The 115343-nt window shown below is 55.1% G+C and carries 105 protein-coding genes, 1 tRNA gene and 1 pseudogene (1 of these 107 running past the window's edge); 40 read left to right on the top strand and 67 right to left on the bottom strand.

From position 1 onward, the window contains the following. The 3 genes in view from ACG98I_RS06700 to ACG98I_RS06690 are tightly spaced (at most 19 nt apart) and all read left to right on the top strand, a layout consistent with a single transcriptional unit that may run on beyond the window. Nucleotides 1-167, top strand: the final stretch of a protein-coding gene (locus ACG98I_RS06700; RefSeq protein ID WP_394719444.1) for a hypothetical protein. The gene continues 343 nt to the left of window position 1, outside the view; 167 of the gene's 510 nt are visible here — the last part of the coding sequence; the start codon falls outside the window, past its left edge; it ends in the stop codon at nucleotides 165-167. A 19-nt stretch (nucleotides 168-186) separates the two neighbouring features. Beyond that, nucleotides 187-1578, top strand: a complete 1392-nt coding sequence (locus ACG98I_RS06695; RefSeq protein ID WP_394719445.1) for a sensor histidine kinase — start codon at nucleotides 187-189, stop codon at nucleotides 1576-1578. A 14-nt stretch (nucleotides 1579-1592) separates the two neighbouring features. Beyond that, nucleotides 1593-2285 carry a response regulator transcription factor gene (locus ACG98I_RS06690; RefSeq protein WP_394719473.1) on the top strand — a complete coding sequence of 231 codons (693 nt, stop codon included), beginning with the start codon at nucleotides 1593-1595 and terminating at the stop codon, nucleotides 2283-2285. Here the strand turns inward: ACG98I_RS06690 and hutI are convergent. From hutI to ACG98I_RS06665, 5 genes are all read right to left on the bottom strand, one after another. Further along, the gene (hutI, locus tag ACG98I_RS06685; RefSeq protein ID WP_394719446.1) at nucleotides 2282-3499 is read right to left on the bottom strand and encodes an imidazolonepropionase; all 1218 of its coding nucleotides are present in this window, start codon (nucleotides 3497-3499) and stop codon (nucleotides 2282-2284) included. The genes ACG98I_RS06690 and hutI overlap by 4 nt on opposite strands. 3 nt (nucleotides 3500-3502) lie before the next feature. Beyond that, nucleotides 3503-5182: a urocanate hydratase gene (locus tag ACG98I_RS06680; RefSeq protein WP_394719448.1), complete on the bottom strand. Its 1680-nt coding sequence runs from the start codon at nucleotides 5180-5182 to the stop codon at nucleotides 3503-3505. Between the two features lie 161 nt (nucleotides 5183-5343). Then, nucleotides 5344-6909 carry a histidine ammonia-lyase gene (gene hutH / locus ACG98I_RS06675; RefSeq protein ID WP_394719449.1) on the bottom strand — a complete coding sequence of 522 codons (1566 nt, stop codon included), beginning with the start codon at nucleotides 6907-6909 and terminating at the stop codon, nucleotides 5344-5346. Nucleotides 6910-7008: 99 nt separating this feature from the next. Next, nucleotides 7009-7683: a GntR family transcriptional regulator gene (locus tag ACG98I_RS06670; protein WP_394719451.1), complete on the bottom strand. Its 675-nt coding sequence runs from the start codon at nucleotides 7681-7683 to the stop codon at nucleotides 7009-7011. 27 nt (nucleotides 7684-7710) lie between these two features. After that, the gene (locus ACG98I_RS06665) at nucleotides 7711-8460 is read right to left on the bottom strand and encodes an IclR family transcriptional regulator (RefSeq protein ID WP_394719453.1); all 750 of its coding nucleotides are present in this window, start codon (nucleotides 8458-8460) and stop codon (nucleotides 7711-7713) included. A gap of 51 nt (nucleotides 8461-8511) precedes the next feature. Here ACG98I_RS06665 and hutG point away from each other — a divergent pair, with 51 nt between their 5' ends. Continuing rightward, a complete protein-coding gene (hutG, locus tag ACG98I_RS06660) occupies nucleotides 8512-9465 on the top strand; it encodes a formimidoylglutamase (protein ID WP_394719454.1) in 954 nt (317 codons plus the stop codon). 11 nt (nucleotides 9466-9476) lie between these two features. On the opposite strand, the gene ACG98I_RS06655 is transcribed toward hutG, so the two are convergent. Both ACG98I_RS06655 and ACG98I_RS06650 read right to left on the bottom strand, forming a co-directional pair. Further along, nucleotides 9477-10823 carry a YjiH family protein gene (locus ACG98I_RS06655; RefSeq protein WP_394719456.1) on the bottom strand — a complete coding sequence of 449 codons (1347 nt, stop codon included), beginning with the start codon at nucleotides 10821-10823 and terminating at the stop codon, nucleotides 9477-9479. Nucleotides 10824-11023: 200 nt separating this feature from the next. Beyond that, nucleotides 11024-12271: an MFS transporter gene (locus tag ACG98I_RS06650; RefSeq protein WP_394719458.1), complete on the bottom strand. Its 1248-nt coding sequence runs from the start codon at nucleotides 12269-12271 to the stop codon at nucleotides 11024-11026. Between the two features lie 121 nt (nucleotides 12272-12392). On the opposite strand from ACG98I_RS06650, the gene ACG98I_RS06645 reads away from it, so the two are divergent. Next, nucleotides 12393-12929 (top strand): hypothetical protein, encoded by a 537-nt coding sequence (locus ACG98I_RS06645; RefSeq protein WP_394719459.1) that lies wholly within the window; start codon nucleotides 12393-12395, stop codon nucleotides 12927-12929. Between the two features lie 198 nt (nucleotides 12930-13127). On the opposite strand, the gene ACG98I_RS06640 is transcribed toward ACG98I_RS06645, so the two are convergent. Together ACG98I_RS06640 and ACG98I_RS06635 are read right to left on the bottom strand one after the other, a co-directional pair. Then, nucleotides 13128-14102 (bottom strand): DNA primase, encoded by a 975-nt coding sequence (locus ACG98I_RS06640; protein WP_394719460.1) that lies wholly within the window; start codon nucleotides 14100-14102, stop codon nucleotides 13128-13130. Nucleotides 14103-14280: 178 nt separating this feature from the next. Beyond that, on the bottom strand, nucleotides 14281-16083 hold the full coding sequence (locus ACG98I_RS06635) for a carboxylesterase/lipase family protein (protein ID WP_394719461.1): 1803 nt from the start codon (nucleotides 16081-16083) through the stop codon (nucleotides 14281-14283). 190 nt (nucleotides 16084-16273) lie between these two features. Here ACG98I_RS06635 and ACG98I_RS06630 point away from each other — a divergent pair, with 190 nt between their 5' ends. Both ACG98I_RS06630 and ACG98I_RS06625 read left to right on the top strand, forming a co-directional pair. Next, entirely contained in the window at nucleotides 16274-17038 is a 765-nt protein-coding gene (locus tag ACG98I_RS06630) for a hypothetical protein (protein WP_394719462.1), read from the top strand. 201 nt (nucleotides 17039-17239) lie between these two features. Further along, entirely contained in the window at nucleotides 17240-20998 is a 3759-nt protein-coding gene (locus ACG98I_RS06625) for a multifunctional oxoglutarate decarboxylase/oxoglutarate dehydrogenase thiamine pyrophosphate-binding subunit/dihydrolipoyllysine-residue succinyltransferase subunit (protein ID WP_394719464.1), read from the top strand. A gap of 191 nt (nucleotides 20999-21189) precedes the next feature. Here ACG98I_RS06625 and ACG98I_RS06620 read toward each other — a convergent pair whose 3' ends face one another. From ACG98I_RS06620 to ACG98I_RS06610, 3 genes are all read right to left on the bottom strand, one after another. Beyond that, nucleotides 21190-22887 (bottom strand): hypothetical protein, encoded by a 1698-nt coding sequence (locus ACG98I_RS06620; protein WP_394732546.1) that lies wholly within the window; start codon nucleotides 22885-22887, stop codon nucleotides 21190-21192. A 282-nt stretch (nucleotides 22888-23169) separates the two neighbouring features. Further along, nucleotides 23170-23853 (bottom strand): DUF3558 domain-containing protein, encoded by a 684-nt coding sequence (locus ACG98I_RS06615; RefSeq protein ID WP_394719476.1) that lies wholly within the window; start codon nucleotides 23851-23853, stop codon nucleotides 23170-23172. A 407-nt stretch (nucleotides 23854-24260) separates the two neighbouring features. Next, entirely contained in the window at nucleotides 24261-24920 is a 660-nt protein-coding gene (locus tag ACG98I_RS06610; RefSeq protein WP_394719477.1) for a hypothetical protein, read from the bottom strand. Between the two features lie 65 nt (nucleotides 24921-24985). Here ACG98I_RS06610 and ACG98I_RS06605 point away from each other — a divergent pair, with 65 nt between their 5' ends. Beyond that, nucleotides 24986-26119 carry an Mrp/NBP35 family ATP-binding protein gene (locus ACG98I_RS06605; protein WP_394719478.1) on the top strand — a complete coding sequence of 378 codons (1134 nt, stop codon included), beginning with the start codon at nucleotides 24986-24988 and terminating at the stop codon, nucleotides 26117-26119. Between the two features lie 2 nt (nucleotides 26120-26121). On the opposite strand, the gene ACG98I_RS06600 is transcribed toward ACG98I_RS06605, so the two are convergent. Genes ACG98I_RS06600 through sigE form a run of 3 tightly spaced genes read right to left on the bottom strand, consistent with a single transcriptional unit; the run spans nucleotide 26122 to nucleotide 27722 of the window. Beyond that, on the bottom strand, nucleotides 26122-26682 hold the full coding sequence (locus tag ACG98I_RS06600; protein ID WP_394719480.1) for a Sec-independent protein translocase TatB: 561 nt from the start codon (nucleotides 26680-26682) through the stop codon (nucleotides 26122-26124). A 10-nt stretch (nucleotides 26683-26692) separates the two neighbouring features. Then, entirely contained in the window at nucleotides 26693-27127 is a 435-nt protein-coding gene (locus ACG98I_RS06595) for a zf-HC2 domain-containing protein (protein WP_394732544.1), read from the bottom strand. Between the two features lie 7 nt (nucleotides 27128-27134). After that, complete coding sequence (sigE, locus tag ACG98I_RS06590; protein WP_394719483.1) at nucleotides 27135-27722, bottom strand: RNA polymerase sigma factor SigE; 588 nt, start codon at nucleotides 27720-27722, stop codon at nucleotides 27135-27137. 120 nt (nucleotides 27723-27842) lie between these two features. Between sigE and ACG98I_RS06585 the strand changes: the two genes are divergently transcribed. Continuing rightward, nucleotides 27843-28484 (top strand): O-methyltransferase, encoded by a 642-nt coding sequence (locus ACG98I_RS06585; RefSeq protein ID WP_394719485.1) that lies wholly within the window; start codon nucleotides 27843-27845, stop codon nucleotides 28482-28484. A gap of 826 nt (nucleotides 28485-29310) precedes the next feature. Here ACG98I_RS06585 and glgC read toward each other — a convergent pair. Beyond that, nucleotides 29311-30528 carry a glucose-1-phosphate adenylyltransferase gene (gene glgC, locus ACG98I_RS06580; RefSeq protein WP_394719487.1) on the bottom strand — a complete coding sequence of 406 codons (1218 nt, stop codon included), beginning with the start codon at nucleotides 30526-30528 and terminating at the stop codon, nucleotides 29311-29313. Between the two features lie 110 nt (nucleotides 30529-30638). Between glgC and glgA the strand changes: the two genes are divergently transcribed. Continuing rightward, nucleotides 30639-31793 (top strand): glycogen synthase, encoded by a 1155-nt coding sequence (glgA, locus tag ACG98I_RS06575; protein ID WP_394719489.1) that lies wholly within the window; start codon nucleotides 30639-30641, stop codon nucleotides 31791-31793. A gap of 41 nt (nucleotides 31794-31834) precedes the next feature. After that, nucleotides 31835-33235 (top strand): GH32 C-terminal domain-containing protein, encoded by a 1401-nt coding sequence (locus ACG98I_RS06570; protein WP_394719491.1) that lies wholly within the window; start codon nucleotides 31835-31837, stop codon nucleotides 33233-33235. A 277-nt stretch (nucleotides 33236-33512) separates the two neighbouring features. On the opposite strand, the gene ACG98I_RS06565 is transcribed toward ACG98I_RS06570, so the two are convergent. The 7 genes from ACG98I_RS06565 to dapE all read right to left on the bottom strand — a co-directional run bounded on the left by ACG98I_RS06565 (nucleotide 33513) and on the right by dapE (nucleotide 38728). Beyond that, complete coding sequence (locus tag ACG98I_RS06565; RefSeq protein ID WP_394719492.1) at nucleotides 33513-34382, bottom strand: methyltransferase domain-containing protein; 870 nt, start codon at nucleotides 34380-34382, stop codon at nucleotides 33513-33515. Nucleotides 34383-34428: 46 nt separating this feature from the next. Continuing rightward, entirely contained in the window at nucleotides 34429-34596 is a 168-nt protein-coding gene (locus tag ACG98I_RS06560) for a DUF3117 domain-containing protein (protein WP_394719493.1), read from the bottom strand. Between the two features lie 162 nt (nucleotides 34597-34758). Further along, nucleotides 34759-35106, bottom strand: coding sequence for a DivIVA domain-containing protein (locus tag ACG98I_RS06555; protein WP_394719495.1), 348 nt, complete (start codon nucleotides 35104-35106; stop codon nucleotides 34759-34761). Next, nucleotides 35107-35910 carry a glucosyl-3-phosphoglycerate synthase gene (locus ACG98I_RS06550; RefSeq protein ID WP_394719497.1) on the bottom strand — a complete coding sequence of 268 codons (804 nt, stop codon included), beginning with the start codon at nucleotides 35908-35910 and terminating at the stop codon, nucleotides 35107-35109. Next, the gene (folP, locus tag ACG98I_RS06545) at nucleotides 35907-36773 is read right to left on the bottom strand and encodes a dihydropteroate synthase (protein ID WP_394719498.1); all 867 of its coding nucleotides are present in this window, start codon (nucleotides 36771-36773) and stop codon (nucleotides 35907-35909) included. Before folP ends, ACG98I_RS06550 begins: the two co-directional genes overlap by 4 nt. Beyond that, nucleotides 36739-37476, bottom strand: a complete 738-nt coding sequence (locus tag ACG98I_RS06540; RefSeq protein ID WP_394719582.1) for a TIGR00730 family Rossman fold protein — start codon at nucleotides 37474-37476, stop codon at nucleotides 36739-36741. Before ACG98I_RS06540 ends, folP begins: the two co-directional genes overlap by 35 nt. A gap of 121 nt (nucleotides 37477-37597) precedes the next feature. Continuing rightward, nucleotides 37598-38728 (bottom strand): succinyl-diaminopimelate desuccinylase, encoded by a 1131-nt coding sequence (dapE, locus tag ACG98I_RS06535; protein WP_394719584.1) that lies wholly within the window; start codon nucleotides 38726-38728, stop codon nucleotides 37598-37600. A 99-nt stretch (nucleotides 38729-38827) separates the two neighbouring features. Here dapE and ACG98I_RS06530 point away from each other — a divergent pair, with 99 nt between their 5' ends. The 3 genes from ACG98I_RS06530 to ACG98I_RS06520 all read left to right on the top strand — a co-directional run bounded on the left by ACG98I_RS06530 (nucleotide 38828) and on the right by ACG98I_RS06520 (nucleotide 42737). Further along, nucleotides 38828-40156 (top strand): amino acid permease, encoded by a 1329-nt coding sequence (locus ACG98I_RS06530; protein WP_394719500.1) that lies wholly within the window; start codon nucleotides 38828-38830, stop codon nucleotides 40154-40156. Nucleotides 40157-40214: 58 nt separating this feature from the next. Continuing rightward, nucleotides 40215-41186: a 2,3,4,5-tetrahydropyridine-2,6-dicarboxylate N-succinyltransferase gene (dapD, locus tag ACG98I_RS06525; protein WP_394719502.1), complete on the top strand. Its 972-nt coding sequence runs from the start codon at nucleotides 40215-40217 to the stop codon at nucleotides 41184-41186. Between the two features lie 681 nt (nucleotides 41187-41867). After that, the gene (locus ACG98I_RS06520; protein WP_394719504.1) at nucleotides 41868-42737 is read left to right on the top strand and encodes a hypothetical protein; all 870 of its coding nucleotides are present in this window, start codon (nucleotides 41868-41870) and stop codon (nucleotides 42735-42737) included. On the opposite strand, the gene ACG98I_RS06515 is transcribed toward ACG98I_RS06520, so the two are convergent. From ACG98I_RS06515 to typA, 7 genes are all read right to left on the bottom strand, one after another. Beyond that, complete coding sequence (locus ACG98I_RS06515) at nucleotides 42734-43288, bottom strand: GtrA family protein (protein WP_394719505.1); 555 nt, start codon at nucleotides 43286-43288, stop codon at nucleotides 42734-42736. The genes ACG98I_RS06520 and ACG98I_RS06515 overlap by 4 nt on opposite strands. Nucleotides 43289-43470: 182 nt before the next feature. Continuing rightward, nucleotides 43471-44580, bottom strand: a complete 1110-nt coding sequence (gene dapC / locus ACG98I_RS06510; protein WP_394719507.1) for a succinyldiaminopimelate transaminase — start codon at nucleotides 44578-44580, stop codon at nucleotides 43471-43473. Nucleotides 44581-44606: 26 nt separating this feature from the next. Next, nucleotides 44607-44930: a ferredoxin gene (fdxA, locus tag ACG98I_RS06505; protein ID WP_394719508.1), complete on the bottom strand. Its 324-nt coding sequence runs from the start codon at nucleotides 44928-44930 to the stop codon at nucleotides 44607-44609. A 51-nt stretch (nucleotides 44931-44981) separates the two neighbouring features. Further along, the gene (locus ACG98I_RS06500; RefSeq protein ID WP_394719510.1) at nucleotides 44982-45374 is read right to left on the bottom strand and encodes a hypothetical protein; all 393 of its coding nucleotides are present in this window, start codon (nucleotides 45372-45374) and stop codon (nucleotides 44982-44984) included. Next, nucleotides 45364-46329, bottom strand: coding sequence for a PIG-L family deacetylase (locus ACG98I_RS06495; protein ID WP_394719512.1), 966 nt, complete (start codon nucleotides 46327-46329; stop codon nucleotides 45364-45366). Before ACG98I_RS06495 ends, ACG98I_RS06500 begins: the two co-directional genes overlap by 11 nt. Next, on the bottom strand, nucleotides 46283-48088 hold the full coding sequence (locus tag ACG98I_RS06490; protein ID WP_394719514.1) for an ABC transporter family substrate-binding protein: 1806 nt from the start codon (nucleotides 48086-48088) through the stop codon (nucleotides 46283-46285). Before ACG98I_RS06490 ends, ACG98I_RS06495 begins: the two co-directional genes overlap by 47 nt. Before the next feature lie 6 nt (nucleotides 48089-48094). Further along, nucleotides 48095-50005, bottom strand: a complete 1911-nt coding sequence (gene typA, locus ACG98I_RS06485; protein ID WP_394719515.1) for a translational GTPase TypA — start codon at nucleotides 50003-50005, stop codon at nucleotides 48095-48097. Between the two features lie 893 nt (nucleotides 50006-50898). Between typA and ACG98I_RS06480 the strand changes: the two genes are divergently transcribed. From ACG98I_RS06480 to ACG98I_RS06470, 3 genes are all read left to right on the top strand, one after another. Then, a complete protein-coding gene (locus ACG98I_RS06480) occupies nucleotides 50899-51594 on the top strand; it encodes a hypothetical protein (protein ID WP_394719516.1) in 696 nt (231 codons plus the stop codon). A 1-nt stretch (nucleotide 51595) separates the two neighbouring features. Beyond that, nucleotides 51596-52132 (top strand): DUF402 domain-containing protein, encoded by a 537-nt coding sequence (locus ACG98I_RS06475; protein ID WP_394719518.1) that lies wholly within the window; start codon nucleotides 51596-51598, stop codon nucleotides 52130-52132. A gap of 91 nt (nucleotides 52133-52223) precedes the next feature. Next, complete coding sequence (locus ACG98I_RS06470; protein ID WP_394719519.1) at nucleotides 52224-53210, top strand: DUF808 family protein; 987 nt, start codon at nucleotides 52224-52226, stop codon at nucleotides 53208-53210. Here the strand turns inward: ACG98I_RS06470 and zupT are convergent. Further along, nucleotides 53203-54003 (bottom strand): zinc transporter ZupT, encoded by an 801-nt coding sequence (gene zupT / locus ACG98I_RS06465; protein WP_394719521.1) that lies wholly within the window; start codon nucleotides 54001-54003, stop codon nucleotides 53203-53205. The two genes, ACG98I_RS06470 and zupT, sit on opposite strands and share 8 nt — an antisense overlap. Nucleotides 54004-54067: 64 nt before the next feature. Here zupT and ACG98I_RS06460 point away from each other — a divergent pair, with 64 nt between their 5' ends. Continuing rightward, nucleotides 54068-54937 (top strand): hypothetical protein, encoded by an 870-nt coding sequence (locus tag ACG98I_RS06460; protein ID WP_394719523.1) that lies wholly within the window; start codon nucleotides 54068-54070, stop codon nucleotides 54935-54937. On the opposite strand, the gene selB is transcribed toward ACG98I_RS06460, so the two are convergent. The 3 genes from selB to ACG98I_RS06445 all read right to left on the bottom strand — a co-directional run bounded on the left by selB (nucleotide 54934) and on the right by ACG98I_RS06445 (nucleotide 58140). Next, nucleotides 54934-56712, bottom strand: a complete 1779-nt coding sequence (selB, locus tag ACG98I_RS06455; protein ID WP_394719524.1) for a selenocysteine-specific translation elongation factor — start codon at nucleotides 56710-56712, stop codon at nucleotides 54934-54936. The two genes, ACG98I_RS06460 and selB, sit on opposite strands and share 4 nt — an antisense overlap. Before the next feature lies 1 nt (nucleotide 56713). Further along, entirely contained in the window at nucleotides 56714-58024 is a 1311-nt protein-coding gene (gene selA, locus ACG98I_RS06450; protein WP_394719526.1) for an L-seryl-tRNA(Sec) selenium transferase, read from the bottom strand. 21 nt (nucleotides 58025-58045) lie between these two features. Continuing rightward, nucleotides 58046-58140 (bottom strand) — tRNA-Sec (locus tag ACG98I_RS06445). A 27-nt stretch (nucleotides 58141-58167) separates the two neighbouring features. Here ACG98I_RS06445 and selD point away from each other — a divergent pair. After that, nucleotides 58168-59163 carry a selenide, water dikinase SelD gene (selD, locus tag ACG98I_RS06440; RefSeq protein ID WP_394719527.1) on the top strand — a complete coding sequence of 332 codons (996 nt, stop codon included), beginning with the start codon at nucleotides 58168-58170 and terminating at the stop codon, nucleotides 59161-59163. A gap of 452 nt (nucleotides 59164-59615) precedes the next feature. On the opposite strand, the gene nrfD is transcribed toward selD, so the two are convergent. From nrfD to ACG98I_RS06420, 4 genes and pseudogenes are all read right to left on the bottom strand, one after another. Next, a complete protein-coding gene (nrfD, locus tag ACG98I_RS06435) occupies nucleotides 59616-60725 on the bottom strand; it encodes an NrfD/PsrC family molybdoenzyme membrane anchor subunit (protein ID WP_394719528.1) in 1110 nt (369 codons plus the stop codon). Then, nucleotides 60726-61808: a 4Fe-4S dicluster domain-containing protein gene (locus ACG98I_RS06430; protein ID WP_394719530.1), complete on the bottom strand. Its 1083-nt coding sequence runs from the start codon at nucleotides 61806-61808 to the stop codon at nucleotides 60726-60728. A gap of 186 nt (nucleotides 61809-61994) precedes the next feature. Next, nucleotides 61995-65177: pseudogene (fdnG, locus tag ACG98I_RS06425) on the bottom strand (formate dehydrogenase-N subunit alpha); the annotation flags it as partial. A 99-nt stretch (nucleotides 65178-65276) separates the two neighbouring features. Continuing rightward, entirely contained in the window at nucleotides 65277-65972 is a 696-nt protein-coding gene (locus ACG98I_RS06420) for a PIG-L deacetylase family protein (RefSeq protein ID WP_394719531.1), read from the bottom strand. A 174-nt stretch (nucleotides 65973-66146) separates the two neighbouring features. Between ACG98I_RS06420 and ACG98I_RS06415 the strand changes: the two genes are divergently transcribed. Next, a complete protein-coding gene (locus tag ACG98I_RS06415; RefSeq protein ID WP_394719533.1) occupies nucleotides 66147-67493 on the top strand; it encodes a dicarboxylate/amino acid:cation symporter in 1347 nt (448 codons plus the stop codon). A gap of 192 nt (nucleotides 67494-67685) precedes the next feature. Here the strand turns inward: ACG98I_RS06415 and ACG98I_RS06410 are convergent, their stop codons facing one another. Next, on the bottom strand, nucleotides 67686-68786 hold the full coding sequence (locus ACG98I_RS06410; protein WP_394719534.1) for a PRC and DUF2382 domain-containing protein: 1101 nt from the start codon (nucleotides 68784-68786) through the stop codon (nucleotides 67686-67688). A 234-nt stretch (nucleotides 68787-69020) separates the two neighbouring features. Here ACG98I_RS06410 and ACG98I_RS06405 point away from each other — a divergent pair, with 234 nt between their 5' ends. Next, nucleotides 69021-69659: a mismatch-specific DNA-glycosylase gene (locus ACG98I_RS06405; protein ID WP_394719535.1), complete on the top strand. Its 639-nt coding sequence runs from the start codon at nucleotides 69021-69023 to the stop codon at nucleotides 69657-69659. Between the two features lie 12 nt (nucleotides 69660-69671). Here the strand turns inward: ACG98I_RS06405 and pcp are convergent, their stop codons facing one another. After that, nucleotides 69672-70301, bottom strand: a complete 630-nt coding sequence (gene pcp, locus ACG98I_RS06400; protein ID WP_394719536.1) for a pyroglutamyl-peptidase I — start codon at nucleotides 70299-70301, stop codon at nucleotides 69672-69674. A 111-nt stretch (nucleotides 70302-70412) separates the two neighbouring features. Here pcp and ACG98I_RS06395 point away from each other — a divergent pair, with 111 nt between their 5' ends. Next, nucleotides 70413-71780, top strand: a complete 1368-nt coding sequence (locus ACG98I_RS06395) for a DUF4185 domain-containing protein (protein ID WP_394719586.1) — start codon at nucleotides 70413-70415, stop codon at nucleotides 71778-71780. Between the two features lie 3 nt (nucleotides 71781-71783). On the opposite strand, the gene ACG98I_RS06390 is transcribed toward ACG98I_RS06395, so the two are convergent. Then, entirely contained in the window at nucleotides 71784-72161 is a 378-nt protein-coding gene (locus tag ACG98I_RS06390) for a HigA family addiction module antitoxin (protein WP_394719537.1), read from the bottom strand. Nucleotides 72162-72966: 805 nt separating this feature from the next. Here ACG98I_RS06390 and ACG98I_RS06385 point away from each other — a divergent pair. After that, complete coding sequence (locus tag ACG98I_RS06385) at nucleotides 72967-74040, top strand: arsenic resistance protein (protein ID WP_394719538.1); 1074 nt, start codon at nucleotides 72967-72969, stop codon at nucleotides 74038-74040. On the opposite strand, the gene ACG98I_RS06380 is transcribed toward ACG98I_RS06385, so the two are convergent. Together ACG98I_RS06380 and ACG98I_RS06375 are read right to left on the bottom strand one after the other, a co-directional pair. After that, on the bottom strand, nucleotides 73991-75901 hold the full coding sequence (locus ACG98I_RS06380; RefSeq protein WP_394719539.1) for an MFS transporter: 1911 nt from the start codon (nucleotides 75899-75901) through the stop codon (nucleotides 73991-73993). The genes ACG98I_RS06385 and ACG98I_RS06380 overlap by 50 nt on opposite strands. A gap of 347 nt (nucleotides 75902-76248) precedes the next feature. After that, complete coding sequence (locus ACG98I_RS06375) at nucleotides 76249-77424, bottom strand: MFS transporter (RefSeq protein WP_394719588.1); 1176 nt, start codon at nucleotides 77422-77424, stop codon at nucleotides 76249-76251. A gap of 186 nt (nucleotides 77425-77610) precedes the next feature. Between ACG98I_RS06375 and ACG98I_RS06370 the strand changes: the two genes are divergently transcribed. Beyond that, nucleotides 77611-78114: a MarR family winged helix-turn-helix transcriptional regulator gene (locus ACG98I_RS06370; RefSeq protein ID WP_394719540.1), complete on the top strand. Its 504-nt coding sequence runs from the start codon at nucleotides 77611-77613 to the stop codon at nucleotides 78112-78114. 305 nt (nucleotides 78115-78419) lie between these two features. Further along, nucleotides 78420-78701: an OsmC family protein gene (locus ACG98I_RS06365; RefSeq protein ID WP_394719541.1), complete on the top strand. Its 282-nt coding sequence runs from the start codon at nucleotides 78420-78422 to the stop codon at nucleotides 78699-78701. A gap of 62 nt (nucleotides 78702-78763) precedes the next feature. On the opposite strand, the gene dapA is transcribed toward ACG98I_RS06365, so the two are convergent. The 7 genes from dapA to ACG98I_RS06330 form a co-directional block, all read right to left on the bottom strand. Then, a complete protein-coding gene (dapA, locus tag ACG98I_RS06360; RefSeq protein ID WP_394719542.1) occupies nucleotides 78764-79654 on the bottom strand; it encodes a 4-hydroxy-tetrahydrodipicolinate synthase in 891 nt (296 codons plus the stop codon). A 23-nt stretch (nucleotides 79655-79677) separates the two neighbouring features. Beyond that, on the bottom strand, nucleotides 79678-79887 hold the full coding sequence (locus ACG98I_RS06355; RefSeq protein WP_394719543.1) for a hypothetical protein: 210 nt from the start codon (nucleotides 79885-79887) through the stop codon (nucleotides 79678-79680). Then, nucleotides 79853-80590: an FAD-dependent oxidoreductase gene (locus tag ACG98I_RS06350; protein ID WP_394719544.1), complete on the bottom strand. Its 738-nt coding sequence runs from the start codon at nucleotides 80588-80590 to the stop codon at nucleotides 79853-79855. The genes ACG98I_RS06355 and ACG98I_RS06350 overlap by 35 nt, the downstream gene beginning before the upstream one ends. Before the next feature lie 545 nt (nucleotides 80591-81135). Continuing rightward, entirely contained in the window at nucleotides 81136-81513 is a 378-nt protein-coding gene (locus ACG98I_RS06345) for an SRPBCC family protein (RefSeq protein WP_394719545.1), read from the bottom strand. A gap of 129 nt (nucleotides 81514-81642) precedes the next feature. Beyond that, complete coding sequence (locus ACG98I_RS06340) at nucleotides 81643-82407, bottom strand: isocitrate lyase/phosphoenolpyruvate mutase family protein (protein ID WP_394719546.1); 765 nt, start codon at nucleotides 82405-82407, stop codon at nucleotides 81643-81645. Between the two features lie 39 nt (nucleotides 82408-82446). Beyond that, on the bottom strand, nucleotides 82447-83154 hold the full coding sequence (locus ACG98I_RS06335) for an SCO1664 family protein (protein WP_394719548.1): 708 nt from the start codon (nucleotides 83152-83154) through the stop codon (nucleotides 82447-82449). Beyond that, nucleotides 83151-83858, bottom strand: a complete 708-nt coding sequence (locus ACG98I_RS06330) for an MSMEG_4193 family putative phosphomutase (protein ID WP_394719549.1) — start codon at nucleotides 83856-83858, stop codon at nucleotides 83151-83153. The genes ACG98I_RS06335 and ACG98I_RS06330 overlap by 4 nt, the downstream gene beginning before the upstream one ends. Nucleotides 83859-83913: 55 nt before the next feature. Between ACG98I_RS06330 and ACG98I_RS06325 the strand changes: the two genes are divergently transcribed. From ACG98I_RS06325 to ACG98I_RS06305, 5 genes are all read left to right on the top strand, one after another. Further along, a complete protein-coding gene (locus ACG98I_RS06325) occupies nucleotides 83914-85302 on the top strand; it encodes a sigma 54-interacting transcriptional regulator (RefSeq protein ID WP_394719550.1) in 1389 nt (462 codons plus the stop codon). A 15-nt stretch (nucleotides 85303-85317) separates the two neighbouring features. Continuing rightward, entirely contained in the window at nucleotides 85318-87267 is a 1950-nt protein-coding gene (locus ACG98I_RS06320) for a hypothetical protein (protein ID WP_394719551.1), read from the top strand. A 125-nt stretch (nucleotides 87268-87392) separates the two neighbouring features. Continuing rightward, nucleotides 87393-87812 (top strand): VOC family protein, encoded by a 420-nt coding sequence (locus ACG98I_RS06315; RefSeq protein WP_394719553.1) that lies wholly within the window; start codon nucleotides 87393-87395, stop codon nucleotides 87810-87812. Between the two features lie 15 nt (nucleotides 87813-87827). After that, nucleotides 87828-88157, top strand: coding sequence for a hypothetical protein (locus ACG98I_RS06310; RefSeq protein WP_394719554.1), 330 nt, complete (start codon nucleotides 87828-87830; stop codon nucleotides 88155-88157). A gap of 9 nt (nucleotides 88158-88166) precedes the next feature. After that, nucleotides 88167-88457: a DUF4386 family protein gene (locus ACG98I_RS06305; protein ID WP_394732551.1), complete on the top strand. Its 291-nt coding sequence runs from the start codon at nucleotides 88167-88169 to the stop codon at nucleotides 88455-88457. Here ACG98I_RS06305 and ACG98I_RS06300 read toward each other — a convergent pair. Next, on the bottom strand, nucleotides 88384-89049 hold the full coding sequence (locus ACG98I_RS06300) for a MerR family transcriptional regulator (protein WP_394719555.1): 666 nt from the start codon (nucleotides 89047-89049) through the stop codon (nucleotides 88384-88386). The two genes, ACG98I_RS06305 and ACG98I_RS06300, sit on opposite strands and share 74 nt — an antisense overlap. Before the next feature lie 124 nt (nucleotides 89050-89173). On the opposite strand from ACG98I_RS06300, the gene ACG98I_RS06295 reads away from it, so the two are divergent. After that, nucleotides 89174-89611, top strand: coding sequence for an anthrone oxygenase family protein (locus ACG98I_RS06295; RefSeq protein WP_394719556.1), 438 nt, complete (start codon nucleotides 89174-89176; stop codon nucleotides 89609-89611). A gap of 128 nt (nucleotides 89612-89739) precedes the next feature. Continuing rightward, on the top strand, nucleotides 89740-91260 hold the full coding sequence (locus ACG98I_RS06290) for a SulP family inorganic anion transporter (protein ID WP_394719557.1): 1521 nt from the start codon (nucleotides 89740-89742) through the stop codon (nucleotides 91258-91260). Here ACG98I_RS06290 and ACG98I_RS06285 read toward each other — a convergent pair. The 3 genes from ACG98I_RS06285 to arsB all read right to left on the bottom strand — a co-directional run bounded on the left by ACG98I_RS06285 (nucleotide 91257) and on the right by arsB (nucleotide 93971). Beyond that, nucleotides 91257-92414: an MFS transporter gene (locus ACG98I_RS06285; RefSeq protein ID WP_394719558.1), complete on the bottom strand. Its 1158-nt coding sequence runs from the start codon at nucleotides 92412-92414 to the stop codon at nucleotides 91257-91259. The genes ACG98I_RS06290 and ACG98I_RS06285 overlap by 4 nt on opposite strands. 76 nt (nucleotides 92415-92490) lie before the next feature. Next, nucleotides 92491-92907, bottom strand: coding sequence for a low molecular weight phosphatase family protein (locus ACG98I_RS06280; RefSeq protein WP_394719559.1), 417 nt, complete (start codon nucleotides 92905-92907; stop codon nucleotides 92491-92493). Beyond that, nucleotides 92904-93971, bottom strand: coding sequence for an ACR3 family arsenite efflux transporter (gene arsB / locus ACG98I_RS06275; protein WP_394719560.1), 1068 nt, complete (start codon nucleotides 93969-93971; stop codon nucleotides 92904-92906). The genes ACG98I_RS06280 and arsB overlap by 4 nt, the downstream gene beginning before the upstream one ends. A 142-nt stretch (nucleotides 93972-94113) precedes the next feature. Between arsB and ACG98I_RS06270 the strand changes: the two genes are divergently transcribed. From ACG98I_RS06270 to ACG98I_RS06255, 4 genes are all read left to right on the top strand, one after another. Beyond that, nucleotides 94114-94461 (top strand): ArsR/SmtB family transcription factor, encoded by a 348-nt coding sequence (locus tag ACG98I_RS06270; protein WP_394719561.1) that lies wholly within the window; start codon nucleotides 94114-94116, stop codon nucleotides 94459-94461. Nucleotides 94462-94536: 75 nt separating this feature from the next. Next, complete coding sequence (locus ACG98I_RS06265) at nucleotides 94537-96810, top strand: AAA family ATPase (protein ID WP_394719562.1); 2274 nt, start codon at nucleotides 94537-94539, stop codon at nucleotides 96808-96810. Then, the gene (gene mcrC / locus ACG98I_RS06260; RefSeq protein ID WP_394719563.1) at nucleotides 96807-97862 is read left to right on the top strand and encodes a 5-methylcytosine-specific restriction endonuclease system specificity protein McrC; all 1056 of its coding nucleotides are present in this window, start codon (nucleotides 96807-96809) and stop codon (nucleotides 97860-97862) included. Before ACG98I_RS06265 ends, mcrC begins: the two co-directional genes overlap by 4 nt. A gap of 90 nt (nucleotides 97863-97952) precedes the next feature. Further along, nucleotides 97953-98918, top strand: a complete 966-nt coding sequence (locus ACG98I_RS06255; RefSeq protein ID WP_394719564.1) for an ABC transporter substrate-binding protein — start codon at nucleotides 97953-97955, stop codon at nucleotides 98916-98918. Between the two features lie 68 nt (nucleotides 98919-98986). Here ACG98I_RS06255 and ACG98I_RS06250 read toward each other — a convergent pair whose 3' ends face one another. Then, a complete protein-coding gene (locus ACG98I_RS06250; RefSeq protein ID WP_394719565.1) occupies nucleotides 98987-99277 on the bottom strand; it encodes an SdpI family protein in 291 nt (96 codons plus the stop codon). Nucleotides 99278-100203: 926 nt separating this feature from the next. Here ACG98I_RS06250 and ACG98I_RS06245 point away from each other — a divergent pair. Continuing rightward, complete coding sequence (locus ACG98I_RS06245; RefSeq protein WP_394719566.1) at nucleotides 100204-100521, top strand: VOC family protein; 318 nt, start codon at nucleotides 100204-100206, stop codon at nucleotides 100519-100521. Here the strand turns inward: ACG98I_RS06245 and ACG98I_RS06240 are convergent. After that, a complete protein-coding gene (locus ACG98I_RS06240; RefSeq protein WP_394719567.1) occupies nucleotides 100483-102372 on the bottom strand; it encodes an FAD-dependent oxidoreductase in 1890 nt (629 codons plus the stop codon). The genes ACG98I_RS06245 and ACG98I_RS06240 overlap by 39 nt on opposite strands. 42 nt (nucleotides 102373-102414) lie before the next feature. On the opposite strand from ACG98I_RS06240, the gene ACG98I_RS06235 reads away from it, so the two are divergent. Then, nucleotides 102415-102999: a helix-turn-helix domain-containing protein gene (locus tag ACG98I_RS06235; RefSeq protein ID WP_394719568.1), complete on the top strand. Its 585-nt coding sequence runs from the start codon at nucleotides 102415-102417 to the stop codon at nucleotides 102997-102999. Nucleotides 103000-103059: 60 nt separating this feature from the next. Continuing rightward, complete coding sequence (locus ACG98I_RS06230; protein WP_394719569.1) at nucleotides 103060-103536, top strand: DinB family protein; 477 nt, start codon at nucleotides 103060-103062, stop codon at nucleotides 103534-103536. A 254-nt stretch (nucleotides 103537-103790) separates the two neighbouring features. On the opposite strand, the gene ACG98I_RS06225 is transcribed toward ACG98I_RS06230, so the two are convergent. The 11 genes from ACG98I_RS06225 to ACG98I_RS06175 form a co-directional block, all read right to left on the bottom strand. Continuing rightward, nucleotides 103791-104045 (bottom strand): hypothetical protein, encoded by a 255-nt coding sequence (locus ACG98I_RS06225; protein WP_394719570.1) that lies wholly within the window; start codon nucleotides 104043-104045, stop codon nucleotides 103791-103793. Between the two features lie 56 nt (nucleotides 104046-104101). After that, nucleotides 104102-104515: a cupin domain-containing protein gene (locus ACG98I_RS06220; protein ID WP_394719571.1), complete on the bottom strand. Its 414-nt coding sequence runs from the start codon at nucleotides 104513-104515 to the stop codon at nucleotides 104102-104104. A 205-nt stretch (nucleotides 104516-104720) separates the two neighbouring features. Beyond that, nucleotides 104721-104846 (bottom strand): hypothetical protein, encoded by a 126-nt coding sequence (locus ACG98I_RS06215; protein ID WP_394732550.1) that lies wholly within the window; start codon nucleotides 104844-104846, stop codon nucleotides 104721-104723. 110 nt (nucleotides 104847-104956) lie between these two features. Further along, nucleotides 104957-105241 carry a putative quinol monooxygenase gene (locus ACG98I_RS06210; RefSeq protein WP_394732549.1) on the bottom strand — a complete coding sequence of 95 codons (285 nt, stop codon included), beginning with the start codon at nucleotides 105239-105241 and terminating at the stop codon, nucleotides 104957-104959. A gap of 65 nt (nucleotides 105242-105306) precedes the next feature. Beyond that, complete coding sequence (locus tag ACG98I_RS06205; protein ID WP_394719591.1) at nucleotides 105307-107004, bottom strand: SulP family inorganic anion transporter; 1698 nt, start codon at nucleotides 107002-107004, stop codon at nucleotides 105307-105309. A gap of 185 nt (nucleotides 107005-107189) precedes the next feature. Beyond that, the gene (locus ACG98I_RS06200) at nucleotides 107190-108506 is read right to left on the bottom strand and encodes a DUF3500 domain-containing protein (RefSeq protein WP_394719573.1); all 1317 of its coding nucleotides are present in this window, start codon (nucleotides 108504-108506) and stop codon (nucleotides 107190-107192) included. Between the two features lie 146 nt (nucleotides 108507-108652). After that, a complete protein-coding gene (locus ACG98I_RS06195) occupies nucleotides 108653-109177 on the bottom strand; it encodes a 2'-5' RNA ligase family protein (protein ID WP_394719574.1) in 525 nt (174 codons plus the stop codon). A gap of 44 nt (nucleotides 109178-109221) precedes the next feature. Next, nucleotides 109222-110061 (bottom strand): aspartate dehydrogenase domain-containing protein, encoded by an 840-nt coding sequence (locus tag ACG98I_RS06190; RefSeq protein ID WP_394719575.1) that lies wholly within the window; start codon nucleotides 110059-110061, stop codon nucleotides 109222-109224. 271 nt (nucleotides 110062-110332) lie between these two features. Further along, on the bottom strand, nucleotides 110333-111784 hold the full coding sequence (locus ACG98I_RS06185) for a glycosyltransferase family 2 protein (protein WP_394719576.1): 1452 nt from the start codon (nucleotides 111782-111784) through the stop codon (nucleotides 110333-110335). A 7-nt stretch (nucleotides 111785-111791) separates the two neighbouring features. Next, nucleotides 111792-113102, bottom strand: a complete 1311-nt coding sequence (locus ACG98I_RS06180; RefSeq protein WP_394719577.1) for a putative bifunctional diguanylate cyclase/phosphodiesterase — start codon at nucleotides 113100-113102, stop codon at nucleotides 111792-111794. A gap of 12 nt (nucleotides 113103-113114) precedes the next feature. After that, nucleotides 113115-113726, bottom strand: a complete 612-nt coding sequence (locus ACG98I_RS06175) for a PAS domain-containing protein (protein WP_394719579.1) — start codon at nucleotides 113724-113726, stop codon at nucleotides 113115-113117. 229 nt (nucleotides 113727-113955) lie between these two features. Here ACG98I_RS06175 and ACG98I_RS06170 point away from each other — a divergent pair, with 229 nt between their 5' ends. Then, nucleotides 113956-115299, top strand: coding sequence for an IS256 family transposase (locus ACG98I_RS06170; protein WP_394719581.1), 1344 nt, complete (start codon nucleotides 113956-113958; stop codon nucleotides 115297-115299). Nucleotides 115300-115343: the final 44 nt, after the last annotated feature.

Raw genomic sequence — 115343 nt, 5'->3', positions numbered from 1 at the left:
AGCAGGGCACTAACCAAGCTCCTGCATACATCACCCCGCAGGTGCCGCTGACGTACCAGGAATGGGATGACGATGACGATTGGGATGATGACGATTGGGACGACGACTACGACGACTGGGATGACGATGATTGGGATGATGACTGGGACGACGACGATGATGGCTAGGAAGTAATCGCCGCCAACTATGACCAAGTTCTTTGTATCCCTGCGCTTTTCCATCATGGTGTGGATCATCGTGGTGGTCTTCGGGGCCCTGGCATCGATGATCTATTTCACCGATGCACTGCGCCGCGGAGATGTCCACGATCTAGCTAATGAAGCTGTAGAAAAGACCGCCATTGAAGTGGAAGCGCATTCGCGCATGCCCGGCGGACACGCATCCAGCGCTGAACTCATTGAAACGTATCTCTCCAGCGAGGTACCCGAAGCCAATGAGGTCCTGGTCGGTGTCATCGATGACCGCTTGGTCTTTCAGCAGCTGGGCTCGCTAACCCGTGCGGATGTAGATGCCCGTGCTTTTAGCCCCATGGTGAGATCCATTGTCATTGGTGAAGCAAACACCGGGATCACCGATGGCATTCATTGGGGCAAAATTACGGTCCCCAGCCACGAGGGCTTGGACTATGTTGTGGTGCTCATTTCCACCGAACAGGCTTATGCCGATTTGAACCGGCAGACCCTGATCTTCGCCGGGCTCGGCCTGATCAGTTTGGGCATGGCCGCTGCCATCGCGTGGGTCGTAGCGTCCCGTATTATCGCGCCTGTGGGTCAGGTAGCGCGTGCCGCGGAGCGCATTTCCCAGTCAAATCTCACTGCCCGCGTGCCGGTTCACGGCAAGGACGAAGTCGCGCAGCTAGCGCGCGCATTTAACCGCATGATGGATCGAATTGATGAAGCTTATCGTGCCCAGCGTCAATTCATTGATGACGCAGGCCATGAGCTGCGCACCCCTATTACTATTGTGCGCGGCAACCTCGAGCTATTAGATACAGCCAGCCCGGCCGAGCGCGAGCGTTCCATCGAGCTGTGTGTGTCGGAGCTCGACCGCATGACGCGCATGGTCAATGACTTATTGACGCTCGCGGTGGCGGAATCGGCTGATTCTGATTTCATTAGCGTTGACACCGTGGACCTGTCGCAGCTGACCATTGACATCGATGACAAGGCTGAAACATTGACCAATGGCCGATCGGAAGTCGTTGGCATCGGGGAAGGCGAAGTGGTCTGTGATTCCGCGCGCATTACTGAGGCCGTGCTCGAACTGGTGCGCAATGCCACCAAATACAGCCCGGAAGGTTCACCGATTCATATCGCCAGCAGCATCGATGAACACAAGGCCCGCTTTGAAGTCACAGACTTTGGCCCAGGTGTCGCTGTGGATAAGCAGGAGTCGCTTTTCCAGCGCTTTCACCGAGGCTCACTCGATGACCACGAAGTTAAGACCAAAGGTGCCGGCTTGGGCCTGTCCATTGTCCAAGCTATTGCGCAGGCCCACGGCGGTGACGCCTTCGTTGAATCCACCCCGGGTAAAGGCGCGACCTTTGGCATGGAAATCCCTCTCAACCCCCTCACTTAAGGCATGATGACATGATGAGCCGCATCCTGATTGTTGAAGATGACCGCGATATCGCAAGCTTTATTAAGCGTGGTTTAGAAGCAGAAGGCTACGCCTGCGACATCGCTGATAATGGCGCGCTGGCCTTAGGCCTTGCGCAGTCCAATACGTATCAACTGGTCATTTTGGATCTCTCGCTACCGCTTCTCGATGGCACCGATGTCCTCACCAAGCTGCGCTCCACCGGCATCGATGTCCCAGTGATTGTGTTAACCGCGCGCACCGCGCTCAAAGACCGGGTCCGCGCACTCGAGGGTGGCGCGAATGACTATATGCCCAAGCCTTTCCAATTCGCAGAGCTGCTCGCCCGCGTTCGCTTACGCCTGCAGGATTCCACCACTACGTCCGAAGAAGCCGAAGGCGGTGGTACTGCGCAGAAGGAATATGGCACGCTCACCTTCGAGGATCTCGTGCTGGATTTGCGCCAGCACCGCGTTCAGGTCGGCGATAAGTGGAAAGATCTCTCCCGCCGCGAGCTCGGCCTGCTAGAGACCTTCATGCGCCACCCACGCATGGTTTTATCCCGCGCACAGTTGCTCAGCCAGGTTTGGGGCCTCGACTTCGATCCAGGTTCCAATGTGGTCGATGTCTACATCGCAACGCTGCGCAAAAAGATCGGCGCCCAGCACCTCGAAACCGTTCGTGGTGCCGGCTACCGACTCATCTAGCCGAAGACCTTCTCCCCTGCTCGCCAGGTTTGATAAGTCACGGGCATTCCTGGGCGATACGCCAAATCAATCGCATTGGCAGTATCCAGTACGTGCAGATCACACGCCGCACCCACGATGAGCTGGCCTTTGGCAGGCCGGCCCATTGCATCCAACCCGGATGCTGTGTTGTCGGACGCTTGAGCATCGGCAAGCACTGCCTGCCGACGTAGCGCCTTGGCGCCGCCCAAGGTAGCTGCCTCGATGGCTTCGTCTAAAGACATGTACTGCTGGAGCACCGCGGTGGTCACGCAGTAATTCATAGACGAGGTGTAACTGGTGCCCGGGTTGAGGTTGGATGCGATGGCGACGGTTGCCCCGGCATCGATGAGGCGGCGGGCCTCTACGAGTGGCTGGCGCGTGGACAAATCGCACGCAGGAAGCATGGTGGCAACCGTATCGGAGCCGGCGAGTGCTGCCACATCAGCATCAGTGAGGTAATTGACGTGGTCCACGGAGGCGGCGCCGAGCTCGACGGCGAGTTGGACTCCGGGGCCATCGCCAAGCTGATTGCCATGCACACGCAGCCCAAGTCCTGCCTTCTTACCGGCCTCAAGCACCCGGCGCGACTGAGATTCGTTGAACGCACCCTTTTCACAGAAGACGTCTATCCAGCTTACGTGGGGTGCGACCTGCTCGAGCATGGGACCTACGACTTCATCGACGTATGCTTCGGCATCGGCACCTGGGGGCACGAGGTGGGCGCCGAGGAAGGTCACTTCATCGACGTGGCGAGCTGCGACTTGGGCGGCTTCCAGCTCTGATTCGGTGTTGAGCCCATAGCCGGTCTTGGTTTCAAAGGTAGTGGTGCCACCAGCGTAACCGGCCTGGATGCGCGTCTGAAGCAGCTGCTCAAGGCGCTGGGCGCCGGCGGAGCGGGTTGCTTCCATGGTCACGGCGATGCCACCGGCGGCATAGTCCGCTCCGGCCATGCGGGCTTCGAATTCTTCGGCGCGGTTGCCGTCGAAAATCATGTGGGTGTGTGAATCCACCCAGCCCGGCAGCACAGCGCGCCCGCCGAGATCGATGACTGCAGCCTCCTGATATTTGGTGGGCACGTCCGCAGCTTTGCCGACCCATGCGATACGCCCTGCGTCTTCGACCAACGCCGCGTCATTAATCGTGCCGGCGTCTGCGACGGTGCGTAATTCAGAGATGTTGGTAAATAGCTTCATGAATTAGTTCTCTCGGGACTTGAATGCCATCGGGATGCGGACGCCGCGTTCATCGGCGACTTCTTTCGCGCGATTGTAGCCGGCATCGACATGGCGGATAACGCCCATGCCGGGGTCATTGGTCAGCACGGCGCGCAGTTTAGCAGCGGCAAGGTCGGTGCCATCGGCAACAGAAACCTGGCCTGCGTGGATGGAGCGGCCCATGCCCACGCCGCCGCCGTGGTGGATAGATACCCAAGTCGCGCCGGAAGATACGGCGGTCATAGCATTCAGCAGCGGCCAGTCAGCAACGGCATCGGTGCCGTCGAGCATGGCTTCGGTCTCGCGATAAGGAGAGGCCACCGAGCCAGAGTCCAGGTGGTCGCGGCCAATCACGATCGGCGCGGAGACCTTGCCTTCGCGTACGAGGTCATTAAATAGTAGGCCGGCCTTGTGGCGTTCGTTGTAGCCCAGCCAGCAGATGCGTGCTGGCAGGCCTTCGTATTCGACGTATTCTTGGGCGGCATCAAGCCAGTTGTGCAGGTGCTCATTGTCCGGGAAGAGCTTCTTGAGCGCGGCATCGGTCACCTTGATGTCCTCTGGGTCACCGGAAAGCGCAGCCCAGCGGAAAGGTCCCAAGCCTTCGCAGAAGAGTGGGCGGATATAGGCCGGCACGAAGCCTGGGAATTCGAAGGCACGTGTATAGCCTGCGTGGCGGGCTTCATCGCGGATGGAGTTGCCGTAGTCAAAGACTTCAGCACCGGCATCTTGGAATTCCGCCATCGCTTGGACCTGCGCGGCCATGGACTCGCGGGCCTTCTTGGTAAAGGTCGCCGGGTCGGCCTTGGCTTCATCGTGCCAGTCTTCAACGGAAATCTCGGTTGGTAGGTAGCTGAGTGGATCATGCGCGGACGTTTGATCGGTGACGATATCCACGGTGAATTCGCCGGCCTTGTGACGGCGGAGAATTTCGGGGAAGATTTCAGCCGCGTTGCCGACTAGGCCGACAGAGAGAGCGCGCTTGTCTTCCTTCGCCGCCAGCACAAGCTTGAGAGCTTCATCGATATCTGTGGTTACTTCATCCAGGTAGCGCTTAGCTTGCCGACGCACCAGGCGGGTTTCATCCACGTCCACGATCAGCACCGCACCGCCATTGAGCGTGACAGCCAGTGGCTGGGCACCGCCCATGCCGCCGCAGCCGCCAGTCAAAGTGAAAGTGCCGGCTAGGGTGTCACCGAAACGCTTGCGAGCAATGGCCGCGAAGGTTTCATAGGTGCCCTGCAGGATGCCCTGGGTTGCGATGTAGATCCAGGAACCAGCGGTCATCTGGCCATACATCATCAAGTCTTCATCTTCGAGCGCTCGGAAGTGCTCCCAATTGGCCCAGTCACCAACGAGGTTGGAATTAGCCAGCAGCACGCGTGGTGCCCATTCATTGGTCTTCCACACACCAACTGGTTTTCCGGATTGCACCAGTAGGGTTTCATCCGCTTCCAGATCTTTCAGCGTCTCCACAATGGCATCGAAGGCCTCCCAGTTACGGGCGGCTTTGCCGGTGCCGCCATAGACCACAAGGTCTTCAGGACGTTCGGCGACCTCTGGGTCGAGGTTATTCATCAGCATGCGCAATGGCGCTTCGGTCTGCCAGCTCTTAGCGTGAAGCTCGGTACCGCGGGGGCTGCGGATTTCGCGTGGTTGGGACATCAGTTTGCCTTCCGTCGAAGAAATATTGCCCGCGCTTTTAAGGGTCCGATTTCTCGGGGCTGTCACCCTTAATTGCGCTGTAATTCCAATCTAAGCCTTCACACTTCTGTGCACTAGACCACTTGAGCCCGGGGTGTCTGAAATACGAGACGCTGACGAGCTTAGTGAAGCGGGCCGATTTCGGTCTCGACAGCCTCGATCACCGCACCGGATTTGACCAGTTGGACGGCTTCTTCGAGCTCGGGAGCAAGGAAGCGGTCTGTGCCAGGGCCAGGCACGGTGTTTCGGATTGCCGCGATGGCGGCAGCGGTGCCAGGTGCTGGCCGCGCGCCGGAGGCCGCGATCCGCTGGCTGGTGGCTCGCGCAGCGGTGAGAATCTCGATGGCGAGAACACGCTGGAGTCCATCGACAGACTTGCGCAATTTGCGCCCCGCGGCCCAACCCATGGACACGTGGTCTTCTTGCATGGCAGAAGAAGGAATCGAGTCTGCCGATGCCGGATTCGCCAGGCGCTTCATTTCTGAGACAATTCCAGCTTGGGTGTATTGAGCAATCATGTGGCCGGAGTCGACGCCGGGGTCATCGGCAAGAAATGCATTTAAGCCCCGGTTGCGCGCGGTATCCAGGAAGCGGTCGGAGCGACGCTCGGAAATGGATGCCAGGTCAGCGGCAACTACCGCCAGGAAGTCGAGCGCATAAGCTACCGGGGCGCCGTGGAAATTGCCATTCGAGGTCACACGACCATCCAGGGCAACAACTGGATTATCCACCGCTGAGGCTAGCTCTCTGTCCGCCACCAACGCGGTGTGTTCCAGCGTGTCGCGGAAACCGCCCGCGACCTGCGGCGCGCAGCGCACCGAATAGGCATCTTGCACCTGGGTCTTTTTAAAATCTTCAAAAGCCGCCGCCAAGATGTCCGAGCCTTCAGCGATGGTGCGGATATTGCGTGCCGATGCCGCCTGCCCCGGGTGTGGGCGCAATTGCTGCAGGTCATCGGCAAAGACAGCCAGCGTTCCCAGAAGCCCCTCCACCGTCATGGCGGCGGCGATATCAGCGATCTTGGCTGCATCGCGCAAGTCAGCAATGGCCAAGCACAGCATGCCCAGCATGCCATCGGTGCCATTAATCAACCCCAAGCCTTCCTTCTCCCGCAGCACCAACGGTTCAATTTCGGCTGCGGCCAGCGCATCAGCAGCATCCTGGATTTTGCCACCATCAACGCGAACTGGACCTTCACCAATCAGCGCCAGTGCGCAATGCGCCAGCGGCGCCAGGTCGCCGGAACAGCCCAAAGAGCCATATTCGTGCACGACTGGGTGAATCTTTGCATTCAACGCTGCCGCATAGGTTTCTGCCACGACCGGGCGCACACCGGTACGACCAGTACACAGGGTGGATAGCCGCAATAACATGAGAGCGCGAATGACTTCCTGCTCCACCTCCGGGCCCGAACCGGCCGCATGCGAACGCACCAAACTCAGCTGCAACTGCGCGCGCATATCCTCAGGAATATGCCGGCGCGCAAGTGCGCCAAAACCGGTGGAGATGCCATAGACCGGAGTGGGATCTTGCGCGAGCTCCTCAATGTGATCCCGAGTGGCAGCTATTTCTGCCACAGACTCCGCCGATATCTCAACCTGCGCGCCATAGCGCGCAACCGCAACGACTTCTGCAATGCTCAGCGCACCGATTCCCACGGTGACTTTCGAGGGATAGGAATTAGACATCTACGCTCTCCTTTTATCTGAAGTTAATTGAGAATCAACCTACTAAAGGATGCAAGTGTGCCACAGGTCATTTATGCCCTATCTGTCTCAGATACCAGCCTAATTGGATGCTTGCAGCTGCTTCTTGATGCCATCTTCTGCCCTTTTTAATGCTGCATGCAAGGCTTCTAAAGTTTGAGCTTCATCTTTTAAGGAGGCGGCGGTAACGAAGGCGCGGGCTTCATCGGCAAGCAATGCAACTTCATCCTGAGCAAAGATTTCTTTCACCCCGACCAGCTTGTAATACCTAGAACGCGCCCACAAGGTCCGGATAAAATCCATCAGAGTCTGGTTGCCTGCGCGCTCAAATACACAGGTCAACATACCTTCTTCTGCGTCGAGAAAGCGGGCTGGGTCATGGGCTTTGAGTGCATCCTCAATATTTTCTAGCTGCGCCGAAAGCTCCGCAACGCACTGCGCATCCACATGCGCCACACCGCGGACAATCGCTTCAGATTCCAAAACCTTACGCAGCGAATAAATCTCCAAAAGCTCCTCCAACGTAAAGGACTTCACCACCGCGCCCTTATACGGCAGGGTTTCTACCAGCCCAAACTCTTCCAAGCGGTTGAGTGCTTCGCGCACCGGCATCATGGATGTACCCAAGCTCTCAGCCAGCTCACGCACCTGCAAGCGCTGCCCGGCGTCCAATTCGCCCGACATGATCGCCTGATAGAGCGCCTCAAATGCGCGATCGCTGACGCGGGTATTGCTATTTAGCTTCGGTAGACTCATCTTTCCTGCTTCCTGCCTGGCGCGATTTTAAGTCGCACCAGTTTGGCCATACATGCGCTGCGAAATGCCCACAGCTGCCTCTTTCAACACACTAATCGCCGTATCAACTCCGCGTTCATCCCAGTCCACGCGATATGTCACTGCCAACGCTGCTGCAGGACGCCGCAAGTGGTCCAAAATCGCCACCGCGACTGAGCGTTGCCCGCGGGAGACTTCCTCTATTTCCTCTGCCCACCCGCGACGATGGAAAAGCTCCAAGCGCTGGCTAATCTCGCGCCAGGATTTCTGCAACCCGCTGCCGCTAAGTGTCGCTTTCGCCTCTGATTGCGGCAAATGCGCCAGCATTATGCGACCGGAGGCAGTCTGCGCCGCGGTTAAACGCACGCCCACCTCAGTAATCAAGCTCACCGCATTCTTTGAGCGCACCTCACTGAGATATAAAATTTCCTCACCCGACAGCCGGGCCAAATGCCCCGAACCGCCGACCAATGCTGCGGCTTCCTCCAATGGTTTTTGTGCCATGCGCACCAAAGGCTGCTGCGTCGTATACGCCGAGGCCATCGAGTATGCCGCCAAACCCAAACCATACGTCTGGTTTTCTGGCAGGTGCACCACAAAGCCGGATGATTCCAGCTCTGCCAGCAAGTGATAGGTCGTCGACCGCGGCAAGTCCAGCTCTGTACGTATGCGCGCTGCCGAAATTGGAACATCAATGCTCGATAGCAACGCCAAAATACGCAACGTATTACGCGCGGCGGGGACCTGAATTTTGCTCACGATGCCAGCTTAGAGCACCACTGGGACAAAATGTTCGTTTATTGTGGTGGCATGAATACCGAAACCGCTCCGCTGTACTCCCCCGCCCCGGCGTGGACTGGGCGCGATGATGGCCCCGGGATTGAACATGCACGCTGGCATAATAGAATTTCCCCGCAGGCAGATACCCCAGGGATTGCACTTTTAGGCTTTGCTTCCGATGAAGGCGTGCTGCACAATGGCGGCCGCCAGGGCGCTGCCGCCGGCCCCGCAGCGCTCCGGGAAGCGCTCGGCGGTTTAGCTATCCACGATGAGCTTCAGCTTTCCGATGCCGGCACGATCACCACCCAAGGCGATGACCTGGAGGGCGCGCATGATGAATTATCCCGGCGCGTTTCTGCGCTAGTAGATGCCGGTCACCTGGTGATTATTCTGGGTGGCGGGCACGAAACAGCATTCGGTTCCCATCGCGGTCTCCTGGATGCGTCTGGTCCTTCACAGATCATTAATCTGGATGCGCACTTTGATTTGCGCGTTGAAGATCGTCCAACCTCCGGCACTCCTTTCAAGCAGATTTCTGAGCTCGTCGGCCCGAAGAATTTCGACTATTCAGTGCTCGGCATTTCACGCGCTAATAACACTGCAGCGCTTTTTGATACCGCTGCCGACTTAGGCGTGCACGTAACTTTGGATGAGCAGCTCGCCGCCATGTCTATCGCCGAGTGCGAAAAGCTAGCCGCCGATCTCATCGCGCAGTCACGTTTTGACCATATTCATCTCTCCATCGATATGGATGTGCTGCCTGCTGACCAGGCGCCAGGTGTTTCGGCTCCGGCGGCACTCGGCGTGAGCTTTGACCGTATTCGCGCACTCGCCGTAACCATTGCGCATACCGGCAAGCTGGCTCTGGTGGATATTGTGGAGATCAATCCCCGCTACGATCAAGATAACCGCACGTCCAAGCTGGGCGCGCGGTTAATCAATGACATCGCAGTAGCTCACCATCAAGCCAAGTCTGCGAAATAGTTCTTCAGCTATCACAAAATAAGGTGCGCGATTGGCGTGACGATGATAATCGTCAGCGCCACGCGCTCAAACCAGATGATGATCATCTGCGGGATAGATAGCGGGATGCGGGTTGCCATGATGCATGGAACCAGTGCTGAAAAGAAAATGATGGCGGAGATAGACACCACGCCGATAACGAATTTCAGCGCGATTTCATCGCTGCCGGCCACAGCTGTTGCTGGCAGGAACATCTCAGCGATACCCAGTGCTGCGGCCTCGCCCGCCAGCTGTGGCTCCGGCAGGCGCACAATCCACGCAAATGGGTAAAAGAGGTAACCAATCCATTCAAAGATTGGGGTAAAGCGCTGCAGCAGCAAGCCCAGCAGGCCAACCGACATGATTGAGGGCACAATCGCGCCCGCCAAACGCAGGCCATCGAGGAAATTCTCACTAATCGCCTTCCACAGGCTCGGCGCGCGGTCGAGCTGCAGCAGTGCTTCCCGTGATGCTTCCTTCAGGCGATTCTTCTTCACATCACGCTCTGGGTCCGGAGTCGCACCTTCGAAATACTCATCTGGCATCGTGCGCAGCGGAGGAATATGCACGGTAATCGCTGTGACCGCAAAAGTCACCACGAGAGTGACAAAGAAGAAGGTCAGCCACATGTCCATCAGATCCAAAGACTTAGCCACGATCACCATGAATGCTGCTGAGACCGTAGAAAAGCCCGTCGCGACAATCGCCGCCTCGCGTCCCGTGTAGCCGCCTTGCTGATAGACGCGATCAGTAATCAAAATGCCCAGTGAGTAGGACCCCACAAAAGATGCCACTGCATCAATCGCGCTTCGGCCCGGGGTGCGAAATAGTGGCCGCATGATCGGTTGCATGAACACACCCACGAATTCCAGCAGGCCATAACCAATCAACAGACCCAGGAATGCGCCACCGATAGGCACAATCAAACCAACCGGAACAGCAATAGAGTTCCACAGAAATGGCACCAGGTCATCCTCACCCAGCACCCACGGCAGCATGCCGATGACATGCAAGAACGACACGATGAGACCGAGGATGTTTAGTACGGCGAAGACACCATGCACCCAGCCGCGTTCCCATGATTTAGTAGCAATGCCGCGGTACGTGCCAAAGGCAGCCAAAGCCAAAATCAGCCACGGAACTGCTGATGGGATCGCATCCCTGATAATCGTGACCATGTGGTCAAGTGGAATGGAATTTCTTTCTTGATACGTAATCGGAAAGAAGAATACGAAAGCGCCAATCGCGCTATAGACAATCAGCCGCCATTTGCCGGCAACGTCGGGTAATTTTTCATCGTGGTCATTGGTCTGGCTCACGACAGAATCGGGCGTCGTCATCACTGACTCCTACGACAAAAGGGGTGCGGTATGCGAAGCATCTACCCTTTCCTGCCCTGAAGCATGCGCAATAAGGCATGCAATCGCTCAAGGCAGCAAGATTAGATGCTGCAGAGAAATACATGCCCGCGCGACAGCCCGACGCGAGTTATTTACATCCTAAGTGTCACAGACCACAATGTCACGGCTTTGGCCAAATTTTATGGCATTCGACGTACTTGCGCCTTGGTGCCTTCGAGAGTCTCTCGTGCAAAGATCCAGGCTACAACGCCAACCAGGGACAAAACGCCACAGAACGCAAAGGCGATCTTAAAGCCAAAAATATCAGCGAGCAGCCCAACGATGATAGGGCCGCCAATCGATCCTAAGTCCATGGCCATCTGGAAGGTGGACAGCACTTGACCACCGGAGCGTTCATTACCAATCACATCGGCGATCACTGCCTGCTGCGAAGGATTAGTAAAACCACCGGCAGCGCCCGCCAGCGCCGAAAGGATAATCAGCATCGGAACATTTTCAGCAAAACCAAAGACACCCACGAAGATGGCCGTGCCGGTCAGGCCCGCAATGATCAGCGGGCGCCTACCGATGCTATCTGCCAGCCGACCTGAGAATTGCAGCACGATTGCGGTACCAGCGGCATAGGCCGCCAGTGCAAATCCAGCGACCGCCGAACCGTTGTTGAAAACGGCTGCAGCAAAAAGTGGAACCACCGAAACACGCACGCCCATATTCGCCCAACCATGCGCGAAATTCGAGGTCAGCGCGGCCCTAAAAGCCGTATCATTCCAGGCTTCGCGCAGCTTCATAGCTGGCTTTTCCGTTGCCTTTTCTGCGGTTTTATCCACCTTGGGCATCATGATCCACACCACGAGCGCCGCCAAGGCCACGCCCACGCCGTAGATGAAAAATGGCCACCTAAATCCCAAAAATGACAAGGCCGCGCCCATCACCGGACCAATGATGTTGCCGATCAGAAACGCAGTGCCATAGATTGCCGAGCACTTGCCACGAATGGTCGGTGGCGCCACCTTCACAATCAAGCCCATGGCTGAGACCGTAAACATGGTCGAACCAATACCGGCGAGCGCGCGCAGCACAATGATGTGCCAATACTCCATCGCACCGGCAACCAGGCCGGTGGTGACCGCAACAATCAATAGGCCCGAAATATACACCGCGCGGGTGCCCACCTTATTGATGAGCGCACCAGCCCCAGGCGCCATCACCAACCGGCTGACGGAAAAGATTGACACCACTAAACCAGCTGCGGCCATCGATACATCAAAGGTAACGATGAACTGCGGGAGCAGTGGCGCAATTAATCCATAGCCCAGAGCAATAATGAACGCTGCTACCACCAGTACCCAAATTTCACGCGGTACCTTCGGCTGCTCTGCAACGTCAAGGTCTGGGTTATCTGGGGAGGTAGAATCCATATTTGTCATAGCAGGTACAACTCTAGCCCTTGATTGTCCAAAAGGCTTTTCAGACTAAATTAGAATAAATGTTCTATAGTTTCGACTAGTTTTAGAACGGATGTCCGATAGGGGTTTTAGAGTCACAGCCATGAAAAAGAACAAAAACATTCCATCAATCATCCGCCCACAATCCATCGCACACGCGGCCACGAGCCCGGAGCCTATTGACATTGCTTCTGTCACCGGCGAAGTGCTTCTCGCGCATTCAGAGACCGTTGATGCTATCAACGCCATCATCCGACATCCCCGTTCTCTCAATCGGGATATAGCTGATTGGCGTCCACCGAAGAAGCAACTGCCTGGGGTACTCAATCGCACTGGACTCACCGCAAGCATCACGCGCTTTCGCGTGGGACCACGCGCGATGGCGCGGATTCGCGGCTATGGCGAACGCCGCAAGCCGGTCTATCTCATCCGCTTGCGCATCACGGATCCTTCCGGTTTTGAGGTATCCCATGAGGTTGCCGAGGGCTGGGTGCGCGCGTTGATTCCAACTCATGCCGCATCATCAGTTCATGAGATTCCTTCAGGCCAAGCCGCAACATTTGTATGGATGGTCGACCGCGACTACCAACCATTGCGCTCCCCGAGCTCCCTTTATGCGGGCCTCGAGCAAGCCGCGTAAGCACTCTCCTACCGGACTTGCCTCGCAGACTCTGGCCTCACAACCCTTTCCTGCACACCTCCTGGCGACCAGCTTTCTTGGCGGCCGGCTCTCTTAGAGGCAGACCCTCTTGGCGGAGGAATAAGTAAAACCGCAGCACGCTGCATTTACGCAGTGACCGCGGTACCCGTATCGACCTACTCTAATTAGGGCTTTGTCTTAATTGTCCGCATCATCCTCATCATTGGAGGCTTCCGAATCATTTGAGTTCTGGTATCGAGAGCCTTTCAGCTCGTGGATTTCTAGGTCGTCGTCATCATCGTCATCGTCGTCATCGTCGTAGCCATCAAGTTCGTCGAGCTCACTTTCCAGCTCTTCGTCCAAGGTGTCCTCGCCGTAGATGTCATAGACGTCCGGTTCTTCGAATTCACCAGCATCAAAAGGAACCAACTGTGACTCCCAATCCAAGGCACGCTCAGAAACTAATCCGAGCACGTCGAAGAGGCGGTCGAAATCAACATAAGTTCCTAATTCAAGGGTCTCGGCTGGAATCTCGATGACAGGCTCAGCAACATCCAGCATCGAAGAAGCCAAAAGCAGGCGATATGCTTCATCCGTCAGCGGCTCTTCAGCCTCGACACCACTTTCAGCATCAACGTCCCACAATTCCTGAATGGTGGCGTCATCATAGTCATCGATTTCAGATGTGTCATCCACATCCAGCTCTTCATCATCGACGTATGCGAAAGACAAGAAACGCACGATCGCCGAAGGAATTCCATCCACGGTTTCCACGAGCACGCGCAGTTCGGAATCATTCGCTACTTCTGCGACCACCAAGTTCGGATTGAACTCATCCTGCATAAACTCCAGTTCCGCGATTCTTTCATCGGTTCCCTCAAGCAAGTCACGCAGCACTGTCACAACCTGATCGGTGGCGATGTGGCGGGCTACCGCCTCAACCGCATCTTCGACAGAGAACGCCACCGAGACCAGAACAGCCTCAAAGTCTTCATCGTCTTCATCTACATCCGCTGCGGCAATGTAGACGTTTGCAGCCGGGAGTAAAGGATCGATTTCCACGAACTGGATTTCCAAATCCGATGTAATCGGCACAAACATAATGTCGTCATTGACGCGAGATTCAATTCCCTCGGCATCCAAGGCCGTTGCAATGTTTTCGAAAAAGCTCATATCTGGCAATCCGTCCTTGTTATTAAAAAGCGTGGGACATACGACAACGATAATGAACGCCGTCGCTGCCCAAGCCTACCGCGAAGACTGAAACTGCGGGGATGGAAGAAGGAAGTTTATTAAGTATTTCCCCGCAACCTGCCAGTCAATGATCACAGTCCAAGATCACAGTCCAAGATCACGGTCCAAATGATTCCAGCAAGAACTCAATCTCAGCCAGAATATCCGCCCGTCCTGCACCCCACTCAAGCATGTTGTAGTCATTCCATGCCTTGCGCCTTTCGCGGCGCGGATCTAAGACCACCGAAGGCGGTGCATCAAAGACCATTGTCGCACGATGCACAGGTGGCTTTTCCCTCTCACGCTTAGGCATATCTGCAGGTGTCGCCGGTTTCGGCTGAGTCTTTCGGTGCTTTACTTCTGAAGCGGTGGTCGTATAAATCGGCCAATCATCGCCCGGACGCCCGAAATGAATAAAGTTTGCCCAATGACTTTGCATCAGCGCCGTCAAGTTAGCCATCTCATCCCCGCTACCAATCCTCAGCAATAGCGACGCCCGCGAAGCACTCATATCACCAAAAACATTGGATAACTCCATCGAGTGCATCGCACCCAACCCCAGCGCTTTCAGAGCCTTGGATGCGTAATCAAAGCGATACATCCAAGTCGAATTCTTTAATGCATGCGACTGTGCGATCCGCACTGACGGTGCCCAAAAGAGGGCATCGGCAAGCAGCTCGGCAAAATCAGCACGGTTTGATGCTCCGCCATACGCTTCCACCACACCTGGCGCATTCTTTTCATCAAAAGACGCCAAGAGCCGAAGAGCCGCACGCTGACGAACTTGTTCGCGCTGGAATACAAACTTGGAAAAGCTCGCTTCATCGCTGTTACTACCAATCAGCAGCGGAATATCCATCTGTTTGCCCTGCTTAAACACCTCCAGGGGGTGTTCTGGCAGCAAATCTCCGTCCACCGTTGGCGCGTAAGAAGAATTGAGATGCATGATCTCACCATTACGCCACATCATCGACTGACCAGCGCGGACAATATCCGCACCGTCATGCGCACGCAGTGCTTCCACCGTCGAACCCCGCGGCAGCGCCATGCGGTTGACCAGTTGCCTAGCCCACCACGTCGACTGCGTGCGCGAGTGGATCAGACCAATCGGCGAGGACTGCGCGATTGCGCGATGAAATAGCCCTCGAGCAGCGGGGCTGGCCATCAGCGTCAATACCGCTGCGCCGCCTGCTGATTCACCCATGGCAGTGACACTATCGGGATCGCCGCCGAACGCAGCGATGTTGTCCTGAACCCACTGCAAGGCCAAAAGCTGGTCCATGACGGCTGGGTTGGCCACACAGTCATCGGAAAGCGAACGCAAATCCAGATATCCCAGCGCGCCCAACCGGAAATTGATAGACACATAAACCACATTTATTGCTTCTGCGAGCGAAAATCCTCGCAGCATCAACATGTGTGAAGAACCGACGATGAAAGAACCGCCGTGAAAATACACCACCACGGGTAGCTGCTCATCCGTATCGGGACGAACAATGTCGAGGTGCAGGCAATCTTCGCTGCCGATGATGCGGTCATGCCACGAATAGGTGGGTTGTGGCGCTACCGGCCCGAATTCATTGCAATAGCGAATACCTTCCCACGGCTGGACCGGCTGCGGGGCACGAAAACGATTCGGCCCTGAAGTATCGGCGCCAAAGGGCACGCCCCGCCAGGAACGTACGTGCTTACCGTCGACTTCTTCCATGCGGCCGTGCACCCAACCCGATGCGGTTTTGATGGTGAGGTTTTCGCCTGTTGCCTGCTGAGCAGCGGCTGCTGCCTGCTGTGCACGGCGACGTGCGGCTTCAGCCTCAGCTTTCGCCGCTGCCACGGATAGTTCGCGTTCCACCTGGTCAGAGGAAAATTCAGAAGAAAACTCCGGCTCTTGCCCATCCAGGTTCGGTGTTTCATCACTCATGCCGAACACCGCGGAAGCGACATGGAAACGAATTAGAACTCATATTTATAACAATAACGACGTTCCGGGAATGGCGCTGGCAATCAATAGTGTTGAACACTGTGAAGTCCATGCGAGGTTCCTGGCCCGCCTTGTATCCTCGCTCTTACTAACTTTTACTTTGTAACTAATCATTGATGAAGGAAAAATTATGAAGCTGCCACAAATTTTGAATAGGAAAAACTCCCCTGCCCAGACTGAGGTTTTAGAAGGCGACATCGTTGAAGGCTCTGAAAACCAAGAGGCCCGTGAGTTGTTAAACAATGATGATAAATTCGCCAACGCCATCATGTCAGGGCTGCAAAAGGCGGTTGAGGTGCAGTCTTCCTCGGTAGCCAAATATGTTAACTCGGTGCGCAAGCGAAACCCCGATGCCAGCGACGATGAGATCCAAACCATCTTGGATAAGCACTTTGTGCGCCTGGTTCAAGGCACCGGCGCTGGAGCTGGCGCAGCGGCAGCAATCCCCGGCATCGGGTTTGTGACCGGCGCTGCAGCAATCGGCGCTGAATCCTTATTTTTTATCGAGGCTGCCGCCTGGTATTTCTTAGCTTCCGCGCATAATCGCGGCATCGACCTGAGCACTAAAGAGCGCCGCATGACAGTCGTACTCTTGGTACTCAACGGGTCCAAAGGCTCCGCGCTAGTTGATGCCTTCGTGGAAGATATGGGCAAGGGCGGCGCTGTGTCCACGGCAACCGCGCTGACGCGCTTTTCGGCGCCATCGCTGTCAGGACTGAATGGTCGACTGCTGCAGATGTTTATCAAAAACATGTCTAAACGCGTGCGGTGGATGTGGGTCTCCAAACTCGTTCCTTTTGGCATTGGTGCGGCCTTGGGAGCGCTGGCGAACCGTAAGCTGGGGCGCCAGATGATCGAGCACACTCGCGAACAGATTCCACAACTCGTTGACTAACCCATATCTACCCACATTCAAGGGTCATACACGCAGGTAAACCCCAAGGTATTCCACGATATGGGCGGGTGTTGATAAGTAATTTTGCAATCAGCCGTATCATTGGTGAAGAACTGTTTTCAGCGGCGGCCTACCTTATAGTGGCTAAGCACTGGAAGCACAACTAAAGTCGACAAAAGACCCATACATAAACTCAAGGAAATGAGGCGAGCACCTGCCGTGAGCAACTCGAGCATTTATGGCCCAAATGCGTGGCTGATTGACGAACAGTTCCAGCAGTATTCCAAAGATCCCAACTCCGTTGATAAGGAGTGGAGAGAGTTCTTTGAGAAGAACGGTGCACCGAAGCAGGCGGAAGCTCCGAAGGCTGAGGCCAAGGCTCCTGCCAACGCTCCACAGGCAAATAAGAAGGCAGAGGGCGAGCCGACTGCCACCAAACAGGCAGCGCGCGAGACCACTGTAGAGGCAGACGTTAAGAAGGCAAAGACTGTGCAGAAGGCACCAAGCCCAGCAGGCCCAAAGGCGAAGAATGCGCCAGAATCCCCGCTCGATCGTATTGAGCCTTATCCAGAGCCATCCGAGCAGCCGCTAAAGGGCATGTTCAAGGCGATTGCTAAGAACATGGATGCGTCCCTTGAGATCCCAACCGCAACCACTGTGCGCGATATGCCAGTGAAGCTGATGTGGGAAAACCGCGCGATGATCAATGATCACCTCAAGCGCACCCGCGGCGGCAAGATTTCCTTTACCCACATCTTGGGCTGGGCCATCGTCAAGGCCGTTCAGATCCACCCAGACATGAACGTTCGCTACGAAGTTCAAGATGGCAAGCCAACCGTAGTACAGCCAGAGCACATCAACTTGGGCTTGGCTATTGACTTGCCGCAAAAAGATGGCTCCCGCGCGCTTGTTGTTGCAGCCATCAAGGATTGTGAGAACAAGACTTTCACAGAGTTCTTCGACGCCTACGAGGACATCGTTGCGCGTTCCCGTAAGAACAAGTTGACCATGGATGACTTCTCCGGTGTCTCCATTAACCTCACCAACCCAGGTGGTATCGGTACCCGTCACTCGATTGCTCGTCTGACCAAGGGATCCGGCTCCATCATCGGCGTTGGTTCCATGGATTACCCAGCAGAGTTCGCTGGCGCTTCCTCTGACCGCCTCGCCGACCTTGGCGTTGGCCGTCTGGTTACCTTGACCTCCACCTATGACCACCGCGTCATCCAGGGTGCAGAGTCCGGCGAGTTCCTGCGCACCATCGCTCAGCTGATTGTTGACAACAAGTTCTGGGATGAGCTCTTCACCGCCCTTGGCGTTCCTTACCAGCCTTTCCGCTGGGCACAGGATGTACCAAACCGCGGCATTGATAAGAACACCCGCGTGATGTCCCTCATCGAGGCGTACCGCTCACGTGGGCACTTGCTTGCCGATGTCAACCCGATCCGCTGGGCTCAACCAGGCCTGCCAATTCCAGATCACCGCGACTTGGACATGGAAACTCACGGTCTGACCATCTGGGACCTAGACCGTGAATTCAACGTCGGCGGCTTCGGTGGCAAGGAAACCATGACCTTGCGCGAGGTCCTCTCCCGCCTGCGTACTGCCTACACCCTCAAGGTTGGTTCAGAATACGCGCACATCCTGGATAGCGATGAGCGCGAATGGCTGCGTGACCGCCTCGAAGCCGGCATGCCTAAGCCAACCAACGCTGAGCAGAAGTACATCCTGCAGAAGGTTAACGCTGCGGAAGCATTCGAGAACTTCCTGCAGACCAAGTACGTCGGCCAGAAGCGTTTCTCCCTTGAGGGCGCTGAGTCTCTGATTCCTCTGATGGATTCCATCATTGACACCGCTGCTGGCCAGGGTCTGGACGAGGTTGTCATCGGTATGCCTCACCGTGGTCGCTTGAACGTCTTGTTCAACATCGTCGGCAAGCCACTGGCTCAGCTCTTTGCTGAGTTCGATGGCAACTTCAAGGGCGGCCAGGCTGGCGGCTCCGGCGACGTGAAGTACCACCTGGGCGCTGAGGGCGAGCACCTGCAGATGTTCGGTGATGGTGAAATCAAGGTCACCCTGACCGCTAACCCATCCCACCTCGAGGCAGTCGACCCAGTGCTGGTCGGTCTTGCTCGCGCACGTCAGGACATTCTGGACAAGGGCACCGACGGCTACTCTGTTGTGCCTTTGATGCTGCACGGCGATGCATCATTTGCGGGCCTCGGCGTTATTCAGGAGACCATCAACCTGTCTCAGCTGCGTGGTTACACCACCGGCGGTACCGTTCACATCGTGGTCAACAACCAGATTGGTTTCACCACCACTCCGGATTCTTCCCGCTCCACCTACTACTCCACTGACCTGGCAAAGGGCTTCGATTGCCCAGTCTTCCACGTCAATGGTGATGACCCAGAAGCAGTTGTCTGGGTTGGTCAGCTGGCAACCGAATACCGTCGTCGCTTCGGCAAGGATGTCTTCATCGACCTCCTCTGCTACCGCCTGCGCGGCCACAACGAGGCTGATGACCCATCTATGACCCAGCCAGTTCTCTACGACAAGATCAACGACCACCGCGGTGTTCGTGAGTCTTACACCGAAGACCTCATCGGCCGTGGTGACCTGTCTTCCGAGGACGCAGAAGCAGCAGCACGAGACTTCCACGACCAGATGGAGTCCGTCTTCACTGAAGTTAAGGAAGCTGAAAAGGCTGGCCCACAGGAGCAGTCCGGTATCACCAGTTCTCAGGCGCTGACCCGTGGTTTGGATACTTCCATTACCGGTGATGAGCTTCGTGCGCTGGGCCAGGCTTACCTGGATACCCCAGAAGGTTTCGAGTTCCACAAGCGTGTGGGCAAGGTTGCGCAAGAACGCGCTAAGGCCTCCATCGAAGGCGGCATCGACTGGGCTTGGGGCGAACTCATCGCATTCGGCTCCCTGGCTAACCAGGGCAAGGTTGTCCGCTTGGCTGGCGAAGATTCCCGTCGTGGTACCTTCACCCAGCGCCACGCTGTTGCATTCGATCCAAACAGCGGCGACGAGTTCAACCCACTCAACGAGCTTGCTTCCGAACGCGGCAACGGTGGTAAGTTCCTGGTCTACAACTCCGCACTGACCGAGTTCGCAGGCATGGGCTTCGAATACGGCTACTCCCTGGGCAACCAGGAGGCCGTCGTTGCTTGGGAAGCACAGTTCGGTGACTTCGCCAATGGCGCGCAGACCATCATCGATGAGTACGTCTCTTCCGGTGAAGCTAAGTGGGGCCAGACTTCTTCCCTGATTCTCCTTCTGCCACACGGCTACGAAGGCCAGGGCCCTGACCACTCTTCCGCTCGTATCGAGCGCTTCCTGCAGCTGTGCGCTGAGGGTTCCATGACTATTGCGCAGCCGACTACCCCGGCAAACCACTTCCACCTGATTCGCCGCCAGGCATTGGGTGAAATGAAGCGACCACTGGTTGTCTTCTCCCCTAAGTCCATGCTGCGTAACAAGGCAGCAACCTCTTCCATCGAAGAGTTCACCGACGTCACCTCGTTCACTTCAGTCATCAATGACCCGAACCTGGTTGACCGTGACAACAACGTCATCGGTGATGTGGACAAGGTCAAGACCATCATGCTGTGTTCCGGCAAGCTCTACTACGACTTGGAGAAGAAGCGCGCTGCCGATGGCCGCGACGACATCGCCATTGTCCGCATTGAGATGCTGCACCCAATTCCGTTCAACCGTCTGCGTGAGGCATTCGAGAAGTACCCGAATGCTACCCAGATCCGTTTCGTTCAGGATGAGCCAGCAAACCAGGGTCCATGGCCGTTCTACAACGAGCACCTGCGCAATCTGATTCCAGATATGCCAGAAATGGTTCGCGTATCCCGTCGTGCTCAGTCCTCGACTGCAACCGGTATCGCAAAGGTTCACCAGCTTGAGCAAAAGAACCTGCTTGAAGAGGCATTCGACATCTAGTCCTTCTCTTCAACGCTAAGGGTGGTGGGGGCGCGAAAGTGTGGGGAGCCCCCCCCGCTTGGTCTCTCCCGATCCCCCCTCTTCACCCTTTCGTCCTCCTTTTAACTGCTAGGGGTGGTTGCTTCCAGAGTTTTGGGAGCCCACCACCCTTTTGGTATTCATAGCTCAATCCTGTGGTTGTCTGGCTAATGCTAATGTCTCGCCCAATCCCCAATGGGTCCGGGTACAGCCGCTGGTGGCTCACCCAGAAGGTCACGGCGATTCTTATCCATCTCCACCCGTGACGTCACTGACTTAACCATGCCGCGTTTCTTATTGTCTTGTCCGCGCCCAGCTGCGCCCGGCGCCATCAGTGGGCCCACACCACGGCCATTACTGCCGTTCTGAGTCCCTGTTCCCTGCGCTGCCGCACCATGAATACCACCCGAGCGCCCTGCTCCATCACTGCCTCCAGCAAGCGCGCGTGATGCGGAATCTCCTGCAGAGCCTTGCCCAAAAGCACTTCCTGGGCCTCCCCCGATGCCTCCAATGCCACGCCCACCAATTCCTCCGACTCGGCTCGCAGCTGGCGCCCGACCCACCGCGCCGGCGCCTGTCCCTGCACTGCCCACACCGCTTCCAGCAGCTAATCCCAACGGCCCAGTCACACCACTACCATTTCCGAGACCCGAAATACCTGGATGCCCGTTGGATACCTGCCCCGATCCCATCCCGAGTGTGTTTCCTTGCGCAACACCATAACTGGTGCTCAACCCCGCCGATTGCGTCGTGGAGTTCTCCATGGTCTGAATACCGTTGGCCAGATACTCCTGCAGACGACCCCCGCCATATAGCTCTTCCCGACGCTCATTCACTGCGGATTGTATCTTCTCCACCAAGCTCGGATCGACGCCATCCACCGCCGCCAACTCACCGTTGACAACCTCAAATGAGCCTGGTCCCAGCTCTCCGCTCTCCAAAGCTTGCTGAATCTCCCGCGGCCATTCGACATCTTCAGTGGTATACCGCGTTCCCAACCCAGCGATCGCTTCGAGACCTATATCCATGGAATCCCCACCTCCATGCCCCGACGGTGCGTCCATCAAACTCTGCTGGTTCGGCAGCGACTGCGAGACCATTGACTGCAACTTCGCCTGCCACTTAAACAACGTGACCGCCTCAAATGCCTTCTGCGCCGCTGGGTGCGTCATCGCAACCATGGTGGAATTATCTACCATCAGAGCATACAAATATGGCGGGTAATTCATGGTAATCCCCGAACTCCTCAGTCCCATATCTGCCGCGTTCACAGCGAACTGCTGCCCATCCATCGCAAACTCTCGAATCTTCTGCGCTGCCATGTACGTAAAGTCGCTATCTTGCTCGGTCTCCAGAGCTGCAGCAATCCGCTTTAATCCATCAGACGATGATTGAATATCGCCCGCGAGTTGGTTCCAATCAGCTGCAACCTGAGCAATATCGCCGATTCGGGTCGCAGCGAAATCAGATGAAAGCTGCTGCAATGATGCACCCGTCATCACGAAAGGCGGAACGTACGACAATGGTGTCTGCCGGCTCTCAGGCTGATTAGCCAGAGCAACCGAAGCCCCTCCTACTCGTCCACCCACATCAGCCAGATCAAGTCCACTCGCATTGGTCGCGTCTTGTTCTTGGACCGCCTGTAGTTCGTCATTTAACAATTGCGTTGCCCAACCGACCTGTTCGGCGTGCTTCAATAGGAGATTTTGAGCTGACCCAGGGTCGTTCTTTATAGCCCGTCCGTGGATTACACCAGCATCAGAAAACCCCACGATATTTGAAAAATGGGCACCGATGTTGCTCTTCAGCGTCTGCGCTGCAAGTTCAACTTCCTGCCTGGTTTTGCCCAGATTCCAAAGTGATGCGTTCATAGACGCAGCATCAATTCTCATGTTGTAAACCATGCTCCCCGATTTGGCATTGATATAGACTTCTTAAAAATTTAGGGTCGAAACTGCAGATCTTCTGGTCTCGTATACTTTGACTCTTTTAGTCTTCAGATGGTTCCCTAAGACTTCGCATTCTCGCATCGAGATCTATGAGATACTCAGTATTCTCAGTTTCCACTTCCGGCTGGATGGACTCACAACTTCCAATAACTCTTCAATGGCTACACAACGACCCCGTCCTCATTTCGACCTAAGAAATGAAAATCAACTGGAGAGTTTTCCATCTAACCTCAATAGCTCGAACAGCTTTTTCTCTGCTTCTATGCACCAATCGAATTCTTCTGGATTAGCTTCGCTTGGGGTTGCATACAGACTTATATCGAGCAGGCCGCCTACAGTCTCTATAGCTGCAGTGCACGAGCTGTCTGGGAATGCATAATCGATGTAGTGCAATACTGGATGGCCATCCACAGTCTCGCTCCACTTTTGCTCTCCATCCAACCCAGCATAATTTTCGAACCCGAATCTTCCCCCGGCAAGTATGAAAGCAGCATCTCCGTATCTGGGGTCAGCTTGATACATACACATTCTCCGCTCCGCAGGATCTTCGCCCGACGGTATGAATTGGATAAGTCCAGCTTCATCTAGCAATTCTTGCGGAATCTCCGTGCACGGATTGAATTGAGTAAACCCAGGGTCATGTCTATGAAAAGTCCCTAGTTCCGGGATGTACGGCCCCTCACTGCTCCAGGGATATTCGGAGACGTCCGACGTCCCAGGCTCACTCGCCACCACCGATTCTTCCGTCGCTGCATTGACCTCTGTCACGGATTCTTCAACAGGAGCGCCGAAGCTGGCGGTACAACCCGTTAAAAGGGCGCTGCCCACTGCGAGCGCGGCGACGAATGGCTTTCGATACTTTCGATATTTAACAGAATTCCTGCTCATGCTGTTCTCTCCAGCAGGCACGCGAAACGAAATAACAAGTGCATCATGTCCCCCATTTACATACTTCCCAAGTTCCCCCGAACTCGAGCGTTAATTTGCAACTGCTCTCTAGATTGCACCAGTTAACAGTTTTTGTCTACACATAGGCGACAATTGCGTCATCGGAAAGCAACTCACAAGGGTTCCGTGCCCTTCGCGCTCACCGAGATAAACGAAGTTCTGAGGAGAGTGGCTGCTGTGAGCGCGAAGGGTTCACGAGGTTAAGATACTCCGACGGCGTGCTTAAGAGACCGGACTGGTGGGAAATCTTGAGAGCTCTTCGCGCTCACAAAAGAAAAGCAAGCACCGACGGGGCAGCGCATTGTGAGCGCGAAGGACGCGGTGGGGAGAAATTCTGGGTGAAAGTGCTAGGACTGCTCGTCAGAAACGGCGTCGCCGGTATCGAGGTTGCCGCCGCCGGCGACGGAGGTCAAAATCCACTGCTCGACGACGTCATCGGCCGGGGCGGTGCGGGAAGCTTCGACAAGCTCGTCCAAATCGTCATTCGTAATGTACTTGGTGACGTTATTTACTTCGAACTTGTCAGAGCGGTTCAACAGGGTCTTCTTGTAGATGGGAACGATGTCCAGCGGGATATCGACTTCATCAAAGTCATCGCACCAGGATGCAGCGGACGGGTCATTAGTCATCCAGTCAGTCGGCAGAGAACCCATCATCTCATCATGGGTCACCACGTTATAGTTGCGGCCGTCAAAATCTTCCTCGGCTTCGAAAGCTGCCTCCAACTCTTGGGCGCGCGCTGGATCGTTTTCCCATAAGATTTGGCCAGTGCAGCCGATCCGAAAATTCCCCTCCCCCGACGTGGCAATTTCTACCTCGCGGTTCTCAATCTCTAACGTGCCTCGATAGATTTCTGCGAGAACTACCTGCTCCAGATCATTAGGGTCAACAACAATGCGCACCGGCTCCGTCTGCAGACCATTAGCCTCCGGAGAAACTTCGGCAAAACTGCAGGCAGAAAGCAGCGCCGTCGACATCACAACACACATTGCACCAAACTTCTTCACGCATAGCAGCCTAGCAGCCCCCACCTTTCGAAATTGTGCGCGACGGGTCTAGACTGGGAAGTGTTATGACTACTGCATTGACTGAATCCGCTGTCCGCAGCGCGCTCTCCCGCGTAGAGGATCCTGAGATCGGAAAGCCGATTACGGAACTCAACATGGTCAACACTATTGATGTTGATGGCCAGGACGTTTCCGTTGAGATTTTGCTCACCATCGCCGGCTGCCCGATGAAAAATACGATTGATACCAATGTTCGCGCCGCGATTAAAGACATTGAGGGCGTAGGCAACGTCACGGTTACGTTGGGCGCCATGACCGATGAGCAGCGTCTGGAGCTGAAGAAGCAACTGCGTGGCAGTGCACAGGATCCAGAGATTCCTTTCGCGAAGCCGGATTCAACCACCCGCGTGTTTGCGGTGGCGTCAGGCAAAGGCGGCGTCGGCAAGTCTTCGATGACGGTTAACCTGGCTGCAGCGCTCAGCGAGCAGGGTTATAAAGTCGGCGTCGTTGACGCTGATATTTACGGCCACTCGGTGCCAGGCCAGCTTGGTAGCACCCAGGGCCCAACCGTCTTGGATGATGAAATGTTGTTGCCACCTATCGCGCATAACATTAAGCACATCTCCATTGGCCAGTTCGTGCAGGGTAATGCGCCAGTCGTGTGGCGTGGCCCAATGCTCCACCGAGCCTTGCAGCAATTCCTTACGGATGTTTTCTGGGGCGATTTGGACTTCCTGCTGCTGGATTTGCCACCAGGTACGGGTGACGTTGCGCTATCGGTTGCGCAGTTGATTCCTAACGCTGAGCTGCTGGTTGTCACTACCCCGCAGGCCGCTGCAGCCGAGGTTGCAGAGCGCGCAGGTTCCATTTCCCAGCAGACGCGTCAGCGCGTGGCCGGTGTCATTGAGAACATGTCTGCCATGGTGCTTCCCGATGGCTCCGTGGTCGACGTCTTCGGCTCCGGCGGAGGCCAGGTTGTTGCCGATCGCCTAACGACGTTGCTTGGCTACGACGTTGAGCAGCTCGGCCAGGTTCCACTGGAGCCAGGTTTGCGTGAAGATTCCGACGCCGGCACACCATCCGTGATTGCTCACCCAGAATCTCCTGCGTCGGTTGCTATCAATGCGATTGCCTCGAAGATTTCTAAGCGCCGTGATTCTTTAGCAGGCAAGCCTCTGGGACTTGGAGTCACCAACTAGCTTTAGGTGATATCTGCCCAGGAAAATCCGCCGCTGGCATAGCCCTGATCCCCGCGATTAGGTTGCTGCGGCGGATTTTGCATATTCTGCTGTGGTTGTTGCGGTGACTGCGGGCGCTGCTGCCCCATCTGCTGGTTCGGTCCTGCCTGTTGGCCAGGCTGCATCGGCTGGCCTGGGTGCATCGGCTGGCTCTGCTGCGCGGTCATATTAGGTTGCGCAGTGTTCTTCGAGGCCGCCGCAGGGTCCTCGAGCATCTTCTTGGGATTAAAGTCATCCCATGCGGATTCATCACCATCGAAGAGAGCTTTCGTAATGGCTGCTCGCGGCCCCATCCGGCCCCATTCTGCTGCCTGCGACAGCGGCTCACGAAGCGCATTGAATTCTTCGCCGATTCCTTCGAAATCGCCGTTGAGCTCTTTCTTGGCATTGTTAATTGCCTTTCGGGCGGCGAAAATCGCTGCACGAACATCTTGAATTACATTCGGCAGGCGCTCCGGGCCAATAATAATGAGCGCAAGCAGACCGATGAAGAATATTTCAACCCAACCGATAGACGAAATCACGGCTCTAAGCTTACTCGTTCCCGCGCTGGTTGTGCCTGATGGCCCTCACGACCATTTCGAGCTTGTCTAAAAAGTCTTGTCTTTGCGTCGGCTGCTCTTCGGCCATCTCATACTTGTGCTGCTGCAGGTCAAGGTTTCCAATGCTAGCGAGCTTTTTCAGCAGGTCCCGCGGCGCACGAACCTGGGATTGAATATTGCAGGTCCGAACCCATTCAGAGGTGCCGCGCTGGGTGTAAATTTCATCACGGCACTCACCACAATGAACTAAGTGAATCCGCGCGCGATGCTTTGCCTTATCGTCCATTTCATCATCAACAAATGCGACAATCGCTTCAGGCCCCAAGTGGCCAATTGTGTCCGCGCGACGCGCCTTTGACTTTCCACGGCTGCGAATCTTCGCGCGCTTTTCTGCAGAAAGCTCCGCACCTCTTGCAAACATAGTCATGACTTGCTTACCTCGTGCGCAGTAGTACTCGTGCTTCATCACTGGTGCGGGCGGCTTGCTCCAGCGACTGCTTCAGCTGCGAACGTCCGCGGTGAATTCGGGAACGAACAGTACCCATTTTCACACCAAGCGTCTCAGCAATCTCGTCATAGGTCATACCGACCACATCACACAGAACCACCGCGACGCGGAAATCTGGAGAAAGCTCATCCAAAGCTGCCTGCAGTGCCGGATCCAAGTTGGCCACATCATATGACTGCTCCGGAGTCATATCGGTGCCTGGCACGCGCTCATAATCTTCGGGCAGCGCCTCCATGCGAATCTTCGCGCGGTGACGAACCATATCCAAAAACAGGTTCGTGGTAATCCGGTGCAGCCAGCCTTCAAACGTTCCTGCCTGGTACTTATCCAAGGAGCGGAAGACGCGCATGAACGTCTCTTGCGTCAAATCTTCTGCGTCGTGCTGGTTACCAGACAGACGGTAAGCTAGCCGATAGACATTATCTGCATGTTCTGCGACTAATTCACCCCAGGTTGGCATTGTTGCTTCGCCCGCATCGAATGCGGCGGTGCCTGTGAAATCCTGTGATGTCATACGTTCTATTGTGCTATATCGAACTTGCAAACACCAGCTATCCGCCTGTTAATTCCCTGTTAAGCGCGAACTGCGGTGTTTCTTCCCATTCGCGGTCTAAAATTCCCTAGACTGGGTGATGTGACCGTACAAGCTTTTGATGCCCTGCGTAACTATATCGACTCAACCAGCACCGAGTCTGAAGCCCTCGCTAGCGCCCGCGCGCATGCTGAGGAGTTCAGCCTTCGCACCCCGAATACGTTCGTGGGTCAACTGCTGACAACGCTGGCGGCTTCTGCCTCCGGCGAGAAAGTCCAGACTGTGGCCATTACCCCGGCCGCATCTGTGGTTGGCTTGTACCTTTTTGACGGGCTCAGCGACTCCGGAATCGTTACTTGCATCGATCCAGAGGTTGAACACCAGTCTCACGCAAAGACCACTTTCCGCGATGCTGGATACTCCCCATCGCGCGCGCGATTTTTGCCATCCCGCCCCCTCGATGTCATGGGCCGCCTCGCAGCTGAGGCCTACCACGTCATTTACGCCGACGTCCCCACCCTCGATCTGCCAGCGGTCATCAAAACAGCGTGGCCACTTATTGCGCACCGTGGAACGCTCGTGCTTCCCGATGCCCTCCTGGACGCCACCATCGCCGACCCCTCCCGCACCGACCGAGTCACCGTCGCAGCCCGCGAAGCTGATGAGTACGTGCGCTCCCTCGAGGATGCTCACGTCACCCGCCTACCGCTCGGTTCTGGGCTGACCTTAGTCACCAAGCGCTAACGCACAACGACGAAGGCGAGGTATCCAGTTTTCATCCGGATACCTCGCCTTCGTTTCTTGCTATGAGCTCATCTCACCTGATTCTCACTACTTCGCGTCAGCAAGAATCAGCCCCTTAACATGAATGAGCTCTCCGGCTAGCGCGCTATGCCCGCAAGCCGGATTATTAAATTTTGCCAGCATCCAGAATCACTCCTGGACGCCGATTCGCCCTCGGCTTCTGCACCACCCGATATACAGAAACCTCGGACTTCTTCCTTCACACACCGCTTCGAGCTTCCGCTCTTTGCGATGTGTATTTACTTTTTCACATCTCACGATGCCGAGCAATAGATAATTTTAAGGTCCGGTAAAGGTCTACCCCGCTACCTACCCCCTATACAGCCCACACTCATCGGCCACCTGCACATATCCGACTTGAACCCCTTATATCCCTCTACCAACGCTAGCCGCTCTAGTTCCCGCAAGCCCCACCTTGAACACCGTGTTTGCCTCTCACAATCCTTAATCACATCCCCACACACCTTCCGCGCACCCTTCGCGCTCACAACGAATCCTGCTCTCCCCACACCCAGCTTCTTGGTGAGCGCGAAGGGCACGGTCGGTTAATCAGCTCGCTGAGGAAGCCGCTCTCCGGTACATTCAACGCGTCAAAGTGTCATCGGGCACCCAACGCGCCCAACGCACCCTTTGCGCTCACGTAGGGCCGGCAAGTCACCAGATACTTTCCGATGGTGAGCGCGAAGGGCACACGCGGGATCTATCCGGGTACGCAAATAGCGAAACTCCCCATTGGCTCAAGCCAATGGGGAGTGAACCTGGAAGTTTAAACCACTTGGTTCTTACCAACCACGACAACGCCTGAAGCAGAAATCTTGAAACGCTGCTCATCGCGTTCACGATCGACACCAACAATTGCGCCGTCAGAGATGACCGCATTCTTATCGATGATGGCCCGACGCACCACAGCGCCCTTACCCACGCGCACGCCAGGCAGCAGCACGGAGCCCTCCACAGTCGCTCCATCAGCCACATGAACATTAGAGGACAGGACTGAATTACGAACCGTGCCGCCCGAAATGATGCATCCAGGCGCCACCATCGACGATTGCGCAATACCGTTTTGCACAAACTTCGCTGGTGGGTAGTTCTGAGTCTCAGTTGAGTGAATCGGCCAGCTGTGGTTGTACAGATTAAATATCGGGTGTACCGAAATCAGATCCATATGCGCGTCATAGTAGGAATCAATCGTTCCCACATCACGCCAATAGCCGCGGTCACGGTCGGTAGCGCCCGGCACCTCATTCGACATGAAGTCATAGACGTGCGCCTGCCCCTTCTCCACAAAGTACGGAATGATATTTCCGCCCATGTCGTGGTCAGAGGTGTCATCTTTTTCATCGGCAAGCAATGCGTCAATGAGAGCCTGCGTTGTGAACACGTAGTTGCCCATGGACGCATAAGTCATGTTCGGGTCATCCGGCGTGGCCGGTGGATTTGCAGGCTTTTCGATGAACTCCATAATCGAGCCCATGCCATCCGCCTGGATGCAGCCAAAAGCCGTCGCTTCCTCGCGGGGCACACGGATACCCGCAACAGAGCAATCCATGCCGGTAGCAATATGCTCCTCCACCATCATCGATGGATCCATGCGATACACGTGGTCAGCGCCGAATACGATGACGTAATCGGGCTTCTCATCATAAATGAGATTGAGGGACTGCAAGATGGCATCCGCTGACCCGTTATACCAACGCTTTCCACGACGCTGCTGCGCGGGAACCGACGCGATGTATTGCTGCGTCGGACCGGACAGGCTCCACGCCTGAGAAATGTGGCGGTCCAGTGAATGCGACTTATATTGCGTCAATACCGCGATCTTCAAAAATCCCGCATTGGCCAAGTTGGACAATACGAAATCAATTAATCGATAGGACCCCCCGAAAGGTACTGCAGGCTTGGCACGGTCTTCAGTTAGCGGAAATAACCGCTTTCCCTCGCCGCCCGCGAGGACAATTGCTAAGACATTAGGCTGGCTTCTCACACTGTCCAGCGTATAAGTAATTGATCACTTTCGCAGGGGAACTTAAGTCCTTTAACTACCCCCGCTCATTTGTCGAGCAGACAGTCGCACAAACCACTAATGTGAGTTTCATGAGAGCAGGCATCTTTTCCAAGGAATACCCTCCTGAGATTTACGGCGGAGCTGGCGTCCATGTTGCTGAGTTGACGCGGTTTATGCGCGAACTCATTGACGTTGACGTGCACTGCATGGGCGCACCGCGCGATGAGGAACGCGTCTTTGTCCACGGTGTAGATCCGGAGCTTGCCAGCGCGAACCCTGCGATTCAAACACTGTCGACTGGTCTGCGCATGGCAACGGCTGCCAGCGAGATTGACGTCGCGCATTCGCACACGTGGTATTCCGGACTTGGAGGACATTTAGCTGCTCGGCTGTATGACATCCCGCATGTTGTCACTGCGCATTCACTCGAACCGCACCGCCCGTGGAAGCGCGAGCAATTAGCCGGCGGGTATGAGATCTCTTCCTGGTCTGAAAAGAATGCGATGGAATACGCGGATGCAGTCATCGCTGTGTCTTCAGGGATGAAGGAATCCATCCTGGATGCCTACCCCCGCATAGACGCGGATAAGGTCCACGTAGTGCTCAACGGTATTGATACCGAGGTCTGGCAGCCGCGTGACGTGGACCTACTCGAAGAGCTCGGCGTGGACCGTAACCGCCCGATTGCCGCCTTCGTTGGCCGCATCACCCGCCAGAAGGGCGTGCCTCACCTGCTCAAGGCAGTCGCACAATTCGACCCGTCCATTCAGCTTATTTTGTGCGCCGGCGCCCCAGATACCCCCGAGATTGCAGAGCAAACGCAACAGCTTGTCGATGCCCTGCGTGCCGAACGCGACGGCATCTTCTGGATCGAGCAGATGCTACCGAAAGACAAGGTTCAGGAAGTCTACACAGCTGCCGATGTTTTCGTCTGCCCCTCTATCTATGAACCGCTAGGCATCGTAAACTTGGAAGCTATGGCGTGCGAAACTGCCGTTGTGGCTTCAGATGTCGGCGGTATCCCTGAGGTTGTCCAAGACGGCGTCACTGGAACTTTGGTCCACTATGACGAAACTGATTCTGCTGGATTCGAAGCTCACATCGCGTCCGCGGTCAACGACCTCGCGCTTGATGCTAAGAAGGCAAAGGCCTTCGGCAAGGTAGGACGCACCCGCGCCATCGAGGCCTTTTCTTGGTCTACTATCGCAGGTCAAACGGTAGATATCTACCGTTCACTGGTTTAGGGCGCCCACAAGAATTCGCGAATTTGTGTACAAATGGTCTCATGACTGATCACCGCCCAGAGCTGCATTTCGCACCAGAGTCCGGAATTGTCGAAGCACCAGCAGGTGCATTACTCGATGGCAACACGTGGCACCTATTCTTCCAGTACCGCACTGATGCCGAATCTTCTTCACGATGGGGGCATACTTTCTCAGAAGAGTCTCCCTTCGATTGGCTCGAGTGCGATGATTCTTTGGCGCCCATCGACGGCGAAACCGGACTTCGCGCAGGCTCCGTAGCTTCTGTCGGTGGCGATGTGAACCTGTATTTCACATCGGTGACATCGGATTCCACCAGCATTCAGCTGGCTCGTTATGACCTTTTTGATGACGTTTGCGAAATCTCCGACGATCCAGCAGCGCTCGATACTCGCGTCACCCGCCGCGGCGAGATCATCAGCGACCAGGACGGATTCCATCGTTTCCGGTCTCCCGTCGTCGTTGCCGATTGGGTCGACTCAGAACACCGGGAGAAGGGCCACGCAGGTTGGCTCATGCTCACCGTCGCAGGTGATGCCAGCGCCCCGAATCTTGTCATCTTCCGCAGCGGTGATGGCGAGAATTGGGAGATTTCAGGTCCCCTCCAATTCGAGGGCGACCCAGGAGCAGAACTTAGCCCCGGGCAGGTCGTGGTCTCCCCACGCATCATTCGCTTGCGCGATGAAGTAGATGAGCGTGTTTATGACGTGCTGATGGTGACCATCGAAAAGCAAGGCTTCGAACACAGCGGATACGTTGTGGGACGCCTGCACGGGACGACATTTGAGGTCGCGCGCAGTTTCCAGCGCCTAGATTATGGTCATGATTTCACCCGCCCGCGCATCACGAATTACACGCCGGGCAGCATTGATGCCGACAAGCTTTATGATGAAGGCATGCTCTTCGGCCTGCTCAACGGTACTGGCCGCGTAGATGATCCGACGACGCATAAAACTTGGTCTGATGAAGGTTGGGCCAATGCGGTGTCTCTGCCTCGCGTGGTCACGCTCCAGGATGGCACCATTTTCCAGACCCCTCCTCGAGGCTTGCCAGAGGCCGTCAATAATGCGTCTCGGGCCAGTTCTTGGACGGGCCTTCTGGAGGTTCCCGAGGGCTCTGACGTGACGCTTTCGCTTTACGATGCCTCCGGCAACACCGCCGCCACCATCCGCCACCGTGGCACCACATTAGAATTGGATCGCTCTGAGTCCATCGCCAGCGAGCCGACCATTGCCCCGCTTGCCGATGGCGACTCCGATTCCCTCACCGTCATCGTTGACGGCTCAACTGTGGAAGTATTTGCCGATGGCGGCCAAGTCGCCATGGCATCGCGCGTCTACTTCGATGGCGGCTGCACCAACATTAAGGCCACAGCTCACGGCGATGCCGAGATAGTCCGCGACTGGTACATCAACCACAACTAGCCCTCTGAGCGCTCCCACTGCTTCCGTAAAGCTGCGAGCGCATGCCTTCACCTGGCCCAGTGGGCCCTTCGCGCTCACCACGGCTGCCCTCCTCCCAAGGCGTCCGCTTACCGTGAGCGTCAAGGGTTCATCGCAGCTCCCAGTCGTATTTTTCACAGCTGCAGAACGAAACGCGCCCTTCGCGCTCACGATATTGAACCGCCTCCAAAGTCAGCGGATTCTGGTGAGCGCGAAGGGCGCGTGTGCCTTAATTTAGAGGGCAAACTGTCAGCGAATACTACACTGCGCGGAGACGATCCAATCGACCATGTGCGGTGACCTTCAACGTCGGTGGCAAAGCAGCCATGCGTTCTGCGAGTTCTTCCGCAGAGATATGGCGCGCAGATGGGCTCATCGCGACCTGCGCTGCGATAGATTCCTTATCCAGCTCTATCGGAAAAGCCAAGTTAACAGGATCGGCCGCCTGCTCGAGGAACCCTTCCGCCTGCTCATACATGCGGTCAACTTTGCCTTCTTCAACGCCCAGAATGCCCAGAGGCTCACGCAATTCATCAAGGTGCCCGGTCTGCGGCGTCAAGACAATGACTTGGCCGCCCGGTGCCAAAATGCGCTGGAATTCCGCCGGGTTACGGGGTGCGAAGATGACCGAGATGGCGTTGATCGACGCATCCCGGATCGGCATGCGCTGCCACACGTCAGCGACAACAGCGCCGACTCGTGGATGGCACTTCGCTAGGTGCTTTGCCGCATGCGGGGAAATATCCAATCCAACGCCGCGTGCACCATCGATAGAATCCAGCGTGTGCGATAGGTAATAACCTGTACCTGCACCAACCTCTAACAAGGCTGGTTCTGGCACGTCGTCCACGCTGATAGCCGCATCCAAGGCCGATTGAACAGCACCGGTCACAGCTTCCACGAATGGAGCAAAATGCCCCTTGGATAAATAGGTTTCGCGGGCGGTGACCATATCTGCGTCATCGCCTTTGTGTTTTAGCCCAGCACCTGGTGCCAAGGTCACGTAGCCTTGCTTGGCTACGTCGAATGAATGACCAGATTCAGATACCAAGCGCGCAAAATCTTCCGCGCCGGAAAGTGCAGATCCGTCAGCGGGATCGGCCAAAACATCAATAATGTGCGAAAGCATAAATCTAGATTAGATCATTTAACCCCGCGATTACACTTACGGTTACTTATTGCGCGACGTCGGTCAGCAGCTCTCCGAGCTCGGCAGCTTCTTCCTTGGTTAGCTCGACGACGATTCGCCCACCGCCATCGGAAGGAATGCGCATGACAATCTTGCGCGATTCAATCACGGCTTCCATAGGTCCACCAGTAGTCCGCGGCTTCATTGCTGCCATGTGAATTTTGCTCCCTTACTCATCAAAATCTCGCCGATTTCCACACAGATGTACTTTCAAAATGTGAGGAAATCAGCGCTTCGTGTCCATTATAGTCTCTTTTGGCCACGTGCGACAGAGAAACGTCCTGCGCATACGTGAGTTAGCGCAGGTAGCAGGGATTTAAGTTAGCTCTATTTCTTCGCTCTCCGATGAATTTTGGGTCGAAGCTTTGCTTTCCGATGCCTCCCTGTCCCCCTTCAACCTCGCCACCTCTTCAGTCAATGTGGCTACCAAATCATCGACTTGATCCCGGCGATATCCATCTTTGACCGTGTCGAACCCGATCTGACTTAGTTCGCCATTGAGCGCGAAGATACGGTTGGCTTCCTTGAACTGTTCTGCCTCTTCAGCAGGCAAGTCAGCCATCACTGGGCCTCGACCAAATACCTTAGAGAAAATCCAGGTGGCGATAATCGCTCCGAGCCCGATGAGCGCCAACACAATGATGATTGTTAAAACCACGCTCATTTACATCGCCTCCTGTGATTGGCTGACTCCAGTGGATTCTATGCCGGATACTAGTTCATCTAGCGGCGGACGCTGTCCAAAAGTCTGCGACCCCGCTTTTCCCAGGCGTCCATAGAACTGTGCACGACTCAAGATAGTTTCAGCAACCACGTGTGCCATCGGCGCCAGCTGGTGAAGCGGGCGGTTGCGGTGTACCCGCGGAGGCAAATCGACCTGTGTTATCGAATCCGCACCAAAGCGCTGTGCCACATCGATCATCAGTCCTGCCTCCACGCCATATCCGTCCACGAATGGCAGCTGGCGCGCAACCGAGCGTCGAATTGCATATTCACCACCTAGCGGCTGGTTTATATGGCCGAGTTCGGGAAAATACATCGACAGTAATGGCTTCGCAGTCAGTTCAGTAACGCGCCCACCACCGGTTGGTTGATCACCGAAGGTCCGTGAATAGGAGGCTTTGACCAGGTTAATCGACTCTGCTTCAAAAGGCGCCGCCAGTGCCGACACTAAGCCAGGAGCAGCTGATTCTAAGTCTGCGTCGACGAAAGCCACAATGTCACCGCGCGCGGCTTCAATTCCACGCCACAATGATTCGCCTTTCCCTGCGCGCACGGGCACATGGCCAAGTACACTGCGCCAGTTAATGACGCGCGCGCCAGCATCAACTGCGAGGCGCGCTGTAGCGTCTTGCGAGTCCGCATCGATGACTATCACCTCTGCTGGCTCATCGGCCAAACAAGCCCAAACGACGTGCGCAATAGTCGCCTCCTCGTTGAGCGCCGGGATCACAACGGAAACGCTCATGCCAGCCCTCGCGTGGCATTCAGCGGTGCCAGATGCCCTTGGATGGCTGCGGTCATGCGTATCGTATCGATGGTCTCAGCGACTTCATGCACCCGGAAGGCTGCCACGCCTTTCGATGCCGCCCATGCCGTCGCAGCAAGTGTTCCAGCCACGCGCTCCCCGACTCCACGGTCCAGGGTCTCGCCGACAAAATCCTTATTGGATAACGCCATCAGCACTGGCCAACCGGTTTCGACCAGCTCGTCAATACGACGCAAAAGCTCGAGCCCGTGAAATGTATTTTTGCCAAAATCATGCGTCGGGTCAATAAACGTCAGCTCCGGCGGACACCCCAATTCTACCGCCTGCTGCGCACGCTGGGTGGTTTCTGAAATGACATCAGCCACTACGTCATCAAAATGAACGCGGTGCGGCCGCGTCCGCGGCACCACGCCGCCGGTGTGCGAGCACACATAGCCCACGCCACGGCTACCTGCGACCTCAATAAGCTCCGGGTCCCACCCAGCCCACGTGTCATTAATCAGGCGCGCGCCAGCATCAATGGCCTTCTCAGCTACTGATGCCCGCCACGTATCCACGCTGATAATGACCTCTGGGTGGCGTGCGGAAATCTCCGCAATTAATGGCACCACGCGTTCAATTTCAGCCGCGGCATCCACCTCATCCCCCGGGCCCGCTTTGACTCCGCCGATATCAACGATGCTCGCGCCCTGCGCGATGACCTCATCGCAGCGTTTGAGCGCGCGTTCAATTCCCCAGGTCTTTCCTTTATCGTAAAAAGAATCTGGGGTGCGATTAATAATCGCCATGACCTGCGGAAAGATAAACCTACTTGTCCCGGTTGAGTCGTCGGACTCGCTCATCGGTCATCTCCTTGTGTGCAGCAACAATATGCTCCACGGCTTCATCGATTGAATCTGTCAGCAGGAATAGATCCATGTCCTGCGGATTGATGTAGCCCCCAGCCACCAGGGATTTACCCATCCAGTCCACCAAGCCAGACCAGTAGTCCGTGCCGATGAGCACTATCGGGTAGTTGGTGACTTTGCCGGTTTGCACCATGCAGAGCACTTCGAATAGCTCATCCATCGTACCCATGCCGCCGGGCAGACAGACAAAAGCCTGCGAGTACTTCAAAAACATAGTCTTGCGCGCAAAGAAGTAACGGAAGTTAATTCCCAAATCCACATACTTGTTCAACCCCTGCTCAAAGGGCAATTCAATACCTAAACCGACAGACAGGCCGCCCGCTTCATATGCGCCACGGTTCGCCGCTTCCATGATGCCGGGCCCACCACCGGTGACCACCGCGTAGTCATTGTCCACCAGCTTGGCGGCTAGTTCCACGCCTTGCGCGTATTCCGGCTGGTCTTCTTTGGTGCGGGCGGAGCCAAAGACCGTGACGGCCTTCGGCAGGTCACTGAGCGCATCGAAACCGGCGACGAATTCGCCTTGGATGCGCAACACCCGCCACGGGTCAGCATGCTTCCAGTCATGGTCCGCGCCCGATTCCAACAATCGCTGGTCATATGTTGAGACTTGCTCACCCTCGGTACGCAGCAACATCGGGCCGCGCAACATGCGGTCGCGTGCCGCGCTTTCCGATGTCCTTGGCGTGCGCTTTCCTGCTGCACCCGAACCAGTACGCAATGGAGCCATGATGGTTTCTCCTCATGAAGGGTTGTTTTTACGTGGTCAAAAATGTCATTAAAGTTTGTGATACTGAGCTTATCTGCTCCACCGGACATTGCTCATCGCGTTTATGCGCGTATCCCGGATCACCAGGCCCAAAATTCACCGCTGGCGTGCCCATTTCTGAAAAGCGCGCGACATCGGTCCAGCCATACTTAGCGCGGACGTTGCCGCCGACGGCATCGATAAGCGCGGCTGCCGATGGCTGTCCCAATCCCGGCAGCGCTGCCCCCGCCACGTCATCGACCTCGTAGCTGATGCCTGGCTCGTCCAAGGTGGCATCGGCAGGCAATTGCTGTGCGGTGTCCAAACCTAGGACCTCAAGCACGTGCGCCATCGCGTCATCGGTGGTGCGGTCTGGTGCGAAACGGAAATTGACGAACATCCACGCATGATCGGGCAGCGTATTAGTAGCAACGCCGGCCTCAAGGTGAACAATATTCAAGCCCTCGCGGTAGGTACACCCGTCAATCGTGACATCGCGCGGGGTGTAGTCTGCGACCTTCTGCATGACTGGGGCGAGCGTGTGCGCGGCGTTGGAGCCCAACCACGCGCGGGCCGAATGCGCACGCGTGCCATGCGCCGTAACACGCAAACGGATGGTGCCCTGACAACCAGCCTCAATCATTGCCCCCGATGGCTCCCCCAACAAGGCCAGATTACCCTGCAGCCAATGCGGGTGATCGCGCTGCAGTTGGCCCAGACCATTGAACTCCGTGGCTACTTCTTCGCCTTCATAGGCAATCAGCGTGAGGTCATGACGCAAGTCCTCGGACGCTGCCAACTGCGCAAATGCGTTCAAATACACGGCCAGCCCGGACTTCATATCGACGGTGCCACACCCGAACATCACATCGCCGTCCATGCGGTGCGGAACGTTATCAGCAATCGGCACTGTATCCACGTGCCCAGCCAACACAATGCGGGAATCCAAGCCGCGCGAAGTCCGCGCACACACCGTATTGCCAAAGCGCGCCAGCTCAATACCGGCGGTGCTCACGAGCGGCGATAACGCCTGCTCAATCGCATCAGCAATGGCTTTTTCATGATGCGACGGAGACGGAATATCAACGAACGCCTTCGTCAGCTCAATCGGATCCTGGGTCAAATCAAGGTGGGGAATCATCACAACTGGCCATCGTAGCGTGAAACCCGCTGGCGATCAGCGCCACTATGGCGTGTAACATCCTTGACCGTTACTATCTTGTTGAAAGAAAAGTGGGCGATGAGTAATTCAGACTCCAATAAATTAAAGACTCGGCACTTGACCATGATGGGCCTGGGTTCGGCGATTGGCGCAGGACTCTTCCTCGGCGTCGGTGTTGGCATCCAGATCGCAGGCACCTCGATTCTGCTCGCATATATGGCCGCAGGTGTCCTGGTCACGCTGATCATGTACATGCTCGGTGAGATGGCCTCTGCGCGTCCATCCCTGGGTTCCTTCTCCACCTATGCCGGTATGGCATTTGGCAATTGGTCACGCTTTACCATGGGCTGGCTGTACTGGTTCATGCTCATCATGGTGATGGGCGCCGAAATCACCGGCGCAGCAGCCATCTTGGGAACGTGGTTCGGTGTCGCCCCGTGGATTCCCGCACTGATTGCCGTGGTGTTCTTTGCCGTGGTTAACTTCGCCGCAGTGCGTGGATTCGGTGAGTTTGAGTTCTGGTTCGCCATCATCAAGGTCGGGGTCATCATCGCTTTCTTGGTACTCGGCGCTTTCCTCATTTTCGGGCCCGCAGAGACTCAAACCAGCAGCTTTGTGGAGAACTTCATGCCCAATGGCATGCCTGGTCTTGCCGCAGGTTTGCTCGCCGTAGCTTTCGCATTCGGCGGCATTGAGCTGGTTACCATCGCCGCCGCCGAGTCGGAGAATCCAGAGCACAACGTCGCCACCGCGGTTCGCGCAATCATCTTCCGCATCATCGTCTTCTACTTGGGTTCGGTCGCAGTCATCACCTTGCTGCTGCCATTCTCGAATATTCAAGACGCCGATGTTGCTGCTCAGTCGCCGTTTACCGAAGTGCTGCGCGTCGCCGAGATTCCATACGCAGCAACGTTTATGGAACTAATCATCGTCATCGCGTTGCTCTCTGCTTTCAATGCGCAGATTTACGCAACATCCCGCCTCGTCTTCGACATGGCACGTGATGGCAACGCCCCTCGCTTTTTCACCCAGCTCTCCCGGACCGGTTCCCCACGCAACGCGGTCATTCTTTCCATGTTTTTCGCATTCGCGTCGGTTGGTCTGCAGTACTGGAATCCCCCTGGCCTACTAACCTTCCTCTTCAATGCGGTCGGCGGTTGTTTGCTCGTCATCTGGTTCTTCATCGTTGCGTCATACATCAAGCTCAAGCCATCGTTAGGCGAAACTGAGCTCCAAGCACCTGGCTTCCCTTGGGTTCCATATTTGGTGCTTGTTGGCCTGATAGGCATCGTTGTGCTCATGCTTTTCGATGCCTCCGCGCGCGGCCAGCTCGTCGCCGTCGCCGTGATCGCCGGCGGACTGACGATTACGTCACTGTTGATGCCTAATTCTCGCGCCAAAGTCTAGGTTTACCTATACTCCATTAAGTATCTATTCCATCGACCCCCTAAGGCTTGAATATTCAATGACTTCTGCATCTGCCCGCGGTTTAGCAACAATCACCCACGACGGAACTGTGTTAGATGTTTGGTTCCCTGCGGTCTCCCTCGATACTCCGGTATCTGCTGCCGGAACTGAGCGCTTGGAAGAGACTCCACAGCAATTTGCAGCCTTAGTTGGCCCTGATGAAGAACGTGGCGTTGCCCGCGTCGCGGTAGAGACCTTTATTGCAGACCTGGATGCCGCGCCAATCGATGCCTACGATGCCTACCTGCGCCTGCATCTGCTCTCCCACCGTCAGGTCAAGCCACACGGTATGAACATGGACGGCATCTTTGGCCACCTTGCCAACGTTGTGTGGACCAACTACGGCCCTTGCGCTGTTGCAGATTTCCAGATGATTCGCGGCCGCCTTGCTTCCCGCGGACCAGTCACCGTCTACTCCGTGGATAAGTTCCCACGCATGGTCGACTACGTGGTTCCTTCCGGTGTTCGCATCGGTGATGCAGACCGCGTCCGATTGGGTGCTTACTTGTCTGAAGGCACCACCGTCATGCACGAGGGCTTTGTAAACTTTAACGCCGGCACCCTTGGCGCTTCCATGGTTGAGGGCCGCATTTCTGCAGGTGTCGTCGTTGGCGATGGCTCCGACATCGGCGGCGGCGCATCCATCATGGGCACCCTGTCCGGCGGCGGCAAGGAAACCATTTCCATCGGTGAGCGCTGCTTGCTCGGCGCCAACTCCGGTGTAGGCATTTCGCTTGGCGATGACTGCGTAGTCGAAGCCGGCCTTTATGTCACCTCCGGTTCCAAGGTTTCTGTGTTCGGTCGCGTCGCAGAAGCCGCTGGGGTTGAAGAAGGCACTTCCGTAAAGGCTGCTGTCCTCTCCGGCGGTTCTGGCATGCTGCTGCGCCGCAACTCTGTAACCGGTGCAATCGAAGCAACCGAGTGGAAGGCTTCCGCAGTCGCTCTCAACGAGGAACTGCACAAGAATTAGCCCACACTCTCCCAGCGCGCCCAGCGGAATCTTTTCCGCCCGGGCGCGCTTTTGCTTTGCTCCCTATCTCGTTCCGCCGTCCCCTTCGCGCTCACCGCAATAACGCTCCTGGCTAGAAGCCCAATCCCTGTGACCGCGAAGGGCGCATCGGTAGCAAAGTTGGCTTGCAATGCGCTGGCCGTGCCCTCCGCGCTCACGTTATTGCATCGGCTAGCTAGAGCGCATCACCTGGTGAGCGCGAAGGTCCTCACAGACCCGCGCGCTCCTTTCTTTCTGCCTTGCTGCTGCTTTCAAGGTGCCCCGCTCCCCTCGCCATACTCGTTGAAGCCGATGGTGCCCTTCGCGGTCACCATCGGTAGGCGGCTGGCTAGAAACGTTGCGTCTGTGAACGCGAAGGGCCGCCGTGTGGGCCACACGACCAGAATGCAGCGCTTTCCGATGCAGCGTCATGCTTACTGCCCCGCCGAGCAAGGCCTGAGCCCTTCGCGCTCACAGTAGAGCTCCGCCTGGCGAGAGACGTTGCCGGCGTGAGCGCGAGGGGCGCGGAGAGCGCCGAGTGAGAAAGTTTATCAACAGGATTTTGTTGAAGCATCATCTAAAAGCCAGAAAAGGGCAGGGTTATCCACAGCTGTGGCCGCTCGGCGTGGTGCAGGCTAGACAGGGTGCAATAGCGTGAGGTGCATGAATGTGTGGACGACGCGTCAGTTGAGGGCTAGGGGCATCGGCAAGCGAAGGCAAGCAACGCTGGTTGCCAGCGGTAAGCTGCACCGGGTTCATCGGGGAATCTATGTGGAAGGCAAACCAACAGCGGAGAATTTTGCGCGTGCCCTGACCAGCACATTGGCTGGAGTCGCGTTAACGGGCAGGTCAGCGACGCAAGTACATTTAAAGCAAACGCTGAGCTTTCCGCTGGAGCTTGCGGGGCCACGCACGATTCGGGGCGCAAATTTCAAGGTAAGACACTCGAGAAAGCAGCCGACGCAGACAATCGCTGGGATTCGGGTAGTTGAGCCATTGTGGGCTGCGCGTAGTAGCCGCTATGAGCGGACGTGGCTGTTGGAGCAACGCTACCGCGGGCATGAGGGCCCAGGGCGGCTGCGAGCAGACCTCGCGCGGATGCGGCGGGTGCCAAAGGCTCTGCGGGAAGTTCTGAAAGGATGCTCCATCGGTGCCGATAGCAACGCAGAGAAAGACCTAGCGGCAGCACTGCGGCGGGCGGGGTTCCAGATTGAACACAACGCTAGACTTGCCGGATACCGCTTCGACTTGTGGCTGAAGAAGCTCGGCATCCTCATTGAAGTGGATGGCATTGAGGTGCACAGCAATGCCAAAAGCCTCGTGTCGGATCGTTGGAAATCAAATGACGGCCTGGCACTGGGATGCGTGGTTCTGCGGTTTAGCGCAGACTGTATCTGCTACCACCTCAAGCAAGTGGTGCGAAAAGTCCAGGAGATAGCTGCGTGGATTCGCAGCGGCCGTCCACGCAAAGACGGAACCGAATTCGCCGGCAATCCGGTATTCAACTGGCACGAATGCGTGCGGTGGTCCTAGTTGGGGACGGCGTCAGAGACAATAACTGGGTTCTTGGGTTTGGAGCGGAAGGTCCAGAGTTTGTTGATGACAAAGTTGATAGGCATAGCAACAATGATGGAGATGGCAGATGCCCAGTAGAATTTAGTGCGGAAGCCCGTGGAGTCGTCGAAAATCTCAGGCGGCAGCGCAATCGGAGAGGTTTCATTCATGAGCATTGTTGCCAGAATCTGGCTGACCACTAACGCACCGATGCCCGCCATGAGGAAGGGGAAGAAACCACGCAGCCAAGAGATACGCTGGGTGGATTTGAACGTCCACATGCGGTTTAGCTGATAGTTCCAGGTATTAGCAACCAAAAAGGCGATGGTCATAAACACGTGATACCAGCGGATATTCCACTGGGTTCCAAGTAAGTTCAGGAATACGTCATGCTCGGAGATATCTGCCGACCACAGTGCAAATTGCTTGGTCAAGTACACAATCAGGAGGTTGACCACCGTGCCGGATCCGCCGACGATACCGAATCGGATGAACTGCCCCATGTTTGTAATAAACCGAGCTACCGTCATGCTCTCTAGTAACCCTTCTTTGTGGACAATTCTTTAAACCGCAAGTTTAGGGCGCTGAGTAAACAATACCTAAACTCGTTGCGAATTATTAAAGTCTAGCGCAGCCAGGCAGCACAAATCGCCGCCACACGGCAACTGAAGCATGTGCTTGCCGATGCCCCCATCGGCAAGGTCACACTCCCCTAGCGCTGTGCAGCAGCGAGACGCTCACACGCAGCGTCAATGCGCTCATCGGTGCCGTTAAGGCCGACGCGGATAAATTCCGCGCCGATATCACCGTAAAAGTCACCTGGGGCAACGAGGATGCCCAATTCAGCCAACCAGGCGACATCTTCGCGGCAATTATTGCCGCGAGTTGCCCAGAGGTACATTCCGGCTTCGGAATGGGAGATGGTGAATCCGGCATCGGTTAGCGCACGCATGAGCTTGGCACGACGCACCGCATAGCGTTGGGCCTGCAGGGCTTCGGTCGCGTCATCGTCAAGCGCGGCAACCATAGCTGCCTGAATCGGCCCTGGCACCATGAGGCCCGCGTGCTTGCGGACCTCGAGCAGCTCAGCAATGAGCTTTTCATCTCCTGCGAAGAAACCCGCGCGGTAGGAAGCCATATTCGCTGACTTGGACAAAGAGTGCATCGCAATCAGCCCGGTCATATCGCCATCGGTCACGCGCTGATCCAAGATGGATACTGGCTGTTTATCATCATCCCATGCCAGCGCCATGTAGCACTCATCAGAGGCCACGATGGCGTCATGTTCGCGGGCCCAAGCAACGATGTCACGCAGCTTATCGATGCTTAGTACTTCCCCCGTCGGATTCGACGGCGAGTTGATAAATACCAAGGACGCATCTTCAAACGCCTCAGTGTCATCAGCTCGAATGACCTCTGCACCCGCGATCTTGGCACCGACTTCATAGGTTGGGTACGCAACGGTCGGAATCACCACGGATTCCCCACGCATGCCTAGAAGCGTTGGCAGCCACGCGATTGCTTCCTTGGTGCCAATAACCGGTAGCACAGCCTGAGTGCTTAAACCTGTGATTGCGTAACGGCGCTCCAACGCGTTCGCAATCGCCGCACGAAGCTCAGGCGTGCCGGTAGTTTGTGGATAGCCAGGCGCCGCCGCGGCCGCCGACAAAGCCAGCTGCACCGTTGGGGATACCTCATCCACTGGAGTGCCCACGGACAAGTCCACGATTCCATCTGGGTGGGACGCAGCCTTGGCTTTTGCATCAGCCAAGGAGTTCCACGGGAAATCCGGTAGAACACTACCCAATGGAGAACGAGCCATGGTGGGAATACTCCTTATTACTTAATCTATTCTTGGTTTTGAGGTGGCAATGCCGCAACAAATGCCGCATCGAAGTCCTGCGGACCGGAGCCCGCAGCACCGCCTGGGGAACCCAGGTCATCGAAGAACGCCGCGTTTGCGTCGTTGTATTCGATCCACTCATCTGGAACATCATCTTCATAGAAGATTGCTTCAACTGGGCATGCAGGCTCACAAGCACCGCAGTCCACGCACTCATCCGGGTGGATGTAGAGCATGCGCTTGCCTTCGTAGATGCAGTCTACTGGGCATTCTTCAACACAGCCGCGGTCCATTACGTCGACGCAGGGCTGAGCAATTGTATAAGTCATGGGGTATAAATTCTCCTGAAATCCGGCACTATCCAGACAATTATCAGTATGTCACTTAGACACTACAAATGGCCAAACACCACCGATTATCCCGGCAAAAAGCAAGGCGACAGTGCGAATATTACTACCAAGCAACTGATCTCCACCGACCTGTCCCCACACCAATAGTGCGAAGAATCCAAGCACCCACGCAATCACGGGGATAGCCGCGATGAGCGGGTGGGCAGTCCACAGCTTCGCTGTTTTGCTCAGCACGCGGTTGAACCACCAAGCAATCAAGATGGTGATGGGAATGGCGATGCGCAGTCCGTTTGGCACCGTAATATAGGCTCCTAAATATACCACTTCCAGCACCAATGACAGCAACGCGCCAACCGTGAGCCACACCATCCCACCGATGGCTTCGCCGCGGGAGAATTCAAAGGGGATGAAGTTACTGCTCATTGAAAAATTCCTCCCAGACATTCCCGGTCAGTGGTGCGTACTCAGTCCCATCAATATCCGCTGGCAAGGGGTTTGCTTCGCCTTGACTGCGCTGCAGATATTCAGCTCGCACGATGGGCATCACCAGAAGATTTGATAAGGCATAGGCTTTAGGCGCGATATCAGGGGCGTTGCATACGGTATATCGCGGCTGCGGGTTGGTATTGCTCACGGTGCCATCCCCCATCCACACCTGCGTGGGGTGGGAGGCGATGCCGGCAACCTTGGCGGTGTAGGCGGCATCGGTTAGCTCAAGCTTTAAGTCATACGCCGGGTTGGTGAAATTAACCAGATAGTCCTCATCTGGATATGCCCAGCCCTCAGCAGGTTGCACGGTCGCCAGGGCGTCACGGATGGCGTCGCGCTGGTAAATCGTCCACCACACATTGCTTACACCGGCCGCCTGGCACGCGCGCTCCGTCGCTTGATGCACCGCAATATGGTCCGGGTGCCCATAGCCGCCATCGGGGCCATACGTAATCACCGCGTGGGGCCGAAAGGAGCTAATTTGCTTGCCGATGCCCCGCGCCGCCTCATCCACTCTATTCACCAAGGCCCGCGGATGCGCATGGGCCGGCGAGCCCGCCATGCCGGAGTCACGGAAATGCCCAGGGGCCACGAGGAATTCACTGCGCGCACCGATCGCTGCGGCCGCGTCCTGGAGTTCGCGAATGCGGAATCCGCCCAAAAGGTCTGAGCCTTCCAAAGACTTAAACCGCTCCCCGATGACTTCGCCCTCTTCCCCCAGAGTTGCGGTAAGAAGCAGCACGTCAGCGCCACGTTGGGTCAGCTCAGCGATGGTGCCGCCGGTAAACAACACTTCATCATCTGGGTGCGCATGCACCACCAAGACTCTTTTACCAGTGAGTTCATTGCTGAGTTGATTCTTCATCTGCGGTGTCATCGGTTGTGTCATCTTTGTCTACTTCCCATTCCGGTGCCGAGGTAATTCCGCGGTGCCAGTCGATGATATTTTCATCCGAGTCTTCTTCGAAGCGATATGCGCGAATGCGGGTTTCATCAATCAACGGCAGGTACAGTGCCTGTTCACGGTTAACCTCGCGCATGAGCGCCAGCCCGTCTTGGGCACTGAGCTCGCCGGATAAGATGCTGCCCGCGGTCTGCTCAAAGTCCTCGAAACATGCTAGTGACAGGTTACCTGACCAGGTCTGCGCACTATCGTCCGCATCCTGGGCTGGCTCCGTGGTGCTCGTGGGCGCCGCGCTTGCCGATGTCGTCGGTGCCGCCGACGTGTTCTCCTCCGTACCGCACGTAAAGAAGCTGGCCATATTCGCAGGTGTGACTTCGGTATCCACGCCTGACAAGATCGCGTCGATTTCTGCTTCTGGCAACAGCTGATCAACCAACGTTGACATGCGGTCTTCTACAACTCGGGCTTCTACGCCAGCTTGATTCAGCATGTCGACCATGGTCATGGCCGCATTAGATGCGCCAGCATCGGTGGGATCGACACCGATGCGTATCGGGTCGTCTTGTGCCACTGCGCGCAATTGGGCGAGCTCTTCGTTACTCGCCGTTCCCAGCAGCGCATTGCCGCCATAGGGAACACGAATATCCGCGGAACGCTCCGCAGCCAAGCGAGCGACCTGCTCGGAGTCAATCAGTGACATGAGCGTGCGGCGCAGATTCGGAGTCGTGAGTACTTCAGATCGCGTTGATAGATTCAGGCGCAACTGCCGGGTTGGATACGCATCCACGCTATGTACCCCACTGACTAAACTCAGCTGTTCCTTCAAAGTTTGTGCGGGCTCAATGTCAACGAAGCTGACCTGACCTGATCGCAGTAACGTCGCCGCCTGTGGGGTTGAGCGAATCGCACGTAGCTGCACCACATCAATATCTGCCGGGTCCTTGCCCCAGAAACGGTCATTGCGGTTCAACGTAATCATCCCACGCGCCTGATCAATGCTGGCGACGCTAAACTTGCCCGCCGATGCCGGAATATCCGTCTCCAACACTGACTCAAATTCCCCTGCCTCTAGCAGGTGCGAAGGCAAAAGGTGCGCGAATAACGCATGCCAGTCATCGACACGCTGATCAAAATCAACGGTCACGACGCTACCGCCCGCAGACGTAGTGATGAGTGAAATCGCCCGATAAGGCGCCACCTGACGCACCCCGGGTGTGGAAATCATCTCGCGCCACAGGTATTCAAAATCAGCACCAGTAATCGGAGTTCCATCAGACCACTGCGCGGCATCATTCAGGGTGTAGCGCACCCGCTGGACAACCCCTGAAGGCGCATCAATTTCCCGCGCCGAATCCAAGACGTCCTCGTCCGGAAAGCTGCCATGGAAGGCAGAGGGCAGAACCAAATCTGCCATCGCATCCACCAGCTCAGTGCTATCTGATGTCAGATGCGGGTTAAAGCCCAAAGAAAAAGGATCGACGCCTACCGAAACAATGGAGCGGTCAACGCCACCATCGTCGTCGGCTCCCTCACCCGTCTCTTCTTCCGCGGCTTCGTCCTCAGGGTCATCCACATCAACACCGTCCTCCCCCTCGGGGGCGGTGTCGTCTTCGGCAGCGGGGTCATCGGCAAGCAATGGCTCCTCCACCGTCGGCGCAGGGCCAGGTGAAGCCATGCAACCAGCCAACACAGACGCTGAGATAACCAGCGTGAAGCCAGTGCGCTTCAAACCTGACCGAGCCACGCGAGACTACTTATTCAGCTGCTTCGCCTTGGATGCCGCGCGGCGGCGATCGGTGGCAGACAGATGAACCTTGCGCACGCGCAGCACCTCAGGACCGACCTCAACGCACTCATCATTGCCACAGAACTCTAGAGCTTCCTCAAGGGAAAGGTTACGAGCCTTAGACAACGTCACGGTTGCATCAGCGGAAGCTGCACGCATGTTGGTCAGCTTCTTTTCCTTGGTGATGTTGATGTCCATATCCTCATCACGGTTATTAGCACCAACGACCATGCCCTCATAAGCCTCAACGCCTGGCTCAACGAAGAAGTCGCCACGATCAGCCAGCTGCATCAATGCATAAGCAGTGATCTGGCCGGAACGGTCTGCCACCAAAGAACCGGTTGGGCGAGCCTTAATCTCGCCTGCCCAAACGTCCATGCCATCAGCCAAAGAGTTGGAGATACCGGATCCGCGGGTCTCGGTCATAAACACGGTGCGGAAGCCAATCAAACCACGTGCAGGAATGCGGAATGTCATGCGAACCCAATCGCCTTCGCGAACATCCATCGACTGCATCTGGCCCTTACGGTTAGCCATCAGCTGGGTAACGGAACCCTGGAACTCGCTAGGCACGTCAATGGTGACCATTTCATAAGGCTCATGAACCTTGCCATCAATAACCTGGGTAACAACCTGTGGTTTACCCACGGTCAGCTCGAAGCCTTCGCGGCGCATGGACTCAATGAGAACAGACAGCGCCATCTCGCCACGGCCCTGAACTTCCCATGCATCGGGGCGCTCAGTAGGCAGAACGCGCAGGGACACGTTACCGATAAGCTCCTGGTCCAGGCGAGCCTTGACCAGACGAGCGGTCAGCTTGGTGCCGCCGCCACGACCAGCCAAAGGCGAGGTATTAACACCAATGGTCATGGAAATCGCTGGCTCATCCACGGTGATGCGTGGTAGTGGAACCGGGTGCTCGGTATCGGTGATGGTGTCACCGATCATGATGTCGGAGATGCCTGAAATCGCGACAATATCGCCCGCGATAGCTTCCTCGGTCGGCTGACGCTCAAAGCCAACGGTGCGCAAAAGCTCAGCAACCTTCACGTTCTTCACGTGCTGGTTACCCTCATCGTCATAGTGGATCCACGCGACCTGCTGGCCCTTCTTGATCTTGCCCGCGTGAATACGCAGCAGTGCGATACGGCCAAGGAAGTCGGAGGAGTCAAGGTTGGCAACATGTGCCTGCAATGGTGCTTCGACGGTCGCGGAAGGTTCTGGTAGCACGTTGTAGATAACGTCGAACAAAGGCTGCAGGGAGTCGCCTTCTGGCACGTTGGCGTTGCCAGGGTTCTCGGTAGATGCGATGCCCGCGCGGCCGGAAGCATAGAGGACAGGTAGGTCAAGCAGCTCTTCAGCGGCGGCAGATGCCTCTGGGTCTTCCAGACCAGCAGCGATTTCGAGCAGCAGGTCTTGGGCGTCGGACACAACTTCCTCAATACGCGCGTCTGGGCGGTCAGTCTTATTCACCGCAATAATCACCGGAAGCTTCGCCTCAAGTGCCTTGGTCAGCACGAAGCGAGTCTGCGGCAGTGGGCCCTCGGAAGCATCAACCAGCAGAACCACGCCGTCGACCATGGACAGGCCGCGCTCGACCTCGCCACCGAAGTCGGCGTGACCTGGGGTGTCAATTACGTTGATGATGAGGTCAGCGCCGTCTTTGCCCTGGCCTTTACGGTGGATCGCGGTGTTCTTCGCCAAAATGGTGATGCCGCGCTCGCGCTCCTGGTCATTGGAGTCCATGACGCGGTCCGAGTGGTCGCCGTGTTCACCGAATGCGCCGGACTGCTCCAGCATTCCGTTGACAAGGGTGGTTTTGCCGTGGTCAACGTGGGCGACGATGGCAACATTTCGGAACTCAGTGGTGGTCACTAAAGGAATCTCCTCACAGAAAAAAGTAAAAGCTAGCTCTTAAACAGTACTCGCATGTAGCTCTCAGTGCACTATTTACGCGCCCCGAGTGTGATCTACATCTTCCCCCGCTCCCCCACGCAGGCCGCAAAGGCGGCATCGGCAAGCATCTGCTCCACCCCGTAACCTTCACGTTCACCGAATAAGTACTCCTAGCCAGATAAATAGAGAGCGTGAGCGCGTAGGGACACCGATCCGCACTTGCTTACCGATACGCCCCTTCCCCAGGCTGCCATCCCACTAACTAGCCGTCGCGCCCTTCGCATTCACCAGCACACAATCTCCCGTAAGGCCCCGCATCATGGTGATCGCGAGGGGTTCACTGCACCGGTTTTCCCGCTCCGCACCCTTCGCGCTCACCGAATAAGTGCTCTTAGCCAGAAGAGTCGAGAGTGTGAGCGCGTAGGGCGCACTGTTGCGCACATGCTTACCGATGCACTCCTCCCCCAGGCAGCCCTCCCGCCAAGCAACCCGCACCCTTCGCGCTCACGGGCGCGAAGCGACTGACCAGACCCCGCGCGATCGTGAGCGCGAAGGGTGCGCTGTGGAGAATCGTGGGTGCGCGGTTAAGAGATTTTGAACGTTATGTAACGAATCAGTCTCAATGGTCGAAGTACTAAATAACAGTCGGCCTAAGGGTTGACTGCGTGCAAAAAGTGAATATTGTTACTAGGGGTGCAGAAGTTACCAATGTGACTAATGTGATTAGCGGCATGGACTTGCAGTCGCGATTAAACATCGCGAGAACGTTACTTAGCATTCTGCGGCCGCATCGCTTTATCGCACTACGAGCTGGCATACCGAAGCACCTTTAGTACTCTCAATCTTTTCACTACCCCAAGGATGTATTCGCCGTGAGCAAACCCCGCCGTATGGCCTACGCTGCAGCTTTGGCAGCTGCCCTACTCGGAATTGCTACGCCCGCGATCGCACAATCTGGTGCAAGTTCGCAGGCTCCGGCGCAGTCGAGCTCCATCCAAAATCCATTGGATGAGCTTGGCCGCCCAACTGAAGCCACGCAGGCGCAGGTTCGTGATTTTGCGAATCAGCCCTGGATGCCACGGGATGCCCGCAACGCGATTTTGTCCGCGCTGGCGTTCTATTCTGGCGCAGGCGAAGGCGAAAGCGGTGCTCCCCTGGTTGAAGGCGGACCCGCTTTCAAGCAGTTTTACTGGCCAACGGTGTCTGGAAAATGCATCGGCGGGCAAGGCGACTCGGTGGGTTCGGCCATCGCGGTTCCTGGCCCAACTGAGATTCCAGCGCCCGGCGCAGGCGCAGGCGAAACCACTTTTGTGTTCACCGCACTAGGAACTGCCCCAGCAGCAGAGCGTCAGGGTGAGATGAATGTGCAGTGGTTCAACATCGATACGTTGCAGACCGGAATTGCCCCACTGGGCAACCACGGCATCAATGCCGATGGCCCTGCAACTGTCTCCGGTACTGCATCAACGGGTAAAGGCACCATCGTGGCGATGGTGTCCGGCACGGTCAAAACTCAAGAACAACCCTGCAGCTTTGTGCCCACCGCGGCCATATTCGAGGTGAAATAGAATGAGCGTCGATCTCCATCCGGTGAAGGAAGAAACCTTCAATACGACCGAGCGCGTTAACGTCGACCCCAAAGGCTACCTACGCGAGGTAGATACCTATAAGGTCACTGATTTCGGACTGTACATGGCTCGCGGTGCTAACCATCCACGGTTTGGCTACCTCGAGTCTTGGCTTTTGCCGAAGCTGGGTCTGCGTGCAAATATCTTCCACTTCCGTGATGGAGTAGAGGAGCGCCAGGACTTCTATATTGACGTCGCAGAGATCGCTGTCAAGGGTGATGTCTGGACGACCCGCGACCTATATGTGGACCTAATTTCTAATACTGGTGAACCTATTGATGTCCAGGACATCGATGAGCTCTCCGCAGCGACTTCCGCTAGCCTAATTACTGCTGAAGAAGCAGAACGCGCAATTGATACCACCCTCGCCGCAGTGGAAGGCATCACGCGCTATGGCGATAACGCCATGGAATGGCTCAAGGCTTTGGGTATGGAGTTGACGTGGGCAGATGACGTGGAGCTAACTCCTGCTTCTTAAGATTTTGCCGTGAATTAGCGCCGTTGTCCGACCGTTGTCGGGTGGCGGCGCTACACTTTTCTCCAGGACTTTTAAACCTTGGAGGTATCCCATGGCAGGCGGATTACTCGCACTACTTGATGATGTTGCGCTCATCGCTCGGTCGGCTGCATCATCGATTGATGATGTCGCAGCACTCGCTGGTAGGACGTCGATGAAAGCCGCCGGCGTGGTCATCGATGACGCAGCTGTCACCCCGCAGTATGTATCCGGTGTGGATCCGAAGCGTGAGCTGCCGATGATTTGGCGCATAACCAAGGGCTCGCTCATTAATAAGCTGGTCATCATTTTGCCCATCGCGCTGCTACTGTCTTGGCTTGCGCCATGGGCGCTGGGCCCGATTCTGATGTGCGGTGGCGCGTACCTGTGTTATGAGGGCGCCCATAAGATCCTCCATAAGCTTGTGCCTTCCGATGACCACGAGAAAGCTCCCACCATCGAGCGCGGTCCTGAGGCCGAGGACAAATTGGTCAAATCCGCGATTACTACGGACTTGATTCTCTCGGCTGAGATCATGGTGATCTCATTGAATTCGCTGTTGGATCAGTCTTTCTGGATGCGCCTGGGGGCGCTCATCGTCGTGGCTATTGGCATCACCGTTGGTGTGTATGGCGCGGTGGGCTTGCTGGTCAAGATGGATGACATTGGCTTATCGATGCTCCGTCGCCGCGACGGCAACTCTCCTCTTGGTTCCACGCTGGTTAAGGGCATGCCGCATGTCTTAAATATCATTGGCATCGTTGGTACTGCTGCAATGTTGTGGGTCGGTGGCCACATCATCGTTGCTGGTCTGGCTGACTTCGGAGTCCATGAACCAGCCGATATCATCCACGGACTCACGGCCCTGGTCTCGGGCGGCTTCCTGACCTGGCTGGCTGACACATTTGGTGCGATGGTCTTTGGCCTGCTCGTGGGCGCCATCATCGTCGGTGTGATTGCGGCGGTTCAGAAACTGATTCCAGGTAGTCCTGCGCAGGCTAGCGCTCACAAAGAAGACGCCGCCGGATCGACCGGCGGCGAGCAAGAGTCAGCTACATAAAGAGCAGCAGCGAGATGGCCATGATTGCCATGCCAGCGATGAGCCCATAGATGGCATGGTGGTGTTTGCCGGTTTCGACAGCGGCGGGCAGCAGCTCGTCGAGGCTGATGTAAATCATGATGCCGGCGACCATCGCAAAGCTAATGCCCAATGTGGCTGGCCCCAGGAATGGCATGAGCACGAGAAAGCCAATCAGCGCGCCGAGTGGTTCGGCAAGCCCGGACAAGGTTGCCCAGCCAAAGGCTTTCTTTCGGGACATGGCGGCTGCCCGCAAGGGCACAGCTACGGCAACGCCTTCGGGGATATTGTGAATCGCAATCGCGACAGCAACAGGAATTGCGATAGTCATGTCCTCCAGCCCAGCGAGAAATGTAGCGAAACCTTCAGGAAAGTTGTGCAACGCCAGCGCGCCTGCAGTGAAGAAGCCAGTCTTCATCAGGCGGTTTTTCCGCTCAGCCTCGGCGACTGAGCCGGGTTCATGCGGGTTAATTGCCGCGGGCACGACGCGGTCAATGATGCCGATGAGAGCAATACCAGCAAAGAATGCACCCACTGCCGCCCACGTACCAGCTTTGAGCGAGCCAAAAGCCTCCGTGAGGTCGTCGATTCCTTTGGGCAGAATCTCCATGAAGGAGACATAGAGCATCACACCAGCTGACAGCCCCAGGGATGCCGCCATAAATCCAGGTCCGGTGGTGCGCCGCGAAACGGCAATCGCGCCACCGATCGCGGTCGATAGGCCCGCGAGCAGCGTCAGCCCAAAGGCCAGCAAAATGGTGGGAAGCTCATACATAGTTCGTCATTTTAACCCCGCGTGCTTCACCGTGAGCAACCGCTCCTCGCCTATGATCGCGGGTATGTCTGATTATCCTTTAGCGCTCAATCACTGCGGAGTGGAGTATCTCGCGGTATTGGATAATGTCTGCCTGGCAACGACGCTATCTTTGCCCGCACAAACACAGATTCCGGTGACGCTCGAAGCAGATAATCGCACGGGCGGCTGGCGCATCCGCAGCATGTTTGGCACCGTCGGCTGGCTGGACGCAGATGAATCCGCGGAGTATCCCGCGCTCGAACGTGTTCGTGATGCGGGCATCACGGTATCGACCACCGCTGTCGTGGACCTAGATGATGTCGCGGTCAACATCGGCTTGGCGCCGTGGCAGATTGCCGTTAATAATCAGCCAGAGGGCACGGTGGTGCTCAATGGTGGGGTGCCAGCGGCATTGGATATTTCGATGTCAGATGATGTTAATGCTGCACAGATTACAGCGTTGGGCACCGCGTGCGTCTTTGTGCAATTGCACCACATCGCCGGCGCCATCGTGGTGACCGTCGATGATTCCGTCCTGGGGGTTTTGGGCGCCGTCACCGATTTCGGTGTGCTCACCCAGCTGCTTGCGCAGGCGCCCATCGCCGCGCGCGCGTATATTGCCGGCGGCATGGTGGCGGTAGATTTGCCGGCCGATCCAGACAACCTCTTCGCCCCATCAGTTCCGCCTTTGCCCGCGCTTGCCGATGCCCCTCTCCTCCCCCAACCCACATATTCCGGGAATGTGGATGCGGAACTGAGTTTCGATCCCAGTGATTATCTTTTGCCAGCCAAGGCATCTAAACCTGCCTCGCAGCGATTTATTACCCACCAGATTTTTGATGACACGCCAGCCACCGAGGCTTTTCAGGCGCTGCTGCGTGGCGAAGATCCCGAGGCCCCCGAGGAAGATTAGCGCACGGTGCGCGTGCTCGGTGTGACTCGGACCGTCAGCCCTTGTGCGTCCATGTACTCCAAAAGCGGAACAGCCACGCGGCGCGTAGTGCCGAGGGCTTGACGCGCTTCTGAGAGCGTGAACTCGCCGCCGAGAGCGCGCAGTTCTTCTGCTGCGAGCTGCGGGGCAGATGGCAACAGCACAATCGAATCCATGCGTACTAGCCTGCCGGCGCGCTCAGCAGCGGCGAGCTCAGCTACACCGAGGTGAAGACGCGCGAGGGTGTCGGCATCTGGGGCGGAGAAGGGGGCATCGGCAAGCTGTGCTTCTAGCTCCTGCACGCCGTTCTCAGCCTTGCCGAGATCGCGCGGTGCGGCCTTCGGGTCCCGAATCATCGCGCCATCGCGCTTGAGGCCAGCTCCGGCAACCGGTATCCCAAGCAAGCTTTCCGATGGCAGCTCAAGCGCACTGTGCGCCGTCGCCAAAGGGAAAGCATCTGCGAGTGGATGTGCCGCCATGTAGTCATCAAAAGCTGTGCGGAGCTGTGCTGTCCACCGGCCAATCGCCAGAGCTGACACCCACCAGCCCTGGAACTCAATAACGCCTGCAGGTTTATCGGTGATATTAAAGCCTGCGGCCTGCAGCGTGGATTTCTCCACTGCCAGGCGGCGCTCAATATAGGCGGATGGGTCCAGTGGATCCCAGGTAGTGAGTTCCTCTGTGCGCTTTACAGCAGCGCCCCGGCGAGATAGTGAAGGCGGATCCATATCCACGACCTCGCAGCCAATGAGCCCATCGAGTCCCGGACCGCGCAGTGCCAACCGATCCATAATCCGCAGTGGCAGACCAGCGCCCAAGATGGTGATGCGCGCATGCTGCTCACCTAGCGAACGGACATGCACCGGCACAGAGGTGGTACCGACGTGGACGTTGAGTTCCCGCGGAACATTATCCAGTGCAGGTCCAGTGCGCCTACGCACATCCAAAATTTCGGGGCGCCACCAGGCCTCAGTGGGCGCGGTGAGGACATCTCCTCGGGAGATATCTGCCGCATCCACGCCGCGCACGTTAATGGCCAGGCGCATGACCGGCGCAGCATCATCCACGGCCGTGTTCTCACTGTGCAGCCCGCGCACGACTACTTCATGCATTCCCGTGGCGGTAAGCAGATTCAAGGTATCCCCGACTTTCACGCGTCCGCGCGCCCACGTCCCGGTAATTACTGTGCCTGCACCTTTGACGCTAAAAGCACGGTCAATCCACATTCGCACCGGCAATTGCGCGGCAGCTTCGAATTCGGCTGCATCTGGCAGCAGGCTATCGATAGCTGATTTGAGTTCCGGGATGCCAGCGCCGGTGCGGGCGGAGACGGAGTGGATGGGGGCATCGGCAAGCGTGGTGCCGTCAAGTTTCACCCGGACTTCTGATTCGGTTATGCGCTGGCCATTATCCATGCGCGTGAGCACGATGATCCCGCGCGAAATGCCGAGAGCATCAATGGCTTCTAAGTGCTCAGTAGTTTGTTCTTTCCAGCCCTCATCGGCAGCAATAACTAGCAGCACCGCGGGTGCGGGACCAAGCCCCGCCAGTGTATTAGCGATGAATCGCTCATGTCCTGGCACGTCCACGAATGCCACATTCGCGCCCGAATCCAACGTCGTCCAGGCAAAACCTAAATCGATGGTCAGCCCGCGGCGCTTTTCTTCGTCCCAGCGGTCCGGATCCATCGTGGTCAAAGCATTAATGAGCGTGGACTTGCCGTGATCCACGTGGCCGGCTGTGGCAATCACAAACATCTTATTGTCCTTGGGCCTTCAAAATCGCGGCAATCAGTTGCTGATCTTCGTTGGCAGGAATGCAGCGTACATCCACCAGACATTTTCCAGCATGAACCCGTGGCAACACCGCAGGTGTTCCCGTACGTAACTTGGCCGCCAACTCTTCGGGCTGCGCTACCGGTAACGCCACCGCATAGCCTGCGAGTGGATACTCTGGAGCTCCCCCGCCGCCAACTCGGCCTGGGTGCTCAATGACCTCACCGCCCACGGCCTCAGCGACGGCTTGGGTGCGCTTTAGGTGAACATCGGCAGGCATGTGCAATGCATCTTGGACAGCATTGCTGGGTGCATTAACGCTGGCTTCTAAGGCGTTGAGCCGCAGCTTATCGATACGCACCGCGCGCGCCAAAGGATGCTTCTTCACCTTGGCAATCGCTTCCTTGGTGCCCAACATGATGCCGGCCTGCGGACCGCCCAAAAGTTTATCGCCGGACGCAATCACAATATCTGCGCCCGATGCCAGCTGCGCCTGCAAATCCGGCTCCTCCGGCAGCGTCGGATCCGGCTGCAGCAGCCCCGACCCGAGATCAACGATGAGTGATAGTCCATGGTCATCAGCGAGTTGTCGCAAAGGCTCAATGCCCACGGACGCGGCAAAACCTTCAATACGGAAATTCGAAGGATGCACCTTCAAAATCGCGCCGGTACGCTGCGAAATCGCGCGCTCATAATCTTCCAGGTGCGTGCGATTCGTTGCGCCGATTTCCTTCAACCGCACCGACGTGGACTCAATCAGTTCTGGCAAGCGGAATCCCGCGCCAATCTCGATGAGCTCCCCACGCGAAATGATGACTTCCTTCTCAGGCGCTAAAGCGGCGGTGGCCAGCAACAATGCGGCCGCGCCATTATTGACAACCAGCGCATCTTCCGCCTCTGGGCATGCCGCCAGCAGCGCATCAATGGCACCGCGCCCACGATTCTTCGACCGCACACCGGTATCTAGATCTAGCTCCACGTCGGTATAACCGGCAGCAGCCACCAGCGCATCTTTCGCCTCCGGCGGCAAAGGCGCGCGGCCAATATTGGTATGAATAATGACACCCGTCGCGTTGAGGACGGGGTGAAGGGAGAAAGAGGGGGCATCGGCAAGCAAGGCTTCAACCTGTTCCATCACCGAATGCGGATCAATCTTGCCCGCGCGGGCTGCCACCAGGACTTCATTCACACGCGCGCGAATGACATGCTCCGCCAAACGCTCACGGGCATCACGCACAATCTGCGAAGCCAAAATATCATCCACGCGGGGAATATGACGCCGCGGATCAGTCATGACAAACTCCTTTTGCGCAGGTGGCGGAGACGGACAGGAATCGAACCTGCCAGACCAAGCTACTTGGCCTCACCGGTTTTGAAGACCGGGGCGCCCACCAGGACACGTACGCCTCCGCTATCCAAAGTAGTAGGTTGGGAGACATGACACCAAAACTGACATCTTTCGCTGCCGGCGGCGGCTGCGCCTGCAAGATTCCTGCAGGTCAGCTTGAATCCGCAATCTCTGGACTTATTGGAAATACGGACCCGAACGTCATTGTCGGGCTCGAGGACGGCGACGATGCCTCCGCGATTCGCATCAACGGGGACACCGCGGTGATTTCGACCGCCGACTTCTTTACCCCCATGCTTGATGACCCCTATGACTGGGGCCGGGTGGCTGCGGCCAACGCTTTATCTGATGTCTACGCCATGGGCGGTGACCCGATTACCGCCATCAACTTGGTTGGATGGCCGGTTGACGTGCTCAGCCTCGACGTGCTGCGCGAAGTACTGCGCGGCGGCATGGATGTCTGTAACGCTGCCGGAATTTCGGTGACCGGCGGGCATTCCATCACCGCGCCGGAGCCGATCTATGGCATGTCGGTGACCGGCATCGCTGATCCCGCCAAGCTCATGCGCAATGACGCCGCTGAGGCCGGGCTGCCTTTAACCTTGACTAAAGGTATCGGCGTGGGCATTTTTAACAATAAGCATAAGGCCACCGGTGAGGTATCAGCCGAGGCCGTCGAGTCGATGACGACGCTCAACCGCGATGCCTCCAAGGCTGCGGTTACGGCAGGTCACAAGGCCGCAACCGATATCACCGGCTTTGGGCTACTTGGCCACCTGTACAAGATGTGCCGCGCATCCGGCATCAATGCCGAGCTCAATTTCGCCGACGTTCCCGAAATTCCTGGCGCTAAAGCCGCGCTTGCCGATGGCTTCGTCCCCGGCGGCTCCCGCCGAAACCTCGATTGGGTCCGAGAACACCTCGACGTTGCGAATTCTTCCCTGACTGAGGACGACCTCGTCTTTCTCGCCGATGCCCAAACCTCCGGCGGTCTGCTCGTCGTCGGAGAGGTTCCCGGCTACCCCGTCATCGGCCGCACCGTCGCCCGCCCTGACGCCTCCTGCCCTTATATCAGCATCCTCTAACTTCCTCTCTGCCCTGCGTTTGCGCCCCTCTCTTACGCCACTCGCTTACGCCCCTGCGCCCTTCGCGCTCACCATCTCCCATCTCCTGGCAGCCCCCTTCGCCCTCGGTGAGCGCGAAGGGCGCACCTATCGTTTGGGCCGGCCGAACTCGCGGCGAACCTGAAGGCATCGGCAAGCAAAAGCACCACCGCTACCCCAACGAGACCTTCGCGCTCACCAAAAGCATCCGCCTAGCTAGGCCGCGAACGTTCATGAGCGTAAAGGGCTCACCCCAAAGCTGCCAAAGCACGTGCTTGCCGATGCACCCCTCGCGCTCACCATAACCAGACACGTCGGGAGGCCGAGCGAGATTGTGAGCGTGAAGGGCTCGAGCAGCGCGTGCGGCGCAGAGGAAGCGGGCACGCGAAAGCCCGCGCGGCAGCGTCGAGCCGAGGCGCGGGCTGAAGACCGAACTAGTTCGGCGTAATGATTGAGTTGTCGAGGCCGTTGTCGCGGAGGCGGGCTTCGGCTCGTCGCTTTTGGGGCCCAATCGTGGCTTCTGGGTCCTTGGCGGATTCAAGGCCGCCTTCAAGCACCCCGAGACGAGTGCACAAGCTGGCGCCGGCCAGTGCCGCGCCGGAGAGCACCGAAACGAATCGCGACTTGGTAACTGTGGCCACGGCAGTGCCGACGCCGCCGGCAATCGCCAAGTACTCGGAAGCCTTCATGAGCTTGCCGGCCTTGCCTTCTTTCAGATGCTTGACGTGTTCAGGCTCCATGTTGTCTTCCATGATGTGCGTCGCAGCCAAATCGCCGACGACGCCCGCCAGCGCTAACGTGCGCGCTGGTGCGGCAGCGTCAACAGGAGTAGTAATCATCGCGGTACCGGCCGCGGCCATCGACGCCGAGGACACGAAGACATAAGGCAAGTGCTTCTTCGCACCATTCCAGGTCGGGTTGGACGTATCGGCGATGAGCACTGCAGTGTAACCAGCGAGCGGACCGCCGAGCACAGCCGATACAATGCCGGCCGGACCAGCCGCGGTGTGCAGCACGCGGTGGACTACATTCGGCAGCGGCACCACATTCTTGGTCAACTGTGCAGCTTCCGATGCAGCCGGAATAGCGCTGGCACCGGCAAAGGCACCGAGCAGCCAGGAGCCCATGCTCATTGGTGAAGTCAGCTTGAACACACGGAACATGTTGTAGAAACGCTCCGGACGGCCAAGGTCCAGCACCAAGAACGCGGAACCTAAAGCTGCCGAGGTAAATGCCGTAAGCCTAGTGGTGCGCACCAGCTTTTTATTGCCCGTTGCCTGGGCACCCGCGCCGAGCAATGCGGAACCGCCTGCGATGCCACCCATCCAGAAGTACACGCCAATCGGCCATTCCCATGGCGGAGCCTTGACTACAGGCTTGCCGTAGTAGTTGGAGAACTCGAAGTCCTCGGCCATGCGCTGCTCGCGGGAGCCGTCTTGTGCTCCGGCACCAGGCTTTTTCCCTGGCCCTTTTCCTTTCTTCTTTCCACCACCGCGGTAGCGGCGCTCCGATCCGGGCGGGCGATATTCATCAAATTCGCTCACTTATTTACCTCCCTTGGAAACGAAGAAGGATGCGGCAGCAGCCAAGCTCATGGCACCGACGGCCTTCGCGAAAGTCTTGGCCAACGCTGGCAAGTCCGAGGTCGGTACGCGTGGGTCAGGCGGCAGGCCGTAGACCTCTGGCGAATCCAGCAGCAAGAAGATGGAGCCAGTACCACCGACGCCGTCCTCATTATTCGCGCCATAGAGGCGAGCCTCGGTCTGTCCCTGTCGGTGCAGTTCTGCGACGCGAGTCTTCGCGGCCTCCAGCATGTTGTCATAGGTGCCGAACTGAATGGAGTCAGTTGGGCAGGTCTTGGAACATGCTGGCTGCTCGCCCATCTTCAGACGGTCGTAGCACATGGTGCACTTCTGAGCCACGCCAATATTCTTAATCGGCATGGTTTCACCAGGGGTGTGGTCAGCGCCTTGCTGCTTGAGTTGCTTGAGCTTCTTGAACACGTTAATGCCCGCATGGTTAGGAACTTCTTGGGCCTCAACGTGGTTGGCCTTCAGAGATACGCCACCATCTTCGCGACGTTCGATGACGCCGAATGGGCAACCCGCCACACAGGTGCCGCAGCCATTGCAGACATCATCTTGGACCACGACCGTGCCGAATTCGGTGCGGAACAACGCACCGGTTGGGCACACATCCAGGCAGCCTGCGTTGGTGCAGTGCTTGCAGACATCCGAGGACATCAGCCAGCGGAAAGTATTCGTATCAGGCGGGGTGGTATCAACCGGGGCATCGGCAGGTGCATCGGCAGGCGCGGCGCCGACCGATGGCATTCCGAGCGAGACCAGCTTGGCGCCCTCCTCGCGGGCTTTGTTGATGCGTTCATTATCTTGCTCAATAAACGCCACGTGCCGCCACGTATTCGCGCCCAGTTCACCGGTGTTGTCATAGGAATTGCCGGTTAAGTTATAGCCCTCAACTGGGTTGCGGTTCCACTCTTTACAGGCAACCTCGCAGGCCTTGCAGCCGATGCACACTGAGGTGTCCGTGAAAAAGGCTATGCGCTGGTAGTCCTCATAGCCGTGGCCGTGCGAGTTCTCCGTCAGGTTATTGGTTGTCACGGTCATTTACTCTTCGCCTCCTTCTGCATCTGGTGCTGAGCCATCGATGTTCTTGCGGACTTCGTCTTGCTGGTCAGGCTTGAATGCAACGCCAGGAGCATTGCTTTCCGATGCCTCCTCCCGCAAAACTTCTTCCTTCACCGCCTTATTGGGGATAAACAAATCTGTCGTGGATGTCCCTTCCAGAACTGTTTCTTCCTCGGTGTAGACCAGCTCATTACCGGAATCCAGGTCGAGGCCAGCACGCTGCTGGTATTCCTGGACCAAATCCAAACGAGCTTGGCCGCGTGGGCGGCGGCCAGCCTTGATCTCACAAGCACCAACCTTGGAGTTCTGAATGAACACATTTGGCTCCAAAGTCAGACCCAGAAGGTCATTGGCGCCATCACCAGTCACCGGCGAGGAGCTGGACTGGCCGTAGTGGAATGGCAAACCAATCTGGTGGAAGTCTTCCCCATTGATGGTCATTGGTTCCATACGTTCAGTCACCAAAACGCGTGCTTCGATCGCGCCACGAGGCGAAATGATGGTTGCCCATCCACCGTTTTCCAGTCCGCGCTTTTCAGCCAGGACTGGATCCACTTCCACGAAGAGGTCCGGCTGTAGCTCAGCCAGATATGGCAGACGACGACTCATGGCACCCGAGGTGTACATCTCGGTCAGTCGGTACGTCGAGAACACCACTGGGTAGACCTCAGAGCCTGGCTCCCCTGCCATTGGCTTGGACAGGTTATCCGGACGCTTAATGGTCAAACGCGTCGGTGACTGCTGCTGGCTGTACAAAATGTTGCGGGCCGGGGACTCATGTGGCTCATAGTGGGTTGGCAATGGGCCATCGGAAAGTCCCTTTGGCGCAAAGAGCCAACCACGGCCATCGGCCTGCATGATGAAGGCATCGGTGCCGTCCAGGGCCGCAGGTCCCTTCGCATCCACTGGTGCGCGGTGCTCTGGGTCCAAGTTGACTGGGAAGTCAGGGACATCATTACCAGTCCAGCGACCGGCTTCCGCGTCCCACCAGATGTACTTCTTGCGCTCCGACCATGGCGTTCCATCTGGAGCTGCCGAGGCACGGTTGTACAAGATACGTCGGTTCGCAGGCCACGCCCAGCCCCACTCCAGAGCTACTTCATTTTGTGAAGTACCAGAGACCTTGCGGGCCGACTGGTTGACATTGTCTTTAAAGACACCAGAGTAAATCCAGCAACCACCAGAGGTTGATCCATCAGTCTTCATCTCAGTAAAGCCTGGCAGCAACTGGCCCTTCTTAGGGCCATCCAAGTAGTAGCCGTTGATTTCACGCAGCACGTCTTCTGCGTCCGGCTCACCATGTGCGGTTTCCTCATAGTCCCAGGTGACTGCCTTCAAGGCTGCATCACGAGGATCCTGCGAATCCGCGAGCTTCTCACGAACCCGCTTACCCAGCTGGTAGAAAAACCACAGGTCACTCTTGGCTTCTCCTGGCGGATTAGTTGCCTGGAAACGCCATTGCAGCATGCGCTGCGTCTGAGTGAAAGTACCCGCCTTTTCCACGTGCGTGGCCGCTGGCATGAGGAAAACCTCAGTACCAATGTCCTCAGTCTTCAGCTCGCCCGTCTTAATTTCTGGCGAGTCATACCAGAAGGACGCGGTCTCAATTTCCTGGAAGTCACGAACGACCAGCCACTTTAGCGAGGCCAAACCGCGACGCTGCATGCCACCATTAGACTGCGCGACAGCTGGGTTCTGTCCGAAGACAATGTAGCCTTCCACGATTCCGTCGAGCATGCCCATCAAGGTTTCATAGGTAGAATGTGCGCCATCGATGCGCGGCATGTAATTCCAGCCCCAGTCATTGTCCTTCGTGGCATTGTCGCCCCAATAAGACTTCATCAGGGAAACGGCGTAGTTCTCCCGAAGTCCCCAGAAGCCCTTCTGGTCTTCCTTCGCAGTCGCATCCAGGAAATCATTCCAGGAACCGTGGTCGGCATGTGGCATCGGCAAGTAGCCCGGCAAGTTATTAAACAACGTCGGGATATCCGTCGAGCCCTGAATGGACGCGTGTCCACGCAGCGCCATGATGCCGGAACCTGGACGGCCGACATTGCCCATCAGCAGCTGCAAGATAGCCGCGGTGCGGATGAACTGCGCGCCGAGCGTGTGCTGAGTAAAGCCCAATGCGTACGCGAATACTGTGGTGCGCTCCGGATTGGAATTCTGAGCAATGGACTCCGCCAAGTAGTAGAAGTCATCCTGCGAAATACCACAGGTTTCTTCAACAACCTCAGGGGTGTAGCGAGAGTAGTGACGCTTCAGAATCTGGAAGACCGTATTCGGGTCCTGCAGCGTCTCATCACGCTCAACATTCCATGAAGAACCCTCTGGCTTTTGCACGTACTGCCACGAGTCAGTCACATACTTGCCGGTCTCCGGGTTATAGCCCGAGAAGAGACCATCCAAATCTTCGGTGTCTTGGAAGTCCGGAGAAATGATCGACGAAGCATTGGTGTAATTGACCACGTAATCATGGAAGTACAGATCATTATCAATCATGTACTTAATCAACGCGCCCAACAGCACCACGTCAGTGCCGCCGCGAATCGCGACATGGCGGTTCGCAAAAGCTGACGTACGGGTGTAACGAGGATCCACGTGGATCACACGCGCGCCGCGCTTCTTGGCTTCAACCACCCACTGGAAACCTACTGGGTGGCACTCGGCCATATTAGAACCCTGAATGAGAATGCAGTCCGCATTCGCCATATCCTGCAGTGGCTGGGTAGCTCCACCGCGGCCAAACGAAGCTCCTAAACTAGGAACTGTGGCAGAGTGTCATATTCGCGCCTGGTTTTCGACCTGCACCGCCCCCGCTGCAGTAAACAGCTTCTTAATGATGTAGTTTTCCTCATTATCTAAGGTCGCGCCGCCGAGGCCAGCGATACCCATGGTGCGGTTGAGGGTGCGTCCTTCATCATCAGTGTCCTGCCACTGATTGCGGCGCGACTCAATGAAGCGGTCCGCAATCATGTCCATGGCAGTTTCAGTATCCAGCTCCTGCCACTCAGTGGCGTGCGGTGCACGGTACTTGATCTTGGTTAGGCGGGTTGCGGAGTTAACCAGCTGCTCAGAAGCAGCACCTTTAGGGCACAGGCGACCGCGAGATACAGGGGAATCTGGGTCGCCTTCAATGTGAACGACCCTATTTTCTTTAACGTATACGCGTTGGGAACAACCAACGGCGCAGTAGGGGCAGACCGACTGCACAACTTTATCGGCTTCAACAGTGCGTCCGTGCATCTCGCGCGACTTCGTTGACTGGGTGGATTTATCCCGGCCAAAGATGTCTCCGCGCTGCATCTGGCGCACCACTGGCCAATTGAGCGGACTTAACTTTGACATGTCACCAAATCTACCCGATGAAACTATTTTTATGCACGTCCGAAAGTTGCATATCCACCTAAAGGACTAACCAAGGAATCTGACCCTTCACATCGCGGTTTAGAAATTCACGACTTGTAGATTCAAGGCCCTCTCCCCGTCCTCACCGGCCACCATTGCGGGAATAAACTCTGCCGGCTTGGGATGGTCCGGCAACGCCTCCAAATACACTTTGTGATGCTCTAAGGAACGCACTCCCGCCTGCACATCCGCATCCGTTACCGGCAGATAGTGAGTCGGGGTCGAGCTTCCAGAAATCAGCAGGCGGCCCGCCTTCCATGGCTCAAGGTCCAATTCGCGGTATGTCCACGGATTATCGGCATCACGGATGGCATCCATAACGACCTCTCCGGTCACGCGGTGGTCAACGTGGTTAACGCCCCACTGCGCCCACAGTTCAAAATTGATAATCGCGAGGGTGTCCGGCTGAAATTCGCGAATTTCCTTTGCCACCACTTTGCGGACATCAAGGCCATATTGCAACTCGCCATCCGGGAAGTTCAGGATATTCAGGCGTCCCACGCCGACTTCATCACAGGCGGCTCGTTGTTCATCGGCACGCAATGCTTTTGTCTGCGCCGGCTCCATATCGCGGATACCAGCCTCGCCTGCCGTTAGCAACAAGTAGGCAACTTCTTTGCCCGCAGCGGTGAAGTTATTGACCGCAACAGACAAGCCATATTCGGCATCATCCGGATGGGCAACAACAACCAGCACACGTTCAATGTCATCAGTTTTTAGCAGCTCAAGTTCCATATTTCCCCATCCTACGCATTGCTTGCCGATGCCTCATTCCCTTCCTGAAATATCCCTCCCATCACATGACGTTGTGCTGAGATGAATTTAAAGCTAAAGTGATGCAGTCAAATAAACTGGTCTGTCTACTTAGATCAAACTAGTCAGTCTAGAAACAAATGAAAGGTGCTGAGCATGTCCACTAAGACAATGAGCTCGCAATCAACTAAAGGCTCACGCTCCGGGCTGCCAAAGTGGGCAACCGGATTCGGTGCGCAGGTCTTCGCCGGTCTCATCATCGGCCTAATTTTAGGTTTCACCGCCTCCGGCATGTCACTGCAGTGGCTATCAGATCTCCTCACCGGCGTCGGCAACGCATACGTGCAGCTTCTGCGCGTCATGGTGCCGCCACTGATCTTCGCTGCAGTGGTGACCTCGGTGGCAAATCTGCGCAAGGTCGCGAACGCCGCTGCGCTAGCAATTTCCACACTGGTGTGGTTTGCGATTACCGCATTCCTTAGCGTTCTCATCGGTATCGCTGTCGCGCTCATCATGCGCCCTGGTGTTAACTCCACCGTCGATCCTGCTTCCGCTGCCGATCCTTCTCGCGTCGGTTCGTGGACTGCATTCCTGGAGTCGATTGTTCCGGATAACTTTATTGGGCTGAGTGCATCGGCAAGCGATGATGGCGTCTCCTTGAGCTTTGCCGCCCTGCAGCTGCTGGTTATCTCCTTGGCCATTGGCATCGCTGCGGTCAAAGCCGGCGAAGCGGCCGATCCATTCTTGCGCTTTACCGAATCCTTCCTCAAGGTCATCCAGGTCATCCTATGGTGGATCATTCGCCTGGCGCCCATCGGCACCGCGGCACTCATCGGCAAGGCTGTAGCCACCTATGGCTGGGATGCACTGGGGTCTTTGGGCAAGTTTGTGCTGGCCATCTACGTTGGACTGGCCCTGGTCATCGCTGTGGTCTACCCAGCCGTGCTGAAGTTTAACGGCATTCCGGTCATGGACTTCTACAAGCGCGTCTGGCCAGTATTTTCCCTCGGTTTTGTCACCCGTTCCTCCATGGGCGTCATGCCTGTTACCCAGCGCGTGACTGAGCGCTCCATGGGCGTGCCGAGCGAATACGCATCCTTCGCCATCCCGCTCGGCGCCACCACCAAGATGGACGGCTGTGCCTCCATCTACCCTGCTATCGCCGCTATTTTCGTCGCACAGTTCTATGACATCGAGTTGACGATAACGCACTACCTGCTGATCATTTTCGTCTCCGTCATCGGCTCTGCCGCGACCGCCGGCACCACGGGCGCAACCGTCATGCTGACCTTGACGCTGTCCACGCTGGGGCTGCCGCTCGCCGGCGTTGGACTGCTGCTTGCGGTTGAGCCAATCATCGATATGGGCCGCACCGCCGTTAACGTCACCGGGCAGTCTGTCGCCGCAACCATCGTTGCTAAGCGCGCCGATATCCTTGACCAAAAGGTATGGGATGAAGCCGCCGATGGCATCGAAGCTGCCGTCGCACCATCCAAGGCTTAAATAATTCCGCATCTTTGCGGCCCCGCCATCACCGGCGCGGGCCGCTTTTTTATGTCTTCGCCCGCCGCGCGCCCTTCGCGCTCACCAACACACGCGAAGTCGAAGGGGCGGACGAGATTATGAGCGCGAAGGGCGCAGACGCGAAGAACCCCACGCACAAGCGTGGGGTTCGGCTAAGGAATCAGTAGTTGTCTACTTCTGCTCGTCGAAGCCATCAATGCCGTCGGCTTCAATCTGCTCCTTACGGACTTCCTCGGATACTCGCTCGGTATCGGAGACTTGCTCGGCGGAAAGGTTGACCTTTTCCACGGGCACGGTTTCCTTATTAACTACTGGGCGCTCCTCATGAAGGGTGACGGATGCTTCCTCTTCAGTGAGGTTGGAATCTAGGCCGCCCGATACAGCTTGGGAGGACGCGTCATCAGGGTCGATTGGGGTGCGCTCGACCTTGACTTCCTCGCGGGTAACGGGGACTTCAACGGTCTCGGTCTCGGTGACCACGTACTTACGCAGACGTGCTTCACCAGTCTGGACGCGTTCAGTATCGACGTTGAGATGCTCCTCGGAGCGAATCATCTCATTGTTATTCGCGCCATTGGTGGAAGCATCAGACGCAGATCCGTCAGCAGTGGAAGTACCTGCGACTCCCCCGGCTCCTGCAGCGGCTGTGGAAGCCGCAGGTGTTTCGGTGGCTGAGTTGCCTGCAGTGGCAGCTTCATCAGAGCGAACGTTATCTGAGAAGTCTGGGCGTGGGCGTTCCTCGTCGGTCGTGGAATCGGAGGTGCCGGAATCGGTTGCGGCAGCACCAGTTACACCAGCTCCAGCAACGCCGGCGCCAGCTGCACCCGCGCCAGCTACGCCAGCACCTGCTGCACCAGCACCAGCAGCCTTGGTATCGGCCGTGGAAGTTTCGGTTGCTTCGGCTGCTTCAGTGGCATCGGTTGCTTCAGGGCGTTCGCCGCCGGTGTAGCCCTGGACGTCAGCAGCCTCGGAAATGCCGTAGTGCTCGTAGATTTCGGTTTGCTGCTGTGGAGTCAGTGGCTTATCGGAGTCGAAATCAGGTGCGTTCTTAATGCGATCTTTGGCAAAGCCCAGGGTCAGAGAGTCGCCATCAACGGAGTGCCCGCGTAGCGGGACCAGTGAGTTGCCCATTCCGAATAGGCCATGGTTGACATCGACGAAGGTCGGCTGACCGGAGGCATCATCAACGAAGACTTCATTGACGTCGCCGAGTTTGTCGCCGTTGTTGTCGTAGGCAGTTGCAGAAAGTAGGTCACGGACGTTCAAAGACATAAAGAATTTATCCTTCCTCTTCTAAGAGGTAGTTCGTTTCTTGTGTATGTGTTTGGCGCTCGCATCGACCCTTCCCGACAGGGCATTATTTGCTTTCTTTCGAGCGCTTGATTCCGAGCCTAAGTAGTTTTGCGCACTTTCGCCGCCCTGCACCAGCCGTTTTCGGGAATAACGCGGTGTCGTCGCAGCGCAGCGCGGCTGTCACAACTTCATAAAGATGCCACAATGGTGGTTATGAAGTTTGAATCACGTCGCCCATCGCCCATGCAAGGAGCAAAACCAACTAAGAAAGATTTGACGCGTTTTCATCTCAAGCCAATTGATGACATCGTGCCCGCTGCTGATGAGACGCAGCGCCTGCGGATGCTGATTGTGGGTGTAAATCCGAGCCCGTGGACAGCGGCCGTCAATGCCCCTTTCGCGCATCCGGGCAACAGGTTTTGGCCGTCGCTGAAGGCTGGTGGCGTGATGGATCACCTGGTGGACGCCTCGGCGGGTTTGCCGGAATCAGCCTTGCAGGAGTTCGCGGAGAAAAGGATTGGGGTCACTAACTTTGTTCCGGAATTGGCAACTTCCCGTGCGGATGAGCTGACTAAAGAGCAGCTTGCCGATGGCGCCGCCCGCATGATCCAGAAAGTCATCGCCTTGCGCCCGGAGTCGGTGGCGATTTCAGGAATCACGGCGTATCGGCAGGCTTTTGGGTTGAAGAAGGCCAAGCTAGGGCGCCAAGATGTGCTTCCGGAAGGCTGGCCAGAAGATGTTGCGTTGTGGGTGGTTCCCCAGCCCAGTGGTTTGAATGCGCATGAGACGGTGGCAACTTTGGGTGAGAAATGGGCTGCAGTGTGGGAGTCGACAAACCCGAGCAGTGCGTAGCATGTTCGGGCGCTAGTGCAGGCTGCCGCGAATATCGGTAGCGGCCGCAGAATCGACGGTCAGGACTTCCAGCGCTGCGGTGACGCCGCGGACAAGGTCATCCAGCGGCAGCGATGGATCTTTGGCCTGCGCCGGAATGTAAGGCACGTGAATGAACCCAGCCAGCATTTCGGTTCCGGCAAGAATATCGAGCGCCGTATACATCAGGTAGTTACAGACAAATGTGCCGGCGGTATGGGATAGCTCTGCTGGAATGCCGCTGGCGCGAATGGCGTGCACCATGGCTTTGACGGGCAAAGTCGCAAAGTAGGCGGTGGGGTCTGAGGGGTTGATGGGGGCATCGGCAAGCACTGTGCCCTCGTTGTCTGGAATGGGTGCGTCGGCAATATTGATGGCCACGCGTTCGACAGAGATAGCGTGGCGGCCGCCGGCTTGGCCAAGGCAGACAATGGCGTCGGGGCGATGCTTGCCGATGCCCTCCTGAAGCACCCCTGCCACCGAAGAAAAAGCGGTGGGCATGTCGAGGGTAATGATGCGCGCGCCGTTCACCTCTGCGGGCAGCTGGGCTGCGATTTCGCGGGCAGGATTAAGTGTTTCGCCGCCGAAAGGATCGAAAGCGGTGACCAGAATTGTGCGGGGCATTCTTCCACCCTAGTGTGAGCTAGACGCACGTGGCAGCGACTAAGCTGCTAGTTTGTTCTCAGTTAAAACTTTCACTCCCTCCCCCCTACTCACTTCACACCGGAGATTTTGATGCGCAAAAAGTTCCTCGTTCCCGTTCTTGCATCTGCGACTGCATTCGCGTTAAGTGCCACGTTGGCCCCTGTGGCGAGTGCGCAAAGTTCAATGTCGTCGCTATTTTCAGGAAGTTCCTCGGGGTCTTCTGGCTCGTCGAGCTCTTCCGGTAATTCCGGCGATACTTCTACGCCTCACGCAAGTGACATCTCCCCTGGTATTGACACCACCCTCATCGGTGATTTGCTGGGACCAGGGCTGTCTGAGGAAATCGGTCTGCTCGTGGGTGACTTGGGCGTGATGACAGAGTTTGAAGAAGGCGAAGAGTTCGCGATCATCTTTGGTGACTCCTGGCGTGGAAATAAGCTGGGCAATGGCACGTGGATACGTATTCCTGGCGTGGTGGCAACGAAGGAGAATGGCCGGATTAAGATTCTCCGCCCGCTCAATGACGGCGAGATTGCCCAAGAATTGGTGGACATTCCTCAGGATGGCATTTTGACCGTCATTCCTTCAGACATCATCAATATTGATGGCACGCTCTATATGCAGGGCATGCGGGTGCGAGGGATTGGCAATGTGCTGCAAACGCATATCTGGAAGTCCACTGATAATGGACAAACTTGGGACAAGATTGGTGATCAACGCCCGGGCTTTAACGGCGGCATGACCAACCTGATTTCTTGGGCGAAAGGCCCGGATGGTTATATCTATCAGGCCTCGACGCAATTCCAGCGCAAGGATGATGTGTACCTGCAGCGTTTTAAGCCTGAGGACATTGCCAACTATGGCAACTGGGAATATTTCCAGCCGGATACTGGCCAGTGGACAAGCAAGATTGGAAAGCCTATCTTGTCCACCAATGTTCGCGCTGGTGAGTTGAACTTGCGGTATATCCAGGGGCATTGGGTATTGGCGATGTTTAACGAAGAACGTATGAGTATAGAAATTCGCATTTCCAAGGACATCGATGTGGACTGGAATGCTATTTCGCCTGCCGATGTCATCGTCTCCGGGCCGTGGAATCAGACGCAGAATGAATCAAACTTTTCGCAGCTCTATGGCGCGTATATCGTTCCGGGCTCCACGTTGGACAACATGGATCTGGTGATCTCCCAGTGGAAGACCGACGATGATTCGCGTTATAACTCCACGCAATTCAACGTCAAGGGACTGGATAAGTTCTTCGGCATTACCCCTGAAGCGCCAGCCCTGCGCACCCTACAGTTGGCACCGCAGAGTGAGGATGCACAGAGTGAGGATGCGCAGATTGAGAACCAAGATATTCTCGAGGTGACCGAGGTAGCACCAAGCACTGAACTCAACCAGATTGAGTCTCAGGCTGAAACTCTGCCTGCTGATATCAGCGTGGTGCCTTTGGATTAGACGCTATTCGGCGACGGCGACGTATTCTTCGCCGTCATCAAAGATGGTGTCAGTATGAGGGTCAATCTCATAAAGATCAGAGCCCAATTCTTGGCGGGCGACTTCCAGAGAGTGGTGGGTAACAATAGACATCCAAAAATGACCGGAAGTACCGAAGTAGCGACCCAGGCGTTGCGCGAGCTCTGGCAGCTGAGGGTTACTGCCGTTCAAAGCTTCGTCGAGTTGGTCTTCCGATATGCGGATGGCTGCCGCTAGCTCGGGCATGCTCATGTCGAAGCGATCAAGGAATTCTTCCTGCAGTAATTCGCGCAGCGAAGAGGGCACCTGCTTATCTACCTTCATATCAACTTTGTGGAGCTTAGCTTCAAAAGAGTTCGTCATGTTTTCTACCGTAGTGAAATTAGGGGAATCCGCCACGTTATAACGATTGCGTTACAGCAGGCAGACCGCAATTTTTGGATATATTTGAGCCTGATCTGAATGAAATATAAACGAGAAATTTAAAGTCCAATAACGGGCACATAACGCGGTTTCCAACCAGCGTGATGACACCTCCAGAACTTAGGGGCTCAAATCTACAAACGAGCATTGAGCGCCTAAACCGGACGTTAGTGAATTGCAAATTCGAAGATAGTACGTAATCCTCTGTTGAATTTTTAGGATTCCAGAAAAGCGGAATGGATAGGGAAAAGGCGATTACATACATTCACGAACATGCACAGCGCAACGATGTTATCGAAACGTGTTCATTTCCATTTATGTTTCAAACATGCGGTGGAGCTTAATCCAGAACGCAGATTAATACGAGAGCTCACGGCCGAAACTCGCGCCAAAATACCCCCTTTATGGGGGTTGGAAATTACGAGACTTGACCGGTTTTCGAGAGATGAAAAACGCAAGGAATGTTCTACAATATTTATCTCGTTTTCGACTTCGGCCTTGCTCGATAATTACATATCCGCAGGCAGATCGATTGCATCATACAATCAGTCAGGAACGCCGCCGAGCGAATGTGAGATCAAGATTCCGATTTGTCTCTTTGCCGCAATTACGAGACCGCCATTAACTCAATCCTGGGGCTCAACATTCGATGTGCGAAAAGCCGCTGAGTGTGCAGCAATCCTGATGGGCAGGAAGTACACAGCTGAGTACCATTGCGCCTACGTACGGCCACAGAGACGACAAAGTGCAGGTAGATGCCACCCACCTAACTGCACTGGAGATTGTTTTCAGCTATATACTCATCAACGGTATTGAAAAGGAGAACCGGATGATCGCGTGGCTAGAGAAGAATCAGATCCTTATGTACTTGGCCGCGCTTGTGGGCGGTTCCATAATTGGGCTGTCTGTTCCACAAAGTTCGGTGGTTTTTGAGCCCGCAATCAACCCTATCCTGGGTCTTTTGCTCTATTCGACCTTTCTAGCAGTACCCTTCAACCGGATTTCGGCCAGTTTTAAAGATCTCCGCTTTGTGCTGGTAATCACAAGCATTAACTTCCTTATCGCACCGGTTATTGTGTGGATTCTGACGCGTTTTATCGCAAGCGATCAGGTCTTATTAATTGGTGTCCTCTTTGTGCTCTTGGTGCCGTGCGTGGATTACGTCATCGTCTTTAGCCATCTGGCGGGTGCCGCACATGAGAAGTTATTATCAGCCACTCCCCTCTTGATGCTCGGACAAATGGTGATGCTGCCGGTCTATTTGTGGCTGATTGTAGGCTCGGAGTTCGTCCAAGCCATAGACTTCATGCCTTTCATAGAGGCTTTTCTGTTCTTAATCGTGGTTCCGCTGATTCTGGCGGCACTCACGCAGCAGGCAGCGCAGCGCTGGAAATGGGGCACGCGGCTCGCAAGCCTCATGTCTGATGCCATGGTTTTGTTGATGATGGCAACGTTGGCTGTCATCGTGGCATCACAGATTTCAGGCGTGGCCCATGAAATTACGCGTCTGGTCGCAGTGATTCCTATCTATATTGTATTCGCTGCCATCATGGCCTTCGTGGGAGCTGTGATCGCAAAAGCAGCCGGGCTGGATATTCCAGCCCGGCGTGCGGTTGTCTTTAGCGGCGTTACCCGAAATTCTTTGGTGATTTTGCCGCTGGTTCTAGCGCTTCCCCCAGAATTCGACTTGGCGCCCTTGGTGGTGGTTACTCAAACTCTGGTGGAGCTTCTCATCATGGTGGTGATGATTAAGGCAGTACCACGGATGATTAAGCAGGAAGCTTTTCCTGGTGATGAGCCTCAAGGTAGCTTGCGATAGCCAGGCGGTTAATAGCGGAACGGCTAATGATTCCTACCATCTCGCCATCATCGGTGGTGACGGGTACTTTCTTCAGGTTGGCATCGGAAAGCGCTGCTACTGCATCCGCGACCGTGGCCGTGTGCGGCAAGGAAATCACGTCCTTGGTTGCCAAGCGCATGACGTTAATCTCGCCGATTTCCTGCATGGCCTGCGCCAAGTCAGCGTCCGCGCCGATAGCGAAGGAGTAGATATTCGCCGAGGAAGGGTGAGCTGCAGAGAGGTAACGCAGGATATCGCCATCTGAAATGAATCCGACGAGGCGGTTGTCCTTATCAACGACTGGCGCACCTGAAATGCCCAGAGAAGTGAACTTGTACAGGGTCTCCAAGACTGTATTTGAGGAATTAACGGTGTAAACCTCATCCTTCATCAGTCCTGAAATGGTGCCCTCGGAGGTCTGAGCAACTTGTGGCTTGCGTGCGGAGTATGCGCGGATGGCCAGGAATACGCCGATGAGCGAGGTAATCACAACGAGGATGGTTGCGCCGCGGAAACCGGTGATGAGCGCATCTACTTCATTGACGCCAGATTCGATCTGGGAGGCGCTGACCATGCCATAGATACCAGCAGCCAGTGAAGTGCCCACTCCACCGGCAATCTGGAAGCTGGTGGAAATAACGGTCACACCATGCGGGCTGGATTCTTGGTCCAAGTGTGACAGCGCGAAAGTCTGGGATGGGCCGATCACGAATGCGGTGGCCAGGACAGCTGGAATGTAGAGCGCGCCGAAGATCAGCAAGGACTCCTGGCCTGCTGCAACGCCGACGAGTGCTACGAATACAGCCATGACGATGAAGCCGAGCGGGATGGACCAACGTCCGCCGAAGCGGTCGAAGAGCCGACCTGCAATTGGGCCAAGGACGACCGTCAACAAAATGCCAGGTGCCAAGGTCAAAGAAGCCGCCATGGGCGCGGTACCGCGTGCTGCTTGCAGAAACAGAGGGATAACCACGTTCATGGCGAAGACGAAGAGCAAGCCCAGCATTGTCATGAGGACGCCGCGGTTAAAAGCTGCTGACTTGAACGGACGCAAGTCAATCAGCGGATTATCAATGCGGTTTTGGCGACGGATAAATGCCCACAGGAAGAGCAAACCGATGACCAAGATGCCAACAGCCGCCAATAGGTTGCCGCCAAATGCGGCGTGCACACCATAAAGGATGCCCACCAGGGCAACCGCGATGAGAATGAAAGAAGTTACGTCCAAGACTGGGCGACCAAGGTCCACAACGGTGTAGAGAATCACCGCACCGGCAATCAGCACGATAAGCACGAGTGCGCCAAAGACCCACATCAGGATACGCCATGGGGCAATCGTGAGCAGTGCGCCGGATAGAACGATGGCCAGTGATGGGCCCAAGGTGGTCATCGCGGCCATGATGCCCATGTTCATGCCAAGCTTTTCGCGGGGAGAAACCGCGAGGGTGATATTCATACCGATTGGGGTGAGCAAGCCGGTGCCGATTGCTTGGAGCAAGCGGCCAATGAGCAGCACTGCGAAGTTTGGTGCGATGGCGCCAACAACGGAACCAATAACCATGATGGCGGTAACTGCCACGAAGAGATTACGGGTGGAAAAGCGGCGGTACAGCACATTGGCGACAGGCACGAACACTGCAGCTACCAGCAAATATCCGGTGGTCAGCCACTGTACGGTATTCACGTCTACGCCGAGATCACTCATGATGGGATCAAAGGCAACGTTGAGGAAAGTTTCATTGAAAGTGGCCAAAAATGCTGCGGCTGCAGCAATCGTAATCATCCAGCCTGGGGATGACTTAGGTTTTGGCCCACTGTGGGCATGGGTGGTTGCATCCATGGAGTCTCCTGACATTTAAGGCGTGTGTAGCTCGAGCGTGCCGTGTCAGAAGTCCTGGTTCCGGGGACTTCACGTGTCGTTTCGTCGAAGATGAAAAGAGAAGGATCTTCAGCTGAAGTAGTTCTGCTCTAGGCAGCTCTAACGCGAATCCTTCAATGGCCTTGTGTGGCCAAGCAATTAAGGTAGCAGAAATTTTGCATCCACATAAGCCGGGGAGCATTGCGGCAGCTTAAATCACAAAATCGCAGCGAAGTATGGTTTATCTTTTAACTATTGCACAAAGAAAGCTGCGTGCCTGAACCAAGAGGAAGCTCAAGGCACGCAGCCGCAAAGAAGCAATGAGAAATCTAACTTGCTAGCACCATGGAGTCGACGTTGTGGACCACACCGTACTTTGCGCGTTCGGTGCGCGCGTGGGTGCAAACGTAGAAGATGCCGGCGACAACACCCACTCCTGCTAGGACCGCATACATGGCGCCGAAACCAATCCAGGCAGATACCGCGCCGAGAATGATGGGGCCAAAGCCGAATCCGATGTCCACGAAGAGGAAGAGCGTGGAGAATGCGGTACCGAATTCGCTTTTATCCACCACGCCCACGGCGATGGATTGAACCGCTGGCATGAGGGTGCCATAGCCCAAACCAGCCAAGACGCCTGCGACAACTACATGCCAATTGGCAGTGGACAAAGACAAGACAACAAAGGAGATAACAAAGAAGATGAGGCCGAAGTAGACCACAATATTGTCACCGCGGCGGTCCTGTAATTTACCCAAGAAAGAGCGCATCACGAACATGGAGATTGCGTAGGCGATAAAGAAAAGGCCAGCGCCAGCAACGACGTTGCGTTCTTCAGCAAAGGCATTGATGTGCGCGATGACGCCCGAGTAGGCAAAGCCCACGAGCAAAATGAAGATTCCGATAGGGACGATCTTCGGGTTCACGATAGATTTCAGGCTAAACTTCACTGGCTCACCAGTTTGTTCAGGCTCTGAAGTGCGGACGTACATGAACACTGAGGCGATCAACGAAATAATGGAAATGCCTAAGACGACGACAAAGAGCATGTCATAGTCGAATGCGCCCAGCACGAAGAGCGCCAAGGCTGGGCCCAGAGCAGCAGAAACGGTCGTACCGAGCGCCAGGTATCCGGTGCCCTCAGATCGACGCTGGGATGGGATTAGTTCTTGCACCATCGCCATAATCGCTGTCACGGAGAAGGCATAGCCCACACCATGGAAAAATCGGTTGGCATAAAGCACAGGTAGAGAATCAATCGGGATGTATAACGCACAGGCAATCGTCGTGCAGATGACAGAAATCAGCACGATGGTGCGGCGGCCGAAGCGGTCAATAATATAACCCGAGAAGAAGCGGGAGAAGATCGCACCAATCACAATCGCGCTGGATGCAAAGCCAGCTTGCGTTTCATTCGCGCCAAATTCCTTGATGGCATACAGCGCCATCGTGGTGATCAAAAAGTAGAACACCAAAAATTGCAGGAAATTGGCCACCCACCCCATGGCAAAGAGTGGCGTAAAAAGTTTGACCTTTTCAGTTGTGGGCACGGTTCTCCTTCTCAAATACGAATTGCATCATGCAAATAGCCTGCATAATAAGCTAGCCCCCTTTATTGCATCATGCAACCGCGCTGATAGGATACATTCTAGATAAAGATTCACCCCTTCAAGGAGCGAGATTCACACATCATGCCCGCAGATGCCCCCGAACCGGAAAAGCCTGATCCACACGAGCAGGATTTAGACCAGGTTCTAGATCATATCGCCTATGAGATTATCTTGCTGACGCGTTATGCAGTCCAGAATCTGCCAGCGATTAAGCGTGAGACGATCATGGACCGCAGCGCGCTGATTCTGCTCACTCGCATGAACGCGCAGGGCCCGATGACTGTTAATGAGCTCGCTGAAGCTTTCGGTTTGAACGTGTCCACGGTGCATCGGCAGTTAAAGGCGGCTATTGCTAATGACCTCATCGAGGTTATTGAAGACGCGGATGCCCCAGCGAAGCTGCACCGCCCCTCCCCTCATGGGCTGGAGATGCTCGCTCGGGAGCTGGCGGCGCGCCGCGAAGACTTAATTAAGATTTACGCTGATTGGGATGAAGAAGATATCGCAGCACTCGCCAGGCTGCTCTCCAAGCACAACCAAAGCTTGGAGTCCTATATTGAGCTACCTTGGCCGCGTAACGCTTAAACATTCTCAGAAAAGATTCAAGCGTTAAAGGTGACAGAAAAGACAGCAGGAGCTTTGCTTGCCGATGGCCCCCTAACTCTTTTTCGCAACGCTGGACTTCAGGTACAGCTGCCCGAAGCCGGGAACTTCGAATTCAATGCTTTGCGCAGTTCAAACGGGAAAAATGAATTCTGTTAGCCTGGGGTTTATGGCTATGAAAGCAAGGCGCACCAAGTTAAATGAATACACCGTCACCAACCGCGATGGCACCTCACTGAAGGTCTCCCCCGCATGGCACCCCGGGTGCATTTTCACCGGGCGAGCTCTTGCAAGCGGCACTCTTGGGTTGTGCCTCGCTTTCGGCGGATGCGCAGCTGGCACACATGCTGGGCGAGGATTTTGAGGCGGAGGCTTCAGTAAAGTCCGCGGAAGAAGATAACTTCATCACCGATATGCTCTTTGAGCTGACCATTAAGGCTGATGAACTGGATGAAGCAGAGCGCGAGAAGGTTATTAATGCGGCGGCGAAGAAGATTGAGCGCTTGTGCATCGTCAAGCGTTCCATTTCACGAGGTATTAATACTGAAAGCGATATTTCTATTAACTAAGACGCTAAAGGTCCCGGCTAGCTCTTCGACAGGGAGATAGCCGGGACTCTTGCGCGCCGATGTTAGGAGTTGAGGTTCTTGAGCGCCTGCTCAACTCGGGCGGTGGCTTCATCGGAGATATCTGCCATTGGTGCACATGGCGAACCGATTGGGAATCCTTGCAGGTCCATGCCCTTCTTTACAGCTGCGATGAAAGGCTCAGAAATCATCGCGTCAATAACTGGGTAGACCTTGGTCCAAGCATCGAGGCCTTCGGCGAGCTTTCCTTCTTGGATGAGCTTGACCACGGCGACGATTTCTTCTGGGGTGACATTCGCCGCGCCGGACAGGACACCGGCAGCGCCTTCGACGAGCGCGCTGTAGATGTAGCTGTCCCAACCGATGATGGTATCCAACACATCAGAGTGGTGGTGAATGAGCTGCAGTGCCTGCTCCCAGTTGGCGGACGAGTCCTTAATATAGTGGATATTATCGAACTCACGCGCCAGGCTGCCGGCAGTATCGGCATCGAGGTTCACACCGGTCGCGCCCGGAATGTTGTAGAGTATCACTGGCAATTCGACTTCATCTGCCACGGTGCGAATGTAGGTAAGCGTCTCGTCCAAGCTCAGTGGCTCATAGTATGGGGTGACCAGCATGAGTACATCTGCGCCAGAGGCTTGTGCTTTCTTGGACAGTCGGATGGCTTCGCGGGTGGTGGTTGCACCGGTCTGTGCCACGACTGGCACGCGTCCAGCAGTGTGGGAAACTACGGTATCGACCAACTGAATGCGCTCCTCGCTGCTCAGCGATGCAAATTCACCGGTGGATCCACCAGCGACAACACCGTTGACACCGCCGTTGATGGAGCGGTCAACGACCTTCTTCAACAGGTCAACATCGATGTCCTCAGTGCCGGTGAAAGGGGTGGACAAAGCGGTCAGTACGCCGCGAAGTTCTACTTTTTTGCTCATGTTTTCTCCTTGAAAATCTGTATTTAGGCTGCTGGAAGTGTGTCTGCAGCAGATGCGTCAGCAGACGATGTGTCTGCATGGGTTGCTGCCAGGGTGGTGTTGCGTGGCTGGTTTTCACGAGCAAGCAAGCTAGCTGCGCGTTGTGCTGCAGTAAACGCCGAGGTAATGGCAGTTTCCGTGTATAGCGAACCGAGGTAGTCACCGGCCAGGAATACGCGCTCTTCTGGCTTCATCAGGGTTTTGCAATTTCGCGCGACCTGGGAAGCAATACGGTGCACCGAGCTCCCAACGCTGGATGTGGGATTCTTCGATCATGTTTTCAAAGCCCGGCAGCACCACGGACAGGTCTTTGATGTAGGTGTCAGTCATCTGTCCATCGGTAAGCGGAAGCAAGTTATTTGCCAACGTTGCCGGAGAAAAGCACATGATGGACCCACCCGGCTGGCGGGAGGTCTCCGGACCGCGAACGATATTGCCCATGTTCAACGTGACAGCCATAGATCGATTCGGTGTAGCGATGCCATATGCACTGTCCCAGACCTGCGGGGTGGTCTCATCGGTCAAGAATGCGCCGGCCACGTAGGAACCGTACTGCACTTTACCCAAGGCTTCACGCAGTTCAGGACGAAGATCAACACCAATCTTATGAGAAACAGTAGCTGGCGTTGCCATGATGACTGTGCGGGCAGAAACTTCCTTCTCCACGCCATCTTGTTCAAAGCGAGCCACGACATGGTCCTTGTGCTGAGTGACCTCGTGGACCTGCGCGCCGGTATCAATACGGTCGCGCAATGCGGCAGCGATGGTTTCGGTCAACGTGGACGGGCCGCCCAGGATGGACTTGGACAGGCCCTGTCCAATATTCCAGACCAAGGAGAAGTCGCCAATGCCTGCACCAGCGGAAATCTCATCCGGGTCACCCGCGGAACGGGTCACCGTTGGGGTGAAGAGAGGCTGCCGTTACCGGATTCACTGTCTTTGAGTTGCCGAAGCATATCCGGGAGGCGCCGAAACTGCACCGCTTTGGTAACGAATATGAAGAATACGCCAACTGCTAGCGCGAAATATGCGAGTGGATTCCAAATCCAGTCACTGACCGTAGTCAAAAGATTCATGAACATTTCCATCCGATTGGTGACAAACGTCACGGAGGGTTACCTAATGTTATACATATCTCCGCATAAGTCAAGTAGTTTTTGAAATCCTTATAGAGACTGCGGAAGATTCAACTTTCTTTCACCAAAGACTTGTATTCCACCACACTTTCTATACATCTTTGTGGTCACACATCACATATCAGTCGATTTTTCGGTGATGTACTTCACGTGTCCCAATTCATCTGACACCCGCACGAGGACACAATCTCATGTCACACAAAAGGCGCGCCGCACTGGAAAGCCCCAGCACGGCGCGCCCTAAAGGAAAGGACGATCAACCACCCCTTATTTCATTTTTGATTCTGCCCCTCAGCTAAAATTAATTCAGCCTTGAGAATCGCGGACATCAACTCCACGCTCAGCAAAGGCTTTAAAATCCCCCATGTGCATTCTCTGTTGTTTGCGGAAAGACCCTTTCATTAAGGGGGCAAGTAATTTCATGAATGCACTATCGAAGCGGTATTCACTGTCGCTTTCCCATAACGTTCGATCTGGTTCCAGTTCATTGAACCTGTCTTTGGAAATACTCCACATGCCCTCGGCTTGCAGCTCTCGGTCATAGTAGACAGTCTCTGAGGATTTCAGATCGTTTAAATCTTTCGGGTCCTGGCGCACTACTTTTTCGGTGGCCTCCATGGTCTGCCCGCCGGTATCGAAAACGATACGCGAGACAGTTCCTACCTCCCCGTGCTGACCGTTCATCGGTTCATGGGAGACTAGGCCACGCAGCTACTTCGGGATGGTGGTGAAGTCCGATATCAACCGGACGACCTCGCCGCGTGGTAAATCAATCTCAATGTGCTCAGTGTATTTCAAGTTCCGGCCTTACCTTTAGGTCCACTGCTTGAATTGCTCGAGCGAAACCTCATCCAGCCACTTTTGCCACAGCGGGCCGAAGGTAACGCGGCGAACCCCGATTTCCTTTAACGCAGTTATATCTCCTGCGCTGTGGCCCTTGACTGGGTGCGCGGTGACGTTGACCGGAATAGATACGGCATCCACGAGTTCCTTGACCTGTTCATCAGTACTCAGTGCCACTGGGTACACCGAACGGGCACCAGCTTCCTGCATGAGGCGGATTCGCTTTTCAGCTTCTCCCAGTGGGTCTTCAAAGATCGCGGTACCCAGCTTCATCGCATCGGTGCGTCCGTTAATAACGAAATCCACTCCGGCAGCATCAGCCGCCTGGCGTGCGGCAGCAATGTAGTCAGCGTGCTCTTGGGCATCCCGCACGCGGTCATTCTCGCGGTAGACCACATCCTCGATATTGGCGCCAACGGCACCAGCTTCAATGAGGCGCTCAATAAGTTCAGCAGGTTCAAGACCATAACCAGATTCCACATCAACGGAAACCGGGATATTCACCGTGGCGGTGATCTTCCTGACCACGTCGAGGTAATCAGCAAAGTCCATATTCTCACCATCGGAGCTACCGGTGGCATCAGCAACAGGGTGACTGCCAACCGTCAGTCCTTCGAAACCTGCCTTTTCTACCAAGTCTGCGGACCACGTGTCCCAGGCAGTGGGTAGAACAAGAAGTTTTCCGGATTCATGTGCTTGGGCGAATGTCGTTGCAAGTGCTTTTACGTCGGTCATTTACGTGCTCCTTAGAACGGGTTGTGACCGCCACTGTACCTAAATCAATGGCCACGGGAATTGACGGTGAGACGTGGGCTGTGGCAAGTATGGCAGCCGTGAAATCCGTGACGCACGTCGTTGCAGCGCTTCAATTTCTATCGGGTGAAGTAATTCCTCTAGTTCCTCCGGCACATGCTCCATGAGTGGCTCGACTGCCTCAACTAGATCATCGGGAATCGAATAACCACCGAATTCCCAAATCACCGTGCGCAGCTTCGGCGGAACGGAAAAGCACAGGCCGTGGTCAATGCCCCAAATATGGTTGCCGTCGAGCAGAACGTGGCCTGATTTGCGGTCCGTGTTATTGCACAGCAAATCAAACACAGCCATGCGAATGAACTGTTCATGCAGGTCTTCCCTACTATCCACCAGAGGAAAGTAGTGTTCTCCACCATTATGAATGAACCACTGAAAAGACCCCACCCCAGCGGGCGCATCATGGCGAATCACCGTCGGTGGCACCACATGCCAGCCCAAGTATTCACTCAAGACAAATGCTGCACGTTCCCGTTTATATAGTCCCGGCGGAAAATCCCACAGTGGCTGCTCACCGGCCTCAGGTTTATAAACGGCCCAGCCGTAGGCATCATCTAATTCAAAGTCCACAACAAAGCCGATGTTGCTGGACTCCACGAGCTGCTGGACAATGCCCATCTCACCGAATTGCATCAGCTCCAGCTCACGCTCAAAAGGTGGCGTAATCACTGTGCTCCATCTTTCGGAGCTGCATCTTTCGGACGCAAATACGCCAATGAACCCGTGCGCGAGTTGGTCACCAGCATTCTCATACCGTCCTTGGTGAATTCCACGGCAGAAATCGAGGCAGTATCGATATGTATGCGCTGGAAAGAATCCAGCGGAGTTCCCACAAAATGCGCAACCGCGGCTTTGATGGTGTCCGCATGGCTAAAAGCAGCGACGACCTCACCAGGATGCGCGCTCGCGATTTCTTCGATGCCATCAACCATGCGTTGCTGCATCTCTACGAAACTCTCACCTTCAGGAAAACGGAAGGTCGATGGTGAGTTTTGTACTTCCTTCCACTCAGGAAGCTTATTAAGCTCACTCAGCTTCTTTCCTGTCCAGGCCCCGAAATCGCACTCGATGAGGGAATCCGCAAGCTGTGCTTTTAAACCTTGCGCGTCAATCGTCGGTGCGGCGGTCTCCTGCGCCCTTAACATGGGCGATGAATAAATCGCTGACAGCTCCAGCCCCTCAATCCGCTGTGCCACATCCCGGGCTTGCTCTTGCCCGCGATCAGCCAAATGCAATCCTGGCGCGCGGCCTGGCAAAACTTGCCCTGTCGTCGGTGTTTGTCCATGACGAATAAGCAGAATAATCGTCGATGGCCCAGCTTCTTTACTAGCTGTTGTGGTGGATTCGGACGCCTGACTCATGCCATGCAGCATACCTATAGGAATTGAACTGCACCCCGCGCGGAAGTTTTTGATTAGGGTTGGGAGTGTGAGTCTTCCACCAAATCTTTCCACAGTCGGTGAGCTGAAGGCCGCCGGCTACGCACACCGTTCTTTGCGCGCCGAAATCCGCGATAACCTTCTGGACAAGCTGCGCGAGGGTCAAGATCCCTGGCCTGGTCTCCATGGTCTGGAGCACACGGTCATCCCGCAGGTTGAGCGCGCGCTCATTGCTGGTCATGACATTGTGCTTTTGGGCGAGCGCGGCCAGGGTAAGACGCGCCTCTTGCGTTCTCTGACTGAACTGCTTGATGAATGGGTTCCGGTCATCGCTGATTCTGAATTGCGCGAGGATCCTTTTAACCCCATCACAGATGCATCAAAGAAGCGCGCCGAAGCCGAAGGGGATGCTCTTCCTATTACCTGGCTGCGCCGCGAGGACCGCTATGCGGAGAAACTAGCCACCCCGGATACCTCTGTTGCTGACCTTATTGGTGACATTGACCCCATGCGTGTGGCCGAAGGCCGTCGCCTGGGTGATCCTGAAACCATTCACTATGGCCTGATTCCGCGCTCTAACCGCGGCATTGTTGCCATCAATGAGCTTCCTGACTTGGCTGAACGTATTCAGGTATCCATGCTGAATGTGATGGAAGAACGCGATGTTCAGATTCGCGGTTATATGCTTCGGCTTCCATTGGATGTGCTGGTGGTGGCGTCTGCGAACCCTGAGGATTACACCAACCGTGGCCGCATTATTACCCCGCTCAAGGATCGCTTCGGGGCTGAAATCCGCACGCACTACCCGCTCTCCTTAGAGGATGAGGTTGCTGTGATTCGCCAGGAAGCCCAGCTGGTTGCAGAAGTGCCCGACATTCTGCTGGAGATTCTGGCCCGTTATACCCGTGCTTTGCGTGAATCCTCCGCAGTCAATCAACGTGCCGGTGTGTCCGCGCGTTTTGCTATTGCTGGCGCGGAAACCATTGCTGCTGCCGCATTACACCGCGCCACCGTTCGCGGCGAAGATACCGCTGTTGCCCGATTAGTTGATGTTGAATCGGCAGTAGAAGTACTGGGCGGCAAGATTGAATTCGAGTCGGGCGAGGAAGGCCGTGAATGGGATATTTTGGAGTATCTTCTGCGCACTTCGACTGCTGAGGCTGTCCGCTCGACCTTGCGCACGCTGGACTTCAACCCACTCATTGCCGCTTTAGATGGCAGCATCACGGTGACCACCAGCGCAAGTATTTCCGCCGCCGATTTCTTGGCCAATCTCCCTGAGTTGGGCGAGACCACGTTATATGACGATATTGCCGATGCATTCGGCGCTACTAGTGAAGGCGCCCGCGCCGGTGCGATTGAGCTGGCGTTGGAAGGCCTGTTCCTCTCCCGGAAGATTGCTAAGGACTCCGGCGAGGGCGAAACCATTTACGGTTAAGGAGTTTAATCCGCCATGCCACACCCTATTGGTCCGCGTCGTAGCCGCTATGGACGTTATACCGGCGGTGCGGATCCGCTTGCCCCGCCGGTCGATCTTTCCGACGCGCTGCGCGATATCGCTGATGACATCATGGCGGGATACTCCCCTGAGCAGGCGCTACGGGAGTACCTGCGTCGTGGCGCGAAAGGCCAGGACGGTTTTGATGAATTAGCGTGGCAGGCAGCCCAGCGTCGGCAAGAGCTCTTGCAGAAGAGCAACCTCGGCGGCACGTTGCAGGAGGTTAAAGCATTGCTTGACGATGCCCTCTTGCTGGAGCGTGCTCAGCTTGCCCGCGATATTGATATGGATGACACCGATCGTGCTTTTCGCGAAATGCAGATTCAGAACCTGCCCGACTCCACCGCCGCTGCTGTCTCAGAGCTCAATAACTATGACTGGCAGTCATCCGATGCCCGTCAAAAATTTGAGCAGATTCGGGATCTTTTAGGCCGAGAAATGCTGGATCAGCAATTCGCCGGCATGAAGCAAGCACTGGAAGGCGCCACCGAAGAAGAAAAAGCCACCATTGCTGAAATGCTGCGCGACTTAAATGAGCTCTTGGCTAAGCACCGCCGCGATGAAGATACTCCGGCTGATTTTGCTCATTTCATGTCCAAGCACGGTGAGCAGTTTCCTGAGAACCCGCGCAATATTAATGAACTCATTGATATTTTGGCGCAACGTTCGGCTGCTGCCCAGCGCATGCTCAATTCAATGTCGGAGGAACAGCGCAATGAATTGATGCAGCTGTCCTCCCAAGCCTTCGGGTCGCCGGAATTGCAGGATCTGCTCGGTGATCTGGCTGGCAATTTACAAGGCCTGCGGCCCGAGCTGGATTGGTCTAGTTCGGAAAACTTCTCCGGTGAGGAAGGCATGGGTCTGGGCGATGGCACCGGAGCTATGCAGGACCTTGCCGAGTTGGATCGCTTGGCAGAGCAGCTTCGCCATGACCAGTCAGATTTGGACCTGGAAGCCTTGCGCCGCCAGCTTGGTGATGACGCCGCAATCTCTGCGGACATGCTCAATAAGATCGACCGCGCCATGCGCGATAGCGGTCTGTTGCGCCGCACCCCGGACGGCACACTCAAACTCAGCCCGCAGGCAATGCGCCGGCTCGGTAAGTCCTTACTGGACAGCGCGACAGAACAGCTTTCTCCACGCTCCGGCACCCGTGATTCGCGTCTGACTGGTGCGACTGGTGAGCAAACGGGGGCCTCTCGCCCTTATGAATTTGGTGATACTCAGCCCTGGGATGTCACCCAGACAATCACGAATGCTATTCAACGCACCGCCGGCACCGGTGACAAGCTAAAGCTGACGGTTAATGACATAGAAGTGGTGGAAACCGAACAACGTACCCTAAATGCTGTCGCCCTTTTGGTGGACACCAGTTATTCAATGGCAGCCGAGGGCCGCTGGGTGCCGATGAAGCAAACAGCGCTAGCCCTGCACCATCTGATTAGCACCCGTTTCCGCAATGATGAACTGGCCCTTATTACTTTTGGCCGCAATGCCATGACTATGGCTATTGAGGAGCTCACTGGTCTTCCACCTGTCCAGGAACAAGGTACCAACTTGCACCATGCATTGTTGCTGGCTGAACGTTTCTTCGCACGATTTCCGTCGATGCAGCCCACACTGCTGATTGTCACCGATGGCGAGCCCACCGCCTATCTGCAGCCCGATGGCCGTGCCTGGTTCAACTGGCCAACCGACCAGCAAACGATGTACTCCACTGTCACCCAGTTAGAGAAAGTCACCAAACGTGGCACCCGCACGACATTCTTCCGCCTCGGTCATGATCATGGACTGGAGAATTTCCTCAACCAGCTCGCCGACCGTGTTGGCGGCCGCGTGGTTGCTCCTGACTTGGATGGCCTTGGCGCTGCTGTGGTTGATGAGTACCTTAATTACCGTTTCTAATAGGATCCTCGGGCACTGGAGCTGGCCAGATTGTAGGAAAACGATCCTGCTTTCAAAGTGGTGGCATAATTGGAGATCAGTCTTCAACTCCATATAGCTATCCCCCTCAACGAAGGTGAGAGCGCATGTCACGCCCAATCCACTTTGAAATTGAAGCATTCGATGTCCGCAAAGCCCTTGACTTCTACGCCGCCGCTTTTGGCTGGACATACGAGGATTATTCCGAATACGCCCAGCGCCCTTACTTCGGTGTCATCACTGGTCCCGAGGATAGCCCAGGTATCAATGGCGCGATCATGGAACGTGAGAAAGACTCCGCCCCGCCATCGCCAGAAAATTCCTCCAATGGTGCGGTCCTGACCATGGGAGTTGTCAGTTTCGATATCACTGCCAGAAAGATTGCGGCAGCCGGAGGAAAAGTCGTCGTTGAAAAATACGCACTGCCTGGCATGGCGTGGCAAGGCTATTTCCGCGACACCGATGGCAATGTCTTCGGCATCCACGAGCCGGATGAAAACGCCGTATATCCAAGCTATTTGAAGTAGGCAGTAAACATATCAATGGCGACTACCACGCCAATTATTGCCGGGACCCAATCAACCTTTCGGATCGCCGCTGGGTTCATCCTGCTGGCTATGGCTTTAGCCTCCCCCATCGGGTTTCTCGTAGCGCTTCCGCAAGGACAGTACGGGATCACTACTTTCGTCGGTTTTATCATCACAATCCTCGACATCGTAGTTGCGCTGTCGCTCAATTCGGTTCTCCACAGCGGCGGCAAAATTCTAGCTAACTGGGCGGCCCTACTGAGAATTCTCTATTCCATCGGGCTACTAACTGCGACGATCGTGCTCATCATCGGCCGTCACGGCAATACCTTTGTCAAAATTTGAGACTATAGCCTGGGTATCTTCGGCTTGCACCTGCTCCTCGCAGGTATAGCGATGCGCCGCTCGCGAGAGCTACCCACGCTCATCAGCATTTTGCTGATAGTCGCAGGTGTGGGTTATGCATTCGACTCCGCAATGACAATCGCGGATATCGATACGCTCAGCTTGGGTGAATTCACTTTGGTGTGGTTGCTGTGGACAGGCTTTCGCCTACAGAAGCGGAAAAGACTCACTCCCCACGGGGCGCCCCGAAGTGCTTCCCCGAGTGATGTTGTTGAGCCAGGAAAATCAATGCATCAGTAAGAGTACTTCGCAGCGTCGTCCCCAGAGCCATCATCCGAATCAGATCGGTGGCGGAAGCAGCCCCATCCAAGGTAGCTATATCAGTTTCAGCGATCCTATTAGCCCCCGCAGCGTACTCAGATAAAGAATTCATCGGCGAACTCAAGTTTTGGTTTGACAGTTCTTGAAGTGCATTAAGTGCTTTGCGATAGGCCTCTGATTCTTTATGGACCATCCACCCCTGCTTCTTAATCTCAGCATCCAGCAGTTCCTGAACTTCGGAAGATACGGCCTCAGGGACGACCTCGCGCACCAGCGCCCCTTGAACTTTCCCCATTGCCTTATGGGGATTTCCCCCATCATCTACTGATTTCAAGACTTCACCAATAGTAGACAACGGCAGCTGGGCAATCTTGGACAAACTACGTACTAGACGAATGCGTTCAATATGAGACTCATCGTAGAGAGCTTGGTTCGAATTCGTTAACTTCCCTTGCTGAACCAATCCTTCGCGCAGGTAGAACTTAATAGTGGAAACACTGACACCAGTTACTCGAGACAGCTCTGCCATCCGGATACCCGCTGGACTTTCGGCATGTTCGGTAGCCAACATGTGCTCCTCCTTCCCAAACAAAAGTTGCATATACCTGCATTCTATTTAAGTTAGAGTAACATGACTTAAAACCCGACATAGATAGCTATACTATCCATTTTAGTATTTAGACTAAAGGAATCTCATGAGTTGGATTTCTGTTTTAACTATCCTGGTCACAGGATTTTTCGGCGCCTCCGAGTTCGGCTCATCCGCATTTGTGCACCCCGTCATTCGCCAGCTGGAACCAGATCAGCAGCTGCGCTTCGAGAAAGGCCTACTCAAAACTTTCCGGCGTATCATGCCCATCGGGATGACCTTAGGCGTCGTTTTAGGCATAGCTCTAGCTATCCATCACACAAATTACTTCACCATCTCTGCTGCTCTCGCATTAATTATGGCGCTGGTTGTTACCATTTTCGGCAACGTTCCCATCAATGTTAAAACCGGCAGGATTGAAACCACCACCGCGACCAAAGAATTCATGGAAATGCGCCGGCGCTGGGACCGCTACCAAATAATCTGCGGTTCTTTGCAAGTCCTTGGTTTCATCCTGGTGGTCTTGGGCGTTGCCATCGTATGAGCGGCTTAAGTTTCACGGCGGTGGCATCGGCAAGCAAAAGCTCAGCGTGCATTCGCCGACCTAGTCTCCCTGCAGTACATTAGGACTTTTGGTAGTCGCTAATCTCGTTGTTTTGGAGCCATAGTTTCATGACCGCCGTATCCGTCCCTGCTACTAATAGCAATCGATATCGCCCACAACCCTCAGTCTTAACTGCATTGAAATCACCGCGGATTTTGCTGCGGGAAGCTCTCGCCGGCCTGGTAGTGGCGCTGGCACTTATTCCGGAAGCAATTTCCTTCTCCATTATCGCGGGCGTAGACCCAATGGTTGGTCTGTATTCCTCCTTCATCATGGCGATGACCATTGCGGTGGTGGGTGGCCGTCCCGCCATGATTTCTGCGGCAACCGGTGCTGTGGCCCTAGTGGTCGCACCCGTTGTGCGCGAATACGGCCTGGATTACCTCATCGCAACCGTTCTACTTGCCGGCGTGCTGCAAATTGTCCTGGCTGTGCTGGGGGTAGCCAAGCTGATGCGCTTTATCCCGCGCAGCGTCATGGTCGGATTCGTTAACTCCTTAGCAATTCTGATTTTTATGGCCCAACTCCCCGAACTCATCGACGTCTCCTGGGCGGTATATCCCCTCTTTGCCCTGGGTATTGTCATCTTGGTTTTCTTCCCAAAGCTCACCAAGGCTATTCCGGCGCCGCTGATTACCATCGTGATCATTACCGCCATCGTGGCTTTCTTCGCTATTTCCGTGCCAACCGTTGGTGATAAGGGAGAGCTACCCAGCAGCCTGCCTTCGTTAATTATCCCAGATGTACCTCTTACTTGGGAGACCCTAACGATTATCGCCCCTTATGCCCTGGCTATGGCGCTGGTTGGTTTGATGGAGTCCTTGATGACCGCCAAGTTGGTGGATGAGGTTACAGATACCCATTCCAATAAGACTCGTGAAAGTTGGGGCCAAGGTGTAGCCAATATTGCGTCGGGCATGTTCGGCGGCATGGGTGGCTGCGCAATGATTGGTCAGACCATGATCAATGTGAAGGCTTCCGGTGCACGCACGCGAATCTCAACCTTCTTGGCCGGTGCCTTCCTGCTGATTCTCATCGTGGTTTTAGGCGACTTGGTAGCAACTATTCCCATGGCGGCACTGGTGGCAATCATGGTGATGGTTTCTGTTGGCACTTTTGATTGGCACTCCATCAAGCCTTCAACGCTCAAGCGCATGCCAAAGAGCGAAACTGCCATCATGCTCATCACCGTCGCCGTAGTCGTGCCAACAGAGAACCTCGCCATCGGCGTTGTGGTTGGTGTCTTTGCTGCCAGCGTGATGTTTGTCCGCCGCGTCGCGCACCTCATTTCCGTCCGCCGTGAGGTCAAAGAAGTCGATGGCGCCGACGTTGCCTATTACGCCGTGGAAGGCCAACTGCTCTTCGCCTCCAGCAACGATTTGACCACGATGTTTGAATACACCGCTGACCCAAAACGCGTCATTATTGATATGAGCAAGTCCCACATTTGGGATGCTTCCACCGTGGCGGCGCTCGATGCTATCGAAACTAAATACGACCAACAAGACAAGCGTGTGGAGTTTGTCGGCATGAATGAATTCACCACTGAATTCTACTCACGTCTGACCGGTTCGCTGGGAGAAAGCTAAATCTTTGTCGTTGCAGCTTGCGGATCTGAGATCTTCCGCAGCGCGAGATACGCCACCAGTGGCAGTGCGATCAGCGGGAGCAGCGCATATTCCAAGCCAATGTGGTCTGCCAGCCAACCAATGAGCGGTGTTGCAATGCCGCCAACTGAGACCGCAAGGCCCAAGGTCACGCCACTGGCAGTGCTCATATGGTTGGGCAAGAAGTCTTGGCCCAAAGTGACCTGCAGTGAGAATGGCACATACAGGGTAAGCGCCGTGAGGATGATAAATACCCACGCTAATGGCCCAGGAATTAGGAATAAACAGGCCAACATCGGGATGGACAGCAAGTAGGAACCGCGCAAAATAGCCGTTCTATCCCAGCGTCGTGCCAGGTGTCCACCGATGGCCGTGCCAAACGCGCCCATGATGTAGAAGATAAAGAGCGAGGCATTCGCAATATTTTCTGGCACGCCCCGGAATTCGTGCATGAAAAGCACAATGAACGTACCAATACCGACAAAGACAATGGAGCGGCAAACAATCGCGATACCCATCAGCCCGAACGATGCCCAATCATCGCGGTGCTCCTGTCTGCGCTTGCCCTTATTGACCGTGGCAGCGCCATAGCGGTTAAGCACAAGCGTCGCCACCGTGCCGGTTAATGCCGGGATAATAAGTAGCGGCGTGGCAGATAGCCCAAAGACACCAATAGTGATGGCCACAATTAAAGGCCCCAGGGCGAAACCAAAGTTACCGCCGAGCGAGTACCACGACATCAAAACATGGTCCCCACCACTGACCTCACGGGCGCGACTGGCACTAGCCGGGTGGAAAGCCGCCACACCAATGCCGGCGGCAGATGCCAGCGCCGCCACAGCCCAATATGAATCCACCAAGCCAATCGCCGCGATACCGGCGCCAGAAAGCATCACGCTGACTGGAATCAGCCAGCGCATGCGCCACTTATCCCCCATAATGCCAAGCACCGGCTGAATAATCGATGAGACCAGGGAAAACGTCAGCATAATGCCCGCTGCCTCAGCGTAGCTATAGCCACCTTCGAGAACGAGGAAAGGCATCAGCGCCGCAATTGCGCCTTGGGCAAAATCGACCGTTGTATGCCCATAGGAAATCAGTAATGATCCCCGGCGCGCTTGCTTTGAGCTTGTCACAACCATGAATCCATCATGGCCTACCGCTGCCCTCACCGCACCGATTGGGGCGGGAAGTGCCTAGGGGCTCTTCCCGTTAGAGTTCGAACTCTTCAACAAGCTTTCGCACTCGGGCATCAATATCCTCGCGGATAAGACGCATCCTTTCCATGCCCTCGATGCCGCGTGCCGATGGCTCATCTGTCTCCCACCGTTCCAGACTTCCACGGGCATCAGTTGGAAAATCTAGTTGGGCATCTTTACCCAAGATGACAGTCCTGTCGACCTCTCGCAGCAATTCCGGGTCGATTGCTTTGGGCTGTCCATTCGACATATCAGCGCCTACTTCAGCGATTGCGTCCACAGATTGTGCGTTGAGTTTGCTGCCTGGTTTCGTTCCGGCTGAATGAATTTCAAGACGTTCTCTAGCATGAAGCTGTGCCAGGGCGGCAGCCATCTGGGACTTGCCGCCATTGCCGACACAAATGAAAAGGACTTTGGGACGAGTTGTCATGAGAGTACTGACTCCTTCGAAGATGAGGCAGGAACGGTGGGATCATTCGGGAAGAGCTTGGGAGCAATTTTCAGCATGACATAAACCAATGCGATGAGCACTGGCACTTCAATCAGCGGGCCGATGGTTCCTGCGAGAGCTTGACCAGAGGAAACCCCGAACGTGGCGATGGAGACCGCGATAGCCAATTCGAAGTTATTACCAGCGGCGGTAAAGGACACCGACGCAGATTGCGCGTAATTCATGCCTGTCGCGCGGGAAACAAACAGGGCGATAAAGAACATTCCGGTGAAGTAGACCAACAGCGGCAACGCTAGGCGTGCGACAGCCCACGGCTGCTCCATGATCTGATCTCCTTGCAGGGCAAAGAGCAACACGATGGTAAACAACAGGCCAATCAAGGATAATGGCGAAATCGCCGGCAAGAACTTATTTTGATACCAATTTCGGCCTTTGATTTTCTCTCCAATTGTGCGCGAGAGCAGGCCTGCCAACAATGGGATGCCCAGGAACACGACCACTGAGACCATGATTGTCCAGAATGAAAATTCGGCCGATGTGGTTTCCAAGCCCAGCCAGGATGGAAGAACCTGCAGGTAAAACCACCCGAGAACACCAAACATCAATACCTGGAAAACAGAGTTGATTGCCACCAAGACTGCCGTTGCTTCACGGTCCGCGCAGGAGAGGTCCGACCAGACCAGCACCATAGCAATGCAGCGCGCCAGCCCTACGATAATCAATCCAGTGCGTAGCTCCGGCTGATCAGGCAGGAAAATCCAGGCCAGCGCAAACATAAACGCTGGGCCCACAATCCAGTTCAAGAAAAGCGACACCACCATCAGGCGCTTATCTGTGGCAATCTCAATTGTTTTATCAAAACGCACCTTGGCCAGCGGCGGGTACATCATGACAAAGAGGCCGATAGCGATAGGAATAGAAATATCACCAATCTCTATGGCATTAAGTGTATCCCCCAAAACTGGAATTGTGCGCCCCAGAATCAAGCCAAGCACCATGGCAATAAGAATCCAGATTCCCAGATACCGGTCTAGAAATGACATGCCTCGCGTATTTCCCTGAAGAGAAATCTCCGGTTCAACCTGCTGCAACTTGGCCATATTGTCTCCCACACTTTTACATATAGATGAACTTCTATATAAAGGGTACTTTTCCCATAGACCCACGTCAATATAGACTGGATACATGGCTTCCCCTCAACTGCTCCCACTCACAGATCTCTCCGAATGCTGCTCGCTGGGCTCCGGTCCGCTGACGGAAGATGAAGCCACCCGTTATGCAGCGCTATTTAAAGTCTTAGCCGAGCCCGTGCGACTGCAAATCCTCTCCCGCCTTGCCGCCGATGGCTGTGGCCCCGGCACCGTCAATGACATCACCGAAAGCGTCGGCTTGACTCAACCAACGGTCTCCCATCACCTAAGGAAGCTCACCGAAGCCGGCCTCCTTGAACGCTCCCAGCAGGGACGCACCGTCACCCACACGATTCGCCCCGAGTTCTTTGCCGAATTACGCACGGTCTTACAAATGGACTAACTCAGAAACTCGAGTTACCAACAGCAAATAGATAGAAACCCTGCATACTTCGGTGCGTTCTGGAAAACTAAACACATGATTGTTCCTGGTGATTTCCACATCGATATGGCAAAGGTCGTTGCCTCGCGCCCCAGCTTAGGCACCAAGCTTGCAACAGATGTCAGTGAGATTTTTGGCCATATGCTCGGTGACAGAAAATCAGTTATCAACCCGGAAATCGAGATTTGGACTGAGACGGTAGCAGAAGATCTCCGTGCTCGCATTGAGGACGATCCGAAGCCAGGCACAAGCCTTGGGCAGTGGGAAAAGCTAGATTTACAATTGCGAGACGCCCCCGATGCCGTTTTGCTACTCGCTGCAGAACTAGTATTTCTACGTGAGCACCCGGTGCGAAACTCAAGACCGTCCACCCGCCGTTCGCATGTTGAAGGCATACTTACGATGCTCAAAACCCCTGCTACTCTCCCCAACCTTATGCAGGAATGCTTAGCTCGCCCCTCCAACCAGTCCGGTTTTAGGAGTGGACAAGGCTATAACGGTCAGCTCTGGAAACACCTCATCTGGTCAACACGCTTTATCAAGCATATTTCGCTGTTAGACGACTCCAAACGGTCGTTGCTTCAACAAGACGGATGGCGATTTCAAGAGACCCTATTGTCTCTAGATCATGATCTTCCAGATATTCGCAATGCATTTCAGTTCCTTGCACATCCGGATGAATTCGAAGTAATATCTTCTGCGAAAACGAAGGCTGAAATTCAGCTCGGGTTCTCTTCTCTGATCGACGGAATCACTGGTAACGACCCTAAATCAATTGACCGTGATTTACTTCGGATTCGATCCTCGTTAGCTGAAGAGTTAAAGGTTCAATTTCATTTCTGGTCACCCGGTGTCATTGAGCAATGGCAACCTGAAAACAAAGTAAATCAAGCTGAACGCTCTTCCAGTTTCTCCGCTTCCTCCGACGTGGCTGAACCTCGTCAACGACGCTACTGGGTGTACGCTCCTGGTGAGCAAGCTTCGAAATGGGCTGAGTTTTCCGATGAAGGAATAATGGCCATTGGCTGGCCCGAACTAGGTAAACTATCTGATTACGAATCACGTGAAGAAATTCGAGTGAAGCTAACGGAGGAAAACCCCGGCACCCGTAGAACAAACGAAGCCAAAATAGTATGGGATTTCCACAATGAAATGGCAATCGGCGATATCGTCTACGCCAAACTCGGCAGAGCAAAGATTCTCGGACGCGGTGTGGTTTCCTCAAATCCCCGGTATTTAGAAGACTCCCCTCTATACCCACATATCCGCTCTGTCGACTGGGACTACATTGGCGAATGGGACTACCCGGGTACCGCCCCTATGAAGACCCTCACCGATATCTCTCAGAATATCGATGTAATTGAGCAGCTCGAGGCTTCAATTGTCGAGGACTCCGAACTGATAGAACCTGTCATTAATGAAAAGCCAGAAAAATACGACCAAAGCGATTTCTTAGGCGAAGTATACGTCGATGAGACTCAGTACGACCGCCTCCGCGGCCTAGTAAAAAGAAAGAAGAATGTTATCCTCGCTGGCCCTCCTGGCGTCGGCAAGACCTTTGCGGCAAAAAGACTGGCGTATTCGATCATGGGTGAAAAAGATCCTGCCCGAATAAGGATGGTTCAATTTCACCAGAGCTACTCATACGAAGATCTCATGATGGGCTACCGCCCCAATGAATCGGGTGGCTTCAGCCTAGTCGAAGGCCATTTCTACCGGTTCTGCAAAGAGGCAATCGATGATCCAGATCGCCCCTATTTCTTCATTATCGACGAAATCAACCGAGGCAATATTTCGAAGATTTTCGGAGAACTCCTCATGCTCATAGAAGCAGATAAACGCGGGCAGGCAATAAGACTTCAGTATAAGAAGGAAGACTTCTACGTTCCAGCCAACCTCCATATCATCGGGATGATGAACACGGCAGACCGCAGCCTAGCGGTACTGGACTATGCCCTTCGCCGGCGCTTTGGGTTCTTCCACATGAAACCAGGTTTCGACTCTGAGGGTTTCCGCGAAAAGCAAAATGAAATCGGCAACAACAAGCTAAACGCATTAGTCAACGTGATTTCTGAACTCAATCACGACATCGCCGATGATCCTAGCCTAGGCGAAGGATTTGCTGTCGGGCATAGCTTCTTATCTACCCCTGCGGATGAGCCTGGAAAACCACTGGAGCCAAATGGAATTGATACATGGCTCTATTCAGTCGTTGAAGATGAACTCGTCCCGTTGATGGAAGAGTATTGGTTCGACGAGCCTGATACTGCCAATATTTGGGCGGATAAACTCCGCGACGCGGTCCAATGAGACAGAGCCCTATCTTGATTCAGAATGTGTACGTGATGCTCGCGTACGCCTTCGGGGCGCTTCGACATGGAGAACCAGAAAAGGTCGGTAAGGAAAACTTTGAAAACCTCCATGACCTCTTATCTGAGATTCTTATCCGTGGCGTAAATCGTCAGGTTAAACGCGGACTGTTTCGTGATTATCTACCGCAGACTAAAGAGCTGACTACTGTCCGCGGCCGTATTGACGTGACCCAGACCTTGACTAGGAGTTCCCATACCCGTGGTCGTCTCATTTGCCAGTTCGATGAGTATCTTCCCGATGTGCCCCACAACCGCGTACTGAAGTCCGTCATCGCACTTCTCATTAAGAGCGGCGAAGTCCAAGCCTCACGCCGAAAGGCGCTGCATCGTCTGCTGCCGTATCTGGAAGATGTCACGCTCATTTCCCCTTCTTCAATACAATGGAAAGACCTGCACTACCACCAGGCGAATGCCAGCTACCGAATGTTGCTCGGTGTTTGCGAACTCATCGTCCGTGGGATGCTTCCGAACAAAGAATCTGGAAACGTGAAACTAGGTTCTTGGTTATCTGAAGAAGCGATGAGCACGCTTTATGAAAGATTTCTCCGCCAATTTTTCACTTTCCACTACCCAGAATTCAAGCCTTCTGCATCCAAAGTGAATTGGGACTACAACGTAGAAAGCGCGGTAGGTACTCACCAGTTACCTGCAATGCGAACCGACTTAACGCTGCGCCATGGCTCTCGCACACTCATCATTGATGCCAAGTACTACAGCAAATCCATGCAACGCCACAAATACGGGTCCAAATCGACCATTCACTCTGGACACCTGTACCAAGTACTTTCATACGTCAAGAATCAAGACGTCCACCAAACAGGTCATGTCAGCGGCCTATTGCTATATGCCCAGACAAATTCTGATACACAACCGGGACTCGATGTGGTTGTCCAAGGAAATCGGATTGGTGCGCAAGCGCTTAACCTCAACACCCCTTGGCCCGAGCTACGCTCACAGCTCGATAGTCTCACCGAGTGGCTTAAAATCTAGCCGATCTATCCCCTTAACATCCGTTCGCGTTGCGGACATCACACTGCCACAATTGCCGTGAATAGAATGAGTTAGGCTAGGCTCGCTTAAGTGAAAATATCCAAGTTCGCTTTCCTGATTCCCGCAATCATTGCCGCCGTGACCCTGGCTGGCTGTTCAAGTCCAGCCGAATCCACCAACGATGATCCGCAAGCTTCTAGTGATGTTCGTACCGTCGACACGGTACTCGGTGAAGTGTCAGTACCGACCGAAATTGACTCGATTGTGGTCCTTGAAGGCCGCCGCGATTTGGACATCGTCCTGTCACTCGGACTGCCACTGACTGGCTATCCATATGAGGAAGCTAGCTCCCTTGACTTGGAATCTCCTGTGGCGGATGAATTGGAGGCGGCTAAAGAAGCTGGCGCTGAAGAGCTATTTCTTGCCGATGACATCAATTTGGAAGCCATCGCAACAGCCGAACCGGACCTCATCATCAGCCGTATAGATGATGTCCAGCCGCTGCAGGACGAACTGGAGTCTATTGCACCGGTATTGGCCATTGGCGATCAAAGCACAAGCACTTGGCAGGACGATCTTCGCCTCGTGGCAGGAGCCACCGGAACCGAGGAGCGCGCAGAAGCGTCGATTGGCGAGTACGACGATGAAGTTGCTGAGCTTTCGAAAGAGTATGCGGACGCTCTTGCCGAGAACACTTTCGTACCAATGAGCTACAACGGCGAGAGCCTGGAAACCCGCCCCAACCGCCTACTATCACTAACCCTTCGCGATCTTGGTGCAACTCCATCGACGGCGTTCCAGGATGCAATCGATGGTGAAAAAATTGAGTACAGTCTCGAGCAAACTCTCGGCGGTTTCCAAGATGCCGACGGCATCATCACTTTGGTCAATGACCCGCAGGTTTGGGAAGAGTTCCAAAATGGCGGGCTCTTTAAGCAGCTACCTGCTGTAGCCAATGGCCACGTCATCCGCTCCGATAAACAGACTCATGAGGGCGCCGCCCTCACAGCAATGCACACCCTACGCGTTATCGAGGAACTTCTTGCTACCTTCTAGCCCGGCGTCAATCGGCATTGAGTTCCAAGCACCAGGACCACGTTAATACTTCCAAGACAAACGCCCATCTATAATGCGGACCCCAAAATCCGCATTGCAGGTAGAAGCGATTTACCCCTGCGCCAATGCTGCTGCTTTGCTTTGCTTGACGCAACAAGGATTATCGAGATGGAAAGGATAACGACCGGCGCGCTTATCCAGGAGATCCAAGAATCACCAACAACCAAGCAGGCTACGCCGCCAATGAGAAATGGAATGCTACTGAGCTTCAGCATGCCTGCAGCTGCCTTGTGCCCCGCAACCCACGCTTCTTCGCTGGCCATGGCCTCCACCGTTCGCATGCCAGCTAAATTATTCATTGGCAAAGCACCCTCACCAGACTTTTCCCAATCACCAGCGCACCAACGCCTGCCACCAGCCATGTAACCGCCCTAATTGTTGAATAGACTGTCATTCCACCCTCCGCGCTCTACGTCCAGTACCTTTCTCTCAAAAGCAATTTTACAGATATTCTCCAGGGGGAATTATACAGATCCGGGGGTATCCCTATATAGTTTGTCGACCTAGTGGGTGCGGGTTCAAGCCTGCGCTGCAGTTCTTATTTTCACCCCCACCACGACAAATCTGAGGCCGCAGCTTACTAATTCTTTCCGCAGATCTCTTGCGGATTACAGCTGAGTAGGAACTTCAGGGGCAGGGCACTTTTCAATCTCGAGGGTTTACTGGCCTGCTCAATCCTGCCCAATATTCAGAACTCTGTTCATGTACATCTGCAAGTTTCGGCAGTAACGAGTCGTCGAGCTGACCCCGCTTAAGAAAATCATCTAGAGAAGAGATTGCATCAATCACCGATCTTGGCCCGAACTGCCCCACACCTTTTGCCTTCTGCCTGACGTTATTGGGTGTAGGACCCGCATCAATAATTGAATGATTCCAAAGGCGTCTTCGTTGCGTGCTGCGATTACGCAGACAAACCATGGTACGCACCTGTACGGAAGCGAATACAGTCAGCCCTATCAGCAGCTGAGAGACCTCTGTCTAGAAAAGCTCCAGTTGTGCGTCACACGATAGACTCGGTTTCACATTATGCCCCGATAATTGAAAGGCCCCTTCCATTTGAGCTTCAACGAGAGGCCTGGAAGGGGGTCGATTACCCTCGATTAAATCGAGACTGTATACAAAATCTAGCACTTCCTTCGGTAGGGTCTCCTAGCCCACAAATCGGATGCCCATAACCTGAGGTCCACTCTGGTTGAGGAGCCTAGAATGCGGTCCCAAATTACAATTGGGTATTGGCGCTGAGCAAGTACTCGCGCAGCATATGGAGGCACTTGGCATGATCGTGGTCATGGAGCACGGCTGGATCACCACGCTTTCCGATTCCCACGGGAACCAGTTCAGTGTCATGACGCAGGATAGGACTGCCCCGGTCAATCCAGATATATCCATCTTTGTTGATGATGCACATCAGGCCCATGCCCGTGCACGGACTGCCGGCGTGGACATCGTCCACCCGCTTACTGAGGAGCCCTGGGGCGTCTCGAGGTTCTTTTACTGTGATGATTCAGGCACCGTCATTAATGTAGGAATGCACACTGCATAGTAAATGTGGAGGACTGCTATTTCTCCTGTCGAGAAAGCACTGCCTGGTTAAGATCAGCAAAGGCAAGATCACCGTGGACTGCAGCACCAGTTGCGACACCAGCAGCGGCCGAGGAAACCACCATCGCCATAGCTTGGGCAGCATTTCCAGCCGCTCAGACTCCGTCAATAGGAGTTCTTCCCTGTGGGTCAGTCGGAATCTGCCTGCGAATGGTGTCTCTTCCGCCGCACCACCGAGAGAATCAAAAAGCTCAGTTCGCGCGTTAAACTTCGGCGCGACGACGACCGCGTCGGCATCAAACACCTCACTATTTTCTATCTTTACGCCCTGAACTTGGTTGCCATCCATCACCAATTTCTCTACTGCCCCACGCACGAGTGAAATACTAAGCGCGTCGAGTTGCTCAAGAACCTCAGCGGCTGGCTCGGCAACATCATTCAGGAATACCGTGACATCCTCACTGAGCTGACGGAATAGCACTGCTTGATGTGCAGCTAGTTCCCCGCTGGCGAGCACGGCAATCTTTTGGTCCTTTACTTCCCAGCCGTGACAGAATGGACAGTGCAAGACCGTTGCACCCCAGCCTTCCTGAACTCCTGGGATATCCGGAAGCTCATCAACCAATCCGGTAGCAATAATAATTCTTCGGGCTTGTACCTGCTGACCAGTGCCCTCCAGACTCAAAGTGAAGCCGTCTATTTCGCCATCAATCTGAGCTACTCGGCCTTTGATGAAGTTCACGCCATAAGACTTCGCTTCCGCCCTCCCCTTTTCCAGTAATTCAAGCGGAGAGATGCCCTCATTGCCCAACACATTGTGCGCGGCATCGGCAGGCGCATTGCGGGGATGCCCATCATCAATGACCACGATATTTCGCCGGGAGCGCCCCAGCGCAATAGACGCGGCGAGTCCCGCCGCACCGCCACCGATTACTGCTACATCCATTTTCTTAGTCTCCCTATTATTTGTATCGATTTCAGCACCTCGGCGTCGTGCGACCCAGACGGTCCGCCCCGCACGATAAGCAATATCTGAGTTGCCAGCTTGGATTTCGTCGATTGCGAGATTTAGCGCTTCGGTGTCTTCTGCTGCTCCGCTTTCACGAAGTTGTTCCTGGTGTGAACGCAGCTGGTTGAGCAAATACTTCGCTCCATCGGAGCTCCTGGCGGAAGCAACAAACTCAAGCTCTTGCTTCGTCGCGCTGAAGCCAGCTTCTGCCAATGCAGAGTCCCAATCAGTATCAAAGTCAGCACCGTGACGCACTAGATCCAGTACTCGATTCCCGAGCCCGGCGCGAGAGGTATTGAGGCCTTCCGGTTCAAACCGGGCATCCCCTGGGGTTTCCGTCAGAATGAATACACCGCCGGGGCGAAGTGCATCATGGATTTGTCGCACAACCTCGCCTGAGTTCTGAACGTGGTGGAGCGAGAGCGAAGCCCAAATCGCGTCCACACCGCGCGGTAGATCAGAAGGCCATCCCTTACTAAGGTCTGTGCAATGCAGTTGTACTCTGTCCGCAACATCGGCATGGGCGGCTGCAGCGTCTACCTTCTCCAGGAGCAATTCCGAAAGATCGACAGCGTGAACTCGAGCTTTTGGAAATGCCGCGGCGAGTGCAACAGTACCGGCACCGGAGCCAGAGCCGAGGTCAACAACGGTTGCTGCTGAGCTTTCAAGGGCGGAACTCAAGCCGCTGATCGCGGCGTCCTGAATCGGCGCGCTCAAGCGCGACTCCAAGTCGAGGCGCTCAATAAACCCTTCAGGCAACTGTGTCCATGGGTCAATATCGGAATGTGAATGGCCGTGCGGGTGGCCATGTGCATGATTGTGGTGATGAGGTGTCATGTTCATGACATTAGACCTTCGTCCCGTAGAACGCATATACTCTTGCACATGACGCAAAAAGATACGGAATTGATTGTTCGCCAGCGAATTCGCGGTCTTCGTTTGGCACGCAATTGGAACTTGGAGGCTTTAGCCCGCCGCTGCAAAATCTCACCGTCGACGCTCAGCAGAATCGAGACCGGGCATCAGAAAATCACTCTTGAGCAGCTGGTCACCATCGCGCAAGCGCTCGGAACCTCCCTTGACCAACTAGTTGAGCCGGAGGGCAACGAGGATATTGTAATTCGCCCAGAGCCACAGTCCATCGACGGAATGACGTTTTGGCTACTATCCCGGGAACGAGATAGACGCGGAGTAACCATCGGCAAGATTCGAATTTCCGAAGAACTCTCCGGACGCGAACCTGCTGTACACCCCGGCTATGAATGGTTCACCGTACTCAGCGGCACCGTGAAGCTCACCCTCGGTACGAAGACCATCATGATCACCCCAGGCCAAGCCGTAGAGTTTTCCACCATGACTCCGCATCTCTTAGAAGCTCACCTGGGCCCAGCGGAGATCCTGACCATCATGGATCATGACGGCGAACAAGCGCATCTTCATCCAGGAAATGGCCCAGGACCACGCCAATAATTAAGTAGACTCCGGAGTCATGAATGCAACTCATTGTCCGGAGCCTCTTCCTCCGAAGACATGCGCGGCTTACTGCTGGAATACCTGGATTATTACCGCAATTTGGTCATCAGCAAATTGCGTGGCCTCAGCACCGAGCAATTAACCTACAGTAATGTGCCGACGCAATGGACACCTGCAGGCATGGTCAATCACTTGACCAACGTCGAGCGCCGCTGGTTGGAGTGGGGATTTCTGGGACGTGACGTGGAAGACCCGTGGCGGGATGCGCCCCCGGACGGCGGATGGATTACTCCCAAATTATCCTTCGACGAACTCAAGGACTTACTCCTAGAGACCGGACGGAGCACACGAAGACTCGTCGAGGCACACCAGCTGACTGAATATTCGCAGGTTGGCGGCAAATTCGCCAAGATAGAAGCGGCGCCGCAACTTCACTGGATTTTGCTGCACCTTCTTCAAGAGTATGCCCGCCACGTTGGGCACCTGGATATCTCGCGCGAGTTAATTAACGGTGCTACCGGCGAATACTCTTAATGGCTCAAGAGCTACGGAGAAGGGAAACCCATGCAGAAAATTTATAGTTAGTTTGGCTGCCCAGCATTTTGGTGCCCCTAATGCTGTGTATCGGAAGCCTCACAATGATGAAGCGCTCGCTTGGGGGAATCCGAAAGCAGGATTAATGGTATTGGACGAAGTCCCTGCTACCTTTCCAGAAAGTTCCATACCCGAGTTGTCTGCCAGAATGCTCACGCTTTAAGCCAAAGCTACTCGGGTGGCCACTTATCCCGCTACTCCGTCGCTTCCCCGCCACGATCGGTGACTTTATAGACTTCTCCTTGTTGGTCATAGGTAATCCACTCGCCAACCGGTTCGCCGTGATTGAAGTGTCCAGAGCGTTTGATGGTTCCGTCCACGCGGTACCATTCCCAATAGCCAATGGGGTTACCGTCTTCGACCTTGCCCTTTGACCACCGAGTTTTGCCATTTGCGTGATACTTGATGGTGTACCCATCAATGATTTCGGATTTCTTCTCAGCAGCCATGGCCTGCTTCCCTTTTGCGTTGGTTCATCATTCCTCAAGGAATTCTATAAATGATTCTAAAGGTTGTTGTAATACTCATCAGTCACTGGTTCTAGACCTTCATGCCTGATGTCCTCCCCAGGTGTGGTGAATGTCAAGTGCGAGAACCATGAATCAGCTTTTGCGCCATGCCAATGCTTTACTCCCGCAGGAATCCGGATGGCGGAGCCGGGCTCCAAACTGACGGGCGCTTCGCCCTCAGCTTGGTACCAGCCAGAGCCTGCAGTACACAATAAAATTTGATCACCAGCACCATTGCTACCGTGGTGGATATGCCAATGAATGCGGCATCCTGGCTCAAAGGTCACGTTTTTGACAGGCACTGTGCCATCAGTGAGCGGGGCAAAATAGCTCTTTCCCGTAAAATGCCTACCTAGTTCCTCATCAGGTTCACCAATTGGGAATGCTTGCTCAAAACTGTTCTCATCCACTGAAAATGCTCCTTCGGAAGATTGTCTAAGACCTACCGTATTCAATTATCGAATGCCAAGATGGCAGGGCTTTCACGATAAGCCAAAGTGCTTCCTCGATCTTCTCCGTTAAGGCATTCTTTCTTCTACCATCTGGCAACATCGTTTCGCAGCGGAACCACTAGATCATCAACGCCCTCAAGTTCTTGCCCGGCAGCAAGCAGCGCTAATCCAAAATCGGTTTGCGCACAGCCCTAGTCAGGATGTCGCAGACTTTAGCTTCCATTGAACGGCCATTCTCTTTCGCCAGTGCCGCTAACTTCTTTTTAATGGCATCATCCAGACGGCGAATAATAATCGGCCCCCATGGCCACCTCCGAGGACAATTATGTATTCATCATTGCTGAGAATTGCTGAAGTGTCGAGGTCTTCAACGGAGTAAATAAATGCCACATATGCACACTAGGAATTACCATGTGTGATCGAATACGAGCGAGCCATAAGCGCAGTCGCCCTGCCCCACTCGCTGTCTTGGGACCGTGTTTGATGAGCGTGGAAAGAAGCCTGGTCGGTGAATCTTTCACTCACTTTCCACACCAGCGGATCCGAAGTCTGCTTCACCGAGAAATGCTCACAGCCTGGTTCATCACGTGTGAGATTCTCGTGTTTGGAAAGATGTCGCCGGACAATTCGCAACTCCTCGTCATTGGCGCAAGTCAGTAGTCCGGTTAGGTGAACGTTGTGCATCGGCAAGCTCATGCTCGCTTTGCCCGGAATTGGAATTGGTTCATGTCTGTGACTCTATACACTTTCTAACCCTCGAGGATGTCTTTTGGGATTCCACGAGGCACACGGCTATATCGCTCCTGGAATTCTTCAGAGTACGCACGAACAGCTGTGGGCAGAGTCGCGAAAATATAGTCCTCGCCCACATCCCTAATAAACCGCGTGGGAGCTAGGCTGCGGTGCAAATCTTGTTTAACCCTGGCCATAGCGAATCTAATTCCGCGGCTTTCCAATTCTTCGCGTAGTTCCTTCAGCACGTCCACTGCCGTGAGGTCCACTTCTGTGTTGGCCTCAGCGTTGAGGAGAAACCACCGCACCGGCTGCGGTGCATCCTCGACAGCCTGCAACGCACGCGAAGAGAAATCATCTGCGTTGGCAAAGAATAATGGCGAGTCATAACGAAATGCCACGAGGCCTTCCACGACATCCGAATCCGGATAATCATCCAGGCTATGCATGCCTGCAATCCCCGGCGCGTACCCCAAGACATCTGCATATGGGCTGGTAATGCGCCGAATCAAATCTAAGATCGATAATACGATGGCTACGCTAATTCCAACGAGCACACCGAAGAAAATAACCGCCAGCGCAGTGACCGCGGTGATGATGAGCTCGCTTTTGCGGAAGCGGGCAATGCGCTTCAACTCCGCGATATCGATAAGTTGCGTTGCGGCATAAATGACCAAAGCACCGAGTGCTGCATCGGGGAAAAACTTTAAGACTGGGCCGGCAAAGAGCAATACCAAGATGACTAAAACTATAACGACGAGCGAATGTAGCTGTGTCTTCGCTCCCGAAGTATTCCCGAGCACCGTACGTGATCCGCTCGAGGACACCGGGAAGCCCTGAAGGAAGCCATTAGCCACATTCGCGGTGCCCAAAGCAAGAAGTTCTTGGTTCGAGTCAATCTTGTCATCTTTGCCGGAAGCAAATGCTCGCGCAGTCAGAATATTATCGGAAAAGCCCACTATCGCAATGCCCACGGCATAAGGCAGCAGGGCCCAAAACTCGACATCGCTAAAGTCGGGAATACGCGGTGCAGGAAGCCCACGCGGAATGTCACCAATAACCTCAAGCCCCCACCGGTCCAGGCCGAAGATAGCCACGGCTCCTGCCGCAACCAAAAGCGCGATCATTGGCGAAGGAAATTTCGGAAAGAGCCAGCGGGCAACGTATAAGAAAACTAGGACAGCAAGAGCTAGCAGCACCGTAGGAACATGCATGTGATTGATGTTTTGGGTGAATGACCAAACCTCTTGCCAGACTTCATCCCCCTCCACCTCAACTTTGGTCACTTTGGATAATTGACTGATTATCATCAATACCGCAATGCCAATCAGATATCCGATCAGTACCGGGCGTGACAGCAGGCGGGTTACGAAACCCAGGCGAGCGATAAAAGCAAAAATACAGACGACGCCCACGCCTAACGCTAAAAGCGCCGCGACCTCGGAATATTGTTCCGGCCCGCCAGCCGCGCCGACTAGGGCGCCCACGCCAGCTGCCGTCATGAGCGAGGTCGTCGTTTCCGGCCCAATCGACATCTTCCGCGAGGTCCCGAACACGAAGTAGAGCGCTAATGGCGCAATCGATGCCCACAACCCCACAACCGGTGGCAGCCCAACAATAATTGCAAAAGCCATGACCTGCGGCACCAAATATGCCGCCACCGTCACCCCGGCAACGATGTCGCCTTTCAGCCAGGCCTTCTCATAGTTGCGCATTGCAACTACCCCGGGCACAAGCCGCTGCCACAACGGCGCTTCCGGACGAATATTGTGAACTGACATACATTAACGTTACTCGGAAAAGCACCAAGTATTGCGCATTTTCATCAGACAGGTTTCACTGAATCTGTGAAGAACTCGAGTGCGTGCTTCAGCAGCATCCGAGGACCTACAGGAACTTATCATTCTTCGGTAGTATCCGGCATGTCGCCAGACGGCATATCGCCGGACGGCATCTCGCCTTCACCCGGACCGCCTGCAGGCATGTCGCCAGACGGCATTCCTCCACCCATGCCGCCGGTGGCTTCTTGTTGCTCGACACTGTTGGCGTAGTCATTGGTCGGGTCGCGGTAAATGGAGTGAACGTGGCCCCATCCAGAGGTGGTCACACCCTCAACGTCGGCGCCCGCAGAACCGTTTTGTGCCTGGAACGCGACGTATACGTTAGGTCCTGAGATTGAGAAGAAAATACCATCACCACTGCTCATGTCATAGGTTGTTTCACCCGACCACGCGAGGACCGTGTCATCGAGAGTTGCTTCGATTTCGGCAAGGTTCGCTTCATTGGTCTCTTCATCAGCCATGCCAGCCCAGTTTGCGATGAGCTCTAGCAGAAGCTCTTTTTGTTCATCGTTAAGCGCTGCTCCTGTCAGACCCTCGCCCGAGCTGTAGTCGCAGGTATCGCCCGGCGCGCACATGGTGACGTCGCCCGAAGTTAGAGTTTCTTGCTGTTCAGCACTGAGGCTGTCATAGAAGGCGAAGGCGCCAGTGTAGATGCCATCGAATGGCTGTACTTCCGCACCATTTTCATTGATGTACACCGCTGGCTGAACGCCCAGGTGGGTTGGGGCGAAGGTGATGGCGTTTTCCGCACCATTGAGGTCAGCGTTAATACCAACGTGGTGCCCACCGAATTGGACTGCGTAGGCATCAGTAGTGGAGGCATCGCCGAAGAAGGCGATATAGTACTGACCCAGAGAATCTTCCGTGGTGCTGCTGTTGTCCAGCAGGTACTGATCGCCTTCCATGATTCCGACCAAGGTTGAGTAGGATTCTTCGCACAACAGCGACTCCATTACGTCCAAGGCAGCTGCTTGCTGCCCTTCTGTCAGGTCAGCCAGATTCAAGCCAGCGCGGTCCACGAAGGTGACCGGGAAGTTAGACCAGGAAGTGGACTTCGTTTCATCGTCATAGTCGTACATGACGGTTTCGCGTTGTTCATCGGAAAGCGTGGCTAGGAATGTCTCGATGGCTGCGGTGGTGTCCGTAATCGTCTGCTCAGTTGACGAGGAATCCTCGGTGGTGCTCGAGTCAATTGCGGACGCAACAGTGGTTCCGGTTGCAGATGCCACCGTGTTGCCTGCCGATGCAGAGTCTGCAGTGGTCGAGCATCCAGAAAGAGTCAATCCAGCAGCGACAGTCAGGGCTGCCGCTTGGAGGGGCAGGCGCTGCCAACGGCTGCGCGGGGTCTTGGTTTGAGTATGTGATGTCTTAGGCATGAGCTATAGCCTAAAGCGTGACATTTAGAAGAACGTGGAAGTAAATGTGAAGGTAGAAGGGAAATTCCTCTCAAGATCATGCGCTCTAATCCGCAGAAATCCGGGAGTTGACTGAATGAATCCTGTGAGACTTTCCCTGGATTGGATTAGTCTTCGGGGCGTCCATCTTCTTCTCCAGCGAGGACCGTGAGTTCTTGAATCCGTGGTTTCCATAACGCAGCGCGGTTCGCAGTGAGTTCTTTGAGATGCGGCGAGGTTAGCTCATCAAGTGCACGGATATAGTCCGGTACTATCTCGCGCGGCAGGCGCAGCCCCATAGTCAGGTGCGGAATCCAGCGCTTACCGCGGCCGTCAGGATTAATCCCGCTAAGCTCACGCGCGACGGCTTCAAGCTCTTCAGTGGTTTCCAGCAGCCACGCAACAGTTTGTTTCCGCTTGACCCCGAACACGATTGTGCCGACTCGCTGAAACTGCGCTGGTATCACCGCTGGAAGCAGTTCAGCTGCGCGTCTGCTGACGTGTTCTTTCATCTCAGGCGCGAAGGTGAGGGTGATGTGCGGAGTTTGGTTCTGTAGTGGAAACCCGCGCTTCGCAAGCTGCGCGAAGATATCGCGTACTTGCTGTTCTTGGTCATCCGGCAGGTGCAGCAGGATATTGTCAGGTGATGCCATCGAGAACTAGCCTAGTACGGCAACTTTCTTAGAGCCCATCACGACTATTGCCCCACCCTGAAGCTTTTCGCCGCGCGACGTAGAGTATGCGCCACGGCTAACGCGGTGAGCGCGGAAGTTTTGGGATTAACCGGGCTCGGCGCAGATTGGCTGCCGAGGGTGAAAGTACCCGCGGTGCCCGATACTTCAATGCCATGACGACTTTCTGTCGCTTGTGGGTCTGCCACAAGTTCAACCTGCACGCGCTCAAGGGAGTTCTGCAGTAATTCATCATCACTGCCGCCGCGTCCCCGTGTTGCCCAGGCAAGCGCCACCGCAACGTTGACATTGCTCGGGAATTTCTTGATAGCATCACTCGGCTGACCTTTAAACAGCACAAATGGTTCCACCGCAGCATTGAGCTCTGCTCGTTCTTCCTCAGACATCCAATCTTGGACGAGGGCTTTAGCGTTCTTGCTGGTACGGATTTTTACAGTGTCTATCGCATCGGCCTCCGCAACCGCCGCAAAAAGATCGAAACCACCGATAGCTCCCGAGGTCACGTGCACTCTCCCAGGACCTGCAAGCAGTGTTTGCCTCGCGCTCGGATCAGCCAGCGCACCCACCGATGTGAGCACGAGGCCTTTTCCTTGAAAGATAACCGCCGGTCCGAGTTCCTTCGCTGCAGAAACCCCTGCTACTTCAACCACGATGTCGCTGTCTGCGATGAGCTTAGGAAGTTGCTTGTCATATAACTCCACTCCCAAAGTCCCACGCTTGATATGCGGGTTAACGTCACGGACGAACGCTTTGACATCAAATTCACCCTGGTCGAATAGCGTGACCAGCTGGCGGCCAATCGCGCCAAAACCAATCAGAAGCACTCGTGGAGCAGACACCGTCATCACAACCTCCCAAGGTCTCAACTAAATGACATTTCCCAGTCTAACGACCGACCTAATCCTTCTTCTTTGGCTTCTTCCTTTTCGGTTCTTCAGCGTCGGGAAAAATACTGCGAGTTTCAGAACGCTCATAATGCCGAGGTAAATAGTCTGTGACATAGATTTTTGGCAGCGTCTTAGCAATCGCAAGGACCACATAAATGGTGGTGTTAATCGCGACAAATGCAGCAAGTGCTGCAAACCAATCGGTCTGAAGAATTTCTTCTGAAAAAGATCATGAGCATTCCTCATTATTAGTCTCTGCAACTTGCATTGTTTTGGCGTCATTCTCTCCCCATTGAGCTTGCTTGGCCAATAGGATATCTAGAACCCCCTTGAGAAATACCAAGTTTAAGAAGCTGGCGAAGATAAGTTCCGGGATCAATAACGCAGCAACAAACCGGGCAAACCACGTGGACTTCCACACCGTGACCACGCGTTCAATCATGAAAAGTAGCCCCAAAAGCATCCAGAATGGATACCAGATCCACTGCTCCCGGGCTAGGAACGTAATGATAATCACGGCGAAATAGGAGGACAGGGCTAAGGCACCATAGCCAATTCCCAACTGTTGGAACCAATACCGCGTCGTTTGCGGCGTGACTCCATAAGCCCCAAGATTCTCAAGCGCTCCGCGTTGCCAACGCAGTCTTTGATGCCACAGCTCTCTCCACGTCGGCATGACTTCTGTGACTACGGAGCATTCATTTGGTGACACCATGAGACCACCTAGAGATTTCAATGCCAGGGTCAACTCATTATCTTCAGTCAGCGCCGCCGTGTCATAGACATCGCCCTTGCGTCCGGGGATTAACGTCCCGCGCGATTCCGCCACCGTTCGAAGACCACGTGGCCGAAATGCCGACGCAGTTCCGGTCAGGACGAACACACGTCCACGACGTCGATGGATGTCACGGCTATAACGGGTGTATTCATTACGCTGGTACTGGCCAAGCCACCCGGAACCTGATTCACCGTAGAACAGCCCGCCTACCGCCATCAGAGCACGATCAGCTTCGAAGCGGCGTCGCGCTTCCTTGAGGAATCCTTGGTCAAGTGCGGTATCTGCGTCAACGATCATGACAATGTCATTTTCGCCCATGGCTGGAAGCAGTCGGCCTAAAGCCTGATTGAGTCCTCCGGCCTTTTTAAACTTATTGTTGACGGTCTCAAAGACTTCCACTCCCTCAGCACGAGCCAATTCTGGAGTTTCATCGGTGCAATTGTCAGCTACGACGATGATTCGCTCTGGGGGCTCATGTTGCGATTTCAATGCCTGAATTGTTCCGGTAATTCGCTCCGCTTCATTATGCGCTGGAACGAATACGGTGATCGTAATCGGTCCATGAAATACTCCACGGGTATCCGCCATCACGATTTTTGGCGCTAATGGCAAGCCTTCACCATCTATCGAGCGCCGGTAACGATTAGTGACGGTTCGCTCGACCGTGGCAGCAATGAAGACAAAGATGAGTGCAACTATGAGTGCTGCAACTAGCACGCGTAGGGGCGGAATATAGTCGTCGTACAGTACTTTCCACCTATCAAGGACTTCAGTCTCTTGTGCGCCCGGTGATGTCGGATCGGACAGGGTAACAGCAAGCCAGAGTAGTAGAATACCCATTCCAGCGATGCCGAGGACACCGATACCGATGACTCTTGCAATTGGAAAACTCTTCTTTCCCATTTTCTTCCTACTCCCAGGTAGCGGTGTCGTTGGTCTCGAGATAAGTAGCTATGAATTCATCAACCGGGATGGACTTGCCAATATAGAACCCCTGGGCGTACGTCGCACCGCATTCGCGCACTGCCTCAAAAATTTCCTTGCTTGAGACATACTCAGCGATAGTTTCCATCTCTTGTTCCTTGGCGAGCTGAATAATGGACTCTACGATGCTGCGGTCCACTCGGTTGTCAACCATGCCTTCGACGAACTCACCCGCAATCTTCAGCACGCTAAAGTCGAGCATCTTCAGATATCTATAGGGCTCATGTCCTGCACCAAAATCATCGATTGCGATGTGAAAGCCAAATTCTTCGAGCATCTGCGCAAATCTCTTAGCAGCGAGGACATCCTCGATAGGAGCTGTCTCAGTAATCTCAATCCCAATTGCTCCCCGTGGCACATCCCGTGCTTCCAATTCAGCCCTAAGCTCCTGACAGGCCTCATCTGAACTCAGCGACTGTGCGGACAAATTCAATGCAAGCCTGAAACTCGGGCTCGCAGCACGCAGCTTCTCAATGAGCCCTAAGCCCATGCGCATTACCGCAAGGTCAAGTTTTGGACCTAGTCCGGCTTTCTCAACGGCCTGAACGAACTGCCCGGTCGGCACATCAGCACCGTTCAAGTTGATTCGGAGCAGCCCCTCCGCTGCGTCAATGCGCCCTGTTCTAAGTTCAAGAACCGGCTGTAATTCAATGCGAATCGCATCTGATTCTAAGATTTCTGGAAGTGCCTCAACAGAGAAAGCGGGCTTTTCTGATTGGACAATTGTGTTTTCAGTTTTGTGCACGGCAATGCGATTTCGCCCCGCATGTTTGGCATCGTAAAGCAACTGATCCGCAAGAATAAATGGATGTATCCCTTGGGCGCGAGCATCCGAAAATAGAGTGACTCCGATACTCACTGACACCCGGGATAATACTTTCCCTCTATTCTCAAAGTGCTGATTAACCTTCTCGATAATTCGCGTGGCTATGGCTTCCGCGCCAGCTCGGTCTGTATCCGGCAGAACAATAACGAATTCATCGCCGCCGATACGCCCAACGATGTCGGAGTCTCTAACACTGTCATTGAGAATTTCTCCGAATTCGATGAGCACGCGGTCTCCAGCCTGATGCCCAAGCGCATCATTGACTTCCTTGAAATAATCAAGATCCAAAAGCAACAGTGCGCTATCCCGAGTCTCACGTTCATTTTCAAGGACTATCTCATCGATCTCTGACTCTAGGAGCCTACGATTCACCAGTCCCGTCAGCGAATCATGACCAGCTAAATGCTCCACGAGCTCGATAAGTTATTGCCGCTCGGTTACATCCACAGCATTCATAAGCAGTGTTCCGAGTTTGCCTTCATCATTACCCATCGAGCTAAAAGGCATTGCAACGCTCTTATGCTGTCCTTTCACCGTCTCTATCGACCGGTCCAAATGAACTACCGCTTCCGGTTCTAAGAGTGCAGGTGTTACCGCATCAATAGTCCCCTTCTCGACGCCGAGGTCTTCCAATTTTCGGCCTAATAGTCGAATGGGAGTTGTCCCCACTAATTCACCAAAGGATCGATTCGCCATGACGATTTCTCCCGTCGGCTCCAGCATCGCAATACCTTGAGGAGCATGTTCAAAGAGCAACCGTGATTCTTCATAAGCAAGCTTCAACTGCTGCATCGTGAGGTACTCATTCGTACTATCGTGCCAAATCACGAGCGCGTGGCCTGGTTCAGCTTCTCCACGAAGATACATCGGCGATGCACTAATCTTGAAAATTCGACGAGCCGAATCAGGATCTTCATTCGGTATTTCACCTAGTCGGGCTAACACCCTTTCGACTCGCTGACCGCGCAGAGCCAAACTGCTCGGGCGGTCCTCCTCTTTAATGGGTTCACCGCGGATATCTTGTAGTTTCCACATGGAATATTGCCCATCCGAGGTTGGTTTGACGAGCTTTTCGCATCCTCGTTGACAGGAAATGCTCTTCCTGCTTGGTTTACGATGAGTAGCGCATCAGGCAGGGTCCTTGCTAGAACCTCTAATTCTTCAACCAGTGCCGAGGTTTGCTGGATGGTCGTGGACACAACCAGGAGAGTGTCTAATGGTTTGTGTGTGAGGGGTTTCCCTTACATGAAGGAGATAAACCATAATGGATTCTGTGGCGAAACGAGACCCGGAAGATTCCGCGAAGATCAAAGCAATCGAGCAAAAGCTGCTGGCGAACCCGGAGATAGCCAAGCTTATTGACGAGCTCGGCTCAACAGCAACGGATGCTAATGATTTAGTGCGTGGCTTGTTGCAGGCCTCGGTCACTCGCGGCCTGGAAGCGGAAATGGATGCTCACCTGGGGTATTCCAAAGGCGATCGTGAGGCTAAAGCGGCCGGTGGCGGCGATAATTACCGCAATGGTTCCTATGTCAAAAAGGTTGATTCGAACTATGGTCCGGTTGATGTCACTGTGCCTAGGGATCGTGAAGGCACGTTTTTGCCTACTATGGTGCCGAAAGGCTCTCGGCGGCTGACTGATGTTGATGACATGATCATCAGTTTGTATGCCGGGGGTATGACCGTTCGTGATATTCAGCATCATATGGCCACAGCCATGAAAGTTGATATCTCCCATGAGACAGTTTCAGCAGTCACGGATGCTGTCTTAGATGAGGTCATGATGTGGCAGAACCGGCAGTTAGACGAGTTCTACCCGGTGATATTTCTTGATGCGCTACGAATTAAAGTCCGTGACGGTGGGCGCGTGGTCAATAAGTCCGCGTATTTGGCCATCGGGGTGGATATGGACGGTATCAAACACATCCTGGGCATCTGGTTGGCGAAAGAAGAAGGCGCATCCTTTTGGGCACATGTATGCGCAAACTTAGCTAGCCGCGGTATCCAGGACGTGTTCATCGTCTGCTGCGATGGTTTGAAGGGTTTGCCGGAAGCTGTCGAAGCGACCTGGCCGGATTCGATGGTGCAGACCTGTGTCGTGCACCTGATTCGGGCTGCGAATCGGTGGGTGGCTTATGGCGACCGTAAGGCGGTATCTGCGGCATTAAAGAAGGTCTACACTGCCCCAGATGAGTCAACCGCGCGCGCAGCGTTGGATGAATTCGCCGAATCAGAATTGGGCCAGAAATATCCGCAATCAGTGAAAGTCTGGTCCGATGCGTGGGAGCGGTTCGTGCCGTTTCTGCAGTTCCCACCCATGGCCAGAAAGGTCATCTATACGACTAATTCCATTGAGTCGATGAATAACGAGCTGCGTAAAGCCACTCGCAACCGCGTGCAGTTTACCAATGATGATTCCGCGATTAAGACGCTGTGGTTGATGATCTGCAATATCGAAGATAAACGCGCGGCCAAACGAGCTAAAGAAGGTCGAAAAGCCGCCGCGACCAGCGGAAGACTCATCGAAGGCAGGAAAGTCACCAACTGGAAACAAGCCATCAACCAAATGGCCGTGGCCTATCCCGAACGCTTTACGAACTACCTATAAACACTCAGACCGAAAGCCCCACACACAAAATACTTGACACGCTC

Origin of the sequence: Corynebacterium sp. L4757 (genome assembly GCF_043673995.1) — a bacterium.
In the GTDB taxonomy this organism is placed as follows: Bacteria; Actinomycetota; Actinomycetes; order Mycobacteriales; family Mycobacteriaceae; genus Corynebacterium.
Note: the sequence above shows the minus strand (reverse complement) of the source record. Positions and strands in the feature narration are given on the sequence as shown.

Bases quoted from the DNA above. Each gene is read 5' to 3' on its own strand.
- ACG98I_RS06695 (WP_394719445.1), top strand. From the start codon at position 187: ATGACCAAGTTCTTTGTATCCCTGCGCTTTTCCATCATGGTGTGGATC.
- ACG98I_RS06690 (WP_394719473.1), top strand. From the start codon at position 1,593: ATGAGCCGCATCCTGATTGTTGAAGATGACCGCGATATCGCAAGCTTT.
- hutI (WP_394719446.1), bottom strand. From the start codon at position 3,499: ATGAAGCTATTTACCAACATCTCTGAATTACGCACCGTCGCAGACGCC.
- ACG98I_RS06680 (WP_394719448.1), bottom strand. From the start codon at position 5,182: ATGTCCCAACCACGCGAAATCCGCAGCCCCCGCGGTACCGAGCTTCAC.
- hutH (WP_394719449.1), bottom strand. From the start codon at position 6,909: ATGTCTAATTCCTATCCCTCGAAAGTCACCGTGGGAATCGGTGCGCTG.
- ACG98I_RS06670 (WP_394719451.1), bottom strand. From the start codon at position 7,683: ATGAGTCTACCGAAGCTAAATAGCAATACCCGCGTCAGCGATCGCGCA.
- hutG (WP_394719454.1), top strand. From the start codon at position 8,512: ATGAATACCGAAACCGCTCCGCTGTACTCCCCCGCCCCGGCGTGGACT.
- ACG98I_RS06655 (WP_394719456.1), bottom strand. From the start codon at position 10,823: ATGACGACGCCCGATTCTGTCGTGAGCCAGACCAATGACCACGATGAA.
- ACG98I_RS06650 (WP_394719458.1), bottom strand. From the start codon at position 12,271: ATGACAAATATGGATTCTACCTCCCCAGATAACCCAGACCTTGACGTT.
- ACG98I_RS06645 (WP_394719459.1), top strand. From the start codon at position 12,393: ATGAAAAAGAACAAAAACATTCCATCAATCATCCGCCCACAATCCATC.
- ACG98I_RS06640 (WP_394719460.1), bottom strand. From the start codon at position 14,102: ATGAGCTTTTTCGAAAACATTGCAACGGCCTTGGATGCCGAGGGAATT.
- ACG98I_RS06635 (WP_394719461.1), bottom strand. From the start codon at position 16,083: ATGAGTGATGAAACACCGAACCTGGATGGGCAAGAGCCGGAGTTTTCT.
- ACG98I_RS06630 (WP_394719462.1), top strand. From the start codon at position 16,274: ATGAAGCTGCCACAAATTTTGAATAGGAAAAACTCCCCTGCCCAGACT.
- ACG98I_RS06625 (WP_394719464.1), top strand. From the start codon at position 17,240: ATGAGGCGAGCACCTGCCGTGAGCAACTCGAGCATTTATGGCCCAAAT.
- ACG98I_RS06620 (WP_394732546.1), bottom strand. From the start codon at position 22,887: ATGAACGCATCACTTTGGAATCTGGGCAAAACCAGGCAGGAAGTTGAA.
- ACG98I_RS06615 (WP_394719476.1), bottom strand. From the start codon at position 23,853: ATGAGCAGGAATTCTGTTAAATATCGAAAGTATCGAAAGCCATTCGTC.
- ACG98I_RS06605 (WP_394719478.1), top strand. From the start codon at position 24,986: ATGACTACTGCATTGACTGAATCCGCTGTCCGCAGCGCGCTCTCCCGC.
- ACG98I_RS06595 (WP_394732544.1), bottom strand. From the start codon at position 27,127: ATGACTATGTTTGCAAGAGGTGCGGAGCTTTCTGCAGAAAAGCGCGCG.
- sigE (WP_394719483.1), bottom strand. From the start codon at position 27,722: ATGACATCACAGGATTTCACAGGCACCGCCGCATTCGATGCGGGCGAA.
- glgA (WP_394719489.1), top strand. From the start codon at position 30,639: ATGAGAGCAGGCATCTTTTCCAAGGAATACCCTCCTGAGATTTACGGC.
- ACG98I_RS06570 (WP_394719491.1), top strand. From the start codon at position 31,835: ATGACTGATCACCGCCCAGAGCTGCATTTCGCACCAGAGTCCGGAATT.
- ACG98I_RS06565 (WP_394719492.1), bottom strand. From the start codon at position 34,382: ATGCTTTCGCACATTATTGATGTTTTGGCCGATCCCGCTGACGGATCT.
- ACG98I_RS06560 (WP_394719493.1), bottom strand. From the start codon at position 34,596: ATGGCAGCAATGAAGCCGCGGACTACTGGTGGACCTATGGAAGCCGTG.
- ACG98I_RS06555 (WP_394719495.1), bottom strand. From the start codon at position 35,106: ATGAGCGTGGTTTTAACAATCATCATTGTGTTGGCGCTCATCGGGCTC.
- ACG98I_RS06550 (WP_394719497.1), bottom strand. From the start codon at position 35,910: ATGAGCGTTTCCGTTGTGATCCCGGCGCTCAACGAGGAGGCGACTATT.
- folP (WP_394719498.1), bottom strand. From the start codon at position 36,773: ATGAGCGAGTCCGACGACTCAACCGGGACAAGTAGGTTTATCTTTCCG.
- ACG98I_RS06540 (WP_394719582.1), bottom strand. From the start codon at position 37,476: ATGTTGCTGCGTACCGAGGGTGAGCAAGTCTCAACATATGACCAGCGA.
- dapE (WP_394719584.1), bottom strand. From the start codon at position 38,728: ATGATTCCCCACCTTGATTTGACCCAGGATCCGATTGAGCTGACGAAG.
- ACG98I_RS06530 (WP_394719500.1), top strand. From the start codon at position 38,828: ATGAGTAATTCAGACTCCAATAAATTAAAGACTCGGCACTTGACCATG.
- dapD (WP_394719502.1), top strand. From the start codon at position 40,215: ATGACTTCTGCATCTGCCCGCGGTTTAGCAACAATCACCCACGACGGA.
- ACG98I_RS06520 (WP_394719504.1), top strand. From the start codon at position 41,868: ATGAATGTGTGGACGACGCGTCAGTTGAGGGCTAGGGGCATCGGCAAG.
- ACG98I_RS06515 (WP_394719505.1), bottom strand. From the start codon at position 43,288: ATGACGGTAGCTCGGTTTATTACAAACATGGGGCAGTTCATCCGATTC.
- dapC (WP_394719507.1), bottom strand. From the start codon at position 44,580: ATGGCTCGTTCTCCATTGGGTAGTGTTCTACCGGATTTCCCGTGGAAC.
- fdxA (WP_394719508.1), bottom strand. From the start codon at position 44,930: ATGACTTATACAATTGCTCAGCCCTGCGTCGACGTAATGGACCGCGGC.
- ACG98I_RS06500 (WP_394719510.1), bottom strand. From the start codon at position 45,374: ATGAGCAGTAACTTCATCCCCTTTGAATTCTCCCGCGGCGAAGCCATC.
- ACG98I_RS06495 (WP_394719512.1), bottom strand. From the start codon at position 46,329: ATGACACAACCGATGACACCGCAGATGAAGAATCAACTCAGCAATGAA.
- ACG98I_RS06475 (WP_394719518.1), top strand. From the start codon at position 51,596: ATGAGCGTCGATCTCCATCCGGTGAAGGAAGAAACCTTCAATACGACC.
- ACG98I_RS06470 (WP_394719519.1), top strand. From the start codon at position 52,224: ATGGCAGGCGGATTACTCGCACTACTTGATGATGTTGCGCTCATCGCT.
- zupT (WP_394719521.1), bottom strand. From the start codon at position 54,003: ATGTATGAGCTTCCCACCATTTTGCTGGCCTTTGGGCTGACGCTGCTC.
- ACG98I_RS06460 (WP_394719523.1), top strand. From the start codon at position 54,068: ATGTCTGATTATCCTTTAGCGCTCAATCACTGCGGAGTGGAGTATCTC.
- selB (WP_394719524.1), bottom strand. From the start codon at position 56,712: ATGTTTGTGATTGCCACAGCCGGCCACGTGGATCACGGCAAGTCCACG.
- selA (WP_394719526.1), bottom strand. From the start codon at position 58,024: ATGACTGATCCGCGGCGTCATATTCCCCGCGTGGATGATATTTTGGCT.
- selD (WP_394719527.1), top strand. From the start codon at position 58,168: ATGACACCAAAACTGACATCTTTCGCTGCCGGCGGCGGCTGCGCCTGC.
- ACG98I_RS06430 (WP_394719530.1), bottom strand. From the start codon at position 61,808: ATGACCGTGACAACCAATAACCTGACGGAGAACTCGCACGGCCACGGC.
- ACG98I_RS06420 (WP_394719531.1), bottom strand. From the start codon at position 65,972: ATGGAACTTGAGCTGCTAAAAACTGATGACATTGAACGTGTGCTGGTT.
- ACG98I_RS06415 (WP_394719533.1), top strand. From the start codon at position 66,147: ATGTCCACTAAGACAATGAGCTCGCAATCAACTAAAGGCTCACGCTCC.
- ACG98I_RS06410 (WP_394719534.1), bottom strand. From the start codon at position 68,786: ATGTCTTTGAACGTCCGTGACCTACTTTCTGCAACTGCCTACGACAAC.
- ACG98I_RS06405 (WP_394719535.1), top strand. From the start codon at position 69,021: ATGAAGTTTGAATCACGTCGCCCATCGCCCATGCAAGGAGCAAAACCA.
- pcp (WP_394719536.1), bottom strand. From the start codon at position 70,301: ATGCCCCGCACAATTCTGGTCACCGCTTTCGATCCTTTCGGCGGCGAA.
- ACG98I_RS06395 (WP_394719586.1), top strand. From the start codon at position 70,413: ATGCGCAAAAAGTTCCTCGTTCCCGTTCTTGCATCTGCGACTGCATTC.
- ACG98I_RS06390 (WP_394719537.1), bottom strand. From the start codon at position 72,161: ATGACGAACTCTTTTGAAGCTAAGCTCCACAAAGTTGATATGAAGGTA.
- ACG98I_RS06380 (WP_394719539.1), bottom strand. From the start codon at position 75,901: ATGGATGCAACCACCCATGCCCACAGTGGGCCAAAACCTAAGTCATCC.
- ACG98I_RS06375 (WP_394719588.1), bottom strand. From the start codon at position 77,424: ATGGGGTGGGTGGCCAATTTCCTGCAATTTTTGGTGTTCTACTTTTTG.
- ACG98I_RS06370 (WP_394719540.1), top strand. From the start codon at position 77,611: ATGCCCGCAGATGCCCCCGAACCGGAAAAGCCTGATCCACACGAGCAG.
- dapA (WP_394719542.1), bottom strand. From the start codon at position 79,654: ATGAGCAAAAAAGTAGAACTTCGCGGCGTACTGACCGCTTTGTCCACC.
- ACG98I_RS06355 (WP_394719543.1), bottom strand. From the start codon at position 79,887: ATGAAGCCAGAAGAGCGCGTATTCCTGGCCGGTGACTACCTCGGTTCG.
- ACG98I_RS06345 (WP_394719545.1), bottom strand. From the start codon at position 81,513: ATGAACGGTCAGCACGGGGAGGTAGGAACTGTCTCGCGTATCGTTTTC.
- ACG98I_RS06340 (WP_394719546.1), bottom strand. From the start codon at position 82,407: ATGACCGACGTAAAAGCACTTGCAACGACATTCGCCCAAGCACATGAA.
- ACG98I_RS06330 (WP_394719549.1), bottom strand. From the start codon at position 83,858: ATGCTGCATGGCATGAGTCAGGCGTCCGAATCCACCACAACAGCTAGT.
- ACG98I_RS06320 (WP_394719551.1), top strand. From the start codon at position 85,318: ATGCCACACCCTATTGGTCCGCGTCGTAGCCGCTATGGACGTTATACC.
- ACG98I_RS06315 (WP_394719553.1), top strand. From the start codon at position 87,393: ATGTCACGCCCAATCCACTTTGAAATTGAAGCATTCGATGTCCGCAAA.
- ACG98I_RS06310 (WP_394719554.1), top strand. From the start codon at position 87,828: ATGGCGACTACCACGCCAATTATTGCCGGGACCCAATCAACCTTTCGG.
- ACG98I_RS06300 (WP_394719555.1), bottom strand. From the start codon at position 89,049: ATGTTGGCTACCGAACATGCCGAAAGTCCAGCGGGTATCCGGATGGCA.
- ACG98I_RS06295 (WP_394719556.1), top strand. From the start codon at position 89,174: ATGAGTTGGATTTCTGTTTTAACTATCCTGGTCACAGGATTTTTCGGC.
- ACG98I_RS06290 (WP_394719557.1), top strand. From the start codon at position 89,740: ATGACCGCCGTATCCGTCCCTGCTACTAATAGCAATCGATATCGCCCA.
- ACG98I_RS06280 (WP_394719559.1), bottom strand. From the start codon at position 92,907: ATGACAACTCGTCCCAAAGTCCTTTTCATTTGTGTCGGCAATGGCGGC.
- arsB (WP_394719560.1), bottom strand. From the start codon at position 93,971: ATGTCATTTCTAGACCGGTATCTGGGAATCTGGATTCTTATTGCCATG.
- ACG98I_RS06270 (WP_394719561.1), top strand. From the start codon at position 94,114: ATGGCTTCCCCTCAACTGCTCCCACTCACAGATCTCTCCGAATGCTGC.
- ACG98I_RS06265 (WP_394719562.1), top strand. From the start codon at position 94,537: ATGATTGTTCCTGGTGATTTCCACATCGATATGGCAAAGGTCGTTGCC.
- mcrC (WP_394719563.1), top strand. From the start codon at position 96,807: ATGAGACAGAGCCCTATCTTGATTCAGAATGTGTACGTGATGCTCGCG.
- ACG98I_RS06250 (WP_394719565.1), bottom strand. From the start codon at position 99,277: ATGAATAATTTAGCTGGCATGCGAACGGTGGAGGCCATGGCCAGCGAA.
- ACG98I_RS06240 (WP_394719567.1), bottom strand. From the start codon at position 102,372: ATGAACATGACACCTCATCACCACAATCATGCACATGGCCACCCGCAC.
- ACG98I_RS06235 (WP_394719568.1), top strand. From the start codon at position 102,415: ATGACGCAAAAAGATACGGAATTGATTGTTCGCCAGCGAATTCGCGGT.
- ACG98I_RS06230 (WP_394719569.1), top strand. From the start codon at position 103,060: ATGCGCGGCTTACTGCTGGAATACCTGGATTATTACCGCAATTTGGTC.
- ACG98I_RS06225 (WP_394719570.1), bottom strand. From the start codon at position 104,045: ATGGCTGCTGAGAAGAAATCCGAAATCATTGATGGGTACACCATCAAG.
- ACG98I_RS06210 (WP_394732549.1), bottom strand. From the start codon at position 105,241: ATGCACAACGTTCACCTAACCGGACTACTGACTTGCGCCAATGACGAG.
- ACG98I_RS06205 (WP_394719591.1), bottom strand. From the start codon at position 107,004: ATGCGCAACTATGAGAAGGCCTGGCTGAAAGGCGACATCGTTGCCGGG.
- ACG98I_RS06200 (WP_394719573.1), bottom strand. From the start codon at position 108,506: ATGCCTAAGACATCACATACTCAAACCAAGACCCCGCGCAGCCGTTGG.
- ACG98I_RS06195 (WP_394719574.1), bottom strand. From the start codon at position 109,177: ATGGCATCACCTGACAATATCCTGCTGCACCTGCCGGATGACCAAGAA.
- ACG98I_RS06190 (WP_394719575.1), bottom strand. From the start codon at position 110,061: ATGACGGTGTCTGCTCCACGAGTGCTTCTGATTGGTTTTGGCGCGATT.
- ACG98I_RS06185 (WP_394719576.1), bottom strand. From the start codon at position 111,784: ATGGGAAAGAAGAGTTTTCCAATTGCAAGAGTCATCGGTATCGGTGTC.
- ACG98I_RS06175 (WP_394719579.1), bottom strand. From the start codon at position 113,726: ATGTGGAAACTACAAGATATCCGCGGTGAACCCATTAAAGAGGAGGAC.
- ACG98I_RS06170 (WP_394719581.1), top strand. From the start codon at position 113,956: ATGGATTCTGTGGCGAAACGAGACCCGGAAGATTCCGCGAAGATCAAA.